96 protein-coding genes (1 of these 96 running past the window's edge) are annotated in these 115,343 nt (G+C 71.0%); 43 read left to right on the top strand and 53 right to left on the bottom strand.

Features of this window, described 5'->3' with window-relative positions; all coding sequences use genetic code 11:
• Positions 1-133: 133 nt before the first annotated feature.
• From MQE23_RS21765 to MQE23_RS21785, 5 genes are all read right to left on the bottom strand, one after another.
• Complete coding sequence (locus MQE23_RS21765) at positions 134-619, bottom strand: hypothetical protein (RefSeq protein WP_020277585.1); 486 nt, start codon at positions 617-619, stop codon at positions 134-136.
• A 123-nt stretch (positions 620-742) separates the two neighbouring features.
• A complete protein-coding gene (locus tag MQE23_RS21770) occupies positions 743-2,149 on the bottom strand; it encodes an extracellular solute-binding protein (RefSeq protein ID WP_243379967.1) in 1,407 nt (468 codons plus the stop codon).
• Complete coding sequence (locus MQE23_RS21775; protein ID WP_243379968.1) at positions 2,149-4,671, bottom strand: caspase family protein; 2,523 nt, start codon at positions 4,669-4,671, stop codon at positions 2,149-2,151. The genes MQE23_RS21770 and MQE23_RS21775 overlap by 1 nt, the downstream gene beginning before the upstream one ends.
• Before the next feature lie 4 nt (positions 4,672-4,675).
• Complete coding sequence (locus tag MQE23_RS21780; RefSeq protein WP_243379969.1) at positions 4,676-5,011, bottom strand: hypothetical protein; 336 nt, start codon at positions 5,009-5,011, stop codon at positions 4,676-4,678.
• Between the two features lie 125 nt (positions 5,012-5,136).
• Positions 5,137-6,198, bottom strand: a complete 1,062-nt coding sequence (locus MQE23_RS21785; RefSeq protein WP_037674372.1) for a hypothetical protein — start codon at positions 6,196-6,198, stop codon at positions 5,137-5,139.
• Positions 6,199-6,372: 174 nt separating this feature from the next.
• Between MQE23_RS21785 and MQE23_RS21790 the strand changes: the two genes are divergently transcribed.
• Both MQE23_RS21790 and MQE23_RS21795 read left to right on the top strand, forming a co-directional pair.
• The gene (locus tag MQE23_RS21790; protein ID WP_037674351.1) at positions 6,373-6,813 is read left to right on the top strand and encodes a membrane protein; all 441 of its coding nucleotides are present in this window, start codon (positions 6,373-6,375) and stop codon (positions 6,811-6,813) included.
• Positions 6,814-6,906: 93 nt separating this feature from the next.
• A complete protein-coding gene (locus MQE23_RS21795) occupies positions 6,907-7,875 on the top strand; it encodes a hypothetical protein (protein ID WP_243379970.1) in 969 nt (322 codons plus the stop codon).
• Here MQE23_RS21795 and MQE23_RS21800 read toward each other — a convergent pair.
• The gene (locus tag MQE23_RS21800; RefSeq protein WP_243379972.1) at positions 7,772-9,118 is read right to left on the bottom strand and encodes a PLP-dependent aminotransferase family protein; all 1,347 of its coding nucleotides are present in this window, start codon (positions 9,116-9,118) and stop codon (positions 7,772-7,774) included. The two genes, MQE23_RS21795 and MQE23_RS21800, sit on opposite strands and share 104 nt — an antisense overlap.
• A gap of 79 nt (positions 9,119-9,197) precedes the next feature.
• Here MQE23_RS21800 and MQE23_RS21805 point away from each other — a divergent pair, with 79 nt between their 5' ends.
• Positions 9,198-10,037 (top strand): alpha/beta hydrolase, encoded by an 840-nt coding sequence (locus MQE23_RS21805; RefSeq protein WP_243379973.1) that lies wholly within the window; start codon positions 9,198-9,200, stop codon positions 10,035-10,037.
• 43 nt (positions 10,038-10,080) lie between these two features.
• On the top strand, positions 10,081-11,079 hold the full coding sequence (locus MQE23_RS21810) for an endonuclease/exonuclease/phosphatase family protein (RefSeq protein WP_020270413.1): 999 nt from the start codon (positions 10,081-10,083) through the stop codon (positions 11,077-11,079).
• Positions 11,080-11,147: 68 nt separating this feature from the next.
• Here MQE23_RS21810 and MQE23_RS21815 read toward each other — a convergent pair whose 3' ends face one another.
• A complete protein-coding gene (locus MQE23_RS21815; protein WP_243379975.1) occupies positions 11,148-13,241 on the bottom strand; it encodes a PhoX family protein in 2,094 nt (697 codons plus the stop codon).
• Positions 13,242-13,832: 591 nt separating this feature from the next.
• Here MQE23_RS21815 and MQE23_RS21820 point away from each other — a divergent pair.
• The 6 genes from MQE23_RS21820 (at position 13,833) to MQE23_RS21845 (ending at position 21,877) form a co-directional block, all read left to right on the top strand.
• Positions 13,833-15,392: a VWA domain-containing protein gene (locus MQE23_RS21820; protein ID WP_243379976.1), complete on the top strand. Its 1,560-nt coding sequence runs from the start codon at positions 13,833-13,835 to the stop codon at positions 15,390-15,392.
• A 110-nt stretch (positions 15,393-15,502) separates the two neighbouring features.
• On the top strand, positions 15,503-17,119 hold the full coding sequence (gene metG, locus MQE23_RS21825) for a methionine--tRNA ligase (RefSeq protein WP_243379978.1): 1,617 nt from the start codon (positions 15,503-15,505) through the stop codon (positions 17,117-17,119).
• Between the two features lie 126 nt (positions 17,120-17,245).
• Positions 17,246-17,611 carry a PH domain-containing protein gene (locus MQE23_RS21830; protein ID WP_020270419.1) on the top strand — a complete coding sequence of 122 codons (366 nt, stop codon included), beginning with the start codon at positions 17,246-17,248 and terminating at the stop codon, positions 17,609-17,611.
• A 107-nt stretch (positions 17,612-17,718) separates the two neighbouring features.
• Positions 17,719-18,204: a hypothetical protein gene (locus MQE23_RS21835; RefSeq protein ID WP_037667383.1), complete on the top strand. Its 486-nt coding sequence runs from the start codon at positions 17,719-17,721 to the stop codon at positions 18,202-18,204.
• Positions 18,205-18,213: 9 nt separating this feature from the next.
• Positions 18,214-20,901, top strand: a complete 2,688-nt coding sequence (locus MQE23_RS21840; protein WP_243379979.1) for an ATP-binding protein — start codon at positions 18,214-18,216, stop codon at positions 20,899-20,901.
• 85 nt (positions 20,902-20,986) lie between these two features.
• Positions 20,987-21,877, top strand: coding sequence for a hypothetical protein (locus MQE23_RS21845; RefSeq protein ID WP_243379981.1), 891 nt, complete (start codon positions 20,987-20,989; stop codon positions 21,875-21,877).
• Between the two features lie 74 nt (positions 21,878-21,951).
• Here MQE23_RS21845 and MQE23_RS21850 read toward each other — a convergent pair whose 3' ends face one another.
• The 5 genes from MQE23_RS21850 to aspS all read right to left on the bottom strand — a co-directional run bounded on the left by MQE23_RS21850 (position 21,952) and on the right by aspS (position 30,321).
• Entirely contained in the window at positions 21,952-23,295 is a 1,344-nt protein-coding gene (locus MQE23_RS21850) for an MFS transporter (RefSeq protein ID WP_243379982.1), read from the bottom strand.
• A 170-nt stretch (positions 23,296-23,465) separates the two neighbouring features.
• Positions 23,466-24,371, bottom strand: a complete 906-nt coding sequence (locus MQE23_RS21855; RefSeq protein ID WP_243379984.1) for an intradiol ring-cleavage dioxygenase — start codon at positions 24,369-24,371, stop codon at positions 23,466-23,468.
• 145 nt (positions 24,372-24,516) lie between these two features.
• On the bottom strand, positions 24,517-26,352 hold the full coding sequence (locus tag MQE23_RS21860) for a dynamin family protein (RefSeq protein ID WP_243379985.1): 1,836 nt from the start codon (positions 26,350-26,352) through the stop codon (positions 24,517-24,519).
• Positions 26,353-26,561: 209 nt separating this feature from the next.
• Positions 26,562-28,388, bottom strand: coding sequence for a GTPase (locus MQE23_RS21865; protein ID WP_347710142.1), 1,827 nt, complete (start codon positions 28,386-28,388; stop codon positions 26,562-26,564).
• Between the two features lie 169 nt (positions 28,389-28,557).
• Positions 28,558-30,321, bottom strand: coding sequence for an aspartate--tRNA ligase (gene aspS / locus MQE23_RS21870; protein ID WP_020270430.1), 1,764 nt, complete (start codon positions 30,319-30,321; stop codon positions 28,558-28,560).
• 157 nt (positions 30,322-30,478) lie between these two features.
• On the opposite strand from aspS, the gene MQE23_RS21875 reads away from it, so the two are divergent.
• Positions 30,479-32,617, top strand: a complete 2,139-nt coding sequence (locus tag MQE23_RS21875) for a SpoIIE family protein phosphatase (protein ID WP_243379986.1) — start codon at positions 30,479-30,481, stop codon at positions 32,615-32,617.
• Between the two features lie 4 nt (positions 32,618-32,621).
• Here MQE23_RS21875 and MQE23_RS21880 read toward each other — a convergent pair whose 3' ends face one another.
• Positions 32,622-33,731, bottom strand: coding sequence for an AI-2E family transporter (locus MQE23_RS21880; protein ID WP_243379988.1), 1,110 nt, complete (start codon positions 33,729-33,731; stop codon positions 32,622-32,624).
• A gap of 244 nt (positions 33,732-33,975) precedes the next feature.
• Between MQE23_RS21880 and MQE23_RS21885 the strand changes: the two genes are divergently transcribed.
• On the top strand, positions 33,976-35,331 hold the full coding sequence (locus tag MQE23_RS21885) for an FAD-binding oxidoreductase (protein ID WP_243379989.1): 1,356 nt from the start codon (positions 33,976-33,978) through the stop codon (positions 35,329-35,331).
• Positions 35,332-35,389: 58 nt separating this feature from the next.
• Here MQE23_RS21885 and MQE23_RS21890 read toward each other — a convergent pair whose 3' ends face one another.
• Together MQE23_RS21890 and MQE23_RS21895 are read right to left on the bottom strand one after the other, a co-directional pair.
• Positions 35,390-36,367, bottom strand: a complete 978-nt coding sequence (locus MQE23_RS21890; protein WP_037667391.1) for a pirin family protein — start codon at positions 36,365-36,367, stop codon at positions 35,390-35,392.
• Positions 36,368-36,539: 172 nt separating this feature from the next.
• On the bottom strand, positions 36,540-38,039 hold the full coding sequence (locus tag MQE23_RS21895; RefSeq protein ID WP_020270438.1) for an MFS transporter: 1,500 nt from the start codon (positions 38,037-38,039) through the stop codon (positions 36,540-36,542).
• Between the two features lie 146 nt (positions 38,040-38,185).
• On the opposite strand from MQE23_RS21895, the gene MQE23_RS21900 reads away from it, so the two are divergent.
• Positions 38,186-38,920: a TetR/AcrR family transcriptional regulator C-terminal domain-containing protein gene (locus MQE23_RS21900; RefSeq protein WP_020270439.1), complete on the top strand. Its 735-nt coding sequence runs from the start codon at positions 38,186-38,188 to the stop codon at positions 38,918-38,920.
• Between the two features lie 36 nt (positions 38,921-38,956).
• Here MQE23_RS21900 and MQE23_RS21905 read toward each other — a convergent pair whose 3' ends face one another.
• Complete coding sequence (locus MQE23_RS21905) at positions 38,957-39,421, bottom strand: SseB family protein (RefSeq protein ID WP_020270440.1); 465 nt, start codon at positions 39,419-39,421, stop codon at positions 38,957-38,959.
• 122 nt (positions 39,422-39,543) lie between these two features.
• Here MQE23_RS21905 and MQE23_RS21910 point away from each other — a divergent pair, with 122 nt between their 5' ends.
• The 4 genes from MQE23_RS21910 (at position 39,544) to MQE23_RS21925 (ending at position 44,037) form a co-directional block, all read left to right on the top strand.
• Positions 39,544-40,368, top strand: coding sequence for an intradiol ring-cleavage dioxygenase (locus MQE23_RS21910; protein WP_243379991.1), 825 nt, complete (start codon positions 39,544-39,546; stop codon positions 40,366-40,368).
• A gap of 134 nt (positions 40,369-40,502) precedes the next feature.
• Positions 40,503-42,329: an acyl-CoA dehydrogenase gene (locus MQE23_RS21915; RefSeq protein ID WP_020270442.1), complete on the top strand. Its 1,827-nt coding sequence runs from the start codon at positions 40,503-40,505 to the stop codon at positions 42,327-42,329.
• A 74-nt stretch (positions 42,330-42,403) separates the two neighbouring features.
• On the top strand, positions 42,404-43,702 hold the full coding sequence (locus MQE23_RS21920) for a M18 family aminopeptidase (protein ID WP_020270443.1): 1,299 nt from the start codon (positions 42,404-42,406) through the stop codon (positions 43,700-43,702).
• Positions 43,703-43,788: 86 nt separating this feature from the next.
• Positions 43,789-44,037 carry a DUF6458 family protein gene (locus MQE23_RS21925; protein WP_010032488.1) on the top strand — a complete coding sequence of 83 codons (249 nt, stop codon included), beginning with the start codon at positions 43,789-43,791 and terminating at the stop codon, positions 44,035-44,037.
• 12 nt (positions 44,038-44,049) lie between these two features.
• Here the strand turns inward: MQE23_RS21925 and MQE23_RS21930 are convergent, their stop codons facing one another.
• Together MQE23_RS21930 and MQE23_RS21935 are read right to left on the bottom strand one after the other, a co-directional pair.
• Entirely contained in the window at positions 44,050-45,867 is a 1,818-nt protein-coding gene (locus MQE23_RS21930) for a thioredoxin-like domain-containing protein (protein ID WP_243379992.1), read from the bottom strand.
• The gene (locus tag MQE23_RS21935) at positions 45,864-46,289 is read right to left on the bottom strand and encodes a cupin domain-containing protein (protein WP_243379993.1); all 426 of its coding nucleotides are present in this window, start codon (positions 46,287-46,289) and stop codon (positions 45,864-45,866) included. Before MQE23_RS21935 ends, MQE23_RS21930 begins: the two co-directional genes overlap by 4 nt.
• A gap of 52 nt (positions 46,290-46,341) precedes the next feature.
• Between MQE23_RS21935 and MQE23_RS21940 the strand changes: the two genes are divergently transcribed.
• Together MQE23_RS21940 and MQE23_RS21945 are read left to right on the top strand one after the other, a co-directional pair.
• Positions 46,342-47,325, top strand: a complete 984-nt coding sequence (locus MQE23_RS21940; RefSeq protein ID WP_243379995.1) for a helix-turn-helix domain-containing protein — start codon at positions 46,342-46,344, stop codon at positions 47,323-47,325.
• On the top strand, positions 47,322-47,813 hold the full coding sequence (locus tag MQE23_RS21945) for an LURP-one-related family protein (RefSeq protein WP_020270447.1): 492 nt from the start codon (positions 47,322-47,324) through the stop codon (positions 47,811-47,813). The genes MQE23_RS21940 and MQE23_RS21945 overlap by 4 nt, the downstream gene beginning before the upstream one ends.
• A gap of 35 nt (positions 47,814-47,848) precedes the next feature.
• On the opposite strand, the gene MQE23_RS21950 is transcribed toward MQE23_RS21945, so the two are convergent.
• Entirely contained in the window at positions 47,849-48,646 is a 798-nt protein-coding gene (locus MQE23_RS21950; protein ID WP_243379996.1) for a carbon-nitrogen family hydrolase, read from the bottom strand.
• Between the two features lie 192 nt (positions 48,647-48,838).
• Between MQE23_RS21950 and MQE23_RS21955 the strand changes: the two genes are divergently transcribed.
• Positions 48,839-49,663, top strand: coding sequence for a maleylpyruvate isomerase family mycothiol-dependent enzyme (locus MQE23_RS21955; RefSeq protein ID WP_020270449.1), 825 nt, complete (start codon positions 48,839-48,841; stop codon positions 49,661-49,663).
• Between the two features lie 160 nt (positions 49,664-49,823).
• A complete protein-coding gene (locus tag MQE23_RS21960; RefSeq protein WP_020270450.1) occupies positions 49,824-50,567 on the top strand; it encodes a class I SAM-dependent methyltransferase in 744 nt (247 codons plus the stop codon).
• Between the two features lies 1 nt (position 50,568).
• Here MQE23_RS21960 and MQE23_RS21965 read toward each other — a convergent pair whose 3' ends face one another.
• Positions 50,569-51,864 (bottom strand): MFS transporter, encoded by a 1,296-nt coding sequence (locus MQE23_RS21965; RefSeq protein WP_243379998.1) that lies wholly within the window; start codon positions 51,862-51,864, stop codon positions 50,569-50,571.
• Positions 51,861-52,511, bottom strand: coding sequence for a GntR family transcriptional regulator (locus MQE23_RS21970; RefSeq protein WP_010032507.1), 651 nt, complete (start codon positions 52,509-52,511; stop codon positions 51,861-51,863). The genes MQE23_RS21965 and MQE23_RS21970 overlap by 4 nt, the downstream gene beginning before the upstream one ends.
• 208 nt (positions 52,512-52,719) lie before the next feature.
• On the opposite strand from MQE23_RS21970, the gene MQE23_RS21975 reads away from it, so the two are divergent.
• Positions 52,720-53,619 carry a serine hydrolase gene (locus MQE23_RS21975; RefSeq protein ID WP_037666707.1) on the top strand — a complete coding sequence of 300 codons (900 nt, stop codon included), beginning with the start codon at positions 52,720-52,722 and terminating at the stop codon, positions 53,617-53,619.
• A gap of 67 nt (positions 53,620-53,686) precedes the next feature.
• Here MQE23_RS21975 and MQE23_RS21980 read toward each other — a convergent pair whose 3' ends face one another.
• The 6 genes from MQE23_RS21980 to MQE23_RS22005 form a co-directional block, all read right to left on the bottom strand.
• A complete protein-coding gene (locus MQE23_RS21980) occupies positions 53,687-54,511 on the bottom strand; it encodes a twin-arginine translocation signal domain-containing protein (protein WP_020269514.1) in 825 nt (274 codons plus the stop codon).
• Between the two features lie 40 nt (positions 54,512-54,551).
• A complete protein-coding gene (locus MQE23_RS21985) occupies positions 54,552-56,786 on the bottom strand; it encodes a glycoside hydrolase domain-containing protein (protein WP_243380000.1) in 2,235 nt (744 codons plus the stop codon).
• Positions 56,787-56,937: 151 nt separating this feature from the next.
• Positions 56,938-58,353 (bottom strand): dihydrolipoamide acetyltransferase family protein, encoded by a 1,416-nt coding sequence (locus MQE23_RS21990; RefSeq protein ID WP_243380001.1) that lies wholly within the window; start codon positions 58,351-58,353, stop codon positions 56,938-56,940.
• 10 nt (positions 58,354-58,363) lie between these two features.
• A complete protein-coding gene (locus tag MQE23_RS21995) occupies positions 58,364-59,341 on the bottom strand; it encodes an alpha-ketoacid dehydrogenase subunit beta (RefSeq protein ID WP_020269511.1) in 978 nt (325 codons plus the stop codon).
• Between the two features lies 1 nt (position 59,342).
• A complete protein-coding gene (gene pdhA / locus MQE23_RS22000) occupies positions 59,343-60,536 on the bottom strand; it encodes a pyruvate dehydrogenase (acetyl-transferring) E1 component subunit alpha (RefSeq protein ID WP_020269510.1) in 1,194 nt (397 codons plus the stop codon).
• A gap of 392 nt (positions 60,537-60,928) precedes the next feature.
• On the bottom strand, positions 60,929-62,521 hold the full coding sequence (locus MQE23_RS22005) for a protein kinase (protein WP_037666706.1): 1,593 nt from the start codon (positions 62,519-62,521) through the stop codon (positions 60,929-60,931).
• Between the two features lie 365 nt (positions 62,522-62,886).
• On the opposite strand from MQE23_RS22005, the gene MQE23_RS22010 reads away from it, so the two are divergent.
• The gene (locus tag MQE23_RS22010) at positions 62,887-64,530 is read left to right on the top strand and encodes a protein kinase (RefSeq protein WP_243380002.1); all 1,644 of its coding nucleotides are present in this window, start codon (positions 62,887-62,889) and stop codon (positions 64,528-64,530) included.
• Between the two features lie 71 nt (positions 64,531-64,601).
• Here MQE23_RS22010 and MQE23_RS22015 read toward each other — a convergent pair whose 3' ends face one another.
• Positions 64,602-65,156: a bacterial proteasome activator family protein gene (locus MQE23_RS22015; RefSeq protein ID WP_020269506.1), complete on the bottom strand. Its 555-nt coding sequence runs from the start codon at positions 65,154-65,156 to the stop codon at positions 64,602-64,604.
• 272 nt (positions 65,157-65,428) lie between these two features.
• Between MQE23_RS22015 and MQE23_RS22020 the strand changes: the two genes are divergently transcribed.
• Positions 65,429-65,899 carry a hypothetical protein gene (locus MQE23_RS22020; protein WP_020269504.1) on the top strand — a complete coding sequence of 157 codons (471 nt, stop codon included), beginning with the start codon at positions 65,429-65,431 and terminating at the stop codon, positions 65,897-65,899.
• A gap of 31 nt (positions 65,900-65,930) precedes the next feature.
• Here the strand turns inward: MQE23_RS22020 and MQE23_RS22025 are convergent, their stop codons facing one another.
• Entirely contained in the window at positions 65,931-66,920 is a 990-nt protein-coding gene (locus tag MQE23_RS22025; RefSeq protein ID WP_243380003.1) for an NAD(P)H-quinone oxidoreductase, read from the bottom strand.
• Positions 66,921-67,090: 170 nt separating this feature from the next.
• Here MQE23_RS22025 and MQE23_RS22030 point away from each other — a divergent pair, with 170 nt between their 5' ends.
• A complete protein-coding gene (locus MQE23_RS22030; RefSeq protein WP_020269502.1) occupies positions 67,091-68,110 on the top strand; it encodes an ATP-binding cassette domain-containing protein in 1,020 nt (339 codons plus the stop codon).
• Positions 68,107-68,955, top strand: a complete 849-nt coding sequence (locus MQE23_RS22035; RefSeq protein WP_020269501.1) for an ABC transporter permease — start codon at positions 68,107-68,109, stop codon at positions 68,953-68,955. The genes MQE23_RS22030 and MQE23_RS22035 overlap by 4 nt, the downstream gene beginning before the upstream one ends.
• A gap of 66 nt (positions 68,956-69,021) precedes the next feature.
• Here the strand turns inward: MQE23_RS22035 and MQE23_RS22040 are convergent, their stop codons facing one another.
• From MQE23_RS22040 to pdhA (MQE23_RS22065), 6 genes are all read right to left on the bottom strand, one after another.
• Positions 69,022-70,128: a potassium channel family protein gene (locus tag MQE23_RS22040; RefSeq protein WP_037666704.1), complete on the bottom strand. Its 1,107-nt coding sequence runs from the start codon at positions 70,126-70,128 to the stop codon at positions 69,022-69,024.
• Complete coding sequence (locus MQE23_RS22045) at positions 70,125-71,507, bottom strand: molybdopterin molybdotransferase MoeA (RefSeq protein ID WP_243380004.1); 1,383 nt, start codon at positions 71,505-71,507, stop codon at positions 70,125-70,127. Before MQE23_RS22045 ends, MQE23_RS22040 begins: the two co-directional genes overlap by 4 nt.
• Complete coding sequence (locus MQE23_RS22050) at positions 71,504-72,493, bottom strand: NTP transferase domain-containing protein (RefSeq protein ID WP_243380005.1); 990 nt, start codon at positions 72,491-72,493, stop codon at positions 71,504-71,506. Before MQE23_RS22050 ends, MQE23_RS22045 begins: the two co-directional genes overlap by 4 nt.
• Before the next feature lie 87 nt (positions 72,494-72,580).
• Positions 72,581-73,999 carry a dihydrolipoamide acetyltransferase family protein gene (locus tag MQE23_RS22055; RefSeq protein WP_020269497.1) on the bottom strand — a complete coding sequence of 473 codons (1,419 nt, stop codon included), beginning with the start codon at positions 73,997-73,999 and terminating at the stop codon, positions 72,581-72,583.
• Positions 73,999-75,003 (bottom strand): alpha-ketoacid dehydrogenase subunit beta, encoded by a 1,005-nt coding sequence (locus MQE23_RS22060; RefSeq protein ID WP_037666709.1) that lies wholly within the window; start codon positions 75,001-75,003, stop codon positions 73,999-74,001. The genes MQE23_RS22055 and MQE23_RS22060 overlap by 1 nt, the downstream gene beginning before the upstream one ends.
• Positions 75,000-76,142 carry a pyruvate dehydrogenase (acetyl-transferring) E1 component subunit alpha gene (gene pdhA / locus MQE23_RS22065; RefSeq protein WP_243380006.1) on the bottom strand — a complete coding sequence of 381 codons (1,143 nt, stop codon included), beginning with the start codon at positions 76,140-76,142 and terminating at the stop codon, positions 75,000-75,002. Before pdhA (MQE23_RS22065) ends, MQE23_RS22060 begins: the two co-directional genes overlap by 4 nt.
• Before the next feature lie 191 nt (positions 76,143-76,333).
• On the opposite strand from pdhA (MQE23_RS22065), the gene MQE23_RS22070 reads away from it, so the two are divergent.
• Positions 76,334-76,819, top strand: coding sequence for an Lrp/AsnC family transcriptional regulator (locus tag MQE23_RS22070; protein WP_020273134.1), 486 nt, complete (start codon positions 76,334-76,336; stop codon positions 76,817-76,819).
• A gap of 3 nt (positions 76,820-76,822) precedes the next feature.
• On the opposite strand, the gene MQE23_RS22075 is transcribed toward MQE23_RS22070, so the two are convergent.
• Both MQE23_RS22075 and MQE23_RS22080 read right to left on the bottom strand, forming a co-directional pair.
• Positions 76,823-77,413, bottom strand: a complete 591-nt coding sequence (locus MQE23_RS22075; RefSeq protein WP_020273133.1) for a TetR/AcrR family transcriptional regulator — start codon at positions 77,411-77,413, stop codon at positions 76,823-76,825.
• Complete coding sequence (locus MQE23_RS22080) at positions 77,410-78,927, bottom strand: 3-hydroxyacyl-CoA dehydrogenase (protein ID WP_243380007.1); 1,518 nt, start codon at positions 78,925-78,927, stop codon at positions 77,410-77,412. Before MQE23_RS22080 ends, MQE23_RS22075 begins: the two co-directional genes overlap by 4 nt.
• A 160-nt stretch (positions 78,928-79,087) precedes the next feature.
• Here MQE23_RS22080 and paaN point away from each other — a divergent pair, with 160 nt between their 5' ends.
• Positions 79,088-80,779 (top strand): phenylacetic acid degradation protein PaaN, encoded by a 1,692-nt coding sequence (paaN, locus tag MQE23_RS22085; protein WP_243380008.1) that lies wholly within the window; start codon positions 79,088-79,090, stop codon positions 80,777-80,779.
• On the opposite strand, the gene MQE23_RS22090 is transcribed toward paaN, so the two are convergent.
• Genes MQE23_RS22090 through MQE23_RS22100 form a run of 3 tightly spaced genes read right to left on the bottom strand, consistent with a single transcriptional unit; the run spans position 80,776 to position 83,623 of the window.
• Positions 80,776-81,591 carry a TrmH family RNA methyltransferase gene (locus tag MQE23_RS22090; protein ID WP_243380009.1) on the bottom strand — a complete coding sequence of 272 codons (816 nt, stop codon included), beginning with the start codon at positions 81,589-81,591 and terminating at the stop codon, positions 80,776-80,778. The two genes, paaN and MQE23_RS22090, sit on opposite strands and share 4 nt — an antisense overlap.
• Positions 81,588-82,799 (bottom strand): HTTM domain-containing protein, encoded by a 1,212-nt coding sequence (locus tag MQE23_RS22095; RefSeq protein ID WP_243380010.1) that lies wholly within the window; start codon positions 82,797-82,799, stop codon positions 81,588-81,590. Before MQE23_RS22095 ends, MQE23_RS22090 begins: the two co-directional genes overlap by 4 nt.
• Positions 82,796-83,623 (bottom strand): DUF5819 family protein, encoded by an 828-nt coding sequence (locus tag MQE23_RS22100; protein ID WP_020273128.1) that lies wholly within the window; start codon positions 83,621-83,623, stop codon positions 82,796-82,798. The genes MQE23_RS22095 and MQE23_RS22100 overlap by 4 nt, the downstream gene beginning before the upstream one ends.
• A 423-nt stretch (positions 83,624-84,046) precedes the next feature.
• On the opposite strand from MQE23_RS22100, the gene MQE23_RS22105 reads away from it, so the two are divergent.
• A complete protein-coding gene (locus MQE23_RS22105; RefSeq protein ID WP_243380011.1) occupies positions 84,047-85,180 on the top strand; it encodes an acyl-CoA dehydrogenase family protein in 1,134 nt (377 codons plus the stop codon).
• A gap of 57 nt (positions 85,181-85,237) precedes the next feature.
• Here MQE23_RS22105 and MQE23_RS22110 read toward each other — a convergent pair whose 3' ends face one another.
• From MQE23_RS22110 to MQE23_RS22125, 4 genes are all read right to left on the bottom strand, one after another.
• Complete coding sequence (locus MQE23_RS22110; RefSeq protein ID WP_020273126.1) at positions 85,238-85,567, bottom strand: rhodanese-like domain-containing protein; 330 nt, start codon at positions 85,565-85,567, stop codon at positions 85,238-85,240.
• Between the two features lie 49 nt (positions 85,568-85,616).
• Entirely contained in the window at positions 85,617-86,549 is a 933-nt protein-coding gene (locus tag MQE23_RS22115; RefSeq protein ID WP_243380012.1) for a hypothetical protein, read from the bottom strand.
• Positions 86,550-86,627: 78 nt separating this feature from the next.
• Positions 86,628-88,061 (bottom strand): DUF2252 domain-containing protein, encoded by a 1,434-nt coding sequence (locus MQE23_RS22120; RefSeq protein WP_243380013.1) that lies wholly within the window; start codon positions 88,059-88,061, stop codon positions 86,628-86,630.
• Positions 88,062-88,248: 187 nt separating this feature from the next.
• Positions 88,249-88,956: a ScbR family autoregulator-binding transcription factor gene (locus MQE23_RS22125; protein WP_020273122.1), complete on the bottom strand. Its 708-nt coding sequence runs from the start codon at positions 88,954-88,956 to the stop codon at positions 88,249-88,251.
• A gap of 237 nt (positions 88,957-89,193) precedes the next feature.
• Here MQE23_RS22125 and MQE23_RS22130 point away from each other — a divergent pair, with 237 nt between their 5' ends.
• Together MQE23_RS22130 and MQE23_RS22135 are read left to right on the top strand one after the other, a co-directional pair.
• A complete protein-coding gene (locus MQE23_RS22130) occupies positions 89,194-90,213 on the top strand; it encodes a ScbA/BarX family gamma-butyrolactone biosynthesis protein (RefSeq protein WP_243380015.1) in 1,020 nt (339 codons plus the stop codon).
• A complete protein-coding gene (locus MQE23_RS22135) occupies positions 90,210-91,145 on the top strand; it encodes an NAD-dependent epimerase/dehydratase family protein (RefSeq protein WP_037669655.1) in 936 nt (311 codons plus the stop codon). The genes MQE23_RS22130 and MQE23_RS22135 overlap by 4 nt, the downstream gene beginning before the upstream one ends.
• On the opposite strand, the gene MQE23_RS22140 is transcribed toward MQE23_RS22135, so the two are convergent.
• From MQE23_RS22140 to MQE23_RS22155, 4 genes are all read right to left on the bottom strand, one after another.
• Positions 91,090-92,430, bottom strand: a complete 1,341-nt coding sequence (locus tag MQE23_RS22140; protein WP_020273119.1) for a cytochrome P450 — start codon at positions 92,428-92,430, stop codon at positions 91,090-91,092. The two genes, MQE23_RS22135 and MQE23_RS22140, sit on opposite strands and share 56 nt — an antisense overlap.
• Before the next feature lie 166 nt (positions 92,431-92,596).
• Positions 92,597-93,292, bottom strand: coding sequence for a ScbR family autoregulator-binding transcription factor (locus MQE23_RS22145; protein ID WP_020273118.1), 696 nt, complete (start codon positions 93,290-93,292; stop codon positions 92,597-92,599).
• A 370-nt stretch (positions 93,293-93,662) separates the two neighbouring features.
• Entirely contained in the window at positions 93,663-94,322 is a 660-nt protein-coding gene (locus MQE23_RS22150; RefSeq protein ID WP_243382708.1) for a response regulator transcription factor, read from the bottom strand.
• Entirely contained in the window at positions 94,312-95,556 is a 1,245-nt protein-coding gene (locus MQE23_RS22155) for a sensor histidine kinase (RefSeq protein WP_243382709.1), read from the bottom strand. The genes MQE23_RS22150 and MQE23_RS22155 overlap by 11 nt, the downstream gene beginning before the upstream one ends.
• Positions 95,557-95,762: 206 nt before the next feature.
• Here MQE23_RS22155 and MQE23_RS22160 point away from each other — a divergent pair, with 206 nt between their 5' ends.
• The 4 genes from MQE23_RS22160 (at position 95,763) to MQE23_RS22175 (ending at position 100,468) form a co-directional block, all read left to right on the top strand.
• Entirely contained in the window at positions 95,763-96,488 is a 726-nt protein-coding gene (locus tag MQE23_RS22160; protein WP_020274763.1) for an ABC transporter ATP-binding protein, read from the top strand.
• Entirely contained in the window at positions 96,482-98,932 is a 2,451-nt protein-coding gene (locus MQE23_RS22165; protein WP_243380016.1) for an FtsX-like permease family protein, read from the top strand. The genes MQE23_RS22160 and MQE23_RS22165 overlap by 7 nt, the downstream gene beginning before the upstream one ends.
• A gap of 22 nt (positions 98,933-98,954) precedes the next feature.
• Positions 98,955-99,488: a helix-turn-helix domain-containing protein gene (locus MQE23_RS22170; protein WP_020274761.1), complete on the top strand. Its 534-nt coding sequence runs from the start codon at positions 98,955-98,957 to the stop codon at positions 99,486-99,488.
• Positions 99,489-100,003: 515 nt separating this feature from the next.
• On the top strand, positions 100,004-100,468 hold the full coding sequence (locus MQE23_RS22175; protein WP_243380017.1) for a hypothetical protein: 465 nt from the start codon (positions 100,004-100,006) through the stop codon (positions 100,466-100,468).
• 464 nt (positions 100,469-100,932) lie between these two features.
• Here the strand turns inward: MQE23_RS22175 and MQE23_RS22185 are convergent, their stop codons facing one another.
• The 5 genes from MQE23_RS22185 to MQE23_RS22205 all read right to left on the bottom strand — a co-directional run bounded on the left by MQE23_RS22185 (position 100,933) and on the right by MQE23_RS22205 (position 106,639).
• Positions 100,933-102,513, bottom strand: a complete 1,581-nt coding sequence (locus tag MQE23_RS22185) for a hypothetical protein (RefSeq protein WP_243380020.1) — start codon at positions 102,511-102,513, stop codon at positions 100,933-100,935.
• A 133-nt stretch (positions 102,514-102,646) separates the two neighbouring features.
• A complete protein-coding gene (locus MQE23_RS22190; RefSeq protein ID WP_279345155.1) occupies positions 102,647-103,912 on the bottom strand; it encodes an XRE family transcriptional regulator in 1,266 nt (421 codons plus the stop codon).
• Positions 103,913-103,945: 33 nt separating this feature from the next.
• Positions 103,946-104,581, bottom strand: coding sequence for a hypothetical protein (locus MQE23_RS22195; protein WP_243380023.1), 636 nt, complete (start codon positions 104,579-104,581; stop codon positions 103,946-103,948).
• A gap of 213 nt (positions 104,582-104,794) precedes the next feature.
• Positions 104,795-105,538, bottom strand: a complete 744-nt coding sequence (locus tag MQE23_RS22200; protein ID WP_243380025.1) for an IclR family transcriptional regulator — start codon at positions 105,536-105,538, stop codon at positions 104,795-104,797.
• 357 nt (positions 105,539-105,895) lie between these two features.
• Positions 105,896-106,639: an IclR family transcriptional regulator gene (locus tag MQE23_RS22205; RefSeq protein WP_243382712.1), complete on the bottom strand. Its 744-nt coding sequence runs from the start codon at positions 106,637-106,639 to the stop codon at positions 105,896-105,898.
• Positions 106,640-106,911: 272 nt separating this feature from the next.
• Here MQE23_RS22205 and solA (MQE23_RS22210) point away from each other — a divergent pair, with 272 nt between their 5' ends.
• From solA (MQE23_RS22210) to MQE23_RS22245, 8 genes are all read left to right on the top strand, one after another.
• Entirely contained in the window at positions 106,912-108,054 is a 1,143-nt protein-coding gene (gene solA, locus MQE23_RS22210; RefSeq protein WP_037671166.1) for an N-methyl-L-tryptophan oxidase, read from the top strand.
• Between the two features lie 42 nt (positions 108,055-108,096).
• Positions 108,097-109,233, top strand: coding sequence for an N-methyl-L-tryptophan oxidase (gene solA / locus MQE23_RS22215; protein ID WP_243380027.1), 1,137 nt, complete (start codon positions 108,097-108,099; stop codon positions 109,231-109,233).
• Positions 109,234-109,252: 19 nt separating this feature from the next.
• Positions 109,253-110,224, top strand: coding sequence for a succinylglutamate desuccinylase/aspartoacylase family protein (locus MQE23_RS22220; RefSeq protein WP_243380028.1), 972 nt, complete (start codon positions 109,253-109,255; stop codon positions 110,222-110,224).
• 101 nt (positions 110,225-110,325) lie between these two features.
• Positions 110,326-111,429, top strand: coding sequence for an extracellular solute-binding protein (locus tag MQE23_RS22225; protein WP_243380030.1), 1,104 nt, complete (start codon positions 110,326-110,328; stop codon positions 111,427-111,429).
• Positions 111,422-112,561 (top strand): ABC transporter ATP-binding protein, encoded by a 1,140-nt coding sequence (locus tag MQE23_RS22230; RefSeq protein ID WP_243380032.1) that lies wholly within the window; start codon positions 111,422-111,424, stop codon positions 112,559-112,561. Before MQE23_RS22225 ends, MQE23_RS22230 begins: the two co-directional genes overlap by 8 nt.
• Positions 112,562-112,564: 3 nt before the next feature.
• Positions 112,565-113,461, top strand: coding sequence for an ABC transporter permease (locus MQE23_RS22235; protein ID WP_243380033.1), 897 nt, complete (start codon positions 112,565-112,567; stop codon positions 113,459-113,461).
• A complete protein-coding gene (locus MQE23_RS22240) occupies positions 113,458-114,324 on the top strand; it encodes an ABC transporter permease (protein WP_243380034.1) in 867 nt (288 codons plus the stop codon). Before MQE23_RS22235 ends, MQE23_RS22240 begins: the two co-directional genes overlap by 4 nt.
• 136 nt (positions 114,325-114,460) lie before the next feature.
• A protein-coding gene (locus MQE23_RS22245; RefSeq protein WP_243380036.1) for a M14 family metallopeptidase crosses the window boundary here: on the top strand, positions 114,461-115,343 show its 5' portion. It continues 71 nt past the right edge of the window; 883 of the gene's 954 nt are visible here — the first part of the coding sequence; it begins with the start codon at positions 114,461-114,463; its stop codon lies off the right edge, out of view.

Below are 115,343 nucleotides of genomic sequence, written 5' to 3' on the forward strand. Positions count from 1 at the left end.
CCACCGGCGGCGCCGACCGCACAGGTCGCCGTCGCCCACGTCGCCATGTCGCGCGTAATCCACAGCAGGCTCACCACGACCAGCGCTATGGAGAACAGCAGGCGTTCTCCATAGCCCGGGCCGCGCCGGCCGGTCAGTCCCCGGTCGCCGTGCACTTGTACGTCACGCCCTTCATCTTGATGTCGCGGTACCCCACCTTCACGGTCGGGTTGGCGGGCGCGACATCGGTGCCGCCGCCACCACCGCCGCTCTTCTTGCGGCAGTAGTAGCCCAGCGCATCGAGCTTCTTGATGTCGCTCATCGCCTGGTACTTCTTGTAGGACGCGATCATCGCGGCCCGCCTCTCCGCCGGCGTGGCCTCCTTGGCCTTCGTGTAGGCGTAGCACCCGATGCTGGCGCCGATGCCCACCCAGGAGGCTCCCTTGGCGAGCGCCTTGGTGAGGCCCGCCGCGCCGCTGCCGATCCCGAGGACCGCGCAGATCTCGTCCGCTCCGGCGCGCAGTTCAGGCTGTGCCGGAGCGGCCTGTGCCGCCTGCGCCCCGGCGCCGCACAGCGCGCCGGTCATGGCGAAGGTGATGACGGCAGAAATTCCCTTGCTTCGTATGGTCACGAAGTCCATCCCCGTTTTTTGAATTGCCCGACCGGATTGCATGGCCGGATTGCATGGTCAGTGCGAAAACGACGCTACCCACGGGGACACACGTAAGCAATGGAGGAAATGTGAACATCACCGGGAGGAGATTCAACCGGGCAAAATCTTCCTCAACGCCTCGTCAAGGCTTTTCGCGACCTCCGCTTCACCCGGCCGGCTTCCGCCCGGCTCTTTCGGCGGGCCGTACAGGGCGTCGAGTTCGGTGGTGATGGTGTGGGTCACCGCTCCGTAGAGCGGAGTGCGGGGGCGGTGCACCGCCTCGCGCAGGGCCGGAAGCAGGATGTCGCGGGAGTAGCTGGTGCCGTCGGCCATCCGGTCGGGGGCCAGGCGGGCGGTGTTCTCGCCGCCGGGCGACGCCGAGGGGCCCTCGGCGTACGCGGGGGCGTGCCCGCATTCCGGGGCGGTGCCGGGCTCCTGGTAGGCCGAGGTGCGGGTCGCGGCGAACCCGGCGCGCAGCAGGCAGCGTTCGCTGTCACGGTCGGTGAGGAACGCGATCAGCTCGGCGGCCTTCGCGGCGCGCTGCTCGGACGTGGCGGAGGTGACGGCGAGGTTCTGGCCGCCGAGGACGGACTTGCCGGGCAGCCGGGCCACCCCGAGGTCGGCCCCGAAGGTCTCGTGCAGGGTGGGGTAGACGTACGGCCAGTGCCGCAGGAACGTGGTGCGGCCCTCGGCGAAGGCGCTGAGCGATTCGGCCTCGCGGGACTCGGCGGCCCCCTGAAGGACGTACGGCGGCTCCGTGCGCTTGCGCAGTTCGGTCACCCCCGCCGTCAACTGCTCCTCGGTCGCGACGTAGTCGCCGTCGTCGTCGGTCAGCCGAAAGTCCTCCCTGGCCGAGGCGAAGGCCTCGATCGCGTTGACCGTACGGCCCTCGTAGGCGGCGAGCTGAGTGGTCCAGATCGCCTCGTGGCCCTTGATCTCGGCTCTGTCGAGGGGGACGAGCAGTTCCCGGAGTTTGTCCCAGGTGACGTTTTCGTCGAGGTCGGTGCGGGAGGTACCGGCCTTCAGCAGGTGGTCCTTGCGGTAGTACAGCAGGCCGGCGTCGCTGTTGAACGGGACCGCGTACCGCTTGCCGTCCCAGTACGAGGTGCTGTCCACGGACGGGATGAGGTCCTCGGGGTCCTTGACGGCCGTGTCGCTCAACGGGCGGATCAGGCCCGCGTCGGCGAACTCCGGGATCCAGGTCACGTCCAGGTTCACCACGTCGTACTCGGCGCTGCCGGACTGCAGGGCGCCCAGCAGCTGGCTGCGCTGCTGGTCGGCCGAGCCGGGCAGCTCCACCAGGCGGGCCCGGTAGCCGCCTTCGCCCTCCTTGGCGTTCCAGGCGTCGATGAGCTGCTGGCGGATGCCGTTCTTGCCGGTGACGTCCTGGCCGCTGGCCACCACGATCCGGGGGGAGGTGTCGGCGCCCGGCTGCTGCTGCACGCCACCGCTCGTGCAGGCCGCGAGCGTCAGCAGCGACAGCAGGGTCAGCGCGGCGGCTCTCAGGCGTCGGGCCATCATTCCTCCCCTGTTCCGGTGCGGGCGACCTCGTCGCGCAGGGCGGGCACGAGGTCGTCCCCGGCGTCCAGGCAGCGGCCCCGGCCGGCCTCCGCGATCCGCGTGCCGGGGCGGTCCCGGTCGCAGGCCCCGCTGTTCAGGGTCACCATCGCCACGGGCACGCCGGCCGTCCGGGCCCGGTCGACCACCTTCTCCAGTCCGTCGCCGGTCAGACGGTTGTCGTCCTCGCCGTCGGTGAGGTACACGATCAGCTGCGGCCGCTCGTCGCCGGCGGCGCGCTCCCGCATGAACGCCAGGGCGTCCAGCAGGGCGGCGGACGGATCGGCTTCCGCGTTCCGCACCCGGGCGGCGTCCAGGGCCCGCTCGGCGTCCCGGCGGTCGTGCGTGCCGAAGTCCAGGACGTCGCTGTGCGTACGGCCTCCCTTGAGGCCGTGCACGGCCCACACCCCGTACTCGTCCTCCCCGCCGAGCCCGGTCAGGGTCTGCTCGATGATGCCGGGGCCGCCGCTGGGTCCGTCCCACAGGCCGGCCATCGAGCCGGAGCTGTCGAGGAGGAACAGGACCCGGCCGGGGCCGTGCGCGTTGCCGTAGCGCTCCAGCGCCTTGTCCAGCTCCGACGAGTCGGCGGAGTCCGCCGGCCGGACCTCGTCGATCAGCCCCTCGGGGGCCGACTTCGCTTCGAGCAGGCGCCGCTCGCCGTGCGGGGACCTGAAGCCCTGCTCGCCGAGCACCCGCAGGCCCTCGTCGCCGGTCAGCCAGGAGCGGAAGCGGGCCACCTCGGCGTCGCGCGCGTCGGCGTCCCGCTCGCCGTCCTCCCAGCGCACCCGCACGAACGTCGGCTCCAGACCGGGGACGTCGTCGGGGTAGGCGGCGGAGCGCGGAGCGCGCGTGGCCGGGTGGCAGCCGACGCCGCTGCGCAGCAGGAACTCCGGTACCAGGGCCGCGCTGCGGTCGTCCACGGCGTCGACGTCGGGCAGTGTGCACAGCAGACCGGCGGCGGAGGGCTCGGGCCGGCCGGACTGGGTGAGGCGCCGCTCCGCGTTGCGCGCTTCGGCTCCGCCGCGGTACAGGCCCGTCGTCGCCAGCAGCGCCGCGTCGGCGAACTCGGGGTCGGGGCGGTGCACTTCTGCTTCGCCGGGCGCCTTTTCGAGGTCGGCGACCAGCTGCGACAGCGACTGCCCGGTGGGCTCGACGGCGTCGTCCAGGCCCTCCGGGACGGCCAGCACGACCGGCGAGTACACGAACGGCCGCGTGTCCGGCTCCAGCCGGGCGAAGACGCGGTCCTGGTAGGCCGCGGTGACCCGGCGGACGTCCGCGCGGGTGCCGGGGATCCACACGTCCGGCTGCGGGCCGATGTCCCGCTGCGGGTTGTCGTCGTCGCGCGGCTGCTGCCAGGCGTCGGTCCGCTTGCCCAGCGCGGTCACCACACCGGCGGCGCCGGCGCTGTAGACGGTGACGCCGCTGCGCCGGCAGCCGTCGTCCGTGGTGTTGGCGTCCGAGGCGGCGTAGGCGTCCGCGGCCGCCTTCATCGCCTGCTCCAGGTCGGGGTCGGCGAGCAGACGCAGCTCCAGTGCCGGGGCGCACGGGCCGGAATCGCCGGTCAGGACCAGGACGCCGTAGCCGCCGGCGCCGGTGGCGAGCAGCGCCAGCACAATCGCCAGGCCGGTACGGCCGAGCCGTTCGAGGGCCTTCCGGACACGGGCGAGCGTGCGCCGGAGCCACAGGAGCCAGGGGTTGACCGGGGGGTCCGGCTTGCGCGTGATCACCGGACCCGCCGCCAGCAGCACGTCCGTGTCCGGGTCCCAGGGGGGAGCCAGCGCCTGCGGCCGCTGCGGGTCGTCGTCCTCCGCCTTGTACTTCGCCTCCTCCATCCGCTGCTTCACCCGGGCGTACAGCTTGGAGAGCCAGGCCGGCCCGCCCTCGTCGAGGACGTGCACGAGTTCCCGGGTGAACGGCGTCGGGGCGTCGGCGTCCCCGCCCAGGATGCAGCGGTTGGGCTGCACGCTCATCAGCAGCAGGACCTTGTGCTTCTTGCGCTTCGGATCGTCGAAGCGGTGCCAGATTCCCGCGGCGTTGCCCGCGTAGCAGCAGTCGAGGATCACCACCACCTGCCGGGCGCGGCTCTCGACGAGTTCGCCCAGCACCTCGGTGAAACTCACCGAGCCGGGCAGCCCGTCGCCCGTGAGCACCCGGGCGGTACGCATCTGCAGGTGCAGCTCGTTGCCGGAGGTGGAGGTGACGGCGTGCCCGGCGAAGTAGAGCAGCAGCAGTCCCCTGGCGTCCTGGCAGGCGCGGCGCAGTGCCCCCGTGAACTCGTCCGGCGTCGGCGAGGCCAGGGCCCGCACCTCGTGCGCACCGAACACGTTGCCCCGGTGCAGCGCGTCCTCGAGTGTCCTCCGGTTGTGCCGCACGGCGGGGAGCTGGCCGGTGACGCCCTGGGGATCCGGTGCCGTGTGGTCGTACTCGGACACACCGACCAGCAGCGCCCGGTTCACTTCGCCGCGCGGGTCGAAGCGAGTCACCGGCCTACTCCCCGTCGGTGTCCAGCGGGCGGATCTGTGGCTGGGGATCGCCGCCCTGGAGCCTGCGGCGGTTGTTGGTCCAGGTCTTCACCGCGCGTGCGGTGTACTCGGTCAGTGCCGCGATCGTGACGACGTCACCGAGCACTCTGAGGACGAGTTCGAGGTCGGGCCCCAGCCGCCCCCTGGTCCCGTCCGTGCTGGTCTGCGCCTCGATGGTCAGCTTCTTCTCGGAGAGCAGTTCCGCGAGCGGCTCTTCCCGCTCCAGCCACGTCTTCAGTGCTCTGACATCGTCCACGGTCCCGCCGGCGCCCAGCCGGACGCGCACGCCTAAGACAGCCACTTCGTCCCCCTCTGTCATCCCGACATCATGACACCGGGTCAGGCCTCGGCGGCAGACCTGTGACGCGACCTGCGCAAGCGATTGCACGCCCCCCTTCACGCCAGGCGCACACGGCGCATGCGTGTTCAGGCCTGGATCTGCAACTGCCTCAACTGCCGCTGCACATGGTCGAGCGCCCCCTCGCGGCGCCCGGGAACCCGGCCGCGCAACTCGGCGAGCGCCGCGCCCAGTTCGCGGGCGCGGGCGGGGTCGTGGATCTGGCCCCACTGGTGGTGGGCCCGATCCACGGCGGCCTCGACGGCGGGCGCGTCCGGCGCCTGCCCGGCGTTCAGGCGGACGGTGGCCACGGTGAGCCAGGTGTGGCAGCTGCGGCCCGCGTCCCCGGCGAACATCGCCAGGTCGGCCCGGACCTCGGCCCAGTGCAGGGCCTCCTCGGAGGCGGGCCCGTGCGCGGCGACGGCCGCCTGCTCGTGCCGGGCGGCGAGCGCGTCGGCGTCCACGTGGCGGCCGGACTGCACGGCGGCGGTGATGGCGGCGTGCGGGTCACCGGCCGAGGGGCCCGGCGTGCTCAGCACGAGGTCCGTGCCCGCGCTCTCCGGCGCGATCCGGGCCAGCGCCTGCTGGTGCAACTGCTCCACCGGCGGCCGGAACCCGCTGCGCAGGATCGTCGCGACGGCCTTCATGTACGCCGGCGCCGCGACCGTGCGTCTGGACGGCGAGGGCGCGATGCGGCCGTACACGGCGTTGCCGCGGCCCGAGTCCAACGGGGTGCCGCGCAGCAGCTCCCAGGTCTCGGCGTCCGCGTGCAGGTCGAGCAGGAGGGTCGTCGCGCCGGCCGGTCTGAGGCGCAGTTCGTCCCGGAACCAGTGCCAGGGGAAGGCCGTGTAGCGGGCGGTGGACGCGGTGGTGCGGGCCAGCGCCAGGTGGGGCAGGCGCTGGCGGCGGTCGAGCTGGAGCTGGCCGGTGACGTACACGGTGAGCGGGCCAGGGGCCGCCGCGGCGGCGCGCAGCCGGGTGAGGACGGCCTGCGGCTCCAGCGGGTCGGCGAGTTCGACGACGTTCGCGGTGTCCGTGCCGGCCAGCACGCCGGGCGGGACGGCGGCCAGGACGGGAAGCACGGACGCGGCGTCGACCAGGCGCCCCTTGCCCACCGGCGAGGCCGCCAGCAGCAGCACGGTTCCGGGCATCTCGTCCCTCCCCCTGTCGATCACGTACCGCAGCACCGTAACCGCTGCGGCTGCAAAGGAGGGCCTCAGGACCGCAAACGTCCGCCTTCGAGGGATTCGCCCCGTCCGCCGACTTGCCAGCGGGTTCCCGCCGGTGTGCCCTGGTAGGCAGGGCAGGGAGAGAGGAGAGCTCTCATGGCTCATGCGGCACCCACCCCACGCAAGGTGACCACGCGACGCCGTACCCCCGATGTCTTCAGCCCGCGCACCCACGCCATGGCGAAGGTCGCGGTACCCGTCGTCCTCGGGCTCGTCTACGGCTACTGGGCCGCGGCCAACCGGCGCGACGCCGGGCCCATCACGGGCTGGAACCTGCTGTTCGGCTTCCTCACCGCGCTCGTGTTCGCCGTGCTGTTCGCCGCCGTGTGGGAGGTCGCCCCGCGGCTGCGGCGCGAACAGCACGCACTGCTCTGGTTCGCCTTCACCGGCTGCGCGATCGGCTTCCTCTACAGCCAGACCGGCGAGTCCGTGCTGCGGTCCGCCGGAGTGGGGGTGGTGGTCGGGGCGGGCGTCTTCGTGACGATGTTCTACCGCTACTACACTCACGAGGACGCCGCCGGCCGGCGCCTCGACTGACTCGGTACCGGCACGACCCGTTCGGCTCGGCACGCGGGGCCGAATGCAGTCACACCGGTCGCGGACCGGGCCCGTGGCGCCTTGCCTGGAAGGGTGTCCGAGCACGACCGGGCGCCCGTACCCGAGCAGGCGCCCCTCCGACCGCGGAACGCCCTGTCGGCCGTTCTGCTGGTCCTCGCGTGCCTGCTCGTGCCGTTCGCGACACTCGCCTCCTGGGCGGCACACGGGCTGACCGACACCGGCCGCTACGTCCGTACGATGGCGCCCCTCGCCGCCGACCCGGACGTGCGGCACGCGGTCGCGGACACCCTCGGGGACGGCATCATGCGGGAGGCCGGGCACGAGCTCGACACCGGTCCGCTGCGCGGCACGGTCGGGCCCTTCGTGCACGACGCGGTGCGCTCGTTCACCCGGACCGAGGCGTTCCGCGCCGGGTGGGACGCGGCGAACCGGGCCGTCCACGACGCCGTGCTGCGCGCCCTGCGCGACGACGGCCCGCGCGCCGACGCGGTCACCGTCGACCTCGCGCCGGTCGTGGCCCGGGTCAAACACCGGCTCACCGCCGACCACGTGCCGTTCGCCCACCGCATCCCGGTCCCGCACGCCCGGGTCCCGGTGCTCCCGGCCGACGACGTGGACCGACTCCGCAGGGGATACCACGTGCTGGACACCGCCGCCGTCTGGCTGCCGCTCGCCGCCGCCGCGTGCGCCGTGACCGGGACCGCCCTCGCCGCCTGCCGACGCCGCGCGGTCACCGCGCTCGGCCTCGGCACCGCCCTGGGCGGCGGACTGCTCGTCCTGGCCGTCGCGATCGGCCGCCGCCTCACCCTCGCCGACCTGCCCGACACGCTCCACCGCGCGGCCGCCGGCGCGGTCTACGACGCCCTGACGGCCACCCTGTCGACGGTGTCCTGGCTGCTGCTCGCCTTCGGCCTGACCGTGGCGCTCGGCTCGTGGCTCACGGGCCGGTACGGTCCCCGGCTCGCCTCGCGGCGACGTGCGCGAGCGTCCGAAGCGCCCGCCGCAGATCCGCCTCCGGAGCCGACCCGAGCCCGAGCCTGACGGCGTCGGGCGTGTGGCCGGGGGCGACGGCGAAGGCGGGACCGGGCGTGACGGCGATGCCGTGCGCGGCGGCGGCCGCCGTGAAGGTGTCCGCGCGCCACGGGGCGGGCAGCTCCCACCAGGCGAAGTAGGCGCCCGGCTCGGACCGCACGGCGAAGCCCGCGAGCTCGTCGGCGAGGATCCGCTGCCTGCGCGCCGCGTCCGCCCGCTTGGCCGCCACCAGCCGCGCCACGACCCCCTCCCCGGCCCACCGCACGGCCGCCTCCAGCGCGAACCGCCCCGCACTCCACCCGCCCGACCGCACGGCACCGGCCACGGCCCCGACCCGGTGCGGCGGCACGACGAGGAAACCGGCGGTGAGCCCCGGCGCGACCCGCTTGGAGAGACCGTCGACGACGTGGGTGAGGGCGGGCGCGTGAGCGGCGAACGGATCACCCGGCTCGTGCAGGAAGGACCAGATGCGGTCCTCCACCACCGGCAGGTTCAGGTCGTGGACCAGCTGGGCGAGCTGCAGCAGGCGAGGGCGGCCCGTCGTCAGGGACGTCGGGTTGTGCAGCGTGGGCTGCACGTACAGGGCGGACAGCGGCGCCGAACGGTGCGCGGCGGCGACGGCCTCCGGGAGCAGCCCCGCCGCGTCACCGGCCAGCGGCACCAGCGTGATGCCCAGCCGCGCCGCGATCTCCTTGACCAGCGGATACGTCAGCTGCTCCACCCCGACCCGGCCGCCCGGCCGGACCAGGGAGGCCAGCACGGCGGCGATGGCCTGCCGCGCGTTGCCGGTGAACAGCAACCGGTCCGGGGCGGGGCGCCAGCCGGGAGTGGCCAGCAGTTCGGCCACGGCCTCCCGGGCGGACTCGGTACCCGTGGCGGCGGCCGGGAGCAGCGCCTCGGCCAGCACGTCGGGACGCAGCAGCGGCGCGAGGACGGCGGCGAGGAGCTCCGGCTGGCCGGGCGCGCTGGGGTAGTTGAGCTCCAGGTTGACGAGGGCGTCGCCCGGGCCGGGCTCGGCGAGCGCCCGCCCCGCCGGCCCGTCCGGGGCGGCCCGTACGAAGGTGCCGCGCCCGACCTCGCCGACGACCAGCCCGCGCCGTACGAGTTCGCCGTACACCCGCCCGGCCGTCGACGAGGCGATGCCCCGGCGCCGGGCGAAGGCCCGCTGCGGCGGCAGCCGTTGCCCCGGCTTCAGCCGCCCGCTGGCGATGTCGTCGGCGATCCTGTCCGCGATACGGCGGTAGTCACCCATCGGTCGTCCTCCCCCTTGGATTGCACCGAGAGCAAAGATCTTATTGCACCGAGTAGTTGGAGCTGCCTAGGGTCGTCCCATGGCACCCTTCCTCGCATACGAGGACAAAGGCCCCGCATCCCCTCGGCAGCCCCTTGTCCCCCTGGTTCTCGTCCACGGCCACCCCTTCGACCGCACGATGTGGGCCCCGCAGCTGCGCACGTTCTCCGCGGCCCGCCGCGTCATCGCCCCCGACCTGCGCGGCTACGGCGCCTCCCCGGCCGCCCCGGCCCTCACGGACTTCTCGCAGTTCGCCCGGGACATCGAGGCCCTGCTCGACGAACTGGGCGTGGCGTCCTTCGTCCTCGCCGGGCTGTCCATGGGCGGCCAGATCGCGATGGACTGCTACCGGCAGTTCCCCGGCCGCGTCCGCGGCCTGGTCCTGGCGGACACCTTCCCCGCGGCGGAGACCCCGGACGGTGTCCGCACCCGCGACGCCATGGCGGACCGCCTCCTACGGGAGGGCATGCGCGGCTACGCCGACGAGGTCCTGGAGCGGATGGTCGCCCCCTACGCCCCCGCCGAGGTCAAGGCCCACGTCCACCGCATGATGACGGCCACCTCCCCCGAGGGCGCCGCCGCGGCCCTGCGCGCCCGCGCCCGGCGCCCCGACTACACCGCCCTGCTGACCCAGGTCTCCGTCCCGGCCCTGGTCGTCGTGGGAGCCGACGACACCTACACCCCCGTCTCCGACGCCCGCGCCATGCACGCGGCCCTCCCGGACGCGGCCCTGCACGTGATCGAGGGCACGGCCCACATGCCGAACCTCGAACGCCCCGAGGAGTTCGACAAGGCACTCGGGGAATTCCTGGCCCGCGTCGACGCACGGCCCGGCGGCGCCGGTCGACAGCAACCTTCCACCGCCCCGTCCCGTCTTTGAGGGAGGATTCGGGCACCCCACCCCGCGAACGGAAGGCCGGGCCTTGGACACCGCCGCTGCCGAGTGGACCACCACCGACGGGCCGGACCACCGTCCGCCCCGACGGCGGCCCGGCGCCTGGTGCGCCGCCCTGCTGCTCGCCGGGGTCAGCGTGGCCGTCGGCTTCCGCACCGCCGACAGCGACGGCATCACGCCCGTCCCGCAGATCCTCGCCTTCCTCCCCTGGCTGCTCGCCCCCACCGGCCTGGCCCTGCTGCTCGCCCTGCTGTCCCGTTGGTGGCTCGGGACGGTCTGGGGCGTGCTCCTGCTCGGCCTGCTGGCCTGGTTCACCGAGCCGTACGGCAAGGTCGGCGACCCCGTCGGCCGCCCGGTCGCCGACCTGCGCGTGCTGACCTCGAACGTCGAGTTCGGGCAGGGCACCGGACCCCTGGTCACCGCCGTCCGCCGCGAGAAACCGGACATCATCTTCGTACAGGAGTGCGAGTACACCTGTGACGCGCGCCTGAAGAAGGACCTGGCGCAGGACTATCCCCACCGCCGGGCCGTCGAGGGCGGCGGCTCCGAGGGCTCCGTCATCCTCAGCCGCTTCCCGCTGCGGCCCACCGACGGCGTCCCCGGCACGATGGGCATGCCCGGGGCGGTCGCCGACGTCGACGGGCATCCCGTACGGCTCCAGCTCGCCCACCCCATGCCCCCGCTGCCCGGCCAGCTCGACCTCTGGCGCACGGAGCTGGACGCCCTGCGCGACGCGGCCACGGCCGACCCCGGCACCCCCCTCGTCCTGGCCGGCGACTTCAACGCCTCCCAGGACCACGCCACCTTCCGCCGCATCCTCGACACCGGCCTGAGCGACGCCGCCCGCCTGGACGACGCCGACCGCACGGCCACCTGGCCGGCCCGGACCGCCCCCACGTTCGGCACGCAGATCGACCACGTCCTGGTGTCCGAGGACTTCGCGTCCGACCGCACGCGCTTCCTGGACCTGGCCGACACGGACCACCGGGCGGTGGTGACGGACCTGACGCTGTACGCGGACAGGTAAGGGGGACAGGTAAGGGGGACGCCCGACAGGGCGCCCCCCATAGGTACCTCTGCGATGTCCCTCTCCGCTCAGACGCCGATGTCGCACCCGTCCGCACGCCACACGGCCACGACCGCCGGCCGGACGTACTTCCCCGGACCGTCGGGCCAGGTGCTGGCCGGCTTCTCCACAGACGCGCCGTCGATCTCGCCCGGGTGCTGCACGGCGACGAGGACCCGCCGGTCCTGGATGATCGGACCGCAGGTCTCGGCGCCCTTCGGCACGGTCAGGAACTGCTTCAGCTCACCGCGCCGCTCACCCCGGGTCGCCACGCCGAACAGGCCGTCGTGCGAGCCGAGCTGGGCGCCGTCGGTGGAGATCCACAGGTTGCCGTAGGGGTCGAAGGCGACGTTGTCCGGGCAGGAGATCGGGCTGACGCCGTCCTTCGGGAACCCGGCGAAGTAGGTCGCCGGGTCGTCCGGGTCACCGGCGACGAGGAACAGCGACCAGGCGAACCTCGTGCTCTCGGGCCGGTTCCACCGCTCGGTGAGCTCCAGGACGTGCCCGTGCTTGTTGGCGTTGCGCGGGTTGGCCTCGTCCGCCTTGGCGTTGGAGCCGACACCGCGGTTGGTGTTGTTCGTCAGGGCGACGTACACCTTGCCGGTGACGGGGTTGGGCTCGATGTCCTCGGGCCGGTCCATCTTGGTGGCGCCCGCCTTGTCACCGGCGAGACGGGTGAAGACGAACACCTCCTCGGCGCTCATCCCGTCCACGTGCGAGACAGCACCGTCGGCGGTGGCGGTGGCCAGCGGAATCCACTCGCCGCTCCCGTCGAACTCACCGTCGCCCGGCAGCTTGCCCGTGCCGTCGATCTCGAGGGCGGGGGAGTCACCGGTGAGCTTGGCGACGTACAGCGTCCCTTCGTCGAGAAGCGACAGGTTGTGCTCGCGCACGGCCCTGCTGCTGCCGTGCCGCATCCGCTTGCTGCCGACGAACTTGTAGAAGTAGTCGAACCGCTCGTCGTCACCGGTGTACACGACGGGCCGCCCGTCCGCCGTCATCCTGATGTTCGCGGCCTCGTGCTTGAACCGCCCCAGGGCGGTGTGCTTGCGCGGCGTGGAGCTCGGGTCGTACGGGTCGAACTCCACGACGTACCCGAACCGGTGCACCTCGTTCGGCTCCTGGGCGACGTCGAACCGCTTGTCGAACCGCTCCCACTTCCGCTCGCTGGCCCCGGTCCCGATGCCGTACCGCTTGTCGGTCGCCCGGCTGCTGCCCGCGAAGTACTGGTTGAAGTTCTCCTCGCCGTGCAGGGTCGTGCCCCACGGCGTCACGCCGCCCGAGCAGTTGTTGAGGGTGCCGAGCACCTTCGTGCCGGTCGGGTCGGCGGAGGTCTTCACGAGGTCGGACCCGGCGACGGGCCCGGTGAGCCGGAACTCGGTGGTGGCGGTGACGCGCCGGTTGAGCTGATGGCGCGCAACGGCGGTCAGCTTCCCGGTCTTCCGGTCCCCCTCCACGACGACGGCGGACAACCCGTGCGCGGCCCACGCCACCTCGACCTGCTCCCGCGTCGGATTGGCGGCGTCATACCCCCGGAACATGAGCACCTCGTCGGTGTACTCATGATTGGCGACGAGCAGCTGCCGGCCCCGCTCGCCCGGCAACGGCAAGAGCGCGAGAAAGTCGCAGTTGTACCCGAACTGCCCGGCCTGGGCCTTGGCGGTCTGCTTCTCCGGGTCGAAGGCGGGCGCACCGCGCAGGATCGGCTCTCCCCAGCGGATGACGACGTTCTGCCGGTACCCCTCCGGCACGGTCACGGCATCGGCGGTGTTGGGCGCGACCGGCGCGAAGCGCAGCCCGCGCGCGCCCTTGTGTTTGCGCCGGGCGCCCTCGGCGGCGGCACCGGCCGCGCTCGCCCCGGCCGGAGCGGCACCGGCCTGCGGAGCCTGTGCGACACCCACAGCCCCCGCACCCGCGGCGGCCACGGTCACCACGGCCGCGGCCCGCATCATCGACCGCCGGCTGAGCGCACCGGCGATCACGTCACCGACGTACTCGTTGGAGCTGGTGTTGGGCACCTCATGGAAGCAGGCGTCACCACACCGGAAACGACAGGTCAGGGCGGACCGGCCGCCAGGGTGCGATCCGGACGGCGTTCCGATCAACGGCAGCAGCTTGCGCACTTTGCTCTCTCCTTGGATGCCCTTGGTGTCAGCGTGACCGTAGGGGCACATATGTGCGGCAGCCGGGCGCCAGGATGAACAGGGGGTGAACCTGCGGCAGCCTTACGGCAGTTACGGCGATTCAGCACGGCGACACCTTCGCAGGCCGGATGTCCCTCTTGACAGCGCGGGCCGCCCACCCCCGACCCTGCCCAAGATCGCCCAGGAGGGCCGCTAACCTTACGTGTCCGTCCTGGCCAGGGATTGACGGGCTTCAACTCACGCGAAGGGTTGCGCGCACATGGGCATTCTCACTCTCTTGCGGAACGCGTTCGGACGGTCACGCAAGTCACGGACCGCCGAGGCGGAGGGTGCGGCGCAGACCACGACGACGACCGATACCCCGACGCCCCCCGCGACGGACCCGAAGGTCCCGTCCCCCTCCCCGAACCCACCCCCGACCCGACACCCAACGTCCCGGGCCCCCGAGACGAACACGACCTGGTGTCATTGGCCTTCGACCGTGTGGCGGTCCCCAGGCCTGCGCGCTCCGGCGAGGGGGAGCCGGGGGTTGAGCCGGCGGTTGAGGAGCCGGTCGTCGCCGAGGAGCCGGTGACGGAGAAGCCGAAGGCTGTGGAGGAGCCGACGGACGCGGAGAAGCCGGCGGCGGTGGTGCGGGAAGCAGAGGCTCAGGCCAAGCCCGCGGTCGCCGCCGAGCCGGCGGACGCCGATCGGCCGACTGAGCCTGCGGAGTCGTCCCACGCGACCACGGCGGAGCAGCCGACGGCGACGGAACCCGTGGAGAAGGCGACCGAGACGGAGCAGCCGACCGTCACCGAGTCCCCGGCGCCCGAGAAGCCCGAGTCGTCGTCGACCTCCGAGCCCACAGCACCGGAAAAGCCCGAGGACAGCCCGGAGGCCGAGGCACAGACCGAGTCCCCGGCAGCAACGGAGCCCGAGCCGACGGCCGAGGCCGACACGCGGCCGCAGCCGTCGGCCGCCGACACGAAGCCGACCCCCGAGCCGGAGCCGCCCACGGTTCCGAAGCCCGAGGCGGAGCCCAAGCCCGAGCCGAAGCCCGAGCCGAAGCCGACGGCAGAAGCCGAGCCCGCGACCGACTCCGAGCCGACGGCAGACCCCAAGAGCACGCCCGCGCCCGAGGCGGCCTCCAAGACGACGCCCGACGCCGACCCCGAGGCGACCTCCGACGTCGAGCCGACGACCGAAGCGGACGCGTCGGCCGAGGTGGAACCGTCGACCAAGACAAAGCCGACGGCCAAGACAAAGCCGACGGCCAAGGCGGAGCCGACGGCCAAGGCGGAGCCGGAGACCAAGGCAGACGCGCCCGCCAAGGCGGAGCCGAAGGCCAAGGCCGTGGACGCTCCCGCAGCCGCCGACGGCGAGTCCGCCCCACAGGGGCCACCCGCACCCGACGACGAAAGCAGCACGGGTGGTGCGGGTGGGAACGACACGGCCGAAGCCGAAGGCGAGGCCGAGCGGGACCTCACCCCCGCCGTCCCCCTCACCCGCCTCAAGACCCGCGCCCCAGGCCTCACCACCGCCTACAAGGCCGCCACCACCACCCTCAAGCAGCACAACCTCACCGGCACCCGAGCCAAGGTCTACCTCGTCCTCGACCGCTCCGCCTCCATGCGCCCGTACTACAAGGACGGCTCAGCCCAGGCCCTGGCCGAGCAGACCCTCGCCCTCGCCGCCCACCTCGACCCCGAGGCCACCGTCCCGGTCTTCTTCTTCTCCACCGAACTCGACGGCACCGGCGAGATCACCCTCACCGACCACGAGAACAAGATCGACGACCTGCACGCCGGCCTCGGCCGCATGGGCCGCACCAGCTACCACGCAGCCGTCGAAGCCGTCCTCGCCCACCACAGCAAGGAAGCGACCCCCGACACCCCGGCCCTGGTGATCTTCCAGACGGACGGCGCCCCCGACGCCAAGACCCCCGCCACGAAGTCCCTCACCGACGCGGCAAAGTCCCACCCCACCGTCTTCTTCTCCTTCGTCGCCTTCGGCGACCCGGAGAACAAGGCCTTCGACTACCTCCGCAAGCTCAAGACCCCCAACACGTCCCACTTCCTCGCCGGCGAAACCCCCCGCGAGCTCACGGACAAGGAGCTCTACGAGGGCGTACTGACGAACTGGCGCCCGTAAGACCCCGTAGAGCCGTAGAACCCCCCCGGGGGGTGGACAGGAGCGATGCCGCCGTCCACCCCCCGAAACGCGTGTGAGTCGATCTTCAGCGGACCAGTAGGATTTCGACCATGGCGGCCACTGGATCCGAGAAGCAGGGGGCGAAGGCGTACTACGTCTCGACCCCCATCTACTACGTCAACGACGCTCCTCACCTGGGCCACGCCTATACGACCGTCGCAGGCGACGTGCTCACCCGCTGGCACCGCCAGCGCGGCGAGAAGGTGTGGTACCTCACCGGCACGGACGAGCACGGTCAAAAAATCATGCGCACGGCCGAAGCCAACGGGGTCACCCCCCAGGCGTGGGCCGACAAGCTCGTCACCGAAGCGTGGAAGCCTCTCTGGGAGCACCTGGAGATCGCGAACGACGACTTCATCCGCACCACGCAGAAGCGGCACACGGACCGCGTCCAGGAGTTCGTCCAGGACCTGTACGACAAGGGCGAGATCTACAAGGGCGGCTACGAGGGCCCGTACTGCGTCGGCTGCGAGGAGTACAAGCTCCCCGGCGAGCTCCTCGACGGCGAGGGCGAGTACGCGGGCCAGAAGCTCTGCCCGATCCACAAGAAGCCGGTCGAGATCCTCAGCGAGGAGAACTACTTCTTCAAGCTGAGCGAGTACGGCGAGAAGCTCCTGGCCCACTACGAGGCCAACCCCGGCTTCATCCAGCCCGAGTCCGCGCGCAACGAGGTCGTGAACTTCGTACGCCAGGGCCTGCAGGACCTCTCCATCTCCCGCTCGACCTTCGACTGGGGCGTCCCGGTCCCGTGGGACGACAAGCACGTGATCTACGTGTGGGTCGACGCCCTGCTGAACTACGCCACGGCGGTCGGCTACAACGAGAACCAGGCGAAGTTCGAGGAGACCTTTCCGGCCGACGTCCACCTGGTCGGCAAGGACATCCTCCGCTTCCACGCGGTGATCTGGCCCGCGATGCTGATGGCGCAGGGCCTCCCCCTCCCCGGCAAGATCGCGGCCAACGGCTGGCTGATGGTCGGCGGCGAGAAGATGTCGAAGTCGAACCTGACCGGCATCAAGCCGCAGGACCTGACCTCGCACTTCGGCGTGGACGCCTACCGCTGGTACTTCCTGCGCGCGATCGCCTTCGGCCAGGACGGCTCCTTCTCCTGGGAGGACTTCTCCGCCCGGTACACCAGCGAGCTGGCGAACGACTACGGCAACCTGGCGTCCCGCGTCGCGGCGATGGTCGGCAAGTACTTCGGCGGCGAGCTGCCGGCGTCGGCGGCCGACGGCGAGGCGGAGCAGGCGATCCACGAGGGCCTGGCGAAGGCCGTCGCGGAGGCGGACCGCCGGATCGGCGAGGAGCTCGACTTCCAGGGCGGCATCCTGGCGGTCTTCGACTTCGTCAAGCAGGTCAACGGCTACATCACCGAGCAGGAGCCCTGGAAGGTCGCGAAGGACACGTCCGACGAGGGCAAGGCCCGACTGGCGACGATCCTCTACACGGCGGCGGAGTCCCTCCGCGCGGTGGCGGTCCTCCTCAACCCGGTCATGCCGGAGACCTCCCAGAAGCTCTGGGACTCGCTCGGCGCGGCGGACTCCCTCGGTGCCCTCGCGGACCAGAAGATCGGCGAGGCCGGCACGTGGGGCAGGCTCCCCGCCGGCACGACGGTCACCAAGGGCGCGGTCCTCTTCCCGCGCCTGGAGGAGAAGCCGACGGCGTAACCGGCGTAACACGCTCGCTACAGCACGGGGCCCGGGAGAACGAGAACCTTCTCCCGGGCCCCGTGCTTTGCGAAGATCGCGGGAGACCGGCCCACCCGGCCGCCATCACACACCCGGGGGACTCCCATGGCACTGTTCGGCAACGCACACACCATCGACCCGGCATCGGCCCAGCACGACTACGCCCGCCTCCTCGGCCACGGCGAACAGGTCCACGCCGCGTTCCTCCTCATCCGCGACACCATCCTCTTCACCGACCGTCGCCTGATCCTGATCGACAAGCAGGGCATCACCGGCAAGAAGGTGGAATACCACTCGGTCCCCTACCGCAGCATCACCCACTTCGCGGTGGAAACGGCCGGCACCTTCGACCTGGACGCCGAGCTGAAGATCTGGATCTCCGGCACGCCGACCCCCATCGAGAAGACCTTCACGAAGGGCGTCGACATCTACGAGGTCCAGGCGATCCTGACCCAGTTCGTGGCGAGGTAACGGTGATCCGCGGCCCCTGGCCGCACCTGGTGATCCTCCGTCACACTGGATGGACGAACGGGCCTTGGGTATACGTTCGCTGACAAGGGGTCAGGCGGGTGGGGGCGATGGCGGAGTCGGGGGAAGCACGGCCGGAAGCGGTGGCCGTCCGCAACGAGTTCGCGCTGGAACGCTACCGGTACGTGCTCCAGCAGATCCACGCCGTGAACGAGAACGCCCACCGCTTCCTCGCCATCTACCAGACCCTCGCCACCGCCCTCGTCAGCGCGGCGCTCGCCCTGTTCGTCGGCTACCGCAAGTGGGACCTGGCGCCGGCCACCGCCCGTGGCGGAGTTATCGGCCTGCTGACGCTGGCCACGGTCGTCGCCGCCTTCACCGGCACGCTGATCGTGGTGGGCGCGCTCGCCTGGCTCGACTACCGCAACGAGGAGTGCGACATCACCGACGAGGTCGTCGGGCCCGGTTTCCGCAAGCGCCCTCGCCCCGGCAATTTCCTGCGCTGGTACGAGACGTACGTCCTGCTCTTCATTCTCGTATCGGTGATCACCATGTGGGTGCTCGCCGCGTTGTTCCTCCTGCCCGCAATGAGGTGATGGTCCCCGGTGCCCCAGCACGACTACACCAGCACGTCCCTGTGGCAGAGCACCCTCGCCGGGCGTCCCGGGCCCGACGCCCACGCCGAACAGCGGGAACGACTGCGCACGTCGTACACGGAGCTGCGGAAGCAGGCTGCCGTGCTCCTCGACGAGAACGCGCGCAGCATGCCCGACTTCACGGTGCACGACATCAGTCACGTCGACGCACTGTGGGAGACGGCCGAACTCGTGTGCGGTGACAAGGTGGTCCTCAATCCCGCCGAGGCATACGTGCTGGGCTGCGCCTTCGTGCTGCACGACGCGGCGATGGGGGCCGCCGCATACGGGACGACCGTGCCCGAGGCGCTCGGCGAGAAGCGGTGGCGCGATCTCGTGTCGTTGGCCTACTACCACCGGGAGGGGTGCTGGCCCGAGCGGGAAGAACTGGAGACGCCGTCCGCCGAGATCATGGACGCCTGCCTGGCGACGGCGATACGCGACACGCACGCGGAGCAGGCCAAGAGGCTGGTGGACCAGCCGTGGCCGTCCCGTACGGGCCATGACATCTTCCTCATCGAGGGGGTCCAGCTGCGGGAGGTGTACGGCCCGCTGATCGGCGAACTGGCGGCCAGCCACTGGTGGCCCGTGGACCGGCTCGCCGAGGAGTTCCGCCACACGACGGGTTCGCTGCCCTGGCAACCCAGTGAGTGGACCATCGACTCCCTCAAGCTGGCATGCATCCTGCGGCTCGCCGACGCGACCCAGATCGACAGTCGCCGTGCTCCCGGCTTCCTCTTCTCGCTGCGCAGGCCGCAGGGCCACTCGCGCGAGCACTGGCGCTTCCAGGAGCACATCAGCCGCCCGTATCTGAAGGGTGACCGCGTCACCTACAGCTCGCTGCGCCCCTTCCCCCCGCAGGATGCCACCGCCTGGTGGCTGGCCCTCGAGTACTTGCGCGGTATCGACCGGGAGCTGAAGGCCGTCGACGCCCTCCTGCACGACCTCGGCCGCAAGCGGCTCGCCGCGCGGGCGGTCGCCGGTGTCGACTCCCCGGAGCGCTTCGCGGAACTGTTCCGCGTTCAGGACTGGCGCCCCATCGACGCGACCGTCAAGGTCTCCGACATCCCCGCTCTGGTCGGGACCCTCGGCGGGCAGCAGCTGTACGGGGATGTGCCCGAGGTGGCACTACGGGAGCTGATCCAGAACGCCCAGGACGCGGTGCTGGCCCGGCAGACACTCCAGCCCGGCTTCCCGACCGGGTGCGTGGAGATACGTCTGACCGAGACCGAGGGTTCCTGGTACCTCGAGGTCCGCGACAACGGCACCGGCATGGACGAGGAGACCCTCGTCAACGGGCTGCTCGACTTCGGCACCAGCGGGTGGAGCTCCACCAGTCTGCGCAACCGGCTGCCGGGGCTCGCCGACGGGGGCTTCCAGCCCAGCGGCCGGTTCGGCATCGGCTTCTTCTCCGTCTTCCTGCTCGGCGACCAGGTGGAACTGATCACCCGCCGCTACGACGCCTCCCTCACGGACGCCCGTCGCCTCACGTTCGACGGGCCCTCCAGCCGCCCTCTGCTCACGCCGTACACCGGACAAGGCTGGGTGGCGGAGGGCACGACCGTACGCGTGCGGCTGCGTAAGAGCCCCTTCGAACTCCAGGGCCTGTTCAGCCGGACCGAAGACGAACGGCTCGGCCAGCTCGCCCAGCGTCTGGTCCTGGAGAACGCGGTGCCCGTGTACACATGGGAGCCCGGCGCCGCCGAACCCGAAACCCTCGCACCGTTCTCCTTGGCCACCGGGTTACCGGACGAGGTGTTCGACCGGCTTTATCCGCCTCAAGCCCTGAGGTGGCGCGTCGGAGAGGAAAAACTGCGCCTCCAGATGCGCGACGACTTCGTCAGCAGGGCCACCGAGTTGCTGGACGACAAGGGACGGCGCATCGGTCTCGCCATGCTCTGGAACACCACGCACTACCAGGGCCGGCGTGACTTCCGAGGCACCGTCACGGTCAACGGCTTTCTCGCTGACACCTCCATCTCCTTCGCCGGTTACCTCGCTGGGCAGCCCAGCCGGGCCTCACGGGACAAGGCCTCGCTGGTCGCCACGCCGGACCAGGTGCGGCAGTGGATGCGCACCCAGGAAGAACGGCTGCGCAGCACAGGGAACTTCGATGACTCTCTCCAGCTCGAACTGGCCTACACCCTGCACAGCGCCTTCAACACACTCGCCGACGACATCGCCTTCGCCCTGACGTCCCAGGGTGTGCTGCGCTTGGCCGACATACCCGAGTGGGCAGGGCGACGCAGGGAGGTCTTCCTCGCCTTCGGCTGGCCGGTCACCTGGCGGAGCCGTCCGCCAGAGCTCAACCACCCGTTGTCCGGAGAGCGGGTTCGGATCCCCGACAACTGCATCATCATCTGCCAGATGGGCTCCACCCCACCGCTGTCGCAGGTCTTCCCTGCCGCAGCCAACCGGGACACCGCGTACGAGTCCGCCCGCGACGACGCCACACTGACCTGGCAGAAACAGTGGTGGCGCACGTCGGGTGACCTGTACGGCCTCTTCCTCCGCGCCTTGTGCGAGGCCTGGTCCTGCACTGTCGAGTCCCTGCTGGCCCCCGTCGAACAGCGCGACTGGTCGGACTGCATCCACGTGAACGACGACACCCTCGGCCCCGTTGCCGGCTACCTCCTTCACTGGCCGCCGAACACATGATGGGAACGTTTTTGCCGCTCCCGAAAGAGTGAACGCAACCTCGTTCGCCGAGTACGCCGCCCCCTGATGGCCCTAGCTTGCGCGCATGGTCACATCAACCCATGAGACCTCACACCGGATCTTCCAGGAGCATCCGGAGGTACTCGTCCCCGTCTTCGAGGCACTGGGCCTTCCACCACCCGCGAAGGCAACGATCGAGGCGCTGACCCCTGACGCCACGGAGATCAAGCCGCTGGAACGCCGTGTGGACACGGTACTGAAGGTCGAGCCGTCCGAGGGGGACAGCTTCCTCATCGCCGTCGAGGCCCAGACGGCCCGGAGCCGTGGCAAGGGATCCAGCTGGTCGTACTACGTGTCCTATCTGCGCGCGAAGTTCGACCTGCCCGTGCTGCTCGTCGCGGTCTGCAAGAACCGGCCGACCGCATCCTGGGCGGCCGGTCCCTTCGAGTGCCGCGTCGGCACCTGGACGACGCAGAGCACCCGTCCTTTTGTGCTGGGCCCCGACAACGTTCCGGAGATCACCGACGAGTCTGTCGTGGCCCGAGAACCGGCGCTGGCCACGTTCTCGGCCATCGTGCACAGCGAAAGCGAAAACGCCGCCGCCATACTGGACATGCTGGCCCGCGGGATGCGGTCGTTCGACAAGGCCACAGCGAAGTACTGGTGTGAATGGCTTGAGGTCGGGCTGGAGGACACTCCGGCCCGGGAGACATGGAGAGAGCTGGAGAAAATGGTCGCTACATACTTCCCGGGCAGGGGAACCCTCTTCGAGGAGTCGTACCTGGAGGGCAAGGCCGAGGGCAAAGCCGAGGGCAAGGCCGAGTCCATCCTGAGCGTGCTGGAGAAGCGTGGCATCCTCGTCCCCGAGGCCACCCGCGACCGCATCACCTCCTGCACCGACCTCGACGCCCTCACCCTCTGGTTCGACCGCTCCCTGACAGCCACCACGGCGGAAGACCTGTTCGCCGAGGAGTGATCTCCTGCTGAAGGCTGGGGCCCGCTCCACAACAGGAGCAGGCCCCAGCGCGCAGTCGGCTCGAAGCGGCGTGTCTAACTCACCGCCGTCTTCCCCGTCACCCCCGCACGATCCCCGGCGCCCGCCCGCGGGCCCCTGTTGGTGTGCCGTACGAACGCCACGCCCAGCACCGCCAGGATCGAGGCCGCCGACAGCGTGTACAGCCCCCCGTTCGTGCTGCCCGTCGTGTCCTTGAGGTAGCCGAACAGGGTGGGGGACACGAAACCGCCCAGGTTTCCTATGGAGTTGACCAGTGCCAGGCCCGGCGCGGCGATCTTCAGGTCGAGGCCCGACTGGGCCATCGGCCAGAACAGTGTGGCCGCGCACTTGCCGCCCACCGCGGCGAGGGTGAGGGCGGCCAGGCCGAACCAGGGCGAACCGAGCGTGGCGAGGAACGTGCCGGTGGCCGACAGGACCAGGGCGATCGCCAGGTAGGGGCGACGGTCGGGGGCCCGGTCGGTGAAGTGGGCCATCGTGTACATCGCGATCACCGCGCAGATCCAGGGGATCGCCGACAGCAGGCCGATCTGGAAGGAGGACAGCCCGCCGATCTCCTCCACCAGGCTCGGCAGCCAGAACGTGATCGCGTAGCCGGTGAGCGCCATCGCGAAGAAGACCGCGGTCAGGACGGCGACCTGGGGATGGAAGATCAGCTTCATCCGCGACACCGACGGCGCCCGGTCACGCGCCTCCTTGTCCCGCCCCACGGCCTCGCTCAGCGCGTCCTTCTCCTCCTGCGTCAGCCACTTCGCGTCCTGGATCCGGGAGACGAGGAAGAACCCGGCGATGAAGCCGACCAGGATCGAGAAGGCACCCTCCAGGGCGAACATCCACCGCCAGCCCGCGATACCGCCCGCGCCGTGCAGTTCCAGCAGCGCGCCGGTGATCGGGCCGGTGACGATGTACGCCGTGGCCGATCCGCCCAGGAAGATCGCACTGGCCCGGCCCCGGCTGGAGTCCGGCAGCCACTGGGTGAAGTAGAGGAGCACGCCGGGGAAGAAGCCGGCCTCCGCGACACCGAGCAGGAAGCGCAGGCCGTAGAACATCCACACGTTGTGGATGAAGCACATCGCCACGATCACCGCACCCCAGGTGATCATGATCCGGGTCAGCCAGACCCGGGCCCCGAACCGCTCCAGGAGCATGTTGCTCGGCACCTCGAACAGGGCGTACCCGATGAAGAACAGGCCCGCGCCGAGCCCGTAGGCCGTGGCGCTCACCCCGACATCGGCCCGCAGTTCGTTCTGGACGAAACCCACGTTCGTCCGGTCCATCTGGTTGACCAGCAGCATCAGGACCAGGATCGGAAGCATGCGGCGCAGGAATTTGCCGACCGCACGCTGCTCGGCCTCGGGTATGGCTGTTGCGGCGTCTGACATCGTTGTCTCCCTCGATGTGCACATACGTGAACAGCAGTCACGTACGCGTTCTCGAAGGGACTTTATGGAGGCTTAACTTCCGGGTCAACGGGTTGAGCAGAAGTCCATGTATGTGAATGTGGGGCGGACGACCGTACACGTCCGCCCCACACACGTCCGTCAGACGTCCGTCAGCCCATGGGGTCGACGCCCATGGTGAGACCGGCGACGACGCCCTTCGCCATGGCGTTCTTCCTGTACTGGAGCTTCATCAGCCCGCCCTGGGTGCCGTTGCCCGGGTAGATGGTGTCCTCGTCGAGGGTCGTGCGAGTCGTGGTGTTGGTGGAGTACGGCTCGACCTCGGCGGAGGCCAGCACGGACTCCTCGTCGAAGAAGAGCTGACCGGTGTGGACGGTCGTGCCGCCCTCGTAACCGGCGTCGGTCCAGGTGCCGTTCACATGCACCTTGGTGTGGATGTGCACGCAGCGGCCCTGGTACCAGCCGGGGAAGACCGTACGGAACTCGACGAGCCCCCGCTTGTCCGTCCTCCAGGTGCCGCGCAGATAGCGCTCGTCGTCCGTGGGCTCCTGGTGCCCGCCGCCACCGCCACCGTCCGGGGGCGCACCCGTGGGCGTGCCCGTCGGCGTACCCGAGGGCGGCGTGCCACCCCCGCCGCCTCCGCCCCCGCCGTCACCGCTGCCCATCGCCTCGTACCCCGAGTACACACCCAGCGCGTTGCAGTGCCAGATGTCCACGGCGGCGTTCGCGAGGGGCTTGCAGGTCTCGGAGTCGATCACCTTGAGGCGCAGGGTGAGCGGGATGCCCTCCTGGTCCTCGGTGACGTCCCGGCGGAGCTTGTCCGCGTCGATGTAGTAGGGGCCCTCGGTGGTTTCGGAGGTCAGCTTGTAGCAGGCCTCGCCGGAGGCACCGGCCGTCTTCCCCTCGGCCGCCGTCGTCTCCTCACCGGCGAACGCGCCCGTCGCGAACGTACCGCCGACGCCCGCCGCCACCACCGCGCCGGCACCCGCGGCGACGACCTTACGGCGTGTCAGATCCCTTGTGTGTTTCGGCTCATGGGCCGCTTCCTGTCCCGTCATGGGAAGGGAAGCTAGGGAGCCCGTCTGTCAGGAACCTGGGTAAGAGCTGGGCAAGAGCCCTGGGTACGAAAGTGGCTCGGAACCGGCGCCGGTTCCGAGCCACGCCCTGCGTGCGGGGCGATGCCGCCGTGCGGCGCCTCGTCCGTCAGGCGGCCTCGGCCACGTACGGGCGCAGGAACTCGCCGATGGCGACCTCGATGTTCGTCAGCTCCTGTTCGTAGCGGTACAGCTCGTCGCGTTTGGCCTGCTTCTCCTGCTCGTCGAGGCGCGACTGATCAATGCTGCGCTCGATGTCGGTGATGACTTCGTGGAGACGTTCCGACAGGGAGTCCGCGACGCCGTTCCACACGGCACGGAGATCGACGACGCGGTTGCGCACGTACTGTTCCGCGATGTGGTCGGCGGACTGCTTCAGCTGCTCCGCGATGTGGCTGGCCACTTTGGCCCGCAGCTTGCCGCTCGAGACGGCGAGGGAAACCGTCCCGAGCACCGGGCCGAGCGCGGCACCGACGGCCAGGGCGATGCCCACCGGAGGGACGGCGAATCCGAGGCCGAGCATGCCGCTGGCACCTGCCATGGCCAGTCCACCGGCCCCCGCGGCGCCGATCCCAGCGGCCAGCGCGGTGACCTCACCCGGCCGGAACCGGAACGGCATGTAGAACGGCAGGGTGCCCCCGAACCCCCCACGACTGGCCGACAGCGCCAACGAGTACAGCAGTTGGTCGGCCAGGTGGTCCTCACTGACGCCGGTCAGTCGGGCGCGCATCTCTTCCAGCGCGCTCTCGTACTCCCGGATCAGGGGGCTCAGCCGCTCCAACAGCCGGGTCTGGTGCTCCTTGACGGCCTCCTCCAGGTCGACCGAGCAGAACACCTGCATGCGGCGTTGCAACGCGCTCGTGTACCCGTCGATGATCTGGTTGGCGATGGCGTCGCGGCCCCCGGGAGTGATCACACGTCCCGCACGATCCAGCAGGCCGGGCCCTTTCACGTCCCAGCTGGGCAGTTGCGCGCTCAACTTGACCAGGTGGGCCGAGAACTCCGCCTTGACATCCTTTTCCACCTCATTGACCCAGGCTTCGACGATGCGTCGGATCTTCGCCTCGTCCTGCTGCAGCTGTTCCCGGCTGGCCTCGGCGCTGTTGAGTACTTCCCGCAGTTCCTGGGTCGTTCTGGCGAGACCCCCGCTCTGGTTCTGCAAGTGCTTGCGCAGGCGGATCGCAGTCTGCCGCAGATACTCGGCGAGCCGCACGAACTTCACCCGGGCCGCGTCGCGCAGACAGAAGAGTTCCAGGGATTTCTGCAGAGCCGTGAGCCCCGACCGCTCGACTGCGGCTTCATCGCCCGCGAGGCGGGCCCGCAGCGCGTCCCGTGCGCTGACGAAGTGCACCTCGTTGTGCGCCTGCCCCGCCAGGCGGCGCTCCAGTTTGGCCACCTCGTTGCGACAGCGCCTCATCACTTCGTCCTGCTCTTCCTCGTCGATGAGGTCGAAGCGGTTGACGACGTAGAAGATGTCCCGGTGGCCGAGGGCGTAGACCTGCTCCAGATAGTTCTTGGTCTCGTGGAGTGTGAAGGGCCGGGACGCATCGGTGACATAGACGATCGCGTCGACCTCCTCCAGGAAGCTCAATGTGATCTGCTCGCGCGAGGGGTTCTCGTTCACGCCCGCCGAGTCGACGATCTCGACCCAGCGCCCCAGTAGTTCCAGCGGCTGGGAGACGACGGCGAGGGAGAACGAGGGCTCACGGGACGCGCCTTCGGCATCGATCTGCAGGGCCACCTCCTCCTGGAACCTCTCCGTGCTGACCACGGTGGCCTGCTCTCGGCGGTCCATGTCACGGTAGAGCTCGGCCTGCTCGTTTTCGCCCCAGCGCAGCAAGGTGGTGAAGGCGGTCGTGGGATTGGCCTTCGTCGGCAGCAGTCGTTTGCCCAGCATGGCGTTGATCAGCGTGCTCTTGCCGCTGCTGAACTCGCCGAGGACCATCATCCGGAACGTCTCACGCTCGAAAACACTGCGCGTGCTCTCGAGCCGGATCGTGCCCTGCTCCCGGGTATCCGTCCCCATCAGGCCCGACGCTTGCTCCGAGACGTCCCTGATGCGCTGGTAGAGCTCCTGCAGCGAACCCATGCGGGAACCCCAGTCGTCGAACTCCCCCGGAGTTCCGCTCTGACGTTGCGACGTTTCCTGCCCCATCACACCTCATCCCAGGTTGTCACCAGCTCCCTGACCGACCGGCGCAGCGCCCTGGATTCCTCCAGCAGCGTCAACCAGTGGCCGCGCGAATTCGGTCGTGCCGCGAAGGCGGCCCCGTTGACCCGCCACCACTGCTCGTCGCCTTCCCTGGCACGCGCTTCGAGCCGTGTGTAGAGCCGGTCGAGCCGTTGGGCCACGGTTGTCAGGTGCTCGGCGAAGCCGGCATCGACAGCCCGCTGCAGGTCGTTGATCGTGGCGTCCAGCGCCTGTTCCCGGCGACGTGCGAACGCGTCGCCCGCCAGGGCCGTGCCCGCGGCCCCTACCAGGCCGGCCACGGCGTCCGGGACCAGGGAGCCCAGCAGGGCCTGCAGGCCTGCCCCGACGAGCTCCGGGATCAGGGCGGAGCCCTCAGTGGCGGCCGACCGCTTCGACGGGTCGGCCGTGTTCCGGTCATCTGCGTCGGTTCGGCTGCCCCGCTCCGCCCACACGGACGGCCGGCCATCGGGTATCGGCCCGGTGGTGCGCTGCTCCGGGATGCCGGACAGCTGCTCCGCAGCGGATCGGTGGGCGGCCAGCGCCTCCTGCAGCCACCGTGCGTCGGCTTCGAGGGCCTGTTCGACCTGTTCGGTGATCCGCCCTTCGACCTTCTGCAGCGCCACGCCGACCTCGGGTACGACGCGCAGCCGTACGAACTCCCGGGCGTCCTGGCCCTGGGACAGCTCACGCGTCAGCCGTCTCAGGCACAGGGCTCGCAGGTGGTCGGACTGCGCGGTGATCCGGCCCAGCAGTTCGTCACGCCGCTCGTCCAGTGCGGCGGACAGAGATATCCAGTTCACCAGGGCGGTGGTGCGTGCGGCCTGCCATGCCGCGGCGGCGCTGGTCCGTGCCGGATCGTCCGGCCCTGCCTCGGCTGCCATGGCGCGCTCCGCCGCGCTGGAGATCAGTTCACAGGTGGCGAGGAGGAGCTGGGCCCGACGCCGGGCACGCATACCGGTCCGCCGGTGCGTGGTACCGAGCACTGCCAGCAAGGTGCGGCAGTGTTCCAGCCGCTCCTCGCTCTCCTCGCCGAGCCGCCCGGGGCCCGCCGTGACGTGGACGTCAGCGGCGGTGAGTGCCACTTGGTGCCGGACACGCTGCATGACGTCATCCGCCTCGGCGGCGGTCTCCATCTCGTCGAGTCTGGTGACGACGACGAGGAGGGGCGGGCAGTGTGGCTGTCCGGCCAGTGCCTTCAGCCTGGAGACGTCGGACGCGGGCAGGGCTCTGGGGGCCGAAGTGACGATCACGATCACATCGCAGCTGCTGACGGCAGAGGCCAGGAGATCGCCGACCCGATGTTCGCTCCGACCGGAGTGATCGCCGCCCCGGACAAGGGACCATGCGTCCCAGTTGGGGGTCTCCACCAGTTCCAGCCCGGCGTCGGCCAACCAGGACGCGTCAGGGCCTGCGCTGACGACACGCAGGGGCCCCTCCAGGGCTTCCACGGCGCCGACGGGGCGCTCCGAGGCCCGGACGAGCGTGGGCACCGCCAAGGAGGTGGGGTGGATCGACACAGGCAGGCAGCGGGCGCCGGCCAGTTGATTGATGAGTGACGACTTGCCCACGTTCATGCCACCCAGGACACACACGCGGGCGACTGCCGAGGCCGGGCGGTTCACATGGCGAATCAAGCGGGCGGCACCGTCGGCGCCGGCGCGGTCGGCCAGCGCAGCGACCCCTTCAGCGAGATGTTCGAGCTGCCCACTTGCCTGCACAGCCGTGCCGCTCGGACGTCCCGGATCGGATTCATCCAGGTCATGCGCCGTCACTCCGCCCCCGAAAGTCACTGTGTGATGGCCGACACACCATGATGACAAGTTTTCTGTGACCTTGGAGGCGAATCGAGCAGGGTGGGGCCTATGAGGGCTTGATGCGGAGGGTCAGCGGGGTTGCCTGTGCACACAAGAAAGCGGCCCGGAACCGACGCAGGTTCCGGGCCACTTCACCACACGTCGCCTACTTCGGCTGCGGCTTGCGCACCGACAGGTGCAGCTCCTTCAGCCGTGCCTCCTCCAGCTCCGTCGGCGCGCCCATCATCAGGTCCTGGGCGTTGCCGTTGAGCGGGAAGGCGATCGTCTCGCGGATGTTGGGCTCGTCGGCGAGCAGCATCACGATGCGGTCGACGCCCGGGGCGATGCCGCCGTGCGGCGGGGCGCCGAAGCGGAAGGCGCGCAGCATGCCGGCGAACTTCTCCTCGACGGTCTCGCGGTCGTAGCCGGCGATCTCGAAGGCCTTGAGCATGATCTCGGGCTCGTGGTTCCGGATCGCGCCGGAGGACAGCTCGACGCCGTTGCAGACGATGTCGTACTGCCAGCCGAGGATGTCCAGCGGGTCCTGGGTCTCCAGGGCCTCCAGACCACCCTGCGGCATGGAGAAGGGGTTGTGCGAGAAGTCGATCGCGCCGGTCTCCTCGTCCTTCTCGTACATCGGGAAGTCGACGATCCAGCAGAAGCGGAAGACGTTCTCCTCGAAGTGCCCGGCACGCTTGGCGGCTTCCACCCGCACCGCGCCCATGATCTTGGAGACCTCGTCGAACTCGCCCGCGCCGAAGAAGACCGCGTGGCCGGCCGCCAGCGACAGGCGCTTGGTCAGCTCGGCGACGTTCTCCTCGGTGAGGAACTTGGCGATCGGGCCGGAGAGGGAGCCGTCCTCGGCGACGCGGACCCAGGCCAGGCCCTTGGCGCCCTGCGAGACGGCGTAGTCGCCGAGCTGGTCGAAGAACTTGCGGGGCTGCGCGGAGACGTCCGGCACGGGCAGGGCACGGACGTGCTTGCCGGCGAAGGCCTTGAACTCCGAGCCCTCGAAGATGTCGGTGATGTCGACGAGTTCGAGCTGGGCGCGCAGGTCGGGCTTGTCGGAGCCGTACTTCAGCATCGCCTCGCGGAACGGGATCCGCGGGAACGGCGAGGTGACGTGACGGCCGCCGCCGAACTCCTCGAACAGCTCCGTCATCAGCTTCTCGACGGGCTGGAAGACGTCCTCCTGCTCGACGAAGCTCATCTCGATGTCGAGCTGGTAGAACTCGCCCGGGGAGCGGTCGGCGCGCGCGTCCTCGTCACGGAAGCAGGGCGCGATCTGGAAGTAGCGGTCGAACCCGGAGATCATCAGCAGCTGCTTGAACTGCTGGGGCGCCTGGGGGAGGGCGTAGAACTTGCCCGGGTGCAGGCGGGACGGGACGACGAAGTCGCGGGCGCCCTCGGGGGAGGTCGCGGACAGGATCGGCGTCGCCATCTCGTTGAAGCCGAGGGCCGTCATCTTGTGGCGGATCGCCGAGATGACCGCCGTGCGCAGCATGATGTTGCGGTGCATGCGCTCGCGGCGCAGGTCGAGGAAGCGGTACTCCAGGCGCCGCTCCTCGTTGACCCCGTCCTCGGTGTTGATCGTGAATGGCAGCGGGGCCGCGGCACCGAGCAGTTCGACCTCGCCGACCTCGACCTCGACCTCGCCGGTCGGCAGGTCGGGGTTGATGTTCTCGGCGCCCCGGGAGACGACCTTGCCGTCGACACGGACGGTCGACTCCTTGGACAGCTTGTCGAGGGCCTCGTAGGCGGGGGTGCCGGGACGGGCCACGAGCTGCGTGATGCCGTAGTGGTCGCGCAGATCGATGAAGAGGATGCCGCCCAGGTCGCGCCGATTGTGCAGCCAGCCACTCAGCCGGACGTCGCTGCCGACGTCAGAGGAGCGGAGCTCGCCGCAGGTGTGGGACCTGTACCGATGCATCGTCGTTCATCCAGTCTTCGCTGATCGGGGTCTGTGTTTCACGTGAAACTGGTCCCCAGCGTACCGGCCAGGCGAAGATCGGCTCTCCTCAGTTAACGATCGAGCACTCTTGCGTCTTCGGTGGCAGCGTTCGACGGCTCCTTCTTAAAGTAGGGCAATGCGCACTGGCGAGCCTCTGCCCGCCGTGGGGGAGGCTCTCGCAGCCCTCGCGACCGGCCTCTGGCACTGGGACACCGCCACCGGGCTGGTCACGGTCGACGCCGAGGCGGCACGGTTGCTCGGGCTGCCCGCCGAGCAGGTCAGCCTCACGGAGGCCCAGGCCCGGGCCCGGCTGCACCCGGTCGACTGGAACGAGATCACCGGCGTGATCCAGCTCGCCGTCGCCGAGGGCACCCTCGCCGAGGTACGGATCCGGATCATGGACGAGCAGGGTCGTATCGTCCGGATCGTCCGCAGCCGTTCCAAGCCGTCCTTCGACCGGGCCCGCAAGGCGTACCGGCTGATCGGCACCCTCCAGGAGGTCACCGAGCCGACGCCGGGCACCCCGGCCGGGCGCAGTGCGGTCACGGGCGACTGGCGGCGCTCCCGGGAGGCGTTCCTGCTGGACGCGGGCCGGGCGCTGGCCGAGGCGCGCTCCACGCAGGAGGTCCTGCGGGTCACGGCCAATCTGTCGATGCCGGGGTTCTCGCCGGACGGGCTGGCGGTGTTCGGTGTGGAGGGCGACCGGCTGACGATCATCGGGCACCACGGGCAGCAGCAGGGCGACGACAGCCCGTTCTCCGACATGGCGCTGGACACGGACTACCCGGCCGCCGAGGTGGTGCGGACCGGCCGGGCGGTGTACCTGTCCTCTCCCGAGCAGTACAAGGCCCGTTACCCGCTGACCTGGCCGCTCGCCCAGCGCTTCGGCCGCCGGTCCTGGGCGTTCCTGCCGCTGACCGTGGCCGGCCGCACGATGGGCGCGTGGATGGCGGCCTTCACCTACCCGGTCGCCTTCACCCCGGACGAGCGCTCCGTGCTGGCCACCGTGGCGCGGATGCTGGCCCAGGCGCTGGCCCGGGCGGGCGTGGCCGAGAGCGAGCGGGCCCTGACCGACGGGCTCCAGCGCACGATGCTGCCCAGGCTCGGCCCGCAGCGCATCCCGGGCATGAGCGTCGCCGCACGCTACGTCCCCACCGGCGGCGGCCTCCAGGTCGGTGGCGACTGGTACGACGTGATCCCGTTGCCCAGCGGACGGTTCGCGCTGGTCATCGGCGACGTGCAGGGGCATGACGTGCGGGCGGCGGGCCTGATGGGGCAGCTCCGCATCGCCCTGCGCGCCTACGCCTCGGAGGGGCACCGCCCCGACGCCGTCCTCTCCCGCGCCTCCCGTTTCCTGCACGGCATCAGCGACGAGGACCCCGCCGACCCGCGCTTCGCGACCTGTGTGTACGTCGAGGTCGATCCGGCGAACGGCGTGCTGGACATCGCCCGGGCCGGGCATCCGGACCCGGCGATCCGGATGTCCGACGGCACGGTGCTGACGCGGCCGACGTCGGGGGGCCTGCCGCTGGGGATCGACCCGGACGCCGACTACCCCACGACCCGGCTGGCCCTGGAGTCCGGCGAGACCATGCTGATCTGCACGGACGGCCTGATCGAGACCGGCGGCCACGACCTGGACTCCGGCTGGCGGCGGCTGCGCGAGATCCTGGAGGACCACAAGGGTGATCTGGAGGAACTCGCCGACACCCTGGTGCAGGCCGTGCACGGGCCGTCGTCGCACCACACCACCGGCCCGCTGATCGACCGCCGTGAGGACGACATCGCGCTGCTGCTGCTGTGCCGGGAGGACGAGGGCTGCGGCTGCGGCGACACCGTGCTCGTGCCGGCCCCCGTGCGGCGCACGATGCTGACGGTCGCGCAGGCCGAGCCCGAGCGGATCGCGGTGGCCCGGCAGCAACTGCGCGAGCTGCTGCACGACTGGACCTCCCCCGACCAGCTCGACTCGGCGGTGCTGCTGCTGTCCGAGCTGCTGACGAACGTCCTCGTGCACACGGATTCCGACGCGCTGCTCGTCGCCGAGATCACCGGCCAGGTGGGTGAGCGGCGGCTGCGGATCGAGGTCACCGACACCGGCGACGATCTGCCGCACAAGCGCAGACCGGGGGAGCTGGCGTCCTCCGGCCGCGGCCTGGTGCTGATGGAGCTGCTCGCGCACGCCTGGGGGGTGGATCCGCGCGGCGAGGGCAAGAGCATCTGGTTCGAGCTCTACGAGTCCGTGGACGGCGCGGGCGACGGCTCCTGGTCGCCGTAGCGGGTCACGACTCCCCGGGCGCCGACGACTCCCGGCCCTCGTAGCGGCTGCGGAGCTCCTGGAGGACGCCGAAGGCGGCCGCGGTGAGCGGTACGGCGAGCAGCATCCCGAGCACTCCGGCGACCGACGCCCCGGCCGTGATCGCCACCATCACCACCGCCGGGTGCATCTGCACGGTCCGGCTCTGGATCAACGGCTGGAGCACGTGCCCATCCAGCACCTGCACCGCGAGCACCACCCCGAGCGCCCACAGCGCGATGACGAACCCCCGGTCGGCGAGCGCGACCAGCACGGCCACGGCTCCCGAGATGAAGGCGCCGAGGTAGGGGATGTAGGCGCCGACGAAGACGAGCGCTCCCAGCCCGGCCGCCCCGGGTACGTCGAGGACGAGCAGTCCGACGGTGATGCAGAGCGCGTCGATGAGGGCGATGAAGGTGGTGCCGCGCATGAAGCCCTCGACGGCGTGGAAGGCCCGCCGTGCCACGGCCTCCAGGGTGTCGGCGGAGCCGCGCGGGGCGAGGGCCCTCAGCGTCCCGGCGGCTTTGTCGGAGTCGCGCAGGAAGAAGAAGACGAGCAGCAGCGCGAGCACGGCCATGGCGATGGTCTCGCCGACCACGCTGACCCCGCTGATCACGCCGGATGCGGCGGAGCCACCGAACTTGCCCAGGAGTTCCCGGGCGTTGGAGGCCAGGTCGTCCAGCGAGGTCCCGGCCGCCCCGAAGTGGTCGGAGATGCCCCGCGCGGCCTGTTTGAGCGAGGCGACGATCTCGTCGCCCGTGTCGATGAGCGCGGCGACCACGATGTACACGGCCCCGCCGACCACGGCCACGACGGCGACGCAGGTGAGCCCGGCCGCGACCGACCGCTGCACCCCGGCCTTCACCAGCCGCCGGTGCAGCGGCCCGAGCAGGGCCGTCCCGAGCAGCGCGAGCAGCACGGGCACGACGGCGGTCCGGAACTCGTCGCACAGCCGGATCCCGACGTAGACGACTCCGGACACCAGCAGCAGAAGCCCGCACCAGGCGGCGAGCCGCCGGAGGGGTTCGGGGAGGAGCGGCCTGGGCCCGGAAACGGGCGGGTCGGGGCCGGAAGCGGCCGGGGCGGAGTCCTGCACACCTCCACCCGACCACTCCCGGGGCGGGTCGTCCCGTCGGGAAGGCCCGCCTGGGTGACGGAGCGTCAGCGCTGCTGTCCCGGTCGCCGGTTCAGATCCCGTGTCGGCCGTCACCCGTTGGGACGAGTCCGAACTGCGTCGAGGTTCGCAGCCTGGTCGGCTGGTACGGGTGCCGTTCGCTGCAGACCCAAGAAGGAGCGCCATGCTTCCGCTGGAGGTAACGACGAGAACGGGCGAACGAGCCGTGCTCGAGGAATCAGTCGCTCGGGAGCTGGCGGAGAGGCTGCGTGGAGAGCTGCTCCGCCCCGGAGATGACACCTACGACCAGGCCCGAAGAGTCTGGAACGGCATGATCGACCACCGGCCTGCGCTGATCGCCCGCTGCGCCGGGAGCACCGACGTCGCGGCAGCCGTGGCCTTCGCACGTGAACACGACCTGCTTGTCTCCGTGCGGGGCGGCGGCCACAACATCGCGGGCAAGGCGGTGTGCGTGGGCGGCCTGATGATCGATCTCTCACGGATGCGCCGCGTCGCGGTCGACGCCGGCAGCCGAACGGCCCGGGTGGAAGGCGGTGCCACGCTCGGCGAACTGGACGGGGCCACGCAGGCGTCGGGCCTGGCCACGACCACGGGCGTCGTCACCCACACCGGCGTCGCCGGCCTCACGCTCGGCGGCGGCGTGGGCCGGCTCGCCCGGACCCACGGCCTCGCCTGCGACAACCTGCTGTCCGTCGACGTCGTCACCGCCGATGGTCGCCTGCGGACAGCCGGCGCCACGGAGCACCCCGACCTCTTCTGGGGCATGCGGGGGGCCGGCGCGAACTTCGGGGTCGCGACCTCCTTCGAGTTCAGACTCCACCCCGTCGGTCCGGAGGTACTCGGAGGCGTCGTCGTCCATCCCTTGGCGCGGGCCCGGGAAGCCCTCGGTTTCTACTACGAGTACTCACGTTCAGCACCGGACGAGCTGACCGCTGACGCCTTTTTCCTGACCTCCCCCGACGGTGATCCGGTATTCGCCATCTCCGTCTGCTACACCGGGTCGATGGAGCAGGGCGAGCGCGTGCTGGAGCCGCTCCGGCGTTTCGGCCCGCCCGTCGCCGACCAGGTGGGGCCGGTTGCGTACACGCAGCTGCAAGCGGCAGGGGACCCTTTCTTCCCGATCGGCCTGAACTACTACTGGAAGTCTCACTTCCTCGAGGAGATCCCCCAGGACGCGATCGAGGCCACCGTGGAGCACTTCGCCAGTGCTCCCTCGCCCAGGTCCCTCATCGTCTTCCAGCAGTACGGCGGCGCCGTCAGCCGCATCCCGCCCACGGAAACGGCCTTCCCCCACCGGAACGCGCAGTACGACAACTTCGCCGCGTCGGTGTGGACGGATCCGCAGGAACGCGAAGTGCACAGGGAATGGGCACGGCAGTGGTGGGACAAGATGCGCCGCTTCTCCATCGGGGCCGAGTACGTGAACAACCTGGGAGAGGAAGGCGAGGACCGGGTACGGGCCGCCTACGGCGACAACTACGACCGGCTGGTCGCCCTCAAGAACGAGTACGACCCCGACAACTTCTTCCGGCTCAACGCGAACATCCGCCCGGGTGGCTGAGCAACGGTGAAGCCCCGTCCATGCTGCGGACGGGGCTGTCACGTTGCCGGCGCCGGTGTCAGTCCTGCGGTCCGCTCGCGGTCATGCCGTGCACCGCCGGGACCGTCCCCAGCCGGCCCTTCTGGAAGTCCTCGAAGGCCTGCATGAGTTCTTCCTTGGTGTTCATCACGAACGGGCCGTAGTGGGCCATCGGCTCGCGGATCGGCTGTCCGCCGAGCAGGACGACCTCCAGGTCCGGCGTGTGGGAGTCCTGCTTCTCGTCCGCGCGGACGGTCAGCGAGGAACCCGCGCCGAAGACGGCGGTCTGGCCCGTGTGGACCGGGCGCCGCTCGGTGCCGACGCTGCCGCGCCCGGCCAGGACGTACGCCAGGCCGTTGAAGTCCTCGCGCCACGGCAGGTTGAGCTCCGCGCCCGGCGCCAGCGTCGCGTGGATCATCGTGATCGGCGTGTGCGTGATGCCGGGGCCCGCGTGCCCGTCCAGCTCACCGGCGATGACCCGCAGCAGCGCGCCGCCGTCGGGGGTGCTGAGCAGCTGGACCGAGCCGCCGCGGATGTCCTGGTAGCGCGGGGCCATCATCTTGTCCTTGGCCGGGAGGTTCACCCACAGCTGGAGGCCGTGGAAGAGCCCGCCGGACATGACCAGGTGCTCCGGTGGCGCCTCGATGTGCAGCAGGCCCGAGCCCGCGGTCATCCACTGGGTGTCCCCGTTGGTGATGGTGCCGCCACCGCCGTTGGAGTCCTGGTGGTCGAAGATCCCGTCGATGATGTACGTGACGGTCTCGAAGCCGCGGTGCGGGTGCCACGGCGTGCCCTTGGGCTCGCCCGGCGCGTACTCCACCTCACCCATCTGGTCCATCATGATGAACGGGTCGAGATGGCGGTAGTTGATCCCCGCGAACGCCCGGCGCACCGGGAAGCCCTCGCCCTCGAAACCGCCCGGGGCGGTCGTGACAGCGAGTACGGGACGTGCCACGGCATCGGTCGGCGCGGTCACGCGGGGCAGCGTCAACGGGTTCTCGACGGTCACAGCAGGCATGTCGGTTCCTCCTCGTGTACGCCCAGTTTAGTTGAGCGTTGAACTTTCTGCCACCCCTAACGGAGAAAACCGGGTGGGCATTCCCGGGCGACGGCGCAGCGAACCACGGGACAGGGGCATGACGAAAGGCCGGCTCCCCGCATGGGGGGTGCCGGCCTTCTCCCGGTCCGCGTCAGGCGACCAGCTCGGGCTCCTCGCTCCCGGCCCCGGCGGGCTCGGCCTTGCGGTCGCGCATCACCACCGTGGCCACCACCGCCGCGGCCAGGACACCGACCGCGCTGATCGTGAAGGTCGTCGACATCGAGGCCGTGAAGGCCTCCCGGGCCGCCCGCACCAGGCCCGAGTCGCCGCCCGCGACCGCCAGGGCCCCGCCGATGGACTCCCTGGCCTGCTCGGGAGCGCCGGCCGGCATCTCGTCCGCGTAGCCGCCGGAGAGCAGCGAGCCGAGGATCGCGATGCCGAGGGCGGTGCCCGACTGCTGGATGGTGTCGTTGAGGGCCGAGCCGACGCCGGCCTTCTCCTCCGGGATGGTGCTCATCAGGGCGGCCACCGCGGCCGGCATCGCCAGACCGGCACCGAGGCCCAGGATCCCCAGCGCCACCGCCGGGACCGTGAAGCCGCTGTCCGCGCTGAGCGTGGTCAGCAGCCCGAAGGAGGCGGCCATCAGCAGCATGCCGCCGAGGATGACGAACCGGTTGCCCGCCTTCACGGCGAGCTGCGCCCCGGCCGCGTTGCCCGCCAGAGCGGCCACGGCCAGCGGCAGGAAGGCCAGGCCCGCCTTGACCGCGGACCAGCCGAGCACGAACTGCAGGTACTGGGTCAGGACCAGCAGCAGACCGGCGTTGCCGATCTGGACGAGCGCCAGGGAGAGCGAACCCCCGCTGAAGTTGCGGTGCTTGAAGAGGACCAGCGGCACCATCGGCGAGCGGGTGACGTTCTCCCAGACCACGAAGCCGGCCAGGGCGACCACCGCGACGGCCAGGACGAGGAGGGAGCGGCCGCCGAACGCGCCGTGCTGCGGAATCTCGATGATCCACCACACCAGGGCCGTCATCCCCACCGCCGACAGCACCGCGCCCAGCGGGTCCGGCTTCTGCCAGGGCGCCTTGGACTCCGGCATCAGCAGCACACCGGCCAGCAGCGCCAGGGCGACGATCGGCACGTTGATCAGGAAGATCGCCTGCCAGGCGAAGTGGTCGATCAGCACACCGCCGAGGACCGGGCTGCCGACCAGCCCCAGCATCGACACCGAACCCCACGCCGCCATCGCCTTGGGCCGCTCGTCCTCGTCGAAGACGGTGATCAGGATCGACAGCGTCGACGGCATGATCAGCGCCCCGCCCACCCCCATCGCGATCCGTATCGCGATCAGCTCACCCGGACTGGAGCAGAACACCGCCCCCAGCGAGGCCGCCCCGAACAGCAGCAGGCCGATCAGCATCACCTTCCGCCGTCCGAACCGGTCCCCCAGGCTCCCCGAGGTGAGCAGCAGCCCGGCGAAGACCAGCGTGTAGGAGTCGAGGATCCACTGCATGTCCTGGGCGCTCGCCCCGATGTCCTCGGTCAGCGAGGGCACCGCGACCGTGAGCGCCATGTTGTCGACGACCAGCACCAGCGTGCTGAGACACAGCACGATCAGGATCCACCAGCGGCGTGGATGACGAGCGTCCATTTCAGTTCCCCTCCCGCGTACACCGTTCCTTCGATGCGCACACTGTACGCACAGCGGAACAGCGTGCGCAACCTTGAAGTTCTGTACGCTGGTTGCGCACGCTGTTCGCATGAAGGCCTGCGGCGCGGCCACCAGGGAGGACACCGATGACCAGGAGCACGAAGAAGGCGGCACCGATCCCATCCGTCTGGGCCCGTGAGCAGCGCCGCTCCGACCAGCCCGCGCTCAGCCGCGAGGCGATCGTGCGCGAGGCGATCGCGATGCTCGACGCGGACGGCATCGAGGCGCTCAGCATGCGCAAGCTCGGCGCCCGTCTGAACGCCGGCGCGACCTCGCTGTACCGGCACGTCGCCACGAAGGACGAGCTGATGGAGCTCGCGGTGGACGAGGTCGCCGCCGAGATCCACGTCCCGCCGGCCGACAGCCCCGACTGGCGCGCGGCGGTGACCGAGGCGGCGGGGTCCTTCCGTACGACGGCGCTACGGCACCCCTGGCTGACCCTGGTCCTGGGCCAGGCCGGGCTCGCCTACCTCGGGCCCAACTACATGAGCTTCTCCGAACGCCTCGCGGCCCTGTTCACGGCCGCGGGGTTCCCCGAGCCGAGCCGTGCGATCGAAACCGTCTTCTCGTACGTCATGGGCATGAGCAACGCGGAGGCCGCCTGGCTCACCACGGTCGCCCGGTCCGGCGAGACCGAGGCCGACTTCATCGCCCGCCTGATGCCCGCGGCACAGCGGGCCGCGGCCGACCACACGCACCTGGCCATTCCGCACGCGGAGGTCGAGGAAGCCACCACCGACCCCGTCGCCCTGCGCGACATGAAATTCGCCTACGGCCTGGAGGTCGTCCTGGACGGCCTGGCACTACGCCTGCCGAAGTGAGGGCACAGGTCCCAGCCGTCTGCCAAGCAATGGCGTCTAGCCATACATCCGGCGCATCGCGAACTCGACCATCTGCTCGACGGCCTTCGCGTCGAACACCATGCGGTGCTCGCCCTCCATGTCCAGCACGAAGCCGTAGCCGGTCGGCAGCAGATCCAGGACCTCGGCGCCGGTGATCACGAAGTACTTGGACTCCTTGCCCGCGTACCGGCGCAGCTCCTTGAGCGTGCTGAACATCGGGATCACCGGCTGCTGGGTGTTGTGCAGGGCGAGGAAGCCGGGGTTGTCGCCGCGCGGGCAGTAGACCTTGGACGTCGCGAAGACCTGCTGGAAGTCCTCGGCGGTCATCTGCCCGGTCGTGAACGCACGCACCGCGTCCGTCAGGGAGGGCGGGGACGGCTCGGGGTACAGCGGCGGCTGCTGTCCGTACCCGCCGGACATCGGCTGCTGCGGAGGGGCGTACTGCCCTTGCGGGCCCGCTGTCTGGTCGTAGCCGTACATGAGCGCAAGAGTACCGAGCGCGGCCGGGCGATCGGGCCGGTACGGCAGGCCCGGCAAACCGACAGCGACTCGACAGCGCCGCGTCTGTGGATCGCCGCGCCCGGCGCTCGTAGCGTCGGACCATGAACGGACGCCATGACGAAGGCCCGCACGAGCACGACAGGGGCCTCTCCTACGACCTGCCCGTCCTCGCCCGCCGCCAGATGATCCGGCTGATGGCGGGCGCGAGCCTGGTCCCGCTGGTGGGCTGCACGGCGGAGGACAGGACCACGGCGTCCCCCTCCTCCCCGTCGGCCTCCTCCCCTTCGGCCGCCGGGTGCGCGGAGATCCCCGAGGAGACGGCCGGGCCCTTCCCCGGCGACGGCTCGAACGGCGTGAACGTCCTGAAGGAGAGCGGGGTCGTCCGCAGCGACATCACGCGCAGCTTCGGCGGCTCCGCGGGCGGCACCGCCGAGGGCGTCCCCTTGACGATCACCCTGACCGTGGTGGACGCGGCGTCCGGGTGCGGCACCCCGAAGCCGGGCGCCGCAGTGTACGTGTGGCACTGCGACCGGGAGGGCGCCTACTCCCTGTACTCCGAGGGCGTCACCGAGGAGAACTACCTGCGCGGAGTCCAGGAGACGGACGACAAGGGCCGGGTCACGTTCACCAGCATCTTCCCCGGCTGCTACCAGGGCCGCTGGCCGCACATCCACTTCGAGGTCTACGGCAGCCTCGCCGACGCCACCGCGGCCACGTCGATCACGAACACCTCGCAGCTCGCCTTCCCGAAGGACGTCTGCGACGCGGTGTACGCCACGGACGGCTACGGCGAGAGCGTGCGGAACCTGAGCGGCCTCTCCCTGGAGGACGACGGCATCTTCAGCGACGGCCACGACCGGCAGCTGGCGGCGATGACGGGCGGTACGCGGGACGGCTACACCGCGACCTTGACCGTTCCGGTGTGACCTGTCACAGATGACCGGAAGGGGTTGCGTCTTATTACTGACGGGTAGCATCATCGTAGCTACTTGTTGGTACGTGAACTAGCGCGAGGATCCAGTGCCTCGCCGATCTCTCTAGGGAGCCGGGAGCCGTCGCCATGGGGCACTACAAGTCGAATCTCCGCGACATCGAGTTCAACCTCTTCGAAGTACTCGGGCGCGACAAGGTGTACGGCACCGGCCCGTTCGAGGAGATGGACGTCGAGACCGCGAAGAGCATCCTGGAGGAGCTGACGCGCCTCTCGGAGAACGAGCTGGCCGAGTCCTTCATCGACGCCGACCGCAACCCGCCGGTCTTCGACCCGGAGACCAACACCGCGCCGGTCCCGGCCTCCTTCAAGAAGAGCTACCAGGCCTTCATGGACTCCGAGTACTGGCGCCTCGGCCTGCCCGAGGAGATCGGCGGCACCACCTCGCCCCGCTCTCTGATCTGGGCGTACGCCGAGCTCATCCTGGGCGCCAACCCGGCCGTGTGGATGTACTCCTCGGGCCCGGCCTTCGCCGGCATCCTCTTCGAGGAGGGCAACGAGGTCCAGAAGCACATAGCCAAGGTCGCCACGGAGAAGCAGTGGGGCTCCACGATGGTGCTCACCGAGCCCGACGCGGGCTCCGACGTGGGCGCCGGCCGCACCAAGGCCGTGCAGCAGGAGGACGGCTCCTGGCACATCGAGGGCGTGAAGCGCTTCATCACCTCCGGTGAGCACGACATGTCGGAGAACATCCTCCACTACGTGCTGGCCCGCCCCGAGGGCGCCGGCCCCGGCACCAAGGGCCTGTCCCTCTTCCTCGTCCCGAAGTACCTCTTCGACTTCGAGACCGGCGAGCTGGGCGAGCGCAACGGCGTCTACGCCACCAACGTCGAGCACAAGATGGGCCTGAAGGCCTCCAACACGTGCGAGATGACCTTCGGCGACCAGCACCCCGCCAAGGGCTGGCTGATCGGCGACAAGCACGACGGCATCCGCCAGATGTTCCGCATCATCGAGTTCGCCCGCATGATGGTCGGCACGAAGGCGATCTCCACGCTGTCCACGGGCTACCTGAACGCGCTGGAGTACGCCAAGGAGCGCGTGCAGGGCCCGGACCTCGCGAACTTCATGGACAAGACCGCGCCCAAGGTCACCATCACCCACCACCCGGACGTCCGCCGCTCGCTGATGACGCAGAAGGCGTACGCGGAGGGCATGCGCGCCCTGGTGATGTACACCGCCTCGATCCAGGACGCGATCCAGATCAAGGAGGCCGCCGGCGAGGACGCCGCCACCGAGCACGCGCTGAACGACCTGCTCCTGCCGATCGTCAAGGGCTACGGCTCCGAGAAGGGCTACGAGCAGCTCGCCCAGTCGCTCCAGACCTTCGGCGGCTCCGGCTTCCTCCAGGAGTACCCGATCGAGCAGTACATCCGGGATTCCAAGATCGACACCCTCTACGAGGGCACCACGGCGATCCAGGGCCAGGACTTCTTCTTCCGGAAGATCGTCCGCAACCAGGGCGCCGCGCTGAACTCCCTCGCCGAGGACATCAAGAAGTTCCTGGCCCTCGGCACGGGCGGCGAGGAGCTGGCCGGTGCCCGCGAGCACCTCGCCAAGGCCGCGGTCGAGCTGGAGGCCATCGTCGGCCTGATGCTCACCGACCTCGCGGCCACCGAGCAGGACGTCAAGAACATCTACAAGGTCGGGCTCAACACCACCCGCCTGCTGATGGCCTCCGGTGACGTCGTCGTCGGCTACCTGCTGCTCAAGGGCGCCGCGATCGCCGCCGAGAAGCTGGAGACCGCCTCCGCCAAGGACAAGGCCTTCTACACCGGCAAGATCGCCGCGGCCAAGTTCTTCGCCGCCAACGTCCTGCCGGGCGTCACCCTCGCCCGCAAGGTCGCCGAGGGCGTCGAGCTGGACCTGATGGAACTGGACGAGGCCGCGTTCTGATCCTCACGTCCTTCGTCCGAGGGCCTGTTCCCTTCCCTGGGGAACGGGCCCTCGTCCGTCGCTAAGGTGAACCCATGAGCGAACCAGCCCGCTTCGACCGCGGCCACACCGACGATCTCATGACCTTCCTGGCGGCGAGCCCCTCGCCGTACCACGCCGTGGCCACAGCTGCCGAGCGGCTGGAGAAGGCAGGCTTCAGGCAGGTCGCCGAGACGGACGCCTGGGAGGGGACGAGCGGCGGCAAGTACGTGCTGCGCGGCGGCGCGATCGTCGCCTGGTACGTGCCGGAGGGCGCCGCACCGCACACGCCGTTCCGGATCGTCGGCGCCCACACCGACTCCCCCAACCTGCGCGTCAAGCCGCTCCCCGACAGCGGGGCGCACGGCTGGCGCCAGGTGGCCGTGGAGATCTACGGCGGACCGCTGCTCAACTCCTGGCTGGACCGCGACCTGGGCCTCGCGGGCCGGCTCACCCTGCGCGACGGCTCGACACGCCTGGTCAACGTCGACCGGCCGCTGCTGCGCGTCCCGCAGCTCGCCATCCACCTGGACCGCTCGGTGACGGCCGACGGCCTCAAGCTCGACAAGCAGCGGCACATGCAGCCGGTCTGGGGTCTGGGCAACGACGTCCGGGACGGCGACCTGATCGCCTTCCTGGAGGAGACGGCCGGCATCCCGGCGGGCGAGGTCACCGGCTGGGACCTGATGACGCACTCCGTGGAACCGCCCGCCTACCTGGGCCGCGACCGCGAACTGCTGGCCGGCCCGCGCATGGACAACCTGCTGTCGGTGCACGCCGGCACGGCGGCCCTCGCGGCCGTGGCCTCCGGCGCGTCCAAGCCGGCCTCCATCCCGGTCCTGGCCGCCTTCGACCACGAGGAGAACGGCTCCCAGTCGGACACGGGCGCGGACGGGCCGCTGCTCGGCAACGTGCTGGAACGCTCGGTGTTCGCACGCGGCGGCTCCTTCGAGGACCGGGCCCGCGCCTTCGCCGGTACGGTCTGCCTGTCCTCCGACACGGGCCACGCCGTCCACCCCAACTACGCGGAGCGGCACGACCCGACGCACCACCCGCGCGTCAACGGCGGCCCGATCCTCAAGGTCAACGTCAACAACCGCTACGCCACGGACGGTTCGGGCCGCGCGGAGTTCACGGCGGCCTGCGAGGCGGCCGACGTGCCCTTCCAGTCCTTCGTCTCCAACAACTCCATGCCCTGCGGCACCACGATCGGCCCGATCACCGCCGCCCGGCACGGCATCAGGACCGTCGACATCGGCGTGGCCATCCTGTCGATGCACAGCGCACGCGAACTGTGCGGCGCCGACGACCCGTTCCTGCTCGCGAGCGCGCTGACGGCGTTCCTCGAGAGGTAGAACGGGCCGTCACCGCATGGGTGTTCCCCTCGGGGGTACTCGGTGTGCGGACCGGAACGACCGGACCGTACAGGGAGGCGACACACATGGGCCTCGGCGGATGCATCATCCTCATCGCCGTGGGAGCCATCCTCACGTTCGCGACCGACTGGGACATGCAGGGGGTCAACCTCGACCTGGTCGGCATCATCCTGATGATCGTCGGACTGATCGGCGTCACGACGTTCAGCAGCATCGCCAGGCGGCGGCGTGTGGTGGTGCCCCCCACGACGCCGGTCGTGGACGACGGACGACACCACACGCGCGACGGCTACAGCGACGGGTACGGGGTGTGAGCCCCGCCCGGATCAGCTGTCCATCCCGGCAAGGACCAGGGGCAGCCGGTCCGTCCCCGACTCGGTGAGACGGACCGGCACGCCCCAGTCCTGCTGGTGGACGTGACAGGCCGGGTACTCGTTGTCGGGGTCGTCGTCGCAGGAGGCGGCCATCGCGGAGACGTGCAGCACACCCTCCGGCACGGAGGGGTCCAGTTCGAGGGCGCGGGAGAGGTCACTCCCCGCGCCCTCGCCGCTGCGCAGCAGCTCCGGCGGGGTGGAGGAGACCAGCAGGCGCGTGGAGGGGCCGTACCGGGTGTCGAGCTTCTGGCCCGCCGGGGCCTGGAAGATCACGTCCAGCCGGAGCCGCCCCGGCGTGACTTCGGTGGCCTCCCGCCGCGTGCGGTGGGCGACCTCGGGCACCTTCACCGCCTCCTCCGGCAGCCGCAGCCTGGTCAGCCGGTGGCGGGCCGACTCCACGACCACGATGTCGTCGCCGACGAGCACCGCGTCGCTGGGCTCGCGCAGGTCCGTGGCCAGGGTGGTGACCTCGCCGGTCGCGGGGTCGTAGCGCCGCAGGGCGTGGTTGTAGGTGTCGGCGACCGCGACGGAGCCGTCCGGCAGGGCGGTGACGCCCAGCGGGTGCTGGAGCAGGGCCTGTCCGGCGGCGCCGTCGCGGTGGCCGAAGTCGAACAGGCCGGTGCCGACGGCGGTGTGGACGGAGCCGTCCGGGTCCACCCAGCGCAGGGCGGACGTCTCGGAGTCGGCGAGCCAGAGGCGGTCGGGGGTGGCGGCCAGCCCGGAGGGCTGCGCGAACCAGGCCTCGGCTCCCGGGCCGTCGACGAGCCCCTCGTTGGTGGTCCCGGCCGTGACCGCGACCGTGCCCTCGGCCGGGTCGTACGCCCACAGCTGGTGGACGCCGGCCATGGCGATCCAGACCTTGCCCTGCCAGTGGGCGACGTCCCAGGGGGAGGAGAGGTCGACCTCGCGGGCCGGGCCAGAGGCGGGTGAGCCCTGCCACCACTGCCGGCCCGTGCCGGCGAGGGTGGTGACCTCGCCGGTGGTGAGGTCCAGCCGCCGCAGCGCGTGGTTGACGGTGTCGGCGACGACCACCGATCCGTCGTCGAGCAGGGCGAGCCCCTGCGGCTCGTTGAAGGCGGCCGCGTCGGTCGGTCCGTCGGCGAACCCGCGCGTGCCGGACCCGATCCTCCGCACCACGCTCTCCCCGTCCTCCGCGAGTTCCACCAGCTGATGCCGGGTCGTGTCGCTCACCAGGAAGTTCCCGGACGGCAGCAGGAGCGCCTTGCCCGGGAACCGCAGCACCGTCGGCTCCGGCTCCGGCGGCACGTACGGCCCGTCCCCTCGCCGCAGCGTCCCCTTGGCCTCGTGCTCGGCCTCCAGCTCCGCCACCAGCCGCTCGATGGCGTGCACATGCCCCTCCCCGGCGTGCTGCGCGACGACGTACCCCTCGGGGTCGATCACGACGAGCGTCGGCCAGGCCCGCACTGCGTACTGCTTCCACGTGGCCAGCTCCGGGTCGTCGAGTACCGGGTGCTCCACCCCGTAGCGCTCGACGGCGTCCACCACCGCCTGGTGCTCCGCCTCGTGCACGAACTTCGGCGAGTGCACCCCGATGACCACGACGGTGTCCCGGTGCTTCTCCTCCAGCTCGCGCAGCTCGTCCAGGACGTGCAGGCAGTTGATGCAGCAGAACGTCCAGAAGTCGAGGATGACGATGCGTCCTCGCAGGTCGGCGAGGGTGTACTGCTGCCCGCCCGTGTTCAGCCAGCCGCCCTTGCCGGTCAGCTCGGGGGCGCGGACGCGGGCCCGTCGGGGTGCGGAGTGGTTCATGCGTCCAGGGTGTCATCCGGCACTGACAGCCGGTCCAGCGCATGACCGGTCGTGGCATCCACGTGCTCGGGCACGTCGTCGTGGCGGTCGCCGACCGTGAGGGTGCCGGTCGGTTCGAACAGGAGGATCGCGGTCGGCACGGGGGCGTACGGCTTGTGCTCGGTGCCGCGCGGGACGGTGAAGACGCTGCCCCTGGGGAGCACGACCGTGCGCTCCCCGGCCGGCTCGCGCAGGCCGATGTGCAGCTCGCCGTCGAGGACGAGGAAGAACTCGTCGGTGTGGTCGTGGACGTGCCAGACGTGCTCGCCCTCGACCTTCGCGACGCGGACGTCGTAGTCGTTGACGGCGGTGACGATGCGCGGGCTCCACTGCTCGGAGAAGGAGGCCAGCGCGTGGGCGAGGGAGACGGGTTCCTGGGTCATGGGGTGATCTTCCGGGGTGCCGTGGGTCTCGCACGAGTGCTAGAAATCGCACATGCCGCAAGGATCCTCGCACCGGGTCGTCCTGATGGTGGACGAGAACTCGAACCCCTTCGAGATGAGCTGTGCCATCGAGGTCTTCGGGCTGCGCAGGCCGGAGCTCGGGCGGGAGCTGTACGACTTCCGGCTGTGCGCCGCCGCACCGCACACGCGTATGCGGGACGGCTTCTTCACGCTCACCGGAGTGGCCGGACTGGAGGCCGCCGAGGAGGCGGACACCCTGATCGTGCCGAACCGGCCCGACACCGGCACACCCCGCGCGCCGCGCGTCCTGGATGCCGTACGCCGGGCACACGCGCGTGGTGCGCGGCTGGTCGGGTTCTGCTCGGGTGCCTTCACGATGGCGGAGGCCGGGCTGCTGGACGGACGGCGGGCGGCCTGCCACTGGATGTGGGCGGAGTCCTTCAGGGCGAGGTTCCCCCAGGTTCGGCTGGAGCCCGATGTGCTGTTCGTGGACGACGGCGACGTCCTGACCGCCTCCGGCAGCGCCTCGGCGCTGGACCTGGGCCTGCACGTCGTACGACGTGACCACGGCGCCGAGATCGCCAACCACGTCTCCCGGCGGCTGGTGTTCGCGTCGCACCGGGACGGCGGGCAGCGGCAGTTCGTCGAGCGGCCGGTCCCGGACGTACGGGACGAGTCCCTGGCGCCCCTGCTGGAATGGGCGCAGGAGCGGCTGGGCGAGCCACTGACCGTGGCGGACCTGGCCGCACGCGCGCGTGTCAGCCCGGCCACGCTCCACCGGCGCTTCCGCGCCCAGCTCGGGACGACGCCGCTGGCGTGGCTGACGGCGGAGCGCGTGGCGCTGGCCTGCCGGCTGATCGAGCGGGGCGAGGAACGCCTGGACGTCGTGGCGGCCCGCAGCGGGCTCGGCACGGCCGCCAACCTGCGGAACCGGCTGCGGCGGGTGACCGGGCTCAGCCCGTCGGCCTATCGACGGCGTTTCGGAGCGGGCGCCGGGGAAGCCCTGGTGTCATGAGATTCCTCGTGTACGACCGGCTCCTCGGCTTCGGCGACGACTACTGGATCGAGGACGACCGCGGCACCAAGGTGTTCCTCGTCGACGGCAAGGCGCTGCGCCTGCGGGACACCTGGGAGCTGAAGGACACCCAGGGGCGCGTCCTGGTCGACATCCACCAGAAGATGCTCGCCCTGCGCGACACGATGGTGCTCCAGCGGGGCGGCGAGCCGCTGGCGACGATCCGCCGCAAACGGCTGTCCCTGCTGCGCAACCACTACCGGGTGTCACTGGCCGACGGCAACGAACTGGACGTCAGCGGCAAGGTCCTCGACCGCGAGTTCGCCGTCGAGTACGACGGGGAGCTGCTGGCGGTGATCTCCCGGCGGTGGCTGACCGTACGGGACACCTACGGCGTGGAGGTCGTCCGCGAGGACGCGGATCCGGCACTGCTGATCGCGGTGGCCGTGTGTGTGATCCACCTGGCGGAGAAGGAGCGGGAGGGCTGAGGGCGCGTCCTCAGGGCCTGCGAGGAGGTTCGTCCTCAGGGCCTGCGAGGAGGCTGGAGCCCCAGCACCCGGTCCTTCAGCGCCGGGAACTGCTCCCGCGTCGTCGCGACCTTCCCCGGGTCGAACTCCACCGTCAGCACCTCTTCATCGGCACCCGCCTGGGCCAGCACCTCGCCCCACGGATCGACCACGATCGAGTGACCGGCCTGGGGAACTCCGGCGTGCGTCCCGGCCGTTCCGCACGCGACGACGAACGACTGGTTCTCGACCGCCCGCGCCTGAGCGAGCAGCGTCCAGTGGGAGCGGCGGCGCTCCGGCCAGCCCGCCGGGACCACGAGCGTCTCGGCACCGGCGTCGACGAGACCGCGGAAGAGTTCGGGGAAACGGAGGTCGTAACAGGTGCCGAGGCCCAGGGTGGTCGACGGCAGACGGACTGTCACCAGCTCGGCCCCCGCGCCCATCAGCACGGCCTCGCCCTTGTCGAAGCCGAAGCGGTGGATCTTGCGGTAGGCGGCGGCGAGGTCGCCGGAGGGGGAGAAGACGAGCGAGGTGTTGTAGAGCGGCCCGTCGGGATCCCGCTCCGGGATCGAACCCGCGTGCAGCCACACACCGGCGTCGCTCGCGGCCTTAGCCATCGCCTCGTAGGTCGGCCCTTCGAGCGGCTCGGCCTCCCGCCCGAAGTCCTCGTAGGCGAAGGCACCCGTGGTCCACAGCTCCGGCAGGACGACGAGATCGGCCCCGGACTGGTCCCGGACCATCGAGGCCACCCGCCGGCGGCGCGATTCGACCGATTCGCCCTCGTCTACGGCGATCTGGATCACAGAGGCGCGCACACTACCACCGTCCTGGCATTCGACCCGTCCAACAAGGGGTTCCCCACGGGCCTACGATCGTCACACGAAAGCACTGCCGGGGTGCCTCACAGCAGCGTAACTTAGCTGCCAAGACACCCGCCGACAGCCGCCACCTCCCACTGGCAACCGCCACCACCTGCCCGTGCACCGACCGCCGAGGGGTCCCGTTCCGTGAGTCTGCATCCCACCCTCCAGCCCTACGCCGACGCCTGGACCCACTCCATCGAAGCGATATCCGAGCTGCTCCAGCCGCTCGCGGAGGCCGAGTGGAACCGGCGGACGCCGTGCCCCGGGTGGTCGGTGCGGGACGTGGTCTCCCATGTCATCGGCCTGGACTGCGAGATGCTCGGCGACCCGCGCCCCATCCACACGCTGCCGCGCGACCTCTTCCACGTGACGAACGACCACCAGCGCTACATGGAGATGCAGGTCGACGTCCGCCGTCACCACACGGCGCCGGAGATGACCTCCGAGCTGGAGTACGTGATCATCCGCCGCAACCGCCAGCTGCGCAACGAGTCGCGCGACCCGGGCACCAAGGTGCGCGGCCCGCTCGGCACGGAGCTGACCCTCGAGGAGTCCATGCGCCGGCACGCCTTCGACGTGTGGGTGCACGAGCAGGACCTGCGCACGGCCCTCGGCCGGCCCGGCAACCTCGACTCCCCCGGCGCGCAGGTCGCCCGCGACGTGCTGCTCGGTGAACTCCCGCGGGTGGTCGCCGAGGACGCGCAGGCACCGCGCAGCTCGGCCGTCGTCTTCGACGTCCACGGCCCCGTCGAGTTCCTGCGCACGATCCGCGTCGACATCCAGGGCCGCGGCACCCTCGAAACGGCCCCCGCCCTCGGCCCCGCCGCCACGCTCACCCTCGACTGGGAGACATACGTCCGCCTGGCCTGCGGCCGCGTGACACCGGAGTCGGTGACGGACAGGCTGAAAACGGAAGGCGACCCGGACCTGACGGCGGCGATCCTGCACAACTTCACGGTGACGAAGTAAGTCAGCCCAGCTGCGGGCAGTCGTGCCGCTGGGGCGGCACGGGTGGGCGCAGCGGCACCTCGCCGCGCCGGGCTGCGCACCCACCCGGCCTCAGCACCAACGGACAGTACGGCGAAAACCCCGTGCCGCCCACCCACCGGCCCCCGTAGCGTCCCCGAGCATGACAACCCCACCCCGCCACACCCGCCTCACCTTCCACGGCCCGCTGTCCGAGACCCGAGCAGACGCCCTCGTACAACGTCTCGTCCGCCACGCCCCCACCACGGTCCTGGACATCGGCTGCGGCTGGGGCGAGCTCCTGCTCCGCATCCTCGCCGCCACCCCGAAGGCCACCGGCACCGGCATCGACATCAACGCCGACGACCTGGCTCGGGGCCGGAAGGCCGCAGCGGAACGCGGACTGGCACCCCGGGTCCGTTTCCTCGAGGAATCCGCCACCGGCACCCCCCACGGCCCAGCCGACCTCGTCCTGTGCGTAGGCGCGAGCCAGGCCCTCGGCAGCCAACTGCCGCAAGCCCTCGGCGAACTACGCAGGCTCGTCTCCGACGAAGGCCGCGTCCTCCTGGGCGAGGGCTTCTGGCAACGCCCACCGACCCCGGCCGAACTGCCCCGCATGTGGCCGGACGCGAAAGCCACCGACCACCCCGACCTCGCGACCCTCGTCGGCCTGGCCGTCGACGCGGGCTTCCGGCCGGAGTGGACGGAGACCGCGAGCCTCGACGAATGGGAGGAGTTCGAGTCGGCGTACCTCGCGGACACCGAGGTGTGGCTCGCCCGGCACCCCGGCCACCCCCTGGCCGCCGAGACCCGGGAGCGCGCCGACCGCCACCGAGCCGCCTGGCTCACCTACCGCGGCGTCCTCGGGCTCGCGTACCTCACCCTGGTACCCGTGGCGGCCCGTTGACCTACACCGGCACGTGCACCGTCTCCACCCGGCTCGCCACCAGCCGTTCCCGCTCGCGCCGGGCCGCCTGCTTCCGCAGCCGCAAAATCTGCGTGACCCCGAGCGCCTGGAGGACGAACACGAAAGAGAAGGCCACGGTGTAGTCGTCGCCCGTGGCGTCCAGCAGCACCCCGACCGCGAACAGCGTGGTCATGGAGGCCACGAAGCCGCCCATGTTGGTGATGCCCGAGGCGGTGCCCTGCCGCTCGGGCGGGTTCGCCGGGCGGGCGAAGTCGAAGCCGAGCATCGACGCGGGCCCGCATGCCCCGAGCACCGTGCACAGCACGATCAGCAGCCACATCGGGGCGTGCGGGCCGGGGTAGGCCAGCGTCGCCGCCCACAGGGCCGCCGTCGTCCCGACCGTGCCGAGCGCGAGGGGCAGCCGCGCCCCGTGGTGCCGGGCGACGATCTGCCCGTAGACCAGGCCGACGACCATGTTCGACAGCACGACCAGGGTGAGGAGCTCGCCTGCCGTGGCCCGGCTCAGTCCCTGTGCCTCGACGAGGAACGGCAGGCCCCACAGCAGCAGGAACACCATCGCCGGGAACTGGGTCGTGAAGTGCACCCACAGGCCGAGCCGCGTCCCCGGCTCCCGCCAGGCGGCGGCGATCTGCCGCCGTACGTAGGCCGCGCCCTGGTGCGGGAGCGGCTCCGGCTCGTGGCCCTCCGGGTGGTCCTTCAGGAACAGCAGCACCAGGACGAACACCACGGCCCCGGCGACCGCGCTGCCCGCGAAGGCCGGCGTCCAGCCGATGCCGTGCAGCAGCCGGGCCAGGACGAGGGTGGAGACGAGGTTGCCCGCCATGCCCGCCAGACCCGCGAACTGGGCGACGAGCGGCCCGCGCCGTGCCGGGAACCACCGGGTGCCCAGCCGCAGCACGCTGATGAACGTCAGCGCGTCACCGCAGCCGAGCAGCGCCCGGGAGGCGAGCGCCATGCCGTACGAGGGGGAGAACGCGAAGCCCAGCTGCCCGGCCGTGAACAGCACCGCCCCGAGCGCGAGCACCTTCTTGGTGCCCAGCCGGTCGACGAGCAGGCCGACGGGTATCTGCATGCCCGCGTAGACCAGCAGCTGGAGGATGGAGAACGTGGAGAGCGCGGAGGCGTTGACGTGGAAGCGGTCGGCCGCGTCGAGGCCGGCCACGCCCAGGGACGTGCGGAAGATGACCGCGACGAAGTAGACCGAGACGCCGATGCCCCAGACGGCCAGGGCCCGCCGGCCGCCCGGCGGATCGTCCGGCAGCGTGGCGGAGCTCATCGGACCTCCCCCCGGGCCAGGTGCGAGAACCAGCTGACGTGCCGGTGGACCAGCCCGACGGCCGCCTCGGCGTCCCCGGCGCGCAGCGCGTCGAGGATCTCCTCGTGCTCGGCGAGGGTCTTGGCGATCCGGTCGGGGTGGGAGTGCATGACGGCGACGCCCATCCGCAGCTGGCGGTCGCGCAGCTGGTCGTAGAGCCGGGAGAGGATCTCGTTGCCGCCGCTGCGGACGATCTCGGCGTGGAAGCAGCGGTCGGTGACGGCGGCCCCGGCGAGGTCTCCGGCGGCGGCCTGCTTCTTCTGCCGGGCCAGCAGCTCCTCCAGGCGCTCGATGAGCCCGGCGGGCGCGGGCACGGCCTTGCGCGCCGCGTGCTCCTCGACGAGCAGCCGCGTCTCGACGACGTCGGCGATCTCCTGCGCGGAGACCGGCAGGACGAGGGCGCCCTTCTTCGGGTAGAGCCGGATCAGCCCCTCGGCCTCCAGCCGGAGCAGCGCCTCGCGTACCGGCGTGCGCGAGACCCCCACGGCCTCGGCGAGCTCGCCCTCGGTGAGCAGGGTCCCGCCCTCGTAACGGCGCTCCAGGACACCCTGTTTGACGTGGGTGTAGACGCGGTCGGCGGCGGGAGGTTGCTTCACGGCCAGGGTCATGCCGACAGCATAGATACAACAGGTACGCATGGATGCATCCGTCCAGTATGCGGACCCGAATGTCACACGTCTGTGGCAAAAGGCGGGTCCCGGTGAGCAACGGCACAACCAGATGTGCTAGTTACGAGTCAGACACGTGCGGCCCTCTTCCCCTCGTCCTCAATTCGGCCGCACACCTGGGGCATTCAACGCAATCGGGGTACTTCACTTGATAACCGGCATTAAGGGCACCCGTCTCCGCAGAGCTGCGGCCGTCGCCGTGACCACCGGCGCCATGCTCGCGACCGGAGCCCTCACCGCTGCGCCGGCGCAGGCCGCCACGGCGCCCTCGATCGCCGCCAAGGGCGGCTACGTGATGAACAACGCGACCGGGAAGTCGCTCTACACCAAGGCGGCCGACACCCGCCGCTCCACCGGCTCGACCACCAAGATCATGACGGCCCTGGTGGTGCTGAAGCAGCCGAAGCTCAACCTGGACAGCAAGGTCACGATCCAGAAGGCGTACAGCGACTACATCGTCGACAACAACTGGGCGTCGAACGCCAAGCTGATCGTCGGCGACAAGGTCACCGTCCGCCAGCTGCTGTACGGGCTGATGCTGCCGTCCGGCTGCGACGCGGCGTACGCGCTCGCCGACAAGTTCGGCTCGGGCTCGACGCGTGCGGCGCGCGTGAAGTCTTTCATCGGCAAGATGAACACCACCGCCAAGGACCTGGGTCTGAAGAACACGCACTTCGACTCGTTCGACGGCATCGGCCACGGCGCCAACTACTCCACGCCGCGCGACCTGACGAAGATCGCCAGCAGCGCCATGAAGAACTCCACGTTCCGCACGGTCGTCAAGACGAAGAAGTACACGGCCAAGACGACCACCAAGTCCGGCGGCACGCGGACGATGGCGCCGTGGGAGAACACCAACCCGCTGCTGTCGAGCTACTCCGGCGCGATCGGCGTGAAGACCGGCTCCGGCCCGGAGGCCAAGTACTGCCTGGTCTTCGCCGCCACCCGGAACGGCAAGACGGTCATCGGCACGGTCCTCGCCTCGACCGACGCGACCGCGCGGAAGTCGGACGCGACGAAGCTGCTGAACTACGGCTTCGCGAAGTAGGAGAAGCAGAACAAGGCACCACGAAAGGGGGGCTCACCGCCGTCGGCGGTGGGCCCCCCTTCGCTCGTCACGCGGCGGTGCGCTGCCGGCGCTCCAGCGCCCGGGCCGCCTTGCGCCGGCTGCCCGCCAGTACGTTCACGGGGGCGCCCGCACCGGCTCCCGGCTCCAGCTGCCAGCCCCTGATCCGCGCCGCGACCTCGGCCAGCCGCTTGTCGCCGGGCCGTACGTCGATGGAGAACAGGGACTCGTCGGGCGTGGGGTCGTCGCCGCCCCAGCGGACGACGCCGTCGAGCTCGGCGAGGATGTCGCGGATCACGACCTCCTGCTGCGGGAAGAAGCCGCCCCGGGCACCGCGCGGGTAGAAGCCCGGCCGGATCCGCACCGCCGTGCCGGACGCCAGGTTGGACTCCGGCCGGCCCTTGCCGACGCCGGACGGGTCGTGCCAGCCGGCGACGTCGCCCCGGCGCAGGCCGTCGACCTCGTAGTGGAATCGGCGCACCAGATGGACGAGGACGGTCTCCACGTCGCCCATGCGGACGGCGATGCCCTTGAGCGGGGTGCCGGGAACGGGGCGGGTGTAGACGGTGCCGCCGTCGTCCGCGACGTTCTCCATCTCCCAGCCGTTGTGGGAGCGCGAACCGGCCAGCACGCGCCGGGTCCGGTCCTGCGCGCTGCGCAGGGCGTCCCGTACGCGGCCCGGGATGGGGTTGTGCGCGTCGGCGTACGCCTGGGACAGGAAGTGCGAGACGGGCAGGGCGGCGACGCCCACGGCACCGCCGACGGCGGCGACACGGCCGAGCAGGGCGCGGCGGGACAGACCGCGGCGGTGTGCGGCGGCCGGTCCGGACCGTCTGCGGGTGATACGGGGGATGTGGGGGAGGTTGAGGTTCAACGGGCTCTCATTCCAGCGATTCACGCGTTGCGGCGACGCTTCACGCGTTGCGGGCGATGCTGTTGTACTTCTCGAAGATCTGGTAGACGGCCAGGCTCTGGTGCGTCTGCGCCTCCACGTCGGGGTCCCAGGCCCGGTAGCGGCGCAGCAGTTCGGTGATCTCGAACTCGGCGAGGTCCAGGCGCATGGACCTCGGGGTGGTGACCCGGTCGCCGGGCGGCAGCTGACCGCCCGGCCTGCCGCGGACGCCCCACAGGTGGACCAGGGCCGCCGTGCGCACGCTGAAGGCGTTGTCCTTGCTCAGCTGCTGCCACACGGACCAGAGGTCGGCGTCCTTGGCCGGGTCGCGGCGGTCGCCGGTGGTGTAGCCCCAGCCGATGCAGTGGTTCCAGGCCTGGATGGCGTCAAAGCCGCTGATCTGCCCGATGCCGGTGTGCGAGTCCCTGACCTGCCCGGAGCCGGTTTGGTGGTGGTCGGCGACCTGCTGGTCCGTGGCCTGGTCGGCGAGGCTGTAGTCGCGCATGGCCCAGTACACGGCCGTCTGGATCAGCGCCTTGCGCATCTTGTACGTATTCGACAGCTCGGTGATCAGACCGTCCTGGTCCTGGATCGCCTCGACCGCCTGGGCGTTGGTGTAGAGCCTCGCGTCGCTGCCGACACCGCCCAGGTCCGGGCGTCCGATCGACCGCATGTAGCGCGCGAGGTCGGCCCGCAGCGCCGGCACCTGACCTTCGTCCAGGGCGACGTCCGGGACGGCGGGCCGCGGCCGGTTGAACGAGCCCTGCCCGGTGTCACGGCCCGAGGCGACGTCGACGTCGACCTCCAGCTGCCCGTCGCCCGAGCCGAGGGTGCGGATGACGAACTGGTCGTAGGCCCAGTCCTTCGGCAGCGGGCGCCCGGCGTTGCCGTCGAAGCCCGGGGACATGTCGGCCACGAAGCTCGCCGTCGACCAGCCGGCCGCGCCGACCTGCGCGCAGACGTTGCGGGAGCCGTAGACCCCGATCTCGTACGGGTGGCCGGAGTCCGCCATCGCCTCCTTGATGCCCTTGAAGTGGGGCAGGACGTTCGCGGTGATCTCGGCGTCGATCGCGTCGAAGTCGACGGCGAAGAAGATCCGGGTGCCCTTCTTGAAGCCGTGGTCCAGGGCGGCGTTGACCGCCGCGTACCCGGCCGTCCGCCCGGCGACGTAGTCGAAGTCCGAGGCGTCGTTGTTGACGGTCTGGTAGATCGGGAAGCAGCGCAGGCCGTGCTGGGCGAAGACCTGCAACTCGCCCGGCTGGATGGCCTTCTCCGGGAGGGACGTGGCGCTCGGGTTGGTGAGGTAGCGGCCGACGTACGTGATCCCGGCGGCCTTGAGCGTCGCCGCGCGCGCCGGGGTGACCTTGGCGATGGTGTCGCAGGCCTTGCCCTGGCGCGACTGGTCGCCGTAGGACGCCAGGAGGGAGGCGAAGGTCGCGAAGTCGCCCTCGCCCGTGGCCGGGAGAGCGACGAAGGTCTGGAAGGACCGTACGGCCGCGGCGAGGTAGGAGTCGAAGGTGTCGGTGAGGGCGACGGGCCGCCGGTTCACGACCATCCCGGCGGAGAACAACTGGACGTAGACGCCCTTGTCGCCCTGCCGCACGGGGTGCGCCTTCAGGGCCGACTGGGTGCCGGGCCCGAAGTTTCCGTTGGCGGTGCCGTCGGCCATGCCGAGCTCGTACTGCGTGCCGAGGACCAGTGCCCGGGCCAGGTCCCGGGACACGTGCCCGTCGCAGGCGACGACGAAGAAGTCCTGCCGGTTCAGATAGCGCCCGTTGAGCCACTGCTGCACCTCGCGGACCTGCCGGGTGCCGGAGGTGCCGAGGACGTACGCGTCCATCGTCAGCAGCGCCTTGAACACCTTGGGCGTCAGATCGGCGCCGGGAAAGGCCTGTTCGACGCCCATGTCGGTCTTGAGCTCGGTGACGGCGGCCTGGACCCGCTCGCCGTACGTGCCGTCCAGGTCGCCGCCGTCGTAGCCCTTGCAGTACAGGCCCGACTGGATGATGCGGCAGAAGTCGGGGGAGGGGACGGTGTCCGCGTTCAGCTTGGGGTACTTGGCGGTCAGCGCCGAGAGGGTGCCGGGCCCGAAGTTGTCGGACAGTGCCGTGATGCCCAGCTCGTACTGGAGGGCACGGGTCAGAGCGTAGAGGGTCGCCCAGTCGGTCTCGCCGGTCTCCTCCACGGTCGTGCCGATACGGCTGCCATAGACGGAGTTCACGAATCTCTGGGCCCTGAGCACCATGGGGTCGCGCATGAAGAGTGATCGTATGTCCGGCTAAACCGCTTACTGTGGGGTACTTGGGCGGGTCTGAGGAGCTTCTTGTGCTCTCCGGCGTACCGCCGGTTCACCTTCGGGCGGACGCCGGCGGCCCCCCACCCGAGGGCAGGGGGCCGCCGCGACCGGCTCACGCCCAGGTGATCAGGCGCTTCGGCTGCTCCAGGATCGCCGCCACGTCCGCCAGGACCTTCGAACCCAGCTCCCCGTCGACCAGGCGGTGGTCGAACGACAGGGCCAGGGTGGTGACCTGACGGGGCTTCACCTTGCCCTTGTGGACCCACGGTTGGAGCTTGATCGCACCGACCGCGAGGATCGCGGACTCGCCGGGGTTGAGGAGCGGCGTGCCCGTGTCGACGCCGAAGACGCCGACGTTGGTGATCGTCACCGTGCCGCCCTGCATGGCCGCCGGGGACGTCTTGCCGTCCCTGGCGGTCGACACCAGCTCGCCCAGTGACTCGGCCAGCTGCGGCAGCGTCTTGGCGTGGGCGTCCTTGATGTTCGGCACGATCAGGCCGCGCGGGGTCGCCGCCGCGATGCCCAGGTTCACGTAGTGCTTGACCACGATCTCCTGGGCCGCCTCGTCCCAGGACGCGTTGATGTCCGGGTTCCGCTTGATCGCGACGAGCAGCGCCTTGGCGATCAGCAGGAGGGGGTTCACGCGCAGGCCCGCGAACTCCTTGTCCTTCTTCAGCTCCTCGACCAGCTTCATCGTGCGCGTCACGTCGACGGTCACGAACTCCGTGACATGCGGCGCGGTGAACGCCGAGCCGACCATCGCCGCCGCCGTCGCCTTGCGGACGCCCTTGACCGGGATACGGGTCTCACGGGCGGTGTCGTACGACACCGCCGTCTGCGCGGGTGCCGGGGCGGCGGCCGCGGGGGCCTCCTGCTGCGGTGCCTGGGTCCGGGCCACCGCCGCGTGCACGTCCTCGCGGGTGATGATGCCGTCCGGGCCGGTCGGGACGACCGTCGTCAGATCGACGCCGAGGTCCTTGGCCAGCTTGCGGACCGGAGGCTTGGCGAGGGGGCGCTCCCGGCCGGCGGGGGTGGCCGGGGGCGCCGCCCCGTGGCCGTTCAGCTCCGTCTGGATCGCTGTCGAGGCCTGCTGGACGGGGACCTCCGGGCCCCTGCGCGGGCGACGGCGGGTGGACGATGCCGCAACTCCGTAGCCCACCAGGACCGGCTGGCGGCCGGAGCCCTGCGCCTTCGGCTCCTCGGCGGGCCGGGGCGCCGCGGGCTGCTCGGCGACGGGCGCGGGCTCCTCGGCGGCGGGGGCGGCCCCGCCGCTCACATCCACCGCGATGATCGCCGTGCCCACGTCGACCGTGGTGCCCTCCGGGAAGTGCAGCTCGCGGACCACGCCGTCGTACGGGATGGGCAGCTCGACGGCCGCCTTCGCCGTCTCGACCTCGCACACCACCTGGCCGTCCGTGACCGTGTCACCGGGCTGGACGAACCACTTGAGGATCTCCGCCTCGGTGAGTCCCTCGCCCACGTCGGGCATCTTGAACTCGCGTACGGACGCTTCCGTCATCGTCGTCACGACCCTCTCCTCAGTACGCCAGCGAGCGGTCGACGGCATCCAGCACCCGGTCCAGGTTCGGCAGGTACTCCTCCTCCAGGCGGGCCGGCGGGTACGGCGCGTGGTAGCCGCCGACCCGGAGCACCGGGGCCTCCAGGTGGTAGAAGCAGCGCTCCGTGATCCGCGCGGCGATCTCCGCGCCGGAGCCGAAGAACACCGGTGCCTCGTGGACGACGACGAGGCGGCGCGTCTTCTCCACCGACGCCTGGATCGAGTCGAAGTCGATCGGGGAGACCGAGCGCAGGTCGAGGACCTCCAGGTTCCTGCCCTCCTCGGCGGCCGCGTCGGCGACCTCCTGGCAGAGCTTCACCATCGGGCCGTAGGCGGCGAGGGTGAGGTCGGTGCCCTCGCGGACCACCTTGGCCTTGTGCAGCGGGCCCGGGATCGCCTCCGGGTTGACCTCGCCCTTGTCCCAGTAGCGGCGCTTGGGCTCGAAGAAGATCACCGGGTCGTCGCTCTGGATGGCCTGCTGCATCATCCAGTAGGCGTCCGACGCGTTCGAAGGGCTGACGATCTTCAGACCCGCCACGTGCGCGAACAGCGACTCGGGGGACTCCGAGTGGTGCTCCACCGCGCCGATGCCGCCGCCGTAGGGGATGCGCACGACGACGGGGAGCTTGACCTTGCCCAGCGAGCGGGCGTGCATCTTGGCGAGCTGCGTGACGATCTGGTCGTAGGCCGGGAAGACGAAGCCGTCGAACTGGATCTCCACGACCGGGCGGTAGCCGCGCAGGGCCAGGCCGATCGCCGTGCCGACGATGCCCGACTCGGCCAGCGGGGTGTCGATGACGCGGCTCTCGCCGAAGTCCTTCTGGAGGCCGTCCGTCACCCGGAACACACCGCCGAGCTTGCCGACGTCCTCGCCCATGATCAGGACCTTGGGGTCGGAGTCCAGGGCGCGGCGCAGCGACTCGTTGATCGCCTTGGCCAGAGCCATCTTGTCGGCCATCTCAGTTACCCCCCTCGTCGGCGAACGACGCCTGGTACGCGGCGAACTGGGCGCGCTCCTCGTCGACGAGCGCGTGTCCGTCCGCGTAGACGTTCTCGAAGATGGCGAAGCGGTCCGGGTCCGGCATGGCGCGGACCGCCTCGCGCACTCGTTTGCCCAACGCCTCGGACTCGGCCTCCAGTTCCGCGAAGAATCCCTCGTCCGCGTGGTTTGACGCCTCCAGATAGCGGCGAAGGCGCAGGATCGGGTCCTTGGCCTCCCAGGCCTGGCGCTCCTCGTCGCCCCGGTAGCGGGTCGGGTCGTCGGAGGTGGTGTGGGCGCCCATGCGGTAGGTGAACGCCTCGACGAGGGTCGGGCCCTCGCCGGCGCGGGCCCGCTCCAGGGCCCACCGGGTGACCGCGAGGCAGCCGAGCACGTCGTTGCCGTCCACGCGGACGCCCGGGAAGCCGAAGCCCTGCGCGCGCTGGTAGATCGGCACGCGGGACTGCTTCTCGGTCGGCTCGGAGATGGCCCACTGGTTGTTCTGGCAGAAGAACACGACGGGGGCGTTGTAGACCGCGGAGAAGGTGAACGATTCGGCCACGTCGCCCTGGCTGGAGGCGCCGTCGCCGAAGTAGGCGATCACCGCGCTGTCCGCGCCGTCCTTGGCGACGCCCATGGCGTAGCCGGTGGCGTGCAGCGTCTGGGAGCCGATGACGATCGTGTAGAGCTGGAAGTTGTTGCCGTTCGGGTCCCAGCCGCCGTTGTTCACGCCGCGGAACATGCCGAGCAGGTTGGTCGGGTCCACACCCCGGCACCAGGCTACGCCGTGCTCGCGGTAGGTGGGGAAGACGTAGTCGTCGTCACGCAGGGCCCGGCCGGAGCCGATCTGGGCGGCCTCCTGGCCGAGCAGCGAGGCCCACAGGCCCAGCTCGCCCTGGCGCTGCAGGGAGGTCGCCTCGGCGTCGAAGCGGCGGGTGAGCACCATGTCGCGGTACAGGCCGCGGAGCTCTTCCGGGGTGACACCGGCGACGTACTTGTCGTACTCGGCGTTCTTGACCCGCTTGCCCTCGGGCGTCAGCAGCTGGACGAGCTGGGGCTCGGCGCCGGCGTCCTTCTTGGCGGTCGTGCGGGTGGTGCGCTTGGTGCCGGTGGTGCCGGCCTTGCTTCCGGCGCTGCGTCGCGGTGTGCGCGCGGCAGTGCTCTCCACGGTCACGTGTGCTCCTCCGTCGGTCCGGCCCCCGGGGTTGCCGGTAGGCCAGTGCGGCTCACCTGTTCTCGACCACCGGGGCACGGGGTGGGTGCCACTCGGCCGGGAACAGGCGTGACAGGTGCCCCGGCGAGCGCCCTGCAAAAAGCACGTTACCCAGTGCATCACATTTCTGTGAAACCCCCTCTGACCTGCGATTTTGCTTGGATATCCAAGTAAATCGGAAAGGCGTGGAAGGGGCCCAGGTCACAGCCTTGCAGGAGGCCGGAGCAACCGCACGTTAACCCGGTGACCCACGTCACGGGAAGAGTTCTTTTGTCGGCGTGCCCAAACGGCACGCGCGCGTGGGCCCCGTCTCCGGGCCCCACGCGCGCGTGGATCATGCCTTTTTCCGGTTGTCAGCCGCCGTCGCCGCCCGCGCCGCCTCCGACGACACCGGTCGCGCCGCCCGCGTCGGTGCCGCCCGTGTCGTCCGGCGGCGTCACCGGGTCCGAGGGCTCCGGGTCCGTGGGCTCGTCGGTCGGCTCCTGCGAGGTCGGCTGGTCCGTCGGCTGGCCGGTGGGCGACTCGGGAGCGCTCTGCGACGGCGTGTAGGACGGCGTGTACGACGGTGTGTACCCGCCGCCGCCGGAGCTCGTGCCGGTGCCGTCGTCCGTGGACGTGTCGGTCGGCTCGTCGGTCGGCTCGTCGCTCGGCGTCTCGCTGGGCGTCTTCTTCTCGGTCGTCTGCGAGGTGGTCGGCGACTGCTTGGTGCCGGGCCCCTTCGTGTCGCCGCCGGTGTTCTGGAGCGCCAGGGCGACACCCGCCGCGACGGCGATCACCGCGAGCACGGCGAGGACCCACAGCTTGCCGCGGCCGCCGCCCTTGTTGCCGTGGCCCTCGAAGCCGCCGTCGTCCCCGCCGCCGTAGCCGGCGGGCAGGATCGGCGACGGGATCTGCGCGGTGCCGGAGACGTCCCCGGGATGGCCCATCACGGCCGTGCCGGCGAAGCCGCCCGACGGGGTGTGCCGGCCCTCGTGCATGTCGACCGGGCCGGTGTTCCAGGTGCCGGTGTGGCCGCCCTGGTCGTAGAGCATCTGGAGCGCGTACTGGACCAGCCCGCGCATCTCCTCGGCCGTCTGGAAGCGGTCGTCCGGCTCCTTGGCGAGGGAGCGCATGACGAGGCCGTCGAGCTCGGGCGGGCAGGCGTCGGAGGCCTCGGAGGGCGGCGTCGGGATGTCCTGGACGTGCTGGTAGACCACCGACAGCGGGGTCTCGCCGGTGAACGGCGGGCGCAGCGAGAGCAGTTCGTAGAGCAGGCAGCCCGTGGCGTACAGGTCGGAGCGGTGGTCGACGGCCTTGCCGAGCGCCTGCTCGGGCGACAGGTACTGCGGCGTGCCCATGACCATGCCGGTCTGCGTCATCGTCGACTGCGCGCCGTGCAGGGCGCGGGCGATGCCGAAGTCCATCACCTTCACGGCGCCGTTGTGCGTGATGATGACGTTGGCCGGCTTGATGTCGCGGTGCACGATGCCGTGCTGGTGCGAATAGGCGAGCGCCTCCAGGACGCCCGAGACGATGATCAGGGCCTGCTCGGGGCCCGGCGCCTCGGCGTTCAGCAGCAGGTCGCGGATCGTGCGGCCCTCGACCAGCTCCATGACGATGTAGGGCACGGACTGGCCGCCGACGACGTCCTCGCCGGAGTCGTACACGGCGACGATCGCGTGGTGGTTGAGGCCGGCGACCGACTGGGCCTCGCGCGTGAAGCGCGCCTTGGACACCGGGTCCTCGGCGAGGTCGGAACGGAGCAGCTTGACAGCGACCGTGCGCCCGAGACGGACGTCCTCGGCGGCGAACACCTCGGCCATGCCGCCCCGGCCGAGTCTGTGGGTCAGCCGGTACCGGCCGTCCCCGACCAGCCCGCCGTTCCCCCAGGACTCCGGCGCGTCCGACATGCCGCCGCCAGTCGCCTCGGGTTCGGACGGGCCCTGAGCGCGCTGCTGCTGTGCCATCAGTCCTCGCCGTCGTTTCTGCCCGCGGTGCGCGCGGTGTTGTTACGGTCTCCGTCGGCCACGCTACAGCCTCCGCGCAAGCCGCCGGTCCGAGACGGGGTGCCAGGACCGGCACGGGACGGACGGGTCATGAAACCTTTACTCCGTACTGTCGTGCAAATTCTGTGGACCGGCGGCACGTCCCCTGTAACGCTTCCGCGACGCTTCTTTCGCGTACGGTCACGGAACGGGCACCGAGCTTGACGTGTCAGTGCCCTGGGGCAGACTTGGCCGGGAATGGCGGTTTGGATCAACGCGGATCGCGCGGATCAGCGTCGGGTCAGCGACAGTCGGCGGCGCCTCAAGGGCTACGGGGGAAACGGAACATGAGCCAGGACGGCGCACAGGGCCAGTACACGGGGCGGGCGCTCGCCAATGGCCGCTATCAGCTGCGTGATCTTCTCGGCCAGGGCGGCATGGCCTCGGTGCACCTCGCGTACGACAGCGTGCTCGACCGGCAGGTCGCGATCAAGACACTTCACACCGATCTCGGCCGGGAACAGGCCTTCCGCGAGCGGTTCCGCCGCGAGGCCCAGTCCGTGGCCAAGCTCACGCACACCAACATCGTCTCGGTCTTCGACACCGGCGAGGACACCCTCGACGGCATGACGACGCCGTACATCGTCATGGAGTACGTCGAGGGCCGCCCGCTGGGCTCGGTGCTCGACGAGGACGTGCGGCAGCAGGGCGCGATGCCCGCCGACAAGGCGCTGAAGATCACCGCGGACGTGCTCGCCGCGCTGGAGATCAGTCACGAGATGGGGCTGGTCCACCGGGACATCAAGCCGGGCAACGTGATGATGACCAAGCGCGGCGTGGTCAAGGTCATGGACTTCGGCATCGCCCGCGCCATGCAGTCCGGTGTGACGTCTATGACACAGACCGGCATGGTCGTCGGCACCCCGCAGTACCTCTCGCCGGAACAGGCCCTCGGCCGCGGCGTGGACGCCCGCTCCGACCTGTACTCGGTCGGCATCATGCTGTTCCAACTGGTCACCGGGCGACTGCCGTTCGAAGCCGACTCGCCGCTGGCCATCGCGTATGCGCACGTGCAGGAGGAGCCGCCGGTTCCGTCCTCGGTCAACCGCGCGCTGCCCCCGGCCGTGGACGCGCTGATCGCCCGCGCGTTGAAGAAGAACCCGAACGAGCGCTTCCCGAGCGCCGAGGCCATGCGCGACGAGTGCCTGCGCGTGGCGTCGTCCTTCCAGGCCGCCCCGCCGAGCATCGTCCCGGGCACGCAGACCCCGAGCGGCGCGGGCGTCGGTTCGGCCGTGTTCCCGCCGGTCGACCAGGCCACCCCCGCGCCGTCGGGCCAGGTACAGACGCCGTACCAGCCGACCCCGCCCCCGAACCCGTACGGCACGCCCGCCCCGGCGGCGCCGTCCCCGGCCTACGGCTACCCGCAGCAGGGCGGCTACCAGACGCCGTCGCCCGCCGCGTACTCCCCGCAGCCGGGCCCGTCGACCCCGCCGCCGTACAACCTCACGCCGCAGACCGCGCAGGTCGCGGGTGGCGGCAAGAGCAACAAGCCGGTGATCATCGGCTCGATCGTGGTGTCCGTCGTCGCGGTCGGCGGTCTGATCGCGGCCCTGCTGATGAACAACGGCGGCGAGGACGACCAGGGCGGCGGTGGCAGCAGCGCGAGTGCGTCGGCCTCGGCCGCCAAGAAGCCGGGCTACCGCGGGCCGGACACCTCGAAGACGATCGACACCGAGGAGTGCACGGAGCCGCAGGAGTCGTACAACGACCCCGACAAGATCCGGATGCCCGACTTCAAGTTCAAGGACATCACCTCGGTCAAGGCCTGCCTCCAGGCGGCCGGCTGGGAGAAGAAGATCAACAAGGTGGACGAGAACACGTACGGCGACGGCACGGTCATGAACCAGTTCCCGTCCGCCGACACCGACGTGGACCCGGAGAACATGCCCGAGATCGAGCTCGGCGTCTCCACGGGCAACCCGCCGGCCTGACCCGCCTGCGCGCGAAGGGCCCCGGCAGCCTCGGCTGCCGGGGCCCTTCGCATGGCCGGTACGCGGACGCGTTACAGGTACGGCCCGCCCGTACGGCCGGCCGAACGGCCGCCCGGGGGCTGCTCGTCGAGGCCGTCATGGCCGACGCCCGGCGGGAGGGCGCGGCGCATCTGCTCCAGCTGGGCGCGGGCCGCCATCTGCTGGGCGAACAGCGTGGTCTGGATCCCGTGGAAAAGCCCCTCCAGCCAGCCGACCAGCTGGGCCTGCGCGATGCGCAGCTCCGCGTCGCTCGGGGTCGCCTCGTCCGTGAAGGGCAGGGAGAGCCGCTCCAGCTCCTCGACCAGCTCGGGGGCCAGACCGTCCTCCAGCTCCTTCACCGAGCTGGCATGGATCTCCTTGAGCCGGACCCGGCTGGCCTCGTCCAGGGGAGCCGCGCGCACCTCCTCCAGAAGCTGCTTGATCATGCTGCCGATCCGCATGACCTTCGCGGGCTGCTCCACCTGTTCCGTGACCGGAGTCTCGCGGGAGTCCTCGTCCCCGCCACCGCCGCTGAGCGCCATGCCGTCCTGGCCCACGACCAGGATCTGCGGGTTCTCCGGCGACCTTTCGTTCCTCGGCATCTCCATGCCGCCATTCTCTCGCACGCCTGCACCTCACCTTCGTGGTGCCCCCGCAGGAGGCTGATCCACCGTGTTGGAGGAGACGTGTGGGCCGGACCCCGGGTTGCTCACCAACGGGTGAATCCGGCTCGGGGTTCCGGTGCGGCAGCCGCGCGCGATTCCGCCTGTCGGCCGAACCCGGAGTGCCGGACGAGTGGGGCGGTGTGAGGCTGATTGCCTTGATCTGACCGAACTTGCCGATCTTGCCCTACCGGGCACGGCGGGAGGGGGTCACCACCGTGACTCCATGGCAACGCGCACTGCGGGCGACGGGACTGGTTCTCGCCCTGGGGGCGGGTGCGGTCGTCTCACCGTACGGGGCCGGCGCCTCGTACGGAGCTGTCCAGTCCGTCCGGCCGTACGACGACCCCGGTGGAGGTGCCCTCGCCGCTCCCTCCGCCCCGTCCGCCCCGGGCAAGCCCTCGCGGGCCGGGAGCCGGGCCGGTGAGGGGCGGGAGCGGCCGGGACGGCCGGAGGACCCTGAGCGGGAGCGGGGCGCCGGTGAGGCCACCGCCGTCCCCGAGGAGTCCCGGGAAGCCGTCCCCGAGCCCTCCGCAGCGACGGAGCAGCCCGTACGGGAGGCCGCCGCCGCTCGCGCCGACCGCCCCGTCGGGCCGGTCCTGCGCATCCTGCCGCTGGGCAGCGGCCTGATGCTGATCGGCCTCGGCCTTGGGCTCGCCTTCTTCGCCCTGCGGCTGCGGCGGGTCTAGGCCTGTCGCCCGGGGCGTGTCTGCCGGTATCTCAGGCGCCCTGCGGGGTGATCAGCAGCACCTTGCCGATGTGGCCGCTCTCCTCCACGACCCGGTGGGCGGCGGCCGCCTCCGGCATCGGGAGCTCACGGTCGACGACCGGGCGCAGATGGCCGCCTGCGAACAGGGGCCAGACGTGTTCCCGCACGGCCGCGACGATGGCCGCCTTCTCCTCCAGCGGCCGGGCGCGCAGCGACGTCGCGCTGATGGCGGCGCGCTTGGCGAGCAGGGCGCCGATGTTCAGCTCGCCCTTGATGCCGCCCTGCATGCCGATGATCGCGAGCCGGCCGTTGACGGCGAGGGCCTTGACGTTGCGCTCCAGGTACTTGGCGCCCATGTTGTCGAGGATGACGTCGGCACCGGCGCCGTCCGTGGCCTTCCGGACCTCCTCGACGAAGTCCTGCTCGCGGTAGTTGACCAGGATGTCGGCGCCCAGTTCGGCGCACCGGTCCAGCTTCTCCTTCGTGCCGGCCGTGACCGCCACCCGCGCGCCGACGGCCTTGGCCAGCTGGATCGCCATCGTGCCGATGCCGCTGGAGCCGCCGTGCACGAGCAGCGTCTCACCCGGGCGCAGATGGGCGATCATGAAGACGTTCGACCAGACCGTGCAGGTCACCTCGGGCAGGGCCGCGGCCTGCGTCAGGCCGATGCCCTCGGGCACGGGCAGCAGCTGTCCGGCCGGGACCACCACCTTCTCGGCGTAACCGCCGCCGGAGAGCAGCGCGCACACCTCGTCGCCGACGTTCCAGCCGGAGACGCCGGGGCCGATCTCGGCGATCCGCCCGGAGCACTCCAGGCCGGGGTAGGGGGACGCGCCGGGCGGCGGGTCGTAGAAGCCCTGCCGTTGCAGGATGTCGGCCCGGTTGACGGCGCCGGCCGCCACCTCGACCAGGACCTCGCCCTCGCCGGGCACGGGATCCGGGACCTCGTCCCAGACCAGCGCCTCGGGCCCACCAGGTTCGGGAATCGTGATCGCATGCATGAAAGGGACGGTACTCCTCGGTCGCCGGACGGACTCCGCTCCGCCCCCGGGTGGACTCCGCATCCGTCGTTGGTCCTGTCCCGGCCGAAATCCCTGTGCCGGACCGATGAGTTTGCGCGACGGTGAAGGTCTCCCCATGCGTGGCCCACGTACTCGGAAGGAACCGACACATGAGCACGCAGACGTCCGGCCTGGCGATCGAGACCGCGGGCCTGGTGAAAACCTTCGGCGACACTCGGGCGGTCGACGGAGTGGACCTGACCGTGCCCGCGGGCACGGTCTACGGCGTCCTCGGCCCGAACGGCGCCGGCAAGACCACCACCGTGAAGATGCTCGCCACGCTGCTCCGGCCGGACGGCGGCGAGGCCCATGTCTTCGGCCACGACATCGTCCGCGAGGCCGACGAGGTGCGCGGCCGGGTGAGCCTCACCGGCCAGTACGCGTCGGTGGACGAGGACCTCACCGGCACCGAGAACCTGGTCCTGCTGGGCCGGCTGCTCGGCCACCACAAGAGGGCCGCCCGGGACCGTGCCGCCCAGCTCCTGGAGGCCTTCGGGCTCACCGAGGCGGCCGGGAAGCAGGTCAAGCACTACTCGGGCGGCATGCGGCGCCGCATCGACATCGCCGCGTCCATCCTCAACACCCCCGACCTGCTGTTCCTCGACGAGCCGACGACCGGCCTCGACCCGCGCAGCCGCAACCAGGTCTGGGACATCGTGCGGGCCGTCGTCGCCCAGGGCACCACCGTGCTGCTGACCACGCAGTATCTGGACGAGGCCGACCAGCTGGCGTCCCGGATCGCCGTCATCGACCGCGGCCGGGTGATCGCCGAGGGCACCAAGGGTGAGCTGAAGTCGTCCGTCGGTGCCGGATCCGTCCATCTACGGCTGAGAGACCCGGACCAACGGGACCTGGCGGCGGACCTGCTGCGCCGGGCCCTCGACGCGCAGGTGCAGCCGGAGCACGACCCGGTGGCCCTGACCGCCCGTCTCGGTGCGGCGGTGAGCGACGACAACGCCGCCCAGCAGGCTTCCCGCGCGCTGAGCGAACTGGCCCATGCCGGGATCACCGTCGACAACTTCTCACTGGGCCAGCCGAGCCTGGACGAGGTGTTCCTCGCCCTCACCGGGCACGACACGCACGACTCCACCGACCACTCCGACGACCCGAAGGACGAGGTGGCGGCATGAGCACCGCGACGACCACCGAGAGCGCGGAACTCGCTCCGGTCAGCGCCGAATCCCTCGCCGCGCTGCTCATCTCCAAGGAGCGTCCGCCCCGGCCCAGCGCCTGGTCGACCTCGATGACCTTCGGCTGGCGGGCGATCCTCAAGATCAAGCACGTGCCGGAGCAGCTCTTCGACGTCACGGCGTTCCCGATCATGATGGTGCTGATGTACACGTACCTGTTCGGCGGGGCGCTGGCCGGCTCGCCGAAGGAGTACATCCAGTTCCTGCTGCCGGGCATCCTCGTGATGTCGGTCGTGATGATCACGATGTACACGGGCGTCTCGGTCAACACCGACATCGAGAAGGGCGTCTTCGACCGGTTCCGCAGTCTGCCGATCTGGCGGCCCTCGACGATGGTCGGCTACCTGCTCGGAGACGCCCTGCGGTACACGATCGCGTCCGCCGTGATGCTCACCGTCGGCATCATCCTCGGCTACCGGCCGGACGGCGGGATCGGCGGCGTGCTCGCCGGGATCGCCCTGCTGGTGCTCTTCTCGTTCGCCTTCTCGTGGATCTGGACCATGTTCGGGCTGATGCTGCGCACCGAGAAGTCGGTGATGGGCGTCAGCATGATGGTGATCTTCCCGCTCACCTTCCTGTCCAACGTCTTCGTCGACCCGAAGACCATGCCGGGCTGGCTCCAGGCCTTCGTCAACAACAGCCCCATCACCCATCTGGCGTCGGCGGTGCGCGGCCTGATGGGCGGTGACTGGCCGACCGCCGAGGTCGCCTGGTCGCTGGGCTGGGCCGGCCTGTTCGTGCTGGTCTTCGGGCCGATCACGATGCGGCTGTACAACCGGAAGTAGGCCGTGGGGCCGTGGCCGGCCGTCGCGCACGGGTGAGTGCGTGGCGGCCGGTCCTCGTGGTGCCGGTCAGTTGCGGGGCATCGGCGGCAACGGCCGGACGTCGGGAGCTATCTGTGAGCCGGGCGTCGCCCGCACGATCGTGATGAGCCGGTCGGTCAGCTCCAGCGTCCCGACAGCCGGATCGTCGTAGCCGAGCACCCGGTGACCGCGTATGACGCTCACCACCAGGTCGGTGATCTCCCGCGGGGTCTTGCCCACCTCGGCCTTGACCACCGGCCGTTCGACGATGTCGAGGCCGCTGCCCTGCTGGATGAGGTCCTCCATCACCATGCCCGCGGAGGGGCTGAGCACGGAGAGGCCCAGCAGACGGCCGGCGGCGCTGGCACTGGTGATGACCGCGTCGGCGCCGGACTGCTTGAGCAGCGGCGCGTTCTCCTCCTCCCGCACGGCGGCCACGATGTTCGCCCCGCGGTTGAGCTGCCGGGCCGTCAGCGCCACCAGGACCGCCGTGTCGTCGCGCTGCGTCGCGATGATGATCTGGCGCGCCTTGTGCACCTCGGCCCGCTTCAGCACCTCACTGCGCGTCGCGTCCCCGACGATGCCCGCGTAGCCTTCGGCGGTCGCGGCGTCGATCACCTTGGAGCTGGGGTCGACCACGACGACCTGCTCCTTCTTCAGGCCGGTCGCACAGACGGTCCGGATCGCCGACCTGCCCTTCGTGCCGAATCCGATGACGACGGTGTGATCACGCAAGGTGGACCTCCAGCGGGTCAGTCGCCACTCCTCCCGGGTGCGTTCGGTGAGGGCTTCGAGGGTGGTGCCGACCAGGATGATCAGGAACAGCACGCGCAGCGGCGTGATGACGAGGATGTTCGTGAGCCGGGCGGTGTCGCTGGCGGGGGTGATGTCGCCGTAGCCGGTGGTGGAGAGGGTGACGGTCGCGTAGTAGAACGCGTCGAGGAGAGTCATGCCCCCGCCCGCGTTGTCGTTGTAGCCGTCGCGGTCGACATAGACGATCAGCGCGGTCACGACGAGGACCACCAGTGCCATGGAGAGCCGCTTGGCGACCTGGCCGATCGGGTGCTCCACCACTTTCTTCGGGAGTTTCACCCGATGGGTCACCAGGTGCTCGTCCGCCTGGCGGGCAATCGCGTCCTGGCCCGGAAGTTTCACGTGAAACACACCCCGATTCCTCCGGACGCCCAGGGCAGGTCGAGCAGTTCCGCCTCCTGCCCCGCATGGGCACCGCCGGGAGTGACGACGGCCAGCGCGTCGGCCGCCGCGATGCCGCGCAGCATGGCCGGTCCGTTGTAGTGCAGCGGAACGGCCTGGTCACCCCGCAGGACGACGGGGACGAGCCGGGTGTCGTGCGGGTGCCCGTGCACGGCGTCCCTGAGCGGCAGCGTGTACGGCTCCGGGGCCGGGCGGGCCGCGAGGGTCCGCAGCAACGGCTCGGCGAGCGTCAGCAACCCGGAGACGGCGGCGAGCGGGTTGCCCGGCAGGCCGACGAGGTGCTGGGTCTCCGTGATGCGCGCCAGCAGCATGGGGTGGCCGGGGCGCACCTTGACGCCGTCCACGAGGAGTTCGGCACCGATGCGGCGCAGCGTGGGGTGGACATGGTCGACGGGGCCCGCGGCGGTGCCGCCGGTGGTGACGACGACATCGGCGTCGGACGTGGTGATCGCCCGGTGCAGGTCGTCGGCGTCGTCGCGGACGCGTCGTACGGCGGTGACCTCGGCGCCGAGCGCCCGCAGCCAGGGCGGCAGCATCGGGCCGAGCGCGTCCCGGATCAGACCGTCGTGCGGCCGTCCCTCGGTGAGCAACTCGTCGCCGAGGACGAGGACTTCGGCACTGGGCCGGGGAACGGCGGCGACGGAGTCGTACCCGGCGGCTGCGGCGAGCCCGAGTACGGCCGGGGTGATGAGCGTGCCGACGGGGAGCAACTGGTCGCCGCTGCGGCACTCCTGGCCGCGCGGGCGGATGTCCTGGCCCGGGACGACGTCCCTGGTCGCGTGCAGGCGGCCCTTGTCGTCGGTGCGGCCGTGCTCGCTGCGCAGAACGGCGGTGGTGTCCGGGGGGATGCGGGCGCCGGTTGCGATGCGGACGGCCTCACCGTCGGTCAGGGGCTCGTGCGCGGCGTGCCCGGCCAGGACGCCGTCGTCCCGTACGTCCCAGGGGGCGGGCCCGGCGACCGCCCAGCCGTCCATCGCGGAGGTGTCGAAGGAGGGGAGGTCGGTGAGGGCGTCCAGGGGGGTCGCCAGCGTGAGGCCGAGGGCGGCTTCGAGAGGCACGGAGACGGGTCGGCGGCGGGCGGCCCGGGCGGTGTTCCGGGCGGCGCGTTCGGCGATGGCCCGGGCCTCCGGCCAGGGGGTGGCGTGGTGGCGGGTGCCGGGCCGGGGAGAGGTGTCCGGCCGGCCGGAGGCGCGGCGGTTGTCCGTCTCACCTCGTTCGGCGGGGCCGGGCAGGTCGTTGCTGTTGTTCACGAGGGCGAGCACCTCCTCTACGTCGAGGTCCTCGGCGTCCTCACCGGCGCGTGTGCCGTGCGGGGTCATCCGGCGTCCGGGCGGGTGTCGGGCGTCGCGTCGGGGGCGACGTCACCGTTGGGGGGAGTGGCCCCCGGCCGGGTGCCGGAGGGCTGGGCCTCGGAGGCGCTCTCCTCCGCCCAGCGGGCGGCGAGGGCCGCGGCCTTGCGGGCGGCCTCGGCGACCGCCTCGGGGCCGCCGCCCGCCCGGGCGGCCGCGTAGCCGACGAGGAAGGTGGTCAGCGGCGCTGCCGGCCGGTCCACACCGTGGGCGGCGTCGCGGGCGAGGTCGAGCAGAAGGCGGGTGTCGACGTCGAGGTCGATCCCCAGGTCGTCCTTGACTGCGGAAATCCATTCATCCAACACGTGCCCATGCTCCCTGATACGTGCCCTGGCGGTGGCGATGTCGTCCCAGGTGTCGCAGTCGAAGGACGCGACGGGGTCGGAGATACGGGTGAGGTCCAGCTCGGCGATCAGCCGCCGCAGCGGCAGACCGGCGAGACCGTCGTGCCGGTCGGTGAGCAGCGTGAGCACCTCGCGCAGCCGAGACGCGTCGTACGCGGCCACGAGTGGCTGGTCACGGCCCTCGGGGTCGGTCAGCAGCACGCCGTCGGCGGCGCGGGCCCGAAGTGTGCTCAGCAGCCGGTCGACCGTGTGCTCCTCCAGGAACGGCAGATCGGCGGAGAGCACCACGACGTGCTCCGCCGTGGTGTGCCGGAGCCCGGCGTCGAGCGCGGCGAGCGGACCGCCGCCGGGCGGGTCCTCCTGGGCCCAGGTCACGGGCCGGGCCGTCGGCCGGGGCGCGGCGACGACGACGGTGCCGCGGGCGCCCGCGCACGCGGCGAGCACCCGGTCGAGCAGGGCCCGGCCGCCCACGCGCACACCGGGTTTGTCCGCGCCGCCGAGGCGGCGGGCGGCACCCCCGGCGAGCACGACGGCGTCGTACGCGGCGGGGTCCGGCTCTCGCTCGGGGCCGGAACCGGTGCCGGGTTCACCCGGGAGCTCGTAGGCGGTCACACTCCCGAGTATGCGTGCCCCCGCGATCACACGGAACGAGGGGGAACGGACACGATCACGGGCACCGGCTCACGGGCCGAACAGGAATCACAGCGTCCGCAGCAGCACCGCCGGCTGTTCCACGCAGTCCGCCACGTAGCGCAGGAAGCCGCCCGCCGTGCCGCCGTCGCACACCCGGTGGTCGAAGGTGAGCGACAGCTGGACGACCTGCCGCACCGCCAGTTCGCCCTCGTGCACCCACGGCTTGGGGACGATGCGGCCGACACCGAGCATGGCCGCCTCGGGGTGGTTGATGATCGGTGTGGAGCCGTCGACGCCGAAGACGCCGTAGTTGTTCAGCGTGAAGGTCCCGCCGGTGAGTTCCGCGGGCGTCAGTGTCCCGGTCCGGCCCGCCTCGGTCAGCCGGGCGAACTCCGCGGTCAGCGACTCGGCGTCGCGCGCGTGCGCGTCCCGGACGACCGGGACGACGAGACCCCGGTCGGTCTGCGCGGCGAAGCCCAGGTGCACATGGTCGAACCGGACGACCTCCCTGGCATCCGTGTCCACCGTGGAGTTGAGCTCGGGGAAGCGGGCGAGGGCCGCCGTGCAGATCCGGGCCAGCAGGGCCAGGAGGGAGATCTTGGGACCACCGGCCGCGTTCATGGCCGTGCGCGCCCGCATGAGCTCCGTGGCGTCGGCGTCCACCCAGCAGGTCGCGTCCGGGATCTCGCGGCGGCTGCGGGCCAGCTTGTCCGCGACGGCGCCCCGGATGCCCTTGAGCGGGGTGCGGATCTCGCCGTGGACCGCTGCCGCGGTCGACTGCGGCGCGGTGGGCTGCGGTGCTGTGGGCTGCGGTGCGGTCGCCGTGCTCGTCGCCTGCGGCACGGGGGCGTGCGGCTGCGCCGTCTGCGCTGCCCCACCCGCTCGGGCAGCGGCTCGCAGCGCGTACTCCACGTCCGCCCGCAGGATCAGCCCGTCGGGGCCGGACCCGGTCAGCTCCCGCAGGTCGAGGCCGTTCTGCCGGGCCAGCCGGCGGACCAGGGGCGAGATCACGGGAACGGGACCGTCCTCGGACTCGGGGGCACCCGCCTGCCCGTTCACCGCCACCGGGGCAGCGCCCTGTCCGGTCACGGCCCGGGAGCCGGCCGCGGACGCGCCGGACACCGGCTGCTCCCGCCGCACCCTGCGCCGCCGCGCGGGCGCCTCGGACGTGCCGTATCCGACCAAGACGTTCCCGGAACCCTCGGCACCGGCGGTGTCCGCTTCACCGGACGCCGGCCGCTCCCCCACCGCGACCGTGATCAGCGGCGCCCCGACGGGCAGTTCCGTGCCCTCCTCGCCGAAGCGGGCCGTGACCACACCGCCGTAGGGGCAGGGCACCTCGACCATCGCCTTGGCCGTCTCGACCTCGACGACCGGCTGGTCGATCGCGACGACGTCGCCGACCTCGACCAGCCAGCGCACGATCTCCGCCTCGGTGAGCCCCTCACCCAGGTCGGGCAGCTTGAACTCCAGCACCTGTGCCATCAGCTCTCGGCCTCCCACTGCAGACGCCCCACGGCGTCCAGGATCCGGTCCACACCGGGCAGGTGGTGACGCTCCAGCATCGGCGGCGGATACGGGACGTCGAACCCGGCCACGCGCAGCACCGGCGCCTCCAGGTGGTGGAAGCAGCGCTCCGTGACCCGGGCCGCGATCTCCCCGCCCGGGCCGCCGAAGGAGCCCGACTCGTGGACGACGACCGCGCGTCCCGTCCGCCGCACCGAGGCGCACACCGTCTCGTCGTCGAACGGCACCAGGGAGCGCAGGTCGACGACTTCGAGATCCCAGCCCTCGGCCCGGGCCGCCTCGGCCGCCTCCATACAGACGGGTACGGACGGCCCGTACGTGATGAGCGTGGCGCTCCGACCCGAGCGCCGCACCACCGCGCGGCCGATCGGTTCAACGGGCGTGGGCTCCTCCGGGTTCCAGGAGTCCTTCGACCAGTACAGCCGCTTGGGCTCCAGGAAGACGACCGGGTCGTCGGAGGTGATCGCGGCGCGCAGCAGACCGTAGGCGTCGGCGACGGTGGCCGGCGTGACGACGTGGAGCCCCGGAGTCGCCATGTAGTACGCCTCGGAGGAGTCGCTGTGGTGCTCGACGCCGCCGATGCCGCCGCCGTAGGGGACGCGGATGGTGATCGGGAGCGGCATCGTGCCGCGGGTGCGGTTGCGCATGCGGGACACGTGCGAGATGAGCTGTTCGAACGCCGGGTAGGCGAACGCGTCGAACTGCATCTCCACGACCGGGCGCAGGCCGTACATGGCCATGCCCACAGCCGTGCCCAGGATGCCTGCCTCCGCGAGCGGGGTGTCCGTGCAGCGGTCCTCGCCGAACTCCTTGGCGAGTCCGTCGGTGACGCGGAAGACGCCGCCGAGGGTGCCGACGTCCTCGCCCATGACGTGCACGGCGGGGTCGGCGGCCATGGCGTCGCGCAGCGCGCGCGTGAGGGCCTGCGCCATGGTGGCCGGCTTGACGGCGACGGTGGTCATCGGTGCGTCCCCTCCGACTCGCTCTCGGCCTCCAGCTCGGCCCGCAGCTGGTCCTGTTGCTCGCGCAGTTGGGGTGTGGGCTCGGCGTAGACGTGGGCGAACAGGTCCATGGGGTCGAGCGCCGGGTCCTGGTTCATGTGCGCGCGCAGGTCGGCGGCCATCGCCTCGGCGGCGTCCCGTGCGGCCTGCTTTCCGGCCTCGTCGAGCAGGCCGCGCTCGGTCAGCTCCCGCTCCAGCAGCTGGATCGGGTCGTGCTCGCGCCAGGTCTCGACCTCGGCGTCGCCGCGGTAGCGGGTCGCGTCGTCGGCGTTGGTGTGGGCGTCGACGCGGTAGGTGATCGCCTCGACGAGGGTGGGTCCGCCACCCGCGCGCGCGTGCCGTACGGCGTCGCTCAGCACCTCGTGCACGGCGGCGGCGTCGTTGCCGTCGACCAGGCGGCCGGGCATGCCGTAGCCGACGGCCTTGTGGGCCAGCGACGGGGCCGCGGTCTGCTTGGCGAGCGGGACGGAGATCGCGAAGCCGTTGTTCTGGACGAGGAAGACCACCGGGGCCTGCCAGACGGCGGCGAAGTTCAGCGCCTCGTGGAAGTCGCCCTCGCTGGTGCCGCCGTCACCGACCATGGCCAGCGCGACCACGTCGTCACCCTTGAGGCGGGCGGCGTGCGCGAGGCCCACGGCGTGCGGCAGCTGGGTGGCGAGTGGGGTGCACAGGGGGGCGACCCGGTGTGCGTAGGGGTCGTAGCCGGTGTGCCAGTCGCCGCGCAGCAGCGTGAGCGCCTCGACGGGGTCCACGCCGCGGGCCACGACGGCGAGCGTGTCGCGGTAGCTGGGGAAGAGCCAGTCCTGCTCCTCCAGCACGAGCGCGGCGGCGATCTCGCAGGCCTCCTGGCCGGTGGTGGAGGGGTAGACGGCGAGGCGGCCCTGCTTGGTGAGCGCGGTGGCCTGGGCGTTGTAGCGGCGACCGCGGACCAGCTGCGCGTACAGCGTGCGCAGCAGCTCGGGGTCGGCCTTCGCGGCCGCCTCGGTGCCGAGGACGCGGTACGGCTCGGCGTCGGGCAGCAGCGGCGCGGGGTCCGTGCGGGGCTGCCAGGCGGGCGGCGGGGTCGGCCGGTACGCGCCCCGCTGCTCCATGACCGTCATGACGGCACCTCCTCGTGGGAGCGGCTTCGTGCAGGCGCGTCGGCTGTGATGCGCCTCACCTACCGATTGTTCGGTCGTCGGCACAATTTGGCTACGGGTGACCTCAGGCTGTGGACAAACGGTTCTCCACAGCCTGTGATGGACGCAGTACGTCCACTGCAGGGAGGCGGGCGCAGGTGGCATCTGAACAAATGGCCGAAAGCCAGGAGGACAGCGGCCTGCTGCCGCCGCCGCGTCCGCTGGACGCCATCGACCAGGACATCCTGCGCATGCTCCAGGCGGACGGCCGCGCCTCGATACGGTCGGTCGCCGAACGGGTCCACGTCTCGCGCGCCAACGCCTACGCCCGCATCAACCGGCTCGTCGAGGACGGTGTCATCCGCGGCTTCGGCGCCCGCGTCAACCACGAACGGGCGGGCCAGGGGACGTCCGCCTACATCACCCTGAAGATCGTGCAGAACTCCTGGCGCACGGTGCGCGAGGAGCTCAGACAACTGCCCGGCGCCTCGCACATCGCCCTGGTGGGCGGGGATTTCGACGTGCTGCTGCTGGTGCACGTGTCCGACAACCGGGCGCTGCGCGAGCTGGTGCTGACCCGGCTCCAGGCGATCCCGCAGGTGCTCAGCACGCGCACGCTGCTGGTGTTCGAGGAGGAGGACCTGGAGCCCCAGAGCTGAGGCTCAGGCGCTCTTGCGAAGTCCGCCGAACGCCAGCTGCACCACAGCGTCGGCCACCTCGCGCTCGCTCATGCCCCGCCCGCCCGGCTTGTACCACTCGACGATCGAGTTGATCATGCCGAAGACCAGCCGGGTCACCAGCCGGACCTCTATGTCGCCACGCACGTCCCCGTCCGCGGCGGCGGCCTTGAGCAGGTCGGCCACCCGGTGGTCGAAGTCGCGGCGGCGCTCCAGGGCCCACCGCTCGGTGTCCGTGTTGCCGCGCACGCGCAGCAGCAGAGTCACGTAGGGCAGTTCGGCTATGAGCACCTCGACCATGCGCCGCACGACGTACTCCAGACGATCGGCGGCGTGCCCCACGCGCGCGTGCTCCTCGTCGAGGATCCCGAAGAGGCCGTCCAGAGCCCGGCTCACGGCACGGCGCAGCAGCTCTTCCTTACCGGTGACGTGGTGGTAGATCGACGACTTGGAGATGCCGGCCGCCTTGGAGAGGTGCTCCATGGAGGTGCCGTCGTAGCCGCGCTCGTTGAACACCCGGACGGCGACGGACAGCAGTGTGTCCGGGGTGTAGGTGTCGCGCTTGGCGGTGGTCATGAGGCGTTGCCCTCCCGCTTGTCGGAGGCGTGGGCGTGGCGGTACAGCGCGAGGGACGGCGCGTAACGCCCCGAGGGGTCGCGCAGGTGCAGGTCGTCCAGGAGCGCGTAGGCCCAGTAGCGGCCGAGCCGGCGGCTCCACTCGAAGGGACCCAGGGGGTAGTTGACACCGAGACGCATCGCGGTGTCGATGTCCTCCTCGGTGGCCACGCCCTTGGCGACCGCGTCGTGCGCCAGGTCGATGATCCGCGCGACCGTGCGGGCGACGATCATGCCGGGGACGTCGCCGATGACGCTGACCTGCTTGCCGAGCGCCTGGAACAGGCCGATGGCCTCGGCGAGGGTCTGCGGGGAGGTGTCCTGGGAGGCGGACAGGGCGATCCGGGTGGCCTTGCGGTAGTCCAGGGCGAGGTCGAAGTAGACGACGTCCCGGAACTCCACGGAGGTCTGCCCGTCGGCGAGGGCGAGCTGGCCGCCGCTCGGCAGCACCATGCGGGTGCCGTTGTCCTCGTCCTCGTCACGGACCGGGATGCCCGCCTCGCGGATCAGCGCGAGCAGGTCACCGGCGGGGCCCAGGTCGCCCTCGGCGACGACGTAGGCGGGCGGCTGCCGCTGCTCCGCCGTGTCAGGGTCCGGGCGCTCGGCGCCGTCCCGGTGGTCGTACCAGCCCTGGCCGGTCTTGCGGCCCAGCCGGCCGGACTCGACCAGGCGCCGCTGAGCGAGGGACGGCGTGAAGCGCACGTCCTGGAAGAAGGACTCCCAGACCGACCGCGTGACGGACTCGTTGACGTCCTGGCCGATCAGGTCGGTCAGCTCGAACGCGCCCATCCTGAAGCCGCCCGACTCGCGCAGCACGGCGTCGATGGTGGCCGGGTCGGCGCCCTGCGCCTCGTAGACCGCGAAGGCCTCGGCGTAGAAGGGCCGGGCGATGCGGTTGACGATGAAACCGGGGGTGTCCGCACAGGCGACCGGCTTCTTGCCCCAGGCGCGGGCGGTCTCGTACGCGCGCGTGGCGTACGTGACGTCGGTGGCGAACCCGGAGACGACCTCGACCAGCGGCAGCAGCGGGGCGGGGTTGAAGAAGTGCAGGCCGACGAAGCGGCCGGGGGAGCGCAGGGCGCCGCCGATGGCGGTGACGGACAGGGACGAGGTGTTGGTGGCGAGCAGGCAGTCGTCGGCGACGATGTCCTCCAGCCCGCGGAACAGGTCCTGTTTGACGTCCAGCCGCTCCAGGACCGCCTCGACGACCAGGGCGCAGTCCGCCAGCTCGGAGAGGTCTTCGGCGGGCAGCAGCCGGGCGCGGGCGGCGTCCCGGTCGGCGCCGGTGAGCCGGTCCTTCTCGACGAGCCGGTCCAGCCGGGCACCGATCGCGTCGGCGGCCTCCCGTGCGCGCCCGGGGATGGTGTCGTACAGCCGTACGGGATGGCCCGCGACCAGCGCGACCTGGGCGATTCCCTGGCCCATGGTGCCGGTGCCGACGACGGCCACGGGGCTGCTGAGGTCGAGTGCTGTCATGTGCGCGATCCTCCCGCACGGGGTTTTCCACAGATGCGGCGGACCCCCTTGAACCGACCGATCGTTCGGTTACTCTAGCTCTGTCCGAGTGTTCCTGCCCAGGTTTCTGCCCAGGTCATGAACTCGACGAGGAGTTCTTGAGACGAGGAGTTGGTCACCCATGACCGCCGCACTCTCGGCGCACGAGCTGATCGCCCGGCACCGGTCCACCCTCGACCAGGCGCTGGAAGCGATCCGCACGCGCGCGTACTGGTCCCCCCACCCCGAGCACCCCAAGGCCTACGGGGAGAACGGCAACCTGGACGCGGCCGCGGGCAAGGCCGCCTTCGACGCCCTGCTCGGCAGCCGCCTCGACCTCGGCCAGCCGGGCACGGACGACTGGGTGGGCGGCGAGACGTCCCCGTACGGCATCGACCTGGGCGTGACGTACCCGCACGCGGACCTCGACGTGCTGCTGCCGGCCATGAAGGCCGGGCAGCGGGCCTGGCGGGACGCGGGCGCCGAGCAGCGCGCGGTGGTCTGCCTGGAGATCCTCAAGCGCATCAACGACCGGACGCACGAGTTCGCACACGCGGTCATGCACACCTCCGGCCAGGCGTTCATGATGGCGTTCCAGGCGGGCGGGCCGCACGCGCAGGACCGCGGCCTGGAGGCGGTGGCGTACGCCTACGTGGAGCAGGTGCGCACGCCCGACAACGCCGAGTGGACCAAGCCCCAGGGCAAGCGCGACCCGCTGGCCATGACGAAGCAGTTCACGCCCGTCCCGCGCGGCATCGGCCTGGTGATCGGCTGCAACACCTTCCCGACGTGGAACGGCTACCCGGGCCTGTTCGCCTCCCTCGCCACCGGCAACGCGGTCCTGGTCAAGCCCCACCCGCGCGCGGTGCTGCCCCTCGCGCTCACCGTGCAGGTCGCGCGCGAGGTGCTCGCCGAGACCGGCTTCGACCCGAACCTGGTGGCGCTGGCCGCCGAGCGCCCCGGCGAGGGCATCGCCAAGACCCTCGCGCTGCGCCCCGAGATCCGGATCATCGACTACACGGGCTCGACCGCGTTCGGCGACTGGCTGGAGGCCAACGCCCGCCAGGCCCAGGTCTACACGGAGAAGGCCGGCGTCAACACGGTCGTCGTCCACTCCACGTCCGACTACAAGGGCATGCTCTCCAACCTGGCGTTCTCGCTGTCCCTCTACAGCGGCCAGATGTGCACGACCCCGCAGAACCTGCTCGTCCCGCGCGAGGGCATCGCCACGGACCAGGGCCCCAAGTCCTACGACGAGGTGGTCGCGGATCTCGCCAGGGCGGTGGACGGGCTGCTGGGCGACGACGCCCGGGCCAACGCGCTGCTGGGCGCGATCGTCAACCCGGACGTGAAGGCCCGGCTGGAGGCCGCAGCGGGGCTGGGCGAAGTCGCCCTGGGCTCCAGGGAGGTCACCAACCCGGACTTCCCGGGCGCGGTCGTCCGTACGCCGGTGATCGTGAAGCTGGACGGGGCCAAGCCGGACGCGGAGGCCGCGTACATGAGCGAGTGCTTCGGGCCGGTCTCCTTCGCCGTGGCGGTCGACTCGGCGGCGGACGCGGCGGAGCTGTTGCGGCGGACCGTCCGGGAGAAGGGTGCGATGACCGTCGGGGCGTACACGACCGACCCGGAGGTCGAGCAGGCCGTGCGGGAGGTGTGCCTGGAGGAGGCGGCGCAGTTGTCGCTGAACCTCACGGGCGGGGTGTATGTGAACCAGACGGCCGCGTTCTCCGACTTCCACGGGTCGGGCGGGAATCCGGCGGCGAGTGCGGCGCTGTGCGACGGGGCGTTCGTCGCCAACCGGTTCCGGGTGGTCGAGGTGCGGCGGGAAGCCTAGGAGCTCGGGAGGTGCGGTGATTGCGCGGCTGCCGGTGCGTCGTGGTTTGTCGCGCAGTTCCCCGGGCCCCTGGGAGCCACACCGCAGCTCCAGTGGTACAGGGTCATCGCCACGCTCGTCGCCAGGTTGTAGCTGCTGACCTGGGGACGCATCGGGAGGGACAGCAAGTGGTCGGCACGGGCGCGTAGTTCCGGCGACAGGCCGGTGCGTTCCGAGCCGAAGGCGAGGACGGCGTCGTCCGGGAGCTTCATGGCCCGGATGTCGTCGCCCTCCGGGTCCAGCGCGAACAGCGGGCCTGGCGGCAGGTCGGACACCTCCAGCCGCTCCACCGCCGTCGCGAAGTGCAGCCCGGCCCCGCCGCGGACGACCGTGGGGTGCCAGGGATCGACCGTCCCCGTGGTCACCACGCCCGTCGCCCCGAAGCCGGCCGCCAGGCGGATCACCGCCCCCGCGTTCCCCAGGTTGCGCGGGTTGTCGAGGACCACCACGGGGGCCGTGCGGGGCGTGTGCGCCAGCCTTTCGAGGTGGGAGGCGCGGGACGGCCGTACGGCGAGGGCGGCCACGGCGGTGGGGTGCGGGCGCGGGACGAACGACGCGTACGTCTCGTGCGGCACCTCCGTCAGCAGTCCGGCCAGCGCGTCCCGTACGTCCGGAGCCAGCTCGTCGGCGAGGGCGAGCGTGGCCGCCCGGTCGGCGGCGACCGCGACCGGCACGTCGGCACCGAACCGCACGGCGTGCTTGAGGGCGTGGAAGCCGTCGAGCAGGACGGTGCTGCCGGCGAGCCGGCGCCAGACGGTGACGGGGTCGGTCATGTCCCGAAGCCTACGTGCGTGGCCTCGGGGCGCTCGTGGGCGTGCTGGTCGGGGGCCTGCGCGGGCCCGCCGCGCCGCAGCAGCCGGTCACGCGCGCGTGCCGCCCGGCCGCCCAGGCGGCGCAGGAAGGCCGTCGGCAGGAACACGGCGTCCGCCGCGATCATCGCCAGCGAGAAGAACGGCAGTCCGAGCACGACCGCGATCACGGCGTGCTCGGTGATCATGACCGCCAGCAGGACGTTCTTCACCCGCCGGTTGAACAGCGTGAACGGGAAGGCGACCTGCACGAGGACCGTCCCGTAAGTCACGAGCATCACCATCGTGCCGCTGGCGGACAGCAGATCGGCGAGCCCGGGCCAGGGCGAGAAGTACTCCAGGTGGAGCGGGTAGTAGACGGCGGTGCCGTCCTGCCAGCGGGAGCCCTGGATCTTGTACCAGCCGGCCGTCGCGTAGATCAGGCAGGCCTCGGCCATGATCACGAGCAGGGCGCCGTTGTGCACGATCCTGGCCACGACGTCGAGCATGATCCGCGGCTCACCGGGCTTCGCGCGACGCCCCGTCAGCCACCACAGGGCCTGCGCCACCCACACGGTCCACAGCAGCGCCGGTATCAGCCGGTCGCCCTCCATCCGGCCGGCCAGGGTCGCCCCGATCAGCACGAGCCCGAGCACGCCCCACAGGGCCGGGCCGGTCCGGTCCGTGACCCGCTCGCCCCGCGCTTGCGCCGCCTCGGCGCGCGCGGCCCGCCGGGCGTCCAGCGACCACACCTGGGCGCAGCGCGTGAACACCAGGTAGATCGACATCAGGTGCAGCACGTTGTCGCCGCCGTCGCCCATGAAGACGCTGCGGTTCTGCAGCGACAGCACGCCGACCATGAACAGCACCGACATGGTGCGGGTGCGCCAGCCCAGCATCAGCAGGGCACTGGCGAGGATCGCGAGCAGGTAGACGCTCTCGAACCAGATCCCGCCGTCCGACCACATGAGAGCGGTGAAGGCCTTGTTGGTCCCGATCAGCTGCTCGGCGAGACCCCAGCTCCAGGGCCCGTCGGGGCCGTAGAGCTCGTGGCGGTGGGGGAACTCGCGCAGCAGGAAGAGCAGCCAGGTCGCGCTGAAGCCGATGCGGATCACGGCCGTCTGGTACGGGCCGAGGGCGGCCTCGGTGACCCGGGCGATTCCGCGCGAGACGGCCAGGGAGAAGCGGTTCACCGCGCCCCACCCCCGGCCTCGTCCGCCGGCACCCGCCACCACGGCAGCTCGCGGTAGGCCGGCGTCGTGGAGACCTTCTCCCGGCTCCACCGCGGCGGTGGCACGTTGCTGGTGCGGGAGCGGACCTGGACCCGCTCGATCACACCGACGCCCCCGGTGGTGGCCCGCACGGCGTCGTCGCGGTCGAGGCGCAGCACCACGATCCGCCGCAGATACGACTCGGAGAGCGAGCCACGCAGGCCCACCGGGCGGTTCTCGCCGTCGTGCGTCGCGAGGAAGAAGTCCCAGGCGCGGCGCAGCTCGTTCTGCTGGGTGTGGCTGGGCAGCAGGTTGCCGTCGATGGCCCGCCCGTCCTCGGCGGACAGGTCGTACCAGCCGGTGGTCAGCGTCCCGCCCTCCCCGTCCCGGACCTCGGCGCGGACCTGGATCGAGATGTTCTGCTGGAGCGGGTTCGGCGCGAAGAGCTTCCAGTTCTGCTCGAACTCCGGATAGATCCAGTCGTCCACGGCCTTGCCGTGCTCCCGGGTGACGGTGTTCGGCGGCGCGACGTGCAGGAACGTCATCCCGAGGTGCACACAGACCCCCACCGCGACGACCGCGAGCGCCAGCGCGACACCGATCCGGTAGCGCAGGGAGAGCGCGGCTATACCGGCGCGGGGTCCGGCGGGCGGGCCCGGCCGGGCGGGCGGGTGCGGTTCGGCAAGCCCGACGGACGGGGCGGGCGCGCCCGACTCGGCAGGAACACCCGGCGCGGCCGACCCGGTCGGCCCCTCCGGCCCGTCCGGCCCGTGGCGGGCGTTCGAGCCTCCGTCGTACGCGTCCATTCAGCCCCGTTCCACGATCCCGGTCCGTCGTTGTCGTCCGCCCGGTCGCGAGGGCGTCGCACCGCCCGCGCACCGCTGCGCGACGTCGGCACGGGCACCGTACTCAGGCCGCCCACCCGGGCACAGCCTCTTCGGCCGGTTCCGGCCGTGGCCGTCGCCACACCACGGAAGCCGATCCGAAGCCGACCCGGACGTTGATCCGAAGCCGACCGTACGGCGCTCGCCTCGCCCGAAGAGCGGCGATCCCCCTGGCCCACAGGTGACCCACGCAGGTTATCCACAGGGCGCCCGGCCAGGTCGCCCACAGGGGTGACACCCTACGGCGCCCGCCCGCACACCCATTCCCTTCTTCTAGAACCTGTTCTATCTTGCGCCCCGTCAGCTCACCTCAGCTCAACGGGACCGGCCGGAAGGACAGGCACCGTGGACTTCACCTTCACCGAGGAGCAGCAGGCGGCGGCCGAGGCGGCGAAGGGCGTGTTCGCCGGGGTCGCGCCGGACGCCGTGCCCAGCCCGGCCCTCACCCCGGGCGCCGTCGCCGACACCTTTGACCGCGCCCTGTGGGCCGATCTCGCCGACGCCGACCTGCTGAGCCTGCTGCTGGACGCGCGCTACGGCGGGTCCGGCCTGGATGCGATCGCACTGTGCCTGGTGCTGCGGGAGTCGGCGCGGGTGCTGGCCAGGGTGCCGCTGCTGGAGAACAGCGCGGCAGCCGCCGCCGTCCAGACCTACGGCGGCGAAGATTCGAAGGCCGCCCTGCCGGCCCGGGCGGGCCGGGGCGAGCTCGTGCTGACCGTCGCCGCGCACGGCCGCACCGGCCACGACCCGGCGGAGCTCGCCGTCACCGCACGGCGGGACGGCGCGGCGTGGGTGCTGGACGGAGTGCAGACGGCGGTGCCGTGGGCGTACGACGCGGACGTCACGGTCGTGCCCGCGCACACGGAAACGGGCCGGACCGTGCTCGCCCTGGTGCCCCGTGACCAGGACGGGGCCGTCCTCGCCGAACAGTTCTCCACGAGCGGTGAGCGGCTCGGCGAGCTGCGGCTGGAGTCGGCGCGGCTGGCCGCCCGGGACGTGATCGACGCCGACGGGGCGTGGGAGTGGCTGCGGGACCTGCTGGCCACCGGGACGTGTGCGCTGGCGCTCGGGCTCGGGGAGCGCGTGCTGCGGATGACCGGGCAGTACACGAGCGAGCGGGAGCAGTTCGGCTTCCCGATCGCGACCTTCCAGGCGGTCGCCGTGCAGGCCGCCGACCGCTACATCGACCTGCGCGCGATGGAGGCCACGCTGTGGCAGGCCGCGTGGCGGATCTCCTCGGGGGCCCCGGGCGCGCTGCCCGCCGCCGGTGACGTCGCCGTCGCCAAGATCTGGGCGGCGGAGGGCGTACGCCGGGTCGTGCAGACCGCGCAGCATCTGCACGGCGGGTTCGGCGCCGACGTCGACTACCCCCTGCACCGGTACCACGCCTGGGCCAAGCACCTGGAGCTGTCGCTCGGCCCGGCGGCAGCGCACGAGGAGGCCCTGGGCGACCTGCTGGCGGCCCACCCCCTGGCCTGAACCCACCGGCGACCGGGCACTCCAGGACGAAGCAGGCGCTACAGGATGAAGCAGGCGCTACAGGACGAACCCGGGCTGCCCGTCGTCCGTCACGACGGGACGGCCCGCCGCCTCCCACACCTGCATGCCGCCGTCGACGTTCACGGCGTCGATGCCCTGCTGGGCCAGGTACATCGTGACCTGGGCGGAACGCCCGCCGGAGCGGCAGATCACATGGACCCGGCCGTCCTGCGGGGCGGCCTCGGTCAGCTCGCCGTAGCGGGCGACGAAGTCGCTGATGGGGATGTGCAGCGCCCCTTCGGCGTGACCGGCCTTCCACTCGTCGTCCTCCCGGACGTCCAGCAGGAAATCGCCGTCCTTGAGGTCCGCGACCTCGACCGTGGGCACACCAGCTCCGAAACTCATGCCTCCGACGCTACCCGAACCGGAGCGCGGCTCAGCCCTCGGCGAGCAGCGCGGCCAGCTCCCGCTCCCGCTCGGTGACCTGGGTGACCAGCTGCTGCCCGATCTCGTCCAGGAGGCCGTCCGGGTCGTCCGGGGCCAGCTGGAGCATGTGGCCTATGGCGCTCTCCTCCAGCTCCTTGGCGAGCAGGGCGAGCAGCTCCTTGCGCTGGGCGAGCCATTCGAGGCGGGCGTAGAGCTCCTCGGCGCGGCTCGGGACCCGCTTCAGCTCGGGCCCCTTGGCCCACTCCTCGGCGAGCTCGCGCAGCTGCGCCTCGTCACCCCGGGCGTAGGCGGCGTTCACCCGGGTGATGAACTCCTCGCGCCGCTCGCGTTCCTTCTCCTCCTGCGCCAGGTCCGGGTGGGCCTTGCGGGCCAGCTCGCGGTAGAGCTTGCGGGCCTCCTCGCTGGGGCGGACCCGCTGCGGGGGCCGGACCGCCTGGTCCGTGAGCATCGCCACGGCCTCCGGGAACAGGCCGCTGTCGTCCATCCAGCCGTGCAGCAGCTCCTCGACGCCGGGGATCGGCGCGAGCCGGGCCCGGGCCTCCTCCGCCCGGCGCCGGTCCTCCGCGTCGCCGCTGCGGGCGGCCCTGGCCTCGAGGATCCGGGCGTCCAGCTCCTCCAGCCGGGCGTACAGCGGACCGAGCTTCTGTTCGTGCAGCCGGGAGAAGTTCTCGACCTCGACGCGGAAGGTCTCCACCGCGATCTCGTACTCGATCAGCGCCTGCTCGGCGGCCCGCACGGCCCGCTCCAGCCGCGCCTCGGGCCGCGCCGCGTCGCCTGGGTTCTGCGCCGGCTCTCCTGCGGTCCGCGCCGCGCCGTCCTCGGGGCGAGCCTCGCCGCCCTCGGCACGCGCCGCGTCACCTTCGGGCGTCACCCGTTCCTCACCGGCGCCGCCACCACCCTGCTCAGCTTCCGGGGTCGTCACCCGACCAGCGTAGGCCACGGCCCGACCGCTCCCGCGCCGCGGACCGTCACCCGCCCGAGGGTCCTGGGTCCTCAGGGGTCACACCCCCATCTCCGCTGCGACCTTCCCCGCCCGTACCGCCGCCACCAGGTCCGCGTGGTCCGCCTCCGTACGGTCCGCATAGGCGACGGCGAACGCGGCCATCGCCTCGTCCAGCTCCTCGCTCTTGCCGCAGTAACCGGCGATGAGGCGGGGGTCGGCGCTGTGGGCGTGGGCACGGGCCAGGAGGGCGCCGGTCATCCGGCCGTAGTCGTCTATCTGGTCGGCGGCCAGGGCGGCCGGATCGACGCTGCCCTTGCGGTTGCGGAACTGGCGGACCTGGAAGGGGCGCCCGTCGACCGTCGTCCAGCCCAGCAGGATGTCGCTCACGACCTGCATCCGCTTCTGCCCCAGCACGACCCGCCGTCCCTCGTGGCCGGCCGCCGGCGCGTCGAAACCGGCCGTCACCAGATGCGGCACCAGCGCCGACGCCCGGGCCTCCTTCACCTGGAGCACCAGCGGCTCGCCCCGGTGGTCCAGGAGCAGCACCACGTAGGACCGGGTGCCGACACTGCCGGTGCCGACGACGCGGAACGCCACGTCGTGCACCGCGTGCCGGGCCAGGAGCGGCAGACGGTCCTCCGGCAGCGTGCCGACGTACTCCTCCAGGGACGCCGCCACCGCCGCGGCCTCCTCGTCCGGGACGCGCCGCAGCACCGGCGGGGCGTCGACGAAGCGGCGCCCGCCGTCCTCCGTGGCCTCCGTCGACTTGGCGGCGAAGCGGCCGCTGGTGTTCTGACGCGCCTTCTCGGAGACCCGCTCCAGGGTGCCGAGCAGGTCATGGGCGTCCGTGTGGGAGACGAGCTCCTCGTCCGCGATGGCGTTCCACGCGTCCAGCACCGGGAGCCTCGCCAGCAGCCGCATGGTGCGGCGGTAGGCACCCACCGCGTCACGGGCCGCCTTGCGGCACCTGTCCTCGTCCGCTCCGGCCTCCCGGCCCGCCAGCACCAGGGACGCCGCGAGGCGCTTCACGTCCCACTCCCAGGGGCCGGGCACCGTCTCGTCGAAGTCGTTCAGATCGATGACCAGGCCGCCGCGCGCGTCGCCGTACAGGCCGAAGTTGGCCGCGTGGGCGTCGCCGCAGATCTGGGCCCGGATCCGGGTCATGGGGGTGCGCGCCAGGTCGTGGGCCATGAGACCCGCGGCGCCGCGCAGGAACGCGAACGGGGTGGCGGCCATGCGGCCGACCCGGATCGGCGTCAGCTCGGGGAGCCGGCCGCGGCCCGACTCCTCGACCGCGCTCACCACGTCGGGCCGGGTCCCGTCCGGATCGAGCGTGGCATGCGCACTGCGCGGGATCCGCTCGCGCAGGGCCTTGCCCTCGTCCCTGGGCGAGCCCTCGACGGGCCATTCGGCGAAACCGCGCACCCGGGGCAGCCGACGGGCCACCCCGTCATCCGTCCCGCCCTCGGCCCCAGCACCGTCCCTGGTCACATCGACCGCCTCCCCCGTACGCGCACGAACATCAACTCGTGCCGACCGTACAGCCGACGGCCGAAACGCGTCAGACCCTGTGGACAACTCCACAGCTGTGGACAACCCGTGCGGAGCAGACCGACTCCCAGACCCCGTCTTCCAGGTCCCCTGTCTCCTGGAGCACCGTCTCCTACGCCCCAGTCTCCTAAGCCCCCGTAGAGACCTGCGTCGGCACAGGCACCTCCTGCACCTGCACCTTCACCGGCCCCTGCACGGGCACCTCCACCTGCCCCTGTGCCAGCACCCGCTCGGCCCGCTCCGCGGAGATGTCGAGCTGGGCCAGCACCGCGGGGACGGCGATGCCCGGCAGGAAGTGTTCGAACATCACGACGATGCGGCGCTCCAGATCCTGCCGCTGGCAGCGCAGCTGGGACAGCAACTGCACCCCCGAGAAGCTGCCGACCAGCAGCTCCGCCGTCTCCGCCACGTCGACATGCGGCAGCAGTTCGCCCTGCGCCTTCGCCTCGGCCAGCATCTGCACGTTCTGGTCGATCCACATCTGGAAGGCCGGCGTGCGGTCGAGGTCCATGGCCCCCTGGTCGAGGGCGAGCCCCACACTGGCGCGAACCAGCGGTTCGGACCGCAGCCGACGGGCCAGCACCAGCCCGGAGTCGACGAGTTCCTGGAGCTTGGTGGACTGCGGCGGGAGCGTGATCGCGAGCTGCTCCTCGAACACTCCCACCGCCAGCTCCTCCTTGGAACCGAAGTGGAAGTACAGCGCGCCCTTGGTGACGCCCGCCCGGTCCAGGATCTCCCCGATGGTCGCCGAGGTGTAGCCGCGTTCGTCGAAGACGGCCGCGGCCGCTTCAAGGATGGTCCGCCGGGTGCGGATCGCGCGCTCCTGTCGCGCCATCGGGTGCCTCCTGATCTCCGTCGATCCCAGTGAAATCGCTGTGCAGCGGGGGCGCGAGAGCCTGTCCCAGCGGTTTGGCTCACCCTTTGAAAAAAACCGGCTCGTCCGTATCTTAGTCAAACGCCGACCTCAGCCAGGCAGCCGATCCTGGGGGTTCTCATGCCGCAGTCAGAACCTTTAAGCGCACCCACGGACGATCAGACCGGACAGCGGGGCCGTCCGGCAAACAGAACCGCTGTGGCCGTCGAGAACGCGCCACAGGCCGCAGCCACCGACCCCACAGAACCCCCCGAAGCCCCCTTGGTCACCTCGGTCGCCCCCGTCACCCTGGTCACTCCGGTCACTCCGGTCACCAAGGAACTCGCCCACCGCACCGCCGAAGCAGACGTCTTCCCCGTCCGGTGGCGCCGAATCTCCGACACCCGCTTCCGCTTCACCGCTCACTGGCCGGCCGCCCACGCCTTCTTCGGGCCCGTGGACGACCGCCACCAGGACCCGATGGTCGTAGGCGAAACGTTGCGGCAAGCCTCGATGGTGCTCGCGCACGCCGAGTTCGGTGCACCCGCCGACACCCACTTCGTCATGTGGGACCTGACGGTCCACACCGACCCGTCCGCGCTCCTGCTGTCGGACGCGGCGGAACCGGTCGACGTCGACGTCGTGTGCTCCGAGATACGCCGTCGCGGTCGCGGCCTGCACAGCATGCGGACCACGATGGAGTTCCGCCGCGCGGGACGCTTCGTCGCCCGCGGCACCGGCAGCACCGGCTGCACCTCGCCGCTCGCCTACCGCCGTCTGCGGGCCAGGCAGTTGGCCGAAGTGGCCACCCCGGTGCCGCTGCTGCCGGGCATATCACCGGCGCTCGCCGGCCGCTCCCGCGCCGAGGACGTCGTCCTCGCCCCCGCCGACCGCCCGGGCGTCTGGCGGCTGCGCGTGGACACCGGCCATCCGGTGCTCTTCCCGCGGCCCAACGACCATGTGCCGGGCATGGTCCTGTTCGAGGCGGCCCGCCAGGCGGCGACCGCCGCGTCCGGCCGGCACCCCTTCCTGCCCCGCTCGATGACGGCGGCCTTCTCCCGGTACGCCGAGCTGCACAGCCCGTGCTGGATCGAGACGGAGATCCTCGACGAGGCCCCGCAGGACCCGCAGGGCTTGGGGGAGACGACCGTACGGGTCTCGGGGCGGCAGGACGGCGAGTCCGTCTTCAGCGCCACGCTGACCTGCGCGCAACCGGCCCGGGTACGGTCCCTGTCGTGACGGTCGACCTTCTCATCACGGGCGCGAGCGGCTTCGTCGGCAGCCGGGTCGCAGCCGCCGCAGACCGGCAACCCGGTGTCCGCGTACGGCACTTGACACGCCGTAATCAACCGGCAGCCGACCCCGTCACGTTCGTCCACGGCGACCTCGGCGACCCGCCCTCCCTGCGCGGCACCTGCGCGGGCACCGACGTCCTGGTGCACTGCGCCACGCGGATCGGCGGCGACGCCGACACCGTCGAGGCCGTCAACGACCTGGGCACGCGAGCCCTGGTCGAGGAGGCCGTGCGCGCCGGGGTGCGCCGGATCGTGTACGTGAGCACGGCCGCCGTGTACGGCCGGGGCCCCTTCCGCGGGGTGCGCCCCGGGGAGGTGCCGACCGCGCCCGCGTCGGCCACCAGCCGCACCCGGGCCGCCGCCGAACGGCACGTCCTCGACGCGGGCGGCGTGGTGCTGCGCCCGCATCTCGTGTACGGCGAGGGCGACCGGTGGGTCGTCCCCGGACTGCTGTGGCTGCTGGGGGAGTTGTCGGCGACGACCCTCACCGGCTGCGACGCGCTCCAGTCGATGATCGACGTCGACACGCTGGGGCGTGCGGTGGCGGCCGCGGCCCTGTCCCCGGCACACGACGGCGGTGTGCACCACGTCGGCCACCCCGAGCCGGTGAGCGTCCCGGACCTGCTCGGGGCCGTGCGCACCCTGCGGGAGGAGCCCGGCGGCGGCGCGGCGGTGGATGTCGCCACCGCCCTGGACCGGGCCGCCGGGAAGCCGCTCGCCCTCCACCACCTCGGCATGCTCACGGTCGACCACTGGTTCGTGGACGACGCCTTCTGGAAGGACCTCGACTGCTCGCCCGGCGAGGGGTTCGGGGCCGGATTCAGGCGCGCGGCACCCTGGTACCGCTCGTTCCTCCGAGGCCGGACAGCTTCCTGATCGCCTCCGCCTCCTCCGGACGCGGACCCGGCTGCGGACCGGGATCGCGGCCGTGCAGCAGCACGGGCAACTCCTGGTGCCCCGTGGAGATGATGGACCGCAGCCGCTGCGGAGGCCGGGACGGATCCGCCAGGACCAGCCGCGGGAACCGGTCGAACAGGGACGTCAGGGCCACCGTCGCCTCGGCCATGGCCAAGGGCCGGCCCAGGCAGTGGTGCACGCCGTGGCCGAAGGAGACGTGGTCGCGGCTGGTGGGCCGGGTGACGTCGAACCGTTCGGCGTCCGGGCCGTGCCGCTCCGGGTCGCGTCCGGCACCGGCGAACGACACCACGACCGGATCGCCCTTCGGGATCGTCAGACCTGGCTCGATCTCGATGTCCTCGACGGCGTAGCGCAGCCCCGACATCGCGCCGGGCGCCTCGAAACGCAGCGACTCCTCGATGGCGTCCTCCCAGGTCACCTGCACGGTGCGGACGAGCTCGAGCTGGTCGGGGTGGGCGAGCAGGCTGTGCACGGTGTTGTCGATGAGGTTGACGGTCGTCTCGAAGCCCGCGGTGAGCAGCAGGATCAGGTTGTCCATCAGCTCCTGTTCGCTGAGGCTGCCGTCGTCGTGAGCCGCCATGAGGGCCGTCGTCAGATCGTCGGCCGGGTGCTCGCGCTTGTACTGGAGGAACGCGGTCAGCGTGCCGTACAGCTCGACCCCGTTGGCCTGGGCGTCCTCCAGGGTGATCGCCGTGTCGAAGAAGCGGTTGATGATGCGGTAGAGGGCAGCTCGCGGGCCGTCCTCGCCCGGCGGTACGCCGAAGAGTTCGCACACCACCTCGTGCGGTATCGGCGCCGCGAACGCCGCGCGCAGGTCGACGACTTCGCCCTCCGGAATCCGCTCCAGGTCGTCCAGCGCTCGGTCGACGATCTCCTGGACGCGCGGCAGCAGCGCGTCGACACGGCGTTTGGTGAAGGCGGCGGCCATCGGTTTGCGCAGCCGGCTGTGGTCGGTGCCGTAGGCCGTGACCATGTTGCGCACCGACACCCAGATCGCGAGCGGCCAGGTACGGGAGATGTCCCCGTTGATCCAGGCCGGCCAGTGCTGGAAGGCGTCCTTGCTCGTCTCGGGGCCGGCCAGGAGCCGTTTGTTCAGCTCCAGGCCGTTGATCCACCATGCCCGTACGCCGCCCGGGAGTTCCACCTCCACGGCCGGTCCCTGGGCCCGGATCCGGGAGATCTCGCCGTAGAGGTCCTGGCCGGACGGGTCGATCGCCAGGAAGGGGCAGGCCTGCTGTGCCATGACTCATCGCTCCTTGGTCCAGAGGCTGGGAAACCATCGTGCGATCCGGGCGACGAAAAAACTTGGCATCCGGTTTGTTTTCGCCACGACTTCACGCACTGTCGGCCATGGGAAGGCCGGCCGGGCGTCGAACGGGCGTCACCCGGGCGTCAGCGGCAAAGCACCGCTACCGCAGCGCGAGCCCCACCCGGCCCGGCGCCTCCAACGCCCCGTCCGCCTCGCCGCCGGCGTCCGCCTGCGCGTGGTCCGGCTCGGTCCCGGCCGGGTCCAGCGCGCCGGCCAGCTGCGGTGCGGCCACGCACGGCAGGAGCAGGTGCCACAGGTCGGTCAGCGAGGGGCGGGCGAGCCAGCCGGGGTCCTCCCGGGCCAGCACCTCGATGCCGGTCGTGGCGGCGAGGACGACGGCGCTGGAGCGGTGGGGCGGCATCCCGGCGGCGAGTTCACCCCGGCGCTCCGCTTCGGCCAGCAGCTCGTGCACGCACTCCCGCCACTCCCGGCGCAGGTCACGCACTCGCCCGGCGACCGCCTCGGCGTTGAGCCGCAGCCCCGCGCGCACCACGACGTCGGCGCACAGCAGCCGGGCGACGTGGTGCGTGACGTCCACGAGGCGCTGGAGGGCGCACCCGTCGCCGCCGCGGCCCCGGACCGCGACCTGGCGCAGGGCACGGGCGGCCGCGTGCTCGACGGCTTCGGCCACGGCGGCCTTGTTCGCGAAGTGGAAGTGCAGCGCGCCGGAGCTGACGCCCGCTCCCGCGCTGATCTCGGCAAGACTGGCCCGGACGTATCCCCGTGCCTCGAACTGCTCGGCCGCCGACCGGATCAGCGCGAGACGGGTCCGGACGGCCCGGTCCTGTTTGGTCACCCCTGGCTCCCGTGGAGGGCTCTGATGGCGACGCAATGAAACCAACTCGCTGGTTTTTGCACAACGCGCCGATGAGCCGGAGGCCTTGGCCAAGCCGTGCCCGCCAGGCCCGTGCGGGCCGGGCAGGGAGAGGGGGCTTCACTCGGCCGTGCCCACCCAGGCCGGCACGGGACCGCCGAGGGGGTCTTCGCCGGCCGTCCCCGCCACGCCCGGGCCTGACACACCGAAGGACCAGCCCGGCCGACCCCGCCAAGCCGGCACGGGACCACCGAGCGTCTTCACCCCGCCCTCCCCGCCACCCCCGGACCGGACAAACCGAAGGGCCCCGCCCGGCCGACCCCGCCCGGCGAGTGGCCGGCCGCCCACCCGCCTACGCCCGCAAATACGCCAGCACGGCCAGCACCCGGCGATGGGTCTCGACCGCCGGTGGCAGGTCCAGCTTGGTGAGGATGCCGGAGACGTGCTTGCCCACGGCCGCCTCCGAGACGACCAGTTCGCGGGCGATCGCGCTGTTGGACCTGCCCTCCGCGATCAGCGCCAGCACCTCCCGCTCGCGCGGGGTGAGCCGCTCCAGCGGATCCCGGCGGCGGCGCAGCAGCTGCCGTACGACCTCGGGGTCGACGACCGTGCCGCCGTCGGCCACCTCGCCGAGCGCCTCGACGAACTCCTCCACCTGGCCGACCCGGTCCTTGAGCAGATAGCCGACGCCCGTGCCGTCACCGGAGTCCAGCAGCTCGGCGGCGTACCGGCGCTGCACGTACTGGCTGAGGACCAGGACGGGCAGCGTGGGCCGCTCCCCGCGCAGCCGTACCGCCGCGTGCAGGCCCTCGTCCTGGAAGCCGGGCGGCATCCGCACGTCCGTCACGACCACGTCGGGGGCGTGCTCCCCGACGGCCGCGATCAGTGCCTCGGCGTCCCCCACGGCCGCGACGACCTCGTGCCCGCAGCGGCCGAGCAGCCCGACGAGTCCGTCCCGCAGCAGCACGCTGTCCTCGGCCAGGACCACCCGCAGCGGTCGCTCAACTCGCAGGGCCACAGGGGATCTCCACACGCAGCAGGGTCGGTCCGCCGGGCGGACTGGACAGGGAGAGTCTGCCATCGAGCACCGACACCCGGTCGGCGAGTCCGGTCAGCCCGCTGCCCTCCCCGGCCCGCGCACCACCGCGCCCGTCGTCGCGGATCCGCAGGACCAGCCGGCCGTCGCGGTGCCCACCGCTCACTTCCGCCCGGCTCGCCCCGCTGTGCCTGCCCACGTTGGCGAGCGCCTCGCACACCACGAAGTACGCGGCGGCCTCGACGGCCTGGGAGAGCCGCCCGGGCAGCTCCAGGTCGACGTCCACGGGCACGGCCGAGCGGTCGGCGGCGTCGGCGACGGCGGCTTCGAGGCCGTAGTCGGCGAGGACCTTGGGGTGGATGCCGTGGATGAGTTCGCGCAGTTCCGCGAGGGCCGTGCCCGCCTCCTCGTGGGCCTTGGCGAGCTGCTCGGCCAGCGGGCCCGGCGGAGCGTCCAGCCGGGCCAGGCCGAGCGTCATCGTCAGGGCGACGAGCCGCTGCTGCGCCCCGTCGTGCAGATCGCGCTCGATCCGCCGCCGTTCCGCCTCGAACGCGTCGACCAACCGCACCCGGGAACGGGCCAGTTCGACCACCCTGGCCCCCAGGTCGGCCTCGCGCGGGGCGATCAGCAGCCGTGCCAGCCCGGCCCGCGCACCGGCGGCGACGCCCAGCAGGTAGGCACCCAGGGCGAGCAGGAGCAGTCCGAGGGCGGCGACCCCGACGGCTGCCGGCCAGGTGGTGACCAGCCACACCTTGAGCACCTTCGCCTCTCCGAAGACAGCCATGAGCAACGGAGTCGCCACCACGGAGAGCGGCCCCAGCAGGAAGGCGGCGAACGCGAGAGCGTCGACCGGCCACAACAGCCCCGCGAACAGCAGCGCGTGGCCGAGCTCGCGCCACGTCGCCCGCTCCCGCATCCGGGTCGTCAGCCACGCCCGCAGGCCGGGCTCGCCGGGCGTCCCGTGCTGACCGGGCGCCGGTTCCGGGTCGATCAGCCGCAGCCTGTGCCGCTCCACCGCGGCGACCGGGATGCCCGCCAGGACCGTGCACAGGAGCAGCGGCAGCCCCACCAGCACGAGCGCGAACACACCCCCGACCGCCGCCGAGGCCACGATCCCCACGAGCACGACGACGCCGGTCACCACACCGGTGAGCAGGTACGCGGCGGAGCGCCACGGCCACGCCGACATCAGGTAGCCGGGGCGGGCCATGGCCTGCCACACGTTCCAAGGCTGCATGGGGATCACCGTAGAAGCCCGCCACCGCCCCGGCCATGGGCACAGACGGAGGCCCGGGGGTATGCCTGGCCCTACCCCAGGTCTAGGCCCTGCCGCACTGCGCAGAGGCACCTCCGCGCGGTTCCGTTGAGGCCACCGGTCAACCGACACGAGGCACCAGGCACCAGGCAGGGGAACCCATGACACACGACGCCATCCGGCTGGACTCCGTCACCAGGGCATACGAAACCGTGACCGCACTCGACGACGTGTCCCTGGCGTTCCCCGCCGGGACGTTCACCGCCGTCATGGGCCCCTCCGGCTCCGGCAAGTCGACCCTGCTCCAGTGCGCCGCAGGCCTGGACCGGCCCACCTCCGGCTCGGTCACCCTCGCCGGCACAGAGCTGGCCGGGCTGAGCGAGCGCCGGCTGACCCTGCTGCGCCGCGAGCGCGTCGGGTTCGTCTTCCAGGCGTTCAACCTGCTGCCCTCGCTGACCGCCGAGCAGAACGTCGCCCTGCCCCTGCGGCTGGCCGGCCGGCGCGTCCCGAAGGCCCGGGTGCGCCAGGCGCTCCAGCAGGTCGGCCTCGCCGAACGAGCCCGGCACAGACCGTCCCGGCTCTCCGGCGGCCAGCAGCAACGCGTGGCCCTGGCCCGGGCGTTGATCACCCGCCCCGACGTGCTGTTCGCCGACGAACCGACCGGCGCCCTGGACACCCGGACCGGCCGCGAGGTGCTGGGGCTGCTGCGCGGCATGGTCGACCGCGAGGGCCAGACGGTCGTCATGGTCACGCACGACCCGGTGGCCGCCTCGTACGCCGACCGCGTGGTCTTCCTCGTCGACGGGCGCGTCCACGGGGAACTGACCGCTCCGAGCGCCGACACCGTCGCCGCGCGCATGACCCGCCTGGAGGCCGTGCCGTGCTGAGCGTCACCCTGCGCACCCTGCGCACCCGCTGGGCCACCTTCACCGGCAGCTTCGTCGCGCTGTCGCTGGGCGTGGCGCTGCTCACCGTGACGGGCCTGGCCCTTGCCTCGTCGGCCACCGCCCCGGAGCGCGCCCCCGAACGCTTCGCGGCGGCGCCGGTCGTCGTCAAGGCCCAGGACACCCTGCGCGTGCCGACCCCGTCCGGCGACCGCACCTCCCGGCTCGCCCACCCGCGCCCGCTCCCCGCCACGACCGTCGCCAAGTTGCGGAAGCTGGGCCCGGTCGTGACGGACAGGTCCTTCGCCGTCCGCGTCACGGAAGCCACGGCAGCCACAGACGCCCCGACAGCCGCCACGGACCTCGTCGGCCACCCCTGGTCCACCGCCGCGTTCGCCCCCTACGACCTCGCCGCCGGCCGAGCCCCCCGCACCGCCGACGAGGTCGCCGTCACCGGCGACTGGACGCGCCCCGGCCGACGGCTCCACACCGACCGGGGCCCGGTACGCGTCGTCGGCACACTCAGTACGCGCGGCTTCGAGAACGCCGTCTTCTTCACCGACGCCCGCGCGGCCCGGCTGTCCCCCTCGGTCACACAGGTGGCCGTCGAGGCTGATCCGGCAGCCGTACGGGAGGCGGTGGGCGGCAGCGCCCAGGTCCTCACCGGAACCGCGCGCCGCCTCGCCGACGCCGACCCCGGCCGGGACAGCGAGGCACTCACGGCGATGAACTCCCTGTTCGGCACCGCGGGCGGGGTCACCGCCTTCGTGTCGGTGTTCGTCGTGGCGTCGACCTTCGCCTTCGCCGTCGCCCAGCGACGCCGGGAGTTCGCCCTGCTGCGCACCGCCGGTGCCACCCCGGGCCAGGTCCGCCGGACCGTCCTCACCGAGGCCCTCGCCGTCGGCGCCCTCGCCTCGGCCACCGGCTGCGTCCTCGGCTCCCACGGAGCACCGCGCCTCGCGACATGGGCCGTCGACAACGGCCTCGCCCCCGCCTGGTTCACCATCGGCGGTCACACCTGGCCGTACCACGCGGCCTTCTGGACCGGCCTGCTCGTCGCGCTGTGCGGAGCGACCGCGGCGTCCTGGCGGGCGGGCCGCACCGGCCCCACCGAGGCACTGCGCGAGGCCGCGGCGGAGAGCGGGACGATCACCCGGGGCCGCCTGCTGTCGGGCACGGCCCTGCTGCTGACGGCCGTGGTGACCCTGGGCATGTCCCTGGCCGGAGACCCGGCCGACCTGCTGCACCGCAAGTCCTACATCAGCCGCCCGATGCTGCTGATCACCGCGGCCGCCCTGCTCTCCCCACTGGTGCTGCGCCCCCTGACCCGGCTGCTGACCTGGCTGCCGGGCCCCTGCGCCCTGCTGGTGCGCGAGAACACCGCCGCCGGGATGCGCCGCACCGCCGCGCTCGCGGCGCCCGTCCTGGTCACCGTCGCCCTCGCGGGTTCCCTGCTCGGCGCCACAGCGACCCTGAACCGGGCGAAGACCACCGAGACGAGCGAGCGCACCACCGCCGCCTTCGTCGTGACCCCGCCGGCCGGCACCGGCTTCGACGCCGCCGCCCTGCGCAGACTGCCCGCCGTCCCGGGCACCCAGATGTCACCGACGTCCTCCACGTCCGTCCACGTCCTGGAGGACGGCGTGGCCCTCGTCCGCTCCGAGGCCCGCGCCGCCGCCCCGGGCCCTCTCGCGGCCACCACCCGCCTGCCCCTGGCCGCCGGCTCGGTGAGCGACCTCGACGACGACTCGATCATCGTCAACGAGGAGTGGCAGCGACACCGGGTGGGCGACCGGGTCCGCGTCCGGCTCGGCGACGGAACACCGCGCACCCTGCGGATCGCCGCGGTGATGCCCACCGGCACCGGCGACAACGGCGTCTACGTCACCCCGCACAACGCCCCGGGCGCCACGGTCGACCGGATCGACGTGGCCCTGACCGCCGACGCCGACCCGAGAACCGCCGCCACCGCTCTCCGCCAGGCACTCGGCACCGGGAACGGCCAGGTCCTCACCCGGGCGGAATGGATCCGGGCCACCCACCCCGAGACCCGCCGCACCACCCGCCTCGGCCTCCTGCTGGTCCTCGGCATCGCCCTCCTCTACACGGGCATCTCCGTGGCCAACACCATGGTCATGGCGACGTCCGAGCGGTCCCGCGACCTTGCCGTACTGCGGCTGGCCGGAGCCACCCGGTGGCAGGTCCTGCGGCTGACCGGCGCCGAGGCCCTGACGGTCGTGGCGGCCGGCGCGCTCCTCGGTCTCCTGGTCGCGGCCCTCAACCTGGCCGGCATGGCGGGCGCCCTCGCTCTGCTGTCGGCCCCGGTGACGATCGAGCTCCCCTGGCAGGCCCTCGGCACGACGACGGCCGTCTGCGCCCTCCTCGCCATGACCTCCGCGCTCATCCCGGCCGCCCTCGCCCTCCGCCACCGCCGGTCCATCTCATGATGAAACCGATAACCTGGCAGCCGTGAAACGGACCTCGTTCGACACCTGGCCCTGCTCCATCGCCCGCACCGCCGACATCCTGGGCGACGCCTGGAGCCTGCTGGTGCTGCGCGAGGTCTTCTACGGCGAATCCCGCTTCGACGGCTTCATCGGCTCGCTCGGCATCGCCCGCAACACCCTCACCGACCGGCTACGGCGCCTGGAGTCCGAGGGCCTGCTGCGACGGCAGGCCTACCAGAGCGACCCGGTGCGCCACGAGTACCTGCTGACGGACAAGGGCCGCGACTTCTTCGGCGTACTCGCCGCGATCAACGCCTGGGGCGACCGCTGGCTGGCCGGCGACGAGGGCGCCCCGGTCGTCCTGCACCACACGCCCTGCGACCACGACACCGAAGCCCGGGTCGTCTGCTCCTCCTGCGGCGAGCCGCTGCGCCACCAGGACATGTCCGCCCGCACCGGCCCCGGCTACCCGGCCCGCCTCCTCGACGCCCCCGCCGTACGCGAACGCTTCGCCCCTGGCCGGTCATTGGGGGACGCCCGGACCGACCAAGCCTGAGAATCCTCACGTGCGCGCAACACACGAGTGCCGCAAGGCAACCCTCCTCATGCCCGGGCCCCTGTGGGGCATCACACAGACGGTCAGGACAGACCACAGCAGGTCCCGCGTGAGCTGACTCACGAGTGGGGCTTGTCTTCGTTGTGCTGCTGCGCTGGAGCCGGGGCGATCCATGCCGCGGGGGTACTCGCTGCCGAGCGACAGCGGTTCCAGCCACTTCTTGATCTTGTGGCGGTTCGCGAGGGCCGGCTGGAGGGCGGCGCATGGCCACGGTGTGGTTGGTGCCGTCCTGGCAGACGCGGCACGGGGTGGCGCAATAGCCGCGGAGGGCTGCTGCGATCAGCTGCTCCAGGTCTCCTGGTCAATGCGGTCGGGGTGGATCGCTCCGTCCGCAGCTGGTCAGCGCACTAGCCCATGATCACTCAAGTCGGTGAAGCATTCCATCGGACAGAAACATGATCGCGGCGCCGGAGTTCTTTCCGTCGGAGAGATTTTCCGTCGGAAGGGGATTATTCGTGAACACGCTTTATCGATCCAGGCTTTTTGTGACCCTTGCCACCGCGTGCGCTCTTGTCATGACGAGTTCCTCGGTGGCGCAGGCCGGCGCTGTCGGATCGACTCCTGTCCGAACCTTCCAGTACAGCGTTGGCGGCATGACGATGAAGGTTCCGACCGGTTGCATGTTCACACACGTCATCCGAGGTGGCGGGAAGAAGATCACTTATCAGAACGCCGGAGTCGACTGTGCATTTGTCGCCGCGCTCGGGACCGGATTCTGCAACTGGCGGATCGACTTCACCTACGCGAATACCAACAACAAGACATACAGGACCTCCCGGGGGCGAACGCACCCCGAGTGCAAGATCGATCCGATGCGGAACAACTCTCCCCAGACGCTGCCTCGTTATGGGAAGGCGTGTGCGCATCTGTACGTCAACGGGGTGCGCCGAGTGAGTCAGTGCCACCACATCACGAAGTGAGCGGTTCATGATTGATCAACAGCAGGGGCGAGATCAGCGATGGGAGGCGCGACGGCGGTCGGCTGGGATCGCCGCGTTCGTGGCAGGTCTCGTCATGACCCTCGCCTTCTTCGCTTTCTTCCCTGGGCTTCCGCACGTCATCGACTGGGGGGCGATCGTTGTCGCTGTCCTGGCAGGAGCACTCGCCCGATGGGTCTGCCAGTCCTGGATGGAAAAGAGGAGGGGAGAGAGCAAGTGAGTTCGGCACAGTGACGCGGACTGCCGAAAGGCGCTCTCCTGCTGCTGAGTGCGGACGTCTTGCGAGTGCGGGACGCTCTGGGCCTTGACGTCAGTGCATTTCGTCGGTGCCCTACTGTGGGGAACCGACGAAATGCGCTGATCAGCGGGAAGATCGAAGGCGCCAAGGCGCCATCCCGCCGACTTCAAGATCGTTTCCCACCGTGCAGGTGGACCACCTGTTCCCGTCAGTCGGAGGTACTGCTGGCTCGCGCTTCCTCAATGAGGGCAGTCAGGCTCTTGGTGGCGTTGGGAGCCATGCGGGAGACCTTGCCCGCGAACGTGTCCCACATCTGTGGGTTGTCGCCCAGTTCCTCCTGCAAGAGGGTGGCGACCCCAGGCGCGTGGAACGCACTCGTCAGCACAAGGGCAGCCGGCAGCTCCCGGAGGAGATCAGCATCCGCGAACCGTGAGTCGATGATCGCCTGGGCCATCTGCCGCTTGTGCGCTGCAGGGCCCTTCAGGGGAAGGTACGAGGCCAGCTCGCTCCGCGGATCGCCGCTTTCGGCCAGGGCATCGTCGGACGGAAGCGTTGGACGCTTCGCCTCCTTGGACGGGGGCCTCACATCACGCTGAACTGGTTCCGTCTTGCTGACTGCCTGCGCAACAGTGCGCTCCACGACCTCCCGCACCTGTTCGTTCGGATGCTGGGTGAACCGAGCAGCAGTTGCCGGGCCGAGCCAAGGTGCTATCAGCGCCAACGCGTCGGAAGGGAGCGATGGGTTCCCCGCAAGGGCATCAGCGGCTTTGCTGCGGCCGATGCCCCAGTCGGGGTCCGGCCGTCTATCACGTTGCCAAGATGGCAAAGCAGCAGTCGCCAGGCACTCAGCGGCGTCACTCAAGACCTCCGGATCTGTGCACACGGCAGCCAGGGACTCGAAGGTGGACCACTCCCACTTTGAGATCCCCTTCTTCCGCCACTCGGCCACAACTGCCACGGCCAAGGAACGCGTGAGTGGGCGCAAGACGGGTCCGTGCAACGCGAGAGCACGAGGGTGACGGGAGACGATGTCCGCCAGTCTCTCGAGCTCCAAACGTGCCGCCCATCCCCGAAGGTCGGGATCAGGTTCGGGGTCAGCCTTGGGAAACGCCTGTTTCAGGCAGGCCAGCAGCGTCCGATCGGGCAGTTCCTCGGCTCTGGCCAGGATCATGTTGACGATGAGCTGGTCGCTGTCGTGACCCGGGCTACGGGCGATGAGTTCTGGCCAGAGACTCTCGGCAGGCTGGGCGGACAGCAGAGCCCAAACGTCGTTGTGCCAGGACTCCACCTTGGCCATCCACGCATCTCGTTCGGCCTTGCGCCCGCTATCGGACGCTACGCCATGCTCCAAATCCTGCGGTTTGTCCCGTACCGCTGCGTCGATCAGGGCGATACGTAGCTCTGGGCCGAAGTATGTCCATGCTTCGGCCACACGCCGGGCCGCGGCGTGATCCAGTCTCTTTACGAGCAGAAGCTGGGCCTCCTGCAGATCCCAGCGGGTGCGAGCGACCTCGGTCAGAATAGTTTCGGCGCCGAGCTTCTCTGCAGCGATCAGCAAGGCTTCGGTGGTTACCACAGGCGTAGCCAGCACAGCCTTGATCAGCTGCCTGTCATAAGCCTCTCGGATCAGGAGGGCGCGCGTCTCCGCTGTCACATCGGGTCGAGCGAAGAAACGAGCAGCGGTCGCGGGGTCACCGCGATGGGCCACGATTTCAGCCACCGTGCGCTGCTGGGCTGGGGACAAGGATGGAGCGTCGACCAGCGCTACCCAAACCGGTTCAAGTGCCATGCGAGGACGCTAGCGGGGCCCACTGACACCATGTCGGGAAACGCATGAACCGAGCGTCAGGCGACCGGAGTGCGCGACGCCGAAGCAAACACTTGCGCTCACGTCACCCGGCAAGCCCACACCGAGAAGGTCACTAACGCCGGGGGGTCTGTGGACCGGGCATCCTCGATCGACCAGGGCGTCGCAGTGGTGTGGGGCGCCCAACACCCTCATCGATCGACGCGTCGAAGGGAGGCGTCGTCGGCTCGGTGTCAGCCGCGGAGGCTGAGGGTGCCATGGGCACGACCCCAGGTCGTGATGGACTGGCCGGGGTGGTGTGGACCAAGCGCAGTTCGGGGCGTGGCGCCGGCGATTTCCTGCCGCCGCCCGGGACACTGACCGGGACAAGCCCGAAAACGTAGTCATTGAGATCGTCGAGGTGAATGCCCATGTGGGCCGCGATGTCAGCGGGGGCCATGCTCTTGCTGCGCAAAGCGTCGAAGACCTTGGCCAACAGTTGGCTGCTCTCCCTGGCTAGCAGGGACCCGGGCTCACCGGTGCGGTAGCCCATCTGGGCGAGTTTCTTCACCGTCTGGGTGTGGCGCCACTCGGAGAGAAGGCCGAGGTCGCGTAGGCGGTAGGCAAGGGCCATGGCAGAAACACCCCAGCGGCGCTTGGCACTGAGGATTCGCTCGACGGACGCGTCGTTGAGGCGTTGAGCGATGATGCCGGCCCGGGGCATGAGGAAGGCAGAGGCGAAGGAGTTGGCCTCCGGCTCACCCTCCCGGCCGCCGGGAATGCGGTGCTCTGAGTGCAGGACCAGGTGACCGAGTTCGTGGGCGGCGTCGAACCTGCCGCGCTCGCCGGTCTTGCGGGTGTTCAGGAAGATGTATGGCGTGCCTGAATGGACGGTGGAGAAGGCGTCTGCGTCCAGGCAGTCCGGCGCCAGCGAGAACACGCGTACGCCGTTGGCCTCGAGCAGGTGGACCAGGTTGGGGACTGGGGCCTCGCCCAGCCCCCAAGCAGCTCGGACCTGCTCAGCGGCCTGTTCCGGTGTGAGATGCGGGTAGGTGGGCACATTGGGGGCCGGCAGGCGGAAGCGCTCCTCCATCCAGGCGTTGAGGGTGGAGGCCACGGCTCCTGAGCTGAGCGTGGCGTCGCGCTCCAGGGCGCTCATCTTGGTCGGCGCCCGGAAGCTGACCGCGTCCAGTTGCATCTCCGGCGCGGGCGGGGCCTGGAAGAACGCCACGGGGAAGCGAAGGATGTCGGCGAGCGCGGCCAGCGTGTCCGCAGACGGAGCTTTGCGGTGCTTCTCGAATGCGTTGATGCTCTGCGCGGACAAGCCGGAGGCGGCCGCCAAAGCGGCCTGGGTCATACGACGACGCTTGCGCGCGAGAACCAGCCGCTCTGGCGTGAACACCTTGCCTCAACTCCCATGCCTTGCTCTGACCAGCTAATTCTCCCCCAGAAGCTCCACGACGACCTCCGGGCCCTGGTCGTCTCCGGGCTCGTCGAGCGAGATGTCGAAGCCGGGGTCGTCCATCGGCGGGAGGCTGATGGGTATACGGGTCAGCCACTCGTCGACGAACTTGCCGTTCATCTTCACCGGCAGCGAGAGCTCCGCCTGCATGATGCCCTCCTCTCGCTTGTAGAGCAGACACCAGGTAGGGAGCTGGTCCAGCTCTACCCCGTACTCCACCTCGTCACGAGAGAGGAAGGCCAGCTGGCCGTTCTTCTCCACCATCCGCGCCATGGCGGGACCCTTGGGGTTCTTCGACCGAACGCGGCGGTTCAGATCGGCGACACCGCCCTCCGCACTGATGGCCGTGATGGCGTGCGTCCGGTTGGGGTGAATCACCCGCAGGATGCTGTCCCGCGAGGTGCGTCCCCACCCGTCGGGCACCAGCACCTCCGCCAGGTAGCGGTTGGCCCGGCTCCAGAACAGGAACCCGCGTGCCGCCGGGGCATCGAAGTCGGTACACCCTCGCACGTCCTCCAGCGCGAGACTCAGCACCAGGGTGAACAGATCTGTGGACACATCAAGTTCGGCGAGTTGCTGAGCGTGCTGCTGGGGGTCGGGCTCGGCCAAGGTCAGGTCCTCCAGGCTTGGTTGGTTTCAGAAATGCTACCTCAGTCGAGGTGTCATTTCTGAAACCATCCACATCATCGCACGTCAGTTCGACTTTGTCATGCGGACCCAACGCCCTTGCCATGCCTCGCATTTGGCTCAGCGGGCCCCAGCAACGACTCGGCCGCCACGGGCAGACCTGCGTTGCGGGCTACGGGTTCGGCACCACCGCCGTCAGCCCAAGTAACGGGCGGTGATCTCCGCTGCCGCGTCCACGACCATCCGTCCCAGCCCGGCCGTCCCGGCGGGATCGAAGCGGGACTCGGGCATGGAGGCGGCGACGGCGGCCAGGGGTGAGCCACCGGCGTCGAGGACAGGGGCGGCCACGGCGCACACGTCCGGCCGGTACTGATTGCGGTTGACGGCGTAACCGCGGCGCCTGACGCGACGCAGTTCCGCACGCAGTTCCGACGGGTCGGTGATGGTCTCCTTGCCGTACCCCTCCAGCACCCCCGCTGAGAACTGGTCGATCTCGGAATGCGGCAGATGGGCCAGGACGGCGCGTCCGGCCGCGGTGGCGTGCAGGGGTGAGGTGTCGCCGACGGTGTGGAACGTGCGCACCGGGTGATCGCAGTCGACGCGGTCCACCACGACCATGCACTGGAGGGCGTCCGGCACCGCCAGGTGCACCGTCTCGTTCAGGGCGTCGCGCAGGCGGACCATCGGCTCGCGGGCGGCGGCGAACAAGCTCGAGCCCTGCAGCGCGGCGGGCCGCACGGCGAGAACGCGGGCACCGATCTCCCATCGGGTCGTGTCCCTGCGGTTGGCCCGCAGCCAGCCGGCCTCGGCCAGGGTGACCAGGGTGCGCTGCACCGTCGACTTCGGAAGACCGAAGAGCTTCGTCAGCTCCCCGACGGTGACCGGCTGATGCCGGGCGACCGCCTCCAGGATGCGCAGCGACCTGGTGACGCTCTTCATCTCCATCCGGGGCCTCGCATATGGGTGAACGGCTCGGTCCCGCCTCTTGACTCCCTCTGGAGCCTCAGACAAGCTCGTGCCGGATGTTAGCACAACATTCCACAATGCGGCACGCATGATCGGACCAGACATCGGGCCGGCGCCGTGGAGGTGCGACATCCCCCGTCCGCGCGGCGATGGACAGCGGTAGTGCCTGACTCGCCTACCGAGCCGCGCGATACAGCCGCTCTGTGCCCGGCCCACTCCCCCGGTCGGACACAGAGCGGTGACGGCCGTGTGTGCACACGAGTCGGCCCCCCAGCTGGTGCGTGAGGGGCCGATTTCGTCGTGCGGCTCTTGAGTGCTTCCGTCTGGCGTTCAGTCGCGTCGGCGGCCCGTGATCTCCGCAGCCGTCTCGGTGACCATGCGGCTCCACTCGGGCAGCCGTTCGGCGTCGAAGCGGGAGTCCGGCATGGAGACGCCGACGGAGCCGAGCGGGGCGCCGTCCTCGTCCAGAACGGGCGCGGCGATGGCGCAGACACCGGGCCGGTACTGATTGCGGTTGACCGCATAACCGTCGGTGCGGATCCGGTCCAGTTCGGCGCGCAGTTCGTCGGGGTCGGCGGGCGTGGTGTCCGTGAAGCGCTCGAGCCCCTGCGCGATCAGCTCCTCGACGTCCTGTTTCGGCAGGTGGGCGAGAACCGCCCGCCCCACCGCGGTGGCGTGCAGGGGTGAGGTGTCGCCGATGGTGTGGAACGTGCGCACCGGGTGATCGCAGTCGACGCGGTCCACCACGACCATGCACTGAAGGGCGTCCGGCACCGACAGGTGGATCGTCTCGTTCAGGGCGTCGCGCAGGCGGACCATCGGCTCATGGGCGGCGGTGAGCAGGCTGGAACCCTGCAGCGCGGCGGGCCGCACGGCGAGAACGCGGGCACCGATCTCCCAGCGGGTCGTGTCCCTGCGGTTGGCCCGCAGCCAGCCGGCCTCGGCCAGGGTGACCAGGGTGCGCTGCACCGTCGACTTCGGAAGACCGAAGAGCTTCGTCAGCTCCCCGACGGTGACCGGCTGATGCTGGGCGACCGCCTCCAGGATGCGCAGCGACCTGGTGACGCTCTTCATCTCCATCCGTTTTCCCCCTGTTGGTCCTCGGAAATTGTGCTGGACACCCTCTTGACTCCCCTCGGAGCCGCTGTCATTCTCTGTGCCAGATCATAGCACAGCATTCCACAATGTGGCACGGCTTCACTTCCGAGGGTTGAGGGGGATCCCCGAACCCGGACGGATACAAGCGATCAGGGCCTCCAGGGCCTGTCCCCTCCAAGCCGCTGCAAATCGACCATCTTCACGCTCGGGGCCCAGCATGCGGCCCGGCGGTACGAAAGGAAAGCCCTGTGTCAGCAGCCAGGAAGCGCGTCGCCGTCGTCGGAGTCGGAACAATGGGCAGCCAGGCAGCCTGGCGGCTCGCGTCCCGGGGCGCCGAGGTCGTCGGCTACGACCGCTTCGCCCCTGGCCACGACCGCAGCGCCGCAGGCGGCGAGTCCCGTATCTTCCGCAGCGCCCACTTCGAGGACTCCCGGTGGGTTCCGCTGCTCCGGCACGCCGACGTCCTCTGGGAGCAGCTCCAGCAGGAAACCGGCCGCGAACTGCGCACCCTCACCGGATGCCTTCTCATGGGGTCCACCGAGGAGCAGCAGATGGCCACCGTCCTCGAGTCCATCGCCGAGCATGGCCTCGACCACGAGGTGCTCGATGCCGAGGCCATGGCCAAACGTTTCCCCCAATACCGGCTCGAAGACGGTGACGCCGTCGTGCTCGACCGCCGGGCCGGCGTCATCCGTCCCGAGCTGACCGTGCAGACCGCCGCCCGCCGCGCGGAGGAGCTGGGTGCCACGATCCACCGCTACACGACGGTGCGGGAGATCACGCCGGTGAACGGCGGGGTGGAGATCCACACCGACTCCGGAAGCGAGCACTTCGACGCGGTTGTCGTCACCGTCGGCCCGTGGGTCAACGACCTGCTCCCCGGCCTGCCGTGGGACGTGCAGATCCGCCGCTTGATCAGCGCCTGGTTCGTCCCCACCACCGACGCCTGGTTCGGCGAGGAGCGTCCCGCTTTCATCCGCACCACCCCCACCCACTGCTACGGCCTGCCCTCCCCGGACGGCATCTCCGTCAAGCTCGGGCTCAGCAAGGACCTGCACCGCCCGGCCGACGACCCCAACGCCCTGGACCGCACCGTCCAGCCGGAGGAGCTGGAGATCTACGCCGAGCTGATCCGCCGCCACATACCGGACCTGCACCCGGACCCGACCCGCGTGTCCGTCTTCATGGAGGGCTACACGGACAGCACCCGCCCGCTGGTCGGTCCGCTGCCCGGGGACGGCAACGAGAACGTGATCCTGCTCGCCGGGTTCTCCGGCCACGGCTTCAAGCTCTCCCCGGCCTTCGGTGACATCGCCGCTGACCTGGCGCTGGAGGGCTCCTCCTCCCAGCCCATCGACTTCCTGTCGACCGTCGGGCGCACCGAGGCCTGAACCACACCCGGCCACCACCGGTACATGCACAGGGAGAACCACATGGCCACCAGAAAGCGCGTCGCTGTCGTCGGGACCGGCACCATGGGCAGTCAGGCCGCCTGGCGGCTGGCGGCCCGGGGCGCCGAGCTCGTCGCCTACGACCGCTTCGCCCCCGGTCACGACCGCAGCGCCGCAGGCGGTGAGACCCGGGTCTTCCGCAGCGTGCAGACCCACGACGGCCGCTACGTTCCACTCGTACGGCATGCCGACGCCCTCTGGCAGCAGTTGCAGGCGGAGACCGGGCGGGAACTGCGCCGCCTGACCGGAGCCCTGGTCATGGGGCCGGCCGACGACCCCGAGATGCGTACCGTCATGGACGGCATCGCCGAGCACGGCCTCGACCACGAGGTGATCGACACCGAGGCGATGGCCAAGCGTTTCCCGCAGTTCCGCGTCGACGACGGTGACCTGGTGATCCTCGACTCCCACGCGGGCTTCGTCCGCCCCGAGCTGACGGTCCAGACCGCGGCCCGGCGCGCGGAGGAGCTCGGTGCCCGGATCCGCCGCTACACCCCCGTGCGGGACGTCACCCCCGTCCCCGGGGGAGGCGTGGAGATCCGCACCGACACCGACACGGAGCGCTTCGACGCCGCGGTCGTCACCCCCGGCCCGTGGGTCGGCGACCTGCTGCCCGACCTGCCGTGGGAGGTGAGCATCTACCGCGCGATCAGCGCCTGGTTCCTGCCCCACCAGGACCACCCGGCAGACGCCGAGCGTCCCGCCTTCATCCGCTGCGGCGAGTTCCCCTTCTACGGCATCCCGTCCCCGGGCGGCCTGGCCGTCAAGCTCGGCCTGCCCCAGGCCCACCACAAGCCCGTGGAGGACCCGAACCGGCTGGACCGGACCGTCGCACCGGAGGAACTGCAGGCCTTCACCACGGTGGTGGGGCGCTATCTGCCCGGCCTGAACCCCGACCCGGTACGGCTGTCCGTCTTCATGGAGGGCTACACCGGCAGCACCCGCCCGCTGGTCGGCCCCCTGCCGGGCTGCGACGACATCGTCCTGCTGGCCGGCTTCTCCGGTCAGGGCTTCAAGATCTCACCCGCCATGGGCGACATCGCCGCTGACCTCGCGCTGGAGGGCCGCACCTCCCAGCCGATCGAATTCATCACCACAAACGGCCGCACCGAGGCCTGAGTTCATTACGAGGTAAGACATGACCTTGACCATCGGCCCGTTGCGGGCCGAGCCCGGCCAGAAGACCCGCGGGAGCCTGACCGCCGACCTGGGCACCACCACAGCGGACGTTCCCCTGATCCTCGTCAACGGCTCCCGTCCCGGACCCAGGGTCGTGATCACCGGTGGTGTCCACGGCGGCGAATTCATCGGCATCGACGCCGCCACCCATCTGGCCGGGCTGCTGGAACCGGACGACGTCACCGGCCAGCTGGTGATCTGCCCCGTGGCCAACCCGCCGGCCGTCTACGGGGGCAGACTCAACATCTCCCCACTCGACGGCGTCAACATCAATCGCATCTTCCCCGGCGACAAGGAGGGCGGCCCCACCGAACGGATGGCGGCCTGGCTCTTCGAGTACGTGATCAACGGCGCCGACGCCTACGTGGACCTGCACAGCGGCGGCATCGACCAGCACCTGCTCGACTTCGTCGGCTACCGCGTGACCTCCGATACCGAGCTGACCACGAAGAACAAGACAATGGCCCACGCCGTCGGCTACGAACGGGTCATGCCCCGCCCCCTCCCGGACGGCGGCAACAGCCACGCCGCGGCGAACCGCCAGGGCATCCCCGGCATCCTCATCGAGACCGGGCAGCTCGGCGACCGGGACCCCGCCACCGTGCGCAGGCTCCTCGACGGCCTGTGCCGGCTGCTGCACCACCTCGGTGTCATCGAGGCCCCGCAGAACCTCGCACCGGTCACCGTGCAGCCCCGCGAGTGGGTCTGGACGGGCGAGATCGTCTCCCCGGTCGCCGGCCTGTGGTACCCGGACGCGATCGCAGGCGACGAGGTGACCGAAGGACAGACCATCGGCCGCGTCATCGACCCGGCCGACGGCACCGAGCACAAGGTCGCCGCCCCGGCCACCGGAACGGTCATCTACGGCATGAACGGGCTCACTGTCCGCCTCGGCATGCTGCTCGCCGAGATCGCCGTCCCCCGCGACTGACGTGCTGCATTCCCCTCGACTCCCCTGATTCCCCCTGTCCCGCTTGATTCCCCCTGTCCCGCTGAGCTGGCCCTCAATGCGCTACTTCTAGGAGATTTGTCATGAGTGATCCCGTGATCGGCCGTAGAACGCTCCTGCGCGGAGCAGGCGGTCTGGCCGCCCTCGCCGCCCTGCCCTCCCTCGCCGCCTGCGGCACCGGCACCAGCCGCACCCCGTCCGGCAGCGCCAAGGGCGGCGGCAAGACGGTGGTCGTCCGCGACAGCGGCGGTTCCTACGGCGCGGCCCTGCAGAAGGCGATCTACACGCCGTTCACGCAGGAGACCGGCATCAGCGTCAAGGTGCTCAACCTGGACGACGCCCCGCTCCTCGCCCAGATCAAGCAGGGCCGCCCGCAGTGCGACCTCATCAACAACGCGATGATGTCCCACCTCAAGTACGTGAAGCAGGACGCCCTGGAGACGCTGGACCCCGACCGGGTCAAGAGTCTGAAGAGCGCGAAGATCCCCGACAACCAGATCACCGAGCACGCCATCGGAAACTCCTTCTACGGCCAGTGCATCGCGTACCGCACCGACGCCTTCGACGGTAAGAAGCCCGAGTCGTGGGCGGACTTCTGGGACACCAAGGCGTTCCAGGGTGGCCGCGCGATGGTCAGCCCGGACGGCGACCTGCCCGAACTGGAGTTCGCGCTGCTGGCCGACGGCGTCCCGATGGACAAGCTGTACCCGCTCGATGTGGACCGCGCCTTCAAGGTGCTGACCCGGCTGCGGGCCGACATCAAGAAGTTCTGGGACAGCGGCCCGCTGCCCGGCGTGCTCCTGAGCCGCCAGGAGGTGACGATGTCCACCGTGTGGGACGGCCGGATCGCCGATCTGCAGAAGCAGGGCGTCCCGGTCGCAAGGCAGCTCAACGGCATGCGCCGCCAGTTCCAGGGCTACGCCATCGCCAAGGGCGCGGCCAACGTGGACGGCGCCTACCAGCTCATGGACTTCTCGCTGCGTCCAGAGATCCAGGCCAACCTGGCCAAGGCCTTCCCCTCGAACCCGTCCTCCCCGGTGGCCTACGCCAAGCTCACCGAGGACCAGCGCAACGCTCTCGCGGGTGCGCCGAAGTACTACGACAAGGGTTTCGACACGGACATGGACTGGTGGCTGAAGAACGAAGCCGCCGTCACCAAGCGCTGGCTGGAGTGGGCTCGTGGCTGAATTCGGTATCGCCGCACCGTCCGTCACACCGGCCGGAGGCACTCGGACCACAGCGACGGGCAAAGCGCTGTCGGTGGTGGCCCTGCGCAAGACCTACGGGGACGTCGTCGCCGTCGACGAGGCGTCCATGGAGATCGCGGCCGGGGAGTTCGTCACCTTCCTCGGCGCCTCGGGGTCGGGCAAGACCACGACCCTGATGATGATCGCGGGCTTTTGCGAGCCGGACTCGGGCACCATCACCGTCGGGGACCGCGACGTCACCAGGCTCGCGCCGCAGAAACGCAACCTTGGCTTCGTCTTCCAGCAGTACCTGCTGTTCCCGCACATGACCGTGAGCGAGAACGTCGCCTTCCCTCTCACGCTGCGCGGGGTGCCGAAGGACGAGATCCGCAGGCGGGTCGGGGAGACGCTGGAGATCGCCGGTCTGTCCGGGTTCGGCAGCCGCAAGCCGCGTGAGCTGTCCGGCGGTCAGCAGCAGCGCGTCGCGCTGTGCCGGGCGCTGGTCTACCGCCCGCCGGTCATCCTCATGGACGAGCCGCTGGGCGCCCTGGACAAGAAGCTCCGCGACCAGCTCCAGGTCGAGATCAAGGCCATCCAGCAGGAACTCGGCCTGACCGTCATCTATGTGACGCACGACCAGGAAGAAGCCCTGGTCATGTCGGACCGGATCGCGGTGATGCGCAACGGCCTGATCGAGCAGTTCGACACGCCCCGGGAGCTGTTCGAGCGGCCCAGGACCCCGTTCGTGGCGGACTTCCTCGGTGCGGCGAACTTCCTGCCCGGCCGCATCGAGCAGCACACCGACGAACACACCCTGGTCCGCCTCGACAACAGTGGCGGCCTGATCAAGGCGCGTCGGCACGACCTCGTCTCCGGCACCCAGGTCAAGGTCGCCGTGCAACCCGGCCGGCTGCGGGCCTGCGCCCCCGACGACGGGTTCTGTACCGGCACGGTCGAGACAGCCACGTACGTGGGCACCCTGGTGCGGGCGGGCGTGCGGGTCGATGGCGGGGACGCGCCGCTGCTGCGCCTGGAAGTACCGGCCGGCCGGGGCCCCGTCACCGGCGAGCGGATCGGGATCACCGCCGACCCCGACGACGTCAACCTCTTCCCCACCGAACAGGCAGGGTGAGCCATGGCCGCCACCCTCACCACCAAAGCACCCGCGCCCCCGCGCAAGCTCCTTGCCTCCCGCCGCACCCGGGCCGGGGTCCTCTACGCACTGCCGGTCGTCGTCTACCTGCTGGTGCTGTTCGTCTACCCGATCTTCAGCACACTGTTCCTCAGCCTGAAGAACGCCAACGGATCATTCACGTTGCACTGGTACGCCGAGGCGCTGACCGGCGTCAACCTCTCCGTCCTGATCACCACACTGCGGATCTCCGCCGAAACGGCGCTGCTGAGCCTGGTCTTCGGTTTCCTCCTGGCCAACGCGATCTCGCGGCTGAAGCCCGTGTGGGCGGCACTGGCCATGCTGATCGTCGTCGTCCCGCACTTCATCAGCGCCCTGGTGCGCACCTACGGCTGGATCATCCTCCTCGGCGACAAGGGCCTGGTGAACGAGACCCTGGCCGCCATGTCGGTACCGGGGGCGCCGTTCCAACTGCTCTACAACGAACTCGGCGTGGTCATCGGCACCACCTCCATGATGCTGCCCTACACCGTGCTGCTGCTGTACGGCGTGATGCGCGGTGTGGACCGCAGGCTGCTGGCGGCGGCGTCCAGCATGGGCGCCGGGCGTGTGACGATCTTCCGCCGGGTCTACCTGCCGCTGGTCGCCCCCGGCCTGGCCAGTGCCGGACTGCTCAGTTTCATCCTCTCGCTGGGCTACTACATCACCCCCGCGCTGATGGGCGGCCCCAACCAGACGATGATCGCCACCCTCATCAACCAGCAGGTGACCAAGGAAAACCAGTGGAACGGGGCCGCCGCCCAGGGCGTCATCCTGCTGCTGCTCACCCTCGCCGGACTGCTGCTGGTCAAGCTCGTCAGCTCTCTCGGCGCCAGTCGCAGGAAGAGGAGCGCGTCATGATGCAACTGCGCAGCACGATCGCCGGGCGGATCGCCCTGACCGCCATCGCCACCGTGATCCTGGTGTTCCTGGCCCTGCCGATCGTCGTCATCCTCGTCACCTCCTTCAGCAACAACGCCTTCGCCTCCTTCCCGCCCGAGGCATGGACGCTGAACTGGTACAAGGCCCTGTTCGCCGACGGCAGCAAATGGCCCGCCGCCCTCTCCCTGAGTGCCTTCGTCGCCTGCTTGAGCACCGTCTTCTCACTGATCATCGCGGTGACCGCCGCCACCGCCCTCACCAGAAGCGAACTGCCGCTGCGCTCCGCGGTCTACGCCCTGGTCCTCGGCCCCCTGCTCATCCCGCAGATCGTCACCGCACTCGGGCTGTTCCTGCTCTTCGAACCCGCCGCGATGCTGGGCAGCCCGCTGGCCATCGCCCTCGGCCACACCGTGCTCGCCTCACCCATCGCGGTACTCATCCTGATCGCGACCCTGCGCGGCATCGACGAACGCCTGGAAGACGCCGCCGCCAGCATGGGCGCGAACCGGCTGACCATCGCCCGCCGGATCACCTTCCCCCTCGCCGCCCCCGGCATGATCGCCGCCGCGATCTTCTCCTTCATCACCAGCTTCGACGAGTTCTACATCTCGCAGTTCCTGTCATCCGTCGACACCGTCACCCTGCCGGTGCAGGTCTACAACTCCCTCACCTTCGACATCGACCCCAGCGTGACCGCGGTCAGCGCCATCCTCATCGCCTTCGCGGTCCTCGCCCTCGGCCTGGTGGCCCTGGTGCGCTGGCTCGGCTCCGGACGGCAGAACTCCCTGCTCTCGGTCGAGAACACGGTAGGGGTCGCGACTCCTGGGGGCGAGGCCGTATGACCACCACTGCTCAACGGCATCTGCTGCTGACCATGACCGCCCACGAATCGCCCGGCTCCGCGGGGAAGACCACCTCGTCGTCCCGCCTCGCCGAAGCGTCGGCTCGCATCTGACGCACGTTCTGGAAAGGAACCACATGTACTCCATCGGTCCGCTGACCGTCGCCCCCGGCGAGCGCGCCCAGGGTCTGATCCCGGTCGGCACCAGCAGCTACGGCGTTGAGCTCGGCATACCTCTGATCGTCGTCAACGGCACCGAGGACGGCCCGGTCCTGTGCGTGGACGCGGGCGTGCACGGCGACGAGTACGACGGCCAGGAGGCCATTCGCCGCGTCCTCGCCGAGATCGACCCCGCCACCCTGCGCGGCACTGTCGTCGGCATCCCCTGTATGAACACCCCCGCCTTCGAGGCGGCCGCCCGCGCCAGCGGCCTTGACCACCTGAACCTCAACCGGATCTTCCCGGGGGACGCGGAGGGCTCGTACTCGCAGCGTCTGGCCGCCACCTTCGTCGAGCAGGTCGTCCCCGCCGTCGACGCCGTGGTCGACCTGCACACCGGCGGCGCCTACGGCGAGATCGCCCCGCTGGTCATCCTCCAGGGCGGCTACGAGGACCTGGCGACGGACCTGGCGCTCGCCGCCGGGCACGAGCTGGTCTGGAAGGGCGGCAAGTGGGGCGGCACGGTCCGCCATCCCGTCCTCGAGGCCGGCAAGCCCGCCATCACCATCGAGTGCGGTGGCGCCACCTATCGCGAGACCAACGTCGAGCACCACATGCACTCGATCCGCAACATCCTGCGCAGCCTCGGCATGACCGACGGCGAGGCGGAGCTGCGGGACACCTACACCACCGTCTCCGGCACCTTCGCCCGCTCCGCCGCCGGCGGCTTCTTCGTCGCCCGTGCCGAGCCGGGGGAGACCTGCAAGGAAGGCGACCTGATCGCCACCATCACCGACCACTACGGCAACACCCTCGAAGAGGTGTCGGCCCCGCAGGACGGCATCGTGCTGTGGGTCCGCC

It is taken from the genome of Streptomyces sp. HP-A2021 (assembly GCF_022807935.1).
GTDB lineage: Bacteria > Actinomycetota > Actinomycetes > Streptomycetales > Streptomycetaceae > Streptomyces > Streptomyces afghaniensis.

Coding starts and splice junctions, on each gene's coding strand:
- MQE23_RS21765 (WP_020277585.1), bottom strand. CDS start 619: ATGGACTTCGTGACCATACGAAGCAAGGGAATTTCTGCCGTCATCACC.
- MQE23_RS21770 (WP_243379967.1), bottom strand. CDS start 2,149: ATGGCCCGACGCCTGAGAGCCGCCGCGCTGACCCTGCTGTCGCTGCTG.
- MQE23_RS21785 (WP_037674372.1), bottom strand. CDS start 6,198: ATGCCCGGAACCGTGCTGCTGCTGGCGGCCTCGCCGGTGGGCAAGGGG.
- MQE23_RS21790 (WP_037674351.1), top strand. CDS start 6,373: ATGGCTCATGCGGCACCCACCCCACGCAAGGTGACCACGCGACGCCGT.
- MQE23_RS21800 (WP_243379972.1), bottom strand. CDS start 9,118: ATGGGTGACTACCGCCGTATCGCGGACAGGATCGCCGACGACATCGCC.
- MQE23_RS21805 (WP_243379973.1), top strand. CDS start 9,198: ATGGCACCCTTCCTCGCATACGAGGACAAAGGCCCCGCATCCCCTCGG.
- metG (WP_243379978.1), top strand. CDS start 15,503: ATGGCGGCCACTGGATCCGAGAAGCAGGGGGCGAAGGCGTACTACGTC.
- MQE23_RS21830 (WP_020270419.1), top strand. CDS start 17,246: ATGGCACTGTTCGGCAACGCACACACCATCGACCCGGCATCGGCCCAG.
- MQE23_RS21835 (WP_037667383.1), top strand. CDS start 17,719: ATGGCGGAGTCGGGGGAAGCACGGCCGGAAGCGGTGGCCGTCCGCAAC.
- MQE23_RS21845 (WP_243379981.1), top strand. CDS start 20,987: ATGGTCACATCAACCCATGAGACCTCACACCGGATCTTCCAGGAGCAT.
- MQE23_RS21850 (WP_243379982.1), bottom strand. CDS start 23,295: ATGTCAGACGCCGCAACAGCCATACCCGAGGCCGAGCAGCGTGCGGTC.
- MQE23_RS21855 (WP_243379984.1), bottom strand. CDS start 24,371: ATGACGGGACAGGAAGCGGCCCATGAGCCGAAACACACAAGGGATCTG.
- MQE23_RS21860 (WP_243379985.1), bottom strand. CDS start 26,352: ATGGTCCTCGGCGAGTTCAGCAGCGGCAAGAGCACGCTGATCAACGCC.
- aspS (WP_020270430.1), bottom strand. CDS start 30,321: ATGCATCGGTACAGGTCCCACACCTGCGGCGAGCTCCGCTCCTCTGAC.
- MQE23_RS21875 (WP_243379986.1), top strand. CDS start 30,479: ATGCGCACTGGCGAGCCTCTGCCCGCCGTGGGGGAGGCTCTCGCAGCC.
- MQE23_RS21890 (WP_037667391.1), bottom strand. CDS start 36,367: ATGCCTGCTGTGACCGTCGAGAACCCGTTGACGCTGCCCCGCGTGACC.
- MQE23_RS21895 (WP_020270438.1), bottom strand. CDS start 38,039: ATGGACGCTCGTCATCCACGCCGCTGGTGGATCCTGATCGTGCTGTGT.
- MQE23_RS21900 (WP_020270439.1), top strand. CDS start 38,186: ATGACCAGGAGCACGAAGAAGGCGGCACCGATCCCATCCGTCTGGGCC.
- MQE23_RS21905 (WP_020270440.1), bottom strand. CDS start 39,421: ATGTACGGCTACGACCAGACAGCGGGCCCGCAAGGGCAGTACGCCCCT.
- MQE23_RS21910 (WP_243379991.1), top strand. CDS start 39,544: ATGAACGGACGCCATGACGAAGGCCCGCACGAGCACGACAGGGGCCTC.
- MQE23_RS21915 (WP_020270442.1), top strand. CDS start 40,503: ATGGGGCACTACAAGTCGAATCTCCGCGACATCGAGTTCAACCTCTTC.
- MQE23_RS21920 (WP_020270443.1), top strand. CDS start 42,404: ATGAGCGAACCAGCCCGCTTCGACCGCGGCCACACCGACGATCTCATG.
- MQE23_RS21925 (WP_010032488.1), top strand. CDS start 43,789: ATGGGCCTCGGCGGATGCATCATCCTCATCGCCGTGGGAGCCATCCTC.
- MQE23_RS21930 (WP_243379992.1), bottom strand. CDS start 45,867: ATGAACCACTCCGCACCCCGACGGGCCCGCGTCCGCGCCCCCGAGCTG.
- MQE23_RS21935 (WP_243379993.1), bottom strand. CDS start 46,289: ATGACCCAGGAACCCGTCTCCCTCGCCCACGCGCTGGCCTCCTTCTCC.
- MQE23_RS21940 (WP_243379995.1), top strand. CDS start 46,342: ATGCCGCAAGGATCCTCGCACCGGGTCGTCCTGATGGTGGACGAGAAC.
- MQE23_RS21945 (WP_020270447.1), top strand. CDS start 47,322: ATGAGATTCCTCGTGTACGACCGGCTCCTCGGCTTCGGCGACGACTAC.
- MQE23_RS21960 (WP_020270450.1), top strand. CDS start 49,824: ATGACAACCCCACCCCGCCACACCCGCCTCACCTTCCACGGCCCGCTG.
- MQE23_RS21965 (WP_243379998.1), bottom strand. CDS start 51,864: ATGAGCTCCGCCACGCTGCCGGACGATCCGCCGGGCGGCCGGCGGGCC.
- MQE23_RS21970 (WP_010032507.1), bottom strand. CDS start 52,511: ATGACCCTGGCCGTGAAGCAACCTCCCGCCGCCGACCGCGTCTACACC.
- MQE23_RS21985 (WP_243380000.1), bottom strand. CDS start 56,786: ATGCGCGACCCCATGGTGCTCAGGGCCCAGAGATTCGTGAACTCCGTC.
- MQE23_RS21995 (WP_020269511.1), bottom strand. CDS start 59,341: ATGGCCGACAAGATGGCTCTGGCCAAGGCGATCAACGAGTCGCTGCGC.
- MQE23_RS22005 (WP_037666706.1), bottom strand. CDS start 62,521: ATGGCACAGCAGCAGCGCGCTCAGGGCCCGTCCGAACCCGAGGCGACT.
- MQE23_RS22010 (WP_243380002.1), top strand. CDS start 62,887: ATGAGCCAGGACGGCGCACAGGGCCAGTACACGGGGCGGGCGCTCGCC.
- MQE23_RS22015 (WP_020269506.1), bottom strand. CDS start 65,156: ATGGAGATGCCGAGGAACGAAAGGTCGCCGGAGAACCCGCAGATCCTG.
- MQE23_RS22025 (WP_243380003.1), bottom strand. CDS start 66,920: ATGCATGCGATCACGATTCCCGAACCTGGTGGGCCCGAGGCGCTGGTC.
- MQE23_RS22030 (WP_020269502.1), top strand. CDS start 67,091: ATGAGCACGCAGACGTCCGGCCTGGCGATCGAGACCGCGGGCCTGGTG.
- MQE23_RS22035 (WP_020269501.1), top strand. CDS start 68,107: ATGAGCACCGCGACGACCACCGAGAGCGCGGAACTCGCTCCGGTCAGC.
- MQE23_RS22045 (WP_243380004.1), bottom strand. CDS start 71,507: ATGACCCCGCACGGCACACGCGCCGGTGAGGACGCCGAGGACCTCGAC.
- MQE23_RS22055 (WP_020269497.1), bottom strand. CDS start 73,999: ATGGCACAGGTGCTGGAGTTCAAGCTGCCCGACCTGGGTGAGGGGCTC.
- MQE23_RS22060 (WP_037666709.1), bottom strand. CDS start 75,003: ATGACCACCGTCGCCGTCAAGCCGGCCACCATGGCGCAGGCCCTCACG.
- pdhA (WP_243380006.1), bottom strand. CDS start 76,142: ATGACGGTCATGGAGCAGCGGGGCGCGTACCGGCCGACCCCGCCGCCC.
- MQE23_RS22070 (WP_020273134.1), top strand. CDS start 76,334: ATGGCCGAAAGCCAGGAGGACAGCGGCCTGCTGCCGCCGCCGCGTCCG.
- MQE23_RS22075 (WP_020273133.1), bottom strand. CDS start 77,413: ATGACCACCGCCAAGCGCGACACCTACACCCCGGACACACTGCTGTCC.
- MQE23_RS22080 (WP_243380007.1), bottom strand. CDS start 78,927: ATGACAGCACTCGACCTCAGCAGCCCCGTGGCCGTCGTCGGCACCGGC.
- paaN (WP_243380008.1), top strand. CDS start 79,088: ATGACCGCCGCACTCTCGGCGCACGAGCTGATCGCCCGGCACCGGTCC.
- MQE23_RS22090 (WP_243380009.1), bottom strand. CDS start 81,591: ATGACCGACCCCGTCACCGTCTGGCGCCGGCTCGCCGGCAGCACCGTC.
- MQE23_RS22100 (WP_020273128.1), bottom strand. CDS start 83,623: ATGGACGCGTACGACGGAGGCTCGAACGCCCGCCACGGGCCGGACGGG.
- MQE23_RS22125 (WP_020273122.1), bottom strand. CDS start 88,956: ATGGCGCGACAGGAGCGCGCGATCCGCACCCGGCGGACCATCCTTGAA.
- MQE23_RS22140 (WP_020273119.1), bottom strand. CDS start 92,430: ATGGCACAGCAGGCCTGCCCCTTCCTGGCGATCGACCCGTCCGGCCAG.
- MQE23_RS22155 (WP_243382709.1), bottom strand. CDS start 95,556: ATGGCCCGCCCCGGCTACCTGATGTCGGCGTGGCCGTGGCGCTCCGCC.
- MQE23_RS22160 (WP_020274763.1), top strand. CDS start 95,763: ATGACACACGACGCCATCCGGCTGGACTCCGTCACCAGGGCATACGAA.
- MQE23_RS22185 (WP_243380020.1), bottom strand. CDS start 102,513: ATGGCACTTGAACCGGTTTGGGTAGCGCTGGTCGACGCTCCATCCTTG.
- MQE23_RS22200 (WP_243380025.1), bottom strand. CDS start 105,538: ATGAAGAGCGTCACCAGGTCGCTGCGCATCCTGGAGGCGGTCGCCCGG.
- MQE23_RS22205 (WP_243382712.1), bottom strand. CDS start 106,639: ATGAAGAGCGTCACCAGGTCGCTGCGCATCCTGGAGGCGGTCGCCCAG.
- solA (WP_243380027.1), top strand. CDS start 108,097: ATGGCCACCAGAAAGCGCGTCGCTGTCGTCGGGACCGGCACCATGGGC.
- MQE23_RS22220 (WP_243380028.1), top strand. CDS start 109,253: ATGACCTTGACCATCGGCCCGTTGCGGGCCGAGCCCGGCCAGAAGACC.
- MQE23_RS22225 (WP_243380030.1), top strand. CDS start 110,326: ATGAGTGATCCCGTGATCGGCCGTAGAACGCTCCTGCGCGGAGCAGGC.
- MQE23_RS22235 (WP_243380033.1), top strand. CDS start 112,565: ATGGCCGCCACCCTCACCACCAAAGCACCCGCGCCCCCGCGCAAGCTC.
- MQE23_RS22240 (WP_243380034.1), top strand. CDS start 113,458: ATGATGCAACTGCGCAGCACGATCGCCGGGCGGATCGCCCTGACCGCC.